This window comes from Bacillus sp. UNCCL81 (assembly GCF_900112535.1).
In the GTDB taxonomy this organism is placed as follows: Bacteria; Bacillota; Bacilli; order Bacillales; family Bacillaceae_G; genus Gottfriedia; species Gottfriedia luciferensis_B.
Genome location: NZ_FOMF01000002.1, coordinates 1103469 through 1203803, shown reverse-complemented (window position 1 = coordinate 1203803; position 100335 = coordinate 1103469). Strand labels below are relative to the sequence as shown.

Below are 100335 nucleotides of genomic sequence, written 5' to 3'. Positions count from 1 at the left end.
CGAAGAAGTTGACTGAGATGCCACTTCGAACGGTTTACTATTTATTTTTATATTGTTTATACTGTTGGCAATGACGAGCGTATACAGTCCCTTTTGTTGATTAAATTAAAAAGTTATTCAACTAACTCATGCGATTCTTCAATAGAAGATCGCTTTTTTTATTCAACAAAATGGCAGTTTAGTTGCATTATTACTTGGAATTTTATGGTAAAATATATGCGTTAAGGGTAAATGTTAGGAGATTCTATGAAGAAAAAAATGATTTTCGTTTTTATTTTTTTAATTGCATTTGGCTTGATTGTTAATTCGTACAGATTTTTTGAAGACGGTCCATTCTATACAAAATTTGTAAAATCCACAGACCTTTCAAATGAAATCTTCGATAAAGTAGAGCTACACGATAATATTAATACTTCAGCTTACACAAAACGCTTTGGTAAACCGTTGGAAAAAGATGATAATGATGCCTACGATTACTACTTTTGGAAAAATGGATTAACAACTGCTTCCATCATCAATGGGGAAAACAAAGGAGAAATCGTCAGACTAGCCATCGGTAATATCAATGACAGTGAAAAACAGTCTGACCTTAAAACCAGTAAGGGAATCGTATTAGGCGATTCAAAAGAAAAGATCATTTCGTTATATGGACCAAATTATTTTAAATATGTCGAGCAAGGGTGCGATACCATCGGATATGTTGATAAAAAGAATAAGAAGATACTTGAATTTTGGCTGGCGGATAAAGTCGTTGAAATTCGTTTAGATGATCTGAATATGGATTAAGTTAAAAAAGCATTAAAAAGACTGTTTGGTGAATACAGTCTTTTTTAGTACGCAAAATTCAACATTTTAGTTTAACAGAGTCAACTTATTAAAAATATTCTTATGTAACTAACTAATGCAATAGTTGAACAACCTAAAAGCTACTTCGGTAGCTTTTTCTTATTAAAGTAAATAGCAGTTTAGTTGAACAAAGAGTATTAAGATAGTGGATATTTTTGGTAAAATATTTATTGAATAATTACCAAAGGAGATACTTATGATTTTAAACTCAGAATGTTTAGGTTGCAGACTATCTAACCAACTTGAATCAGTGAATATTGTATATGAAAATGAGTATGTTTGTTGCATTTTGGATATCGAACCTTTTAATGAGGGACATACTTTAATTCTTCCGAAAAAGCATTATTTAGATACCGAAGAGTTAGATGTTGAAACAGCAAATGCTATTATGATAGCATCTATGACCATTTCAAAGGCACTAAAAAAATTATTTCAACCTGATGGTATTACTATTTGCCAAAACGGTGGAAAATTCAACGACTTGACGCATTATCATATGCACGTCATACCGAGGTTTGAAGGAGAACCATTTTACTATGAGGAACAAAAGGGTAATATCAAAGAAAATGCTACTTTTATAGAAACGAAAAATAGGTTAAAAGATATGATCGAAGAGATTATCGAGAGGTAAAGTGAATTTGAGAACTTATGTAACTAACGTATGCTTAGTTCAAAAATAATGTTAAATAATGATGTATTCGAGTAGGAGACGAACCATGAAAGATAACGAAATGTATGTTTATCACATTGTTACTAGGAAAAAAATGAACCTTGGTCAGATAATTGACTTCGACAGTGATCAAAAAAACACCTTATATAGCTTCTTTTTTGAGATGGAGCAATTGAATTCTAAAGGTGAAGATTTTATTCGGATTTTTTACAAACATTATACAGAAGCAGGTTTGAAACTGGATGTAGAAAATACTGAAGTCGTTAAGAAGTATATAGGTCAAACAACCAGAGCAATTAGAGAAGTAATTTTAGAAATGGTTAGACTACAAGAATATCCAGAATATCCGTCTAGAATGTCTTGTTTATATGCTGCTAAAAGTTACGAGGATGCTTTGAAATGGAAGGAAATATTCGATTCGTTCAATAGGAATGTTTTGCAAATCGTTAAATTAAGAGTCAAGGGGAGTTCATTTGAAGGGGATGGAAATCTTTTACCAAAGGAGGATGGAGTTCCATTTGCTCGGAAAATTGAACAAGCTAGAAAGTATTGGTTAGGTAATGTTACAAATGATCTTCCTGAGCTTTTAATTAATGGGAAAATTGAAGTAGTAGAAATTATTGATGATTTCGCAGTTTAATTTCACCGTTTTTAAAATTTATTTCTTATGCAACTAACGCATGCGATAGGTCAATAGGGTCATTAGTTTATTTCAAAGGTAGGTTTTGATATGAGAGATAGGAATTATCGAGAATTTCTTAATAAGTTAGTTTCATTGAAGAAATTAAAAGATAAATCTGGCGAAGAAATTGTAGAAGAAATTGCATCAAACTTATATGAAGGCGAAAATTATTTAATATTCCAAGAGGAATATTTTTATAAAATCCCTGAACAAATTAGAGATGTTATTCTCTTAATCAATTTTGATACTGAACTTGCAATGGAAGGTATATTGGGTTTTCTTGAAAACTCAAGTGGTGTTTATCTAAACGATACAATAGAAACCTTAGAAAAGATAAAAGCAGAACAAGATCACAATATATTGAATAATATCAAGCATATATTGGATGAGAATAATATATCTACTTCTCAATTAAGAGCTAATACAAAGGATCAAGAACTTTATAGCATTCAAGGCTTTAGTGAAACACATGGCTCAGCATATGATGATATGGCAGATAGAATTTGTGAAATTGCGGAAAAACTTTATATTTCTTCAGAAGATAGAAACATATTTGATTACCTTATTTTGTATGTAGATAAAAATAAATCATTGTTGATCACGGAACTAAACAAATGAAATTTCAGATTCTCTTATTCAACTAACGAATGCTCTAATTGAATAACTGTTCCTAAAGGTTGTCTAATTTGACAATCTTTTTTTAGTTGAAAAATAAACATTTTAATTTAACTGCGCTTTCTTTTTATTTAATTTGCTCCAACTATTTAACTAGTATAATTTCTTTAATCTTCTCTTTAAATTCATTCCAATTAATTAAGTGACTGTAATCCAATCAAAAAATTTTAATACTTTTAATTCCGTTTATGAATAAAGTTAAACGAGGAATATAGCTAATATTCAGAAAAAGTAATTGAAAAACGACATTAGTGTCGTTATAATTAAATAAAAAACGACATGAGTGTCGGTTTCAAGGGGGCTAAGTTAGATGAAGGGTCTAAGGAATAATAAAGGTTTCTTAACATTAATGGTTGCTCAAGCGATTTCAAATATTGGTGATTGGTTAAGTATTGTCGCCATCATTACGCTTGTAGGGTTAAAATGGAATGCTTCACCAATTGAAGTGTCATTTATTATTTTATGTCTCGCTGTTCCGATGGCTTTATTAGGACCAGTTGCTGGTACGTTTGCAGATCGTTTTAGTAGAAAGCAATTGATGGTTTTATCGGACATTGTCCGTGCTGGTTTATTTGTTTTACTTGCATTAGCAAATACGTTGTGGATGGTCTATATTTGTTTGTTTACAATTGGATTGTTTTCTGCTGTTTTTAATCCTGCGAAAAATGGAAAGTTAAAGGAACTAGTTCCGAATGAAGAAATAAAAAGCGCGATGTCAATTACAGCAATGATTGACTCAGCTACAAAAATTTTCGGACCGATTTTGAGTGGAATTCTAGTTTCAGCAGCTGGAACAACGCCAGTATTTTATATTAATTCAGTATCATTTATTATCTCTGCGATCTTAATTTTCTTGCTTCCAAAAGTTGCCCAGCAGATTAAAGGAGAAAAAGTGAAAGATAGATCGAAATCTTCCTATAAAACTGAATTTATGGAAGGCCTATCATTTATTAAAACAAATACTCAAATTTTAGTAGGTATGTTATTTTTAGGTTTTAGTCTCTTAATCTTGCAGTTATCAGATTCGCAAATTATAGTTTTAATAAGGGAACTTAAACATGCGTCACCAGGTTTATTTGGCTATTTAGTAACTGGGTCTGGAGTAGGAATGTTTTTTTCTAGTTTAATATTAGCGAAAAAAACAAATTATCGTGCTTATAATTTAATGTTAATTGGGGTTTGTGGAATCGGATTTGGTTTTGGTATGATGGCTTTATTCACACATTTTAATCTCGATTTTTCAATTGTTTGGGCACCATTATTAGGGTTGTTTGCAGGATTTGCAGCTGGCTTAGTATTTGTTCCATTCCAAGCATCTGTTCAAGTCGATACCCCAGTTGAGTTAACCGGCAGAGTATTTGGCGTAATAGGAAGTGTTACCACAACAGCAACAATTATTGGACCTTTATTAGGAGGATGGTTATCAACGGTAATAGGTGTTATTCCAACATTTATTATCTCTGCATCACTTTTAGTATTTGTCTCACTAATAGGATTCTTAACGAAAAATAGAGTAGAGCGGGGGAAGAACTATGTCTCCGAAAGTCAGCAAGGAGCACCAACAGCAACGTCAAACTAAAATTTTAGAAGCAGCAAAACAAGTGTTTATCGAAAATGGATATGAAAGAACGACTATGAAGCATGTGATGGACGCATCAAATGTAAGTAGAGGTGGATTATATCAATATTTTGCTAATAAAGAAGAAGTGTTTGAATCACTTTTATATGAGTCGCTACTTAGAGTGTCTGAGGAAACAAGTAAATTATTGAATCAAAATGTTGATTCATATTGGGAATTACTTTTGTTAAGAATGTTCGGTGAAAGCAGAGTGCCAAATGATCGAATGGATCCTTTGGCACCAATTACTTTAGAGTTTTTCATTACTGGTAGAAATGATGAAAGAAGAAAAAAGTATGGGAAAGAACGATATTTTTATGGTATTAAAATCTTTTCTGATGTCATTAAAGAAGGTCAAAAAAACAAAGAATTTAGTAAAAAGTATGATAGTGAAATTTTAGCAAGAATGATTGTTTCATTTATTGATGGACTTGCACTAGACTATGCGATACTCTCAGCGGAAGAAATCATGATAAAAGAACAATCGATTTTGTTTGTACAATTTTTAAAATTTGCTCTCGAAGTAGAATGAGCGGGATTGTTATTAAATTAGCATCCCAAATAAAATTATTTATTTAACATATTCCAAGTCTTTTCTCCAACTATCCCGTCCGGTGTTAAACCGATCTGTTGTTGAAATAGTTTTACGGCATTTGCAGTCTGAGTACCGAAATGACCGTCTGGCGTAATGCCTAAAAGCTGTTGAATGGTAATGACATAAATATTTGAATCTCCTATTTTCATAACATGACCAGGGTATTTTAATGAGTGATTCAATAAATGCCCTACATTTATTTTGAAATGATTAAAAATATCAGTATATTTTACAAATGGGTATGGACATGGTTTTCTAGTAATATCAAAATGACGGACGATATCTTTTTGAGTTAAATTAAACATTGAACATAAATCATTCACAACCATTACTGTTCGATTGATGGTCGTATTTGAAATGCGATTATCTTTTTCAACACACATTTCAACGGCAATTGATAATAAATTGGCATTTGGCTTTAATGCTTCAACTCCACGAAATGGTACACCATTCACATAAGTATATTTTTCATTTGCATGGAATGTCACCTCGTTTAAAGGGATTATACAAATTGCCTCTTTAGGATCTACAAAAATATGTGCTGAAGCATATGAGGGTTTTCGCCCTTGACTTATTGCCTCCGCATTTTGTTGGGGTAAAACCTCACCAAAATATTTATAATGTCCGTTAGCAGTTGCACCAGGATTAGCAGTCCAATGAATAACGATTTTTTTAACTCCATTTAATTTTTGACCTGATCTTGTATATTGATTAATTGGGATGAATTTATTTTTCCAACTTGGCATGCAACAACCTCCTTATCTATATTTTTAAGAATTTTTGTAATGAATCTGTTGAATTCCAATTGTCACTAGTAATAGAATATGAACACTAAATTTTTATCATGTTGAAAATGGCCCCAATTAAAAGAAGGTATACAATTAAATTGATTGAATTCATTTAAGTGAAGCAAATCTTTACTAAAAATGGTGAATGAGTTTAGGAGGTACCAAATGAAAGAGGTAAAAAAAGCTAAAATCGAAAGTTCATTGACCGTATTATTAGTTTCTGATTTTGACAAATCGAAAAAATATTACGAAGAATGTTTAGGTTGTGAAGTTAACGAATATTGGGCAATAAGGGATGATTTTGGATTAGGATTTAAGTTAATTCAAGCGAATAATAAGGAAGATGTTAATCCTAACAAAGGAACATGGAATACGTATGCTTATGTTAATAATTTTGATGAATTAAATTTGCTATTTGATGAATTAAAAACAAATGGAGCCATAATCGTTACCGAGCCTGAATTAAGCGAATTTGAATGGGGAGTTTGGAAGGAGTTTTCGGTACGAGATTTGGACGGTTATGTAATTGGATTCGGAACAGGGTATAAAATTGAAAACTAAGAAAATGGCTATACTAATCGTGACAAAAGGAGTGATTAGATGAATTTTCGATCAAAGGAACAAATTTTAGCCGAACAACCATCAATTGAAAGAAAAATAGAATTTAGAGGTAATAAATATAAATTAGTTGATACAGTTCATGATGTTTCACACGGTGGGTTTGATGATCTTACATGCTACACTTACAGAAATGAAGCGGAAAACGCGGAAATATTGCTATATGTACAAAAAGGAAAAATCGTAATTGTTGAACCTTAAGAAAAGGTTTTAAGACTGTCTTGTATATACAGGCAGTTTTTTATTTGTCTTAGGACTAATATGATGACATTTAGAGATATTAAGTGAAACGGTAGATTTGGAAAAATAGGGGGCATGTGGATTGAAAAAAATTATTCTTTTATTCTCAATTCTTTTGTTTACTGCTTGTTCTCATGGTAATGGTGCAGTTGAATCATTAAAAAAAGAATATCCTAAAACTATAAAACAAGATGTAGATCAATTACCTAAAGATGTACAAAAAGAACTAGTTGTACCAAAAAAGATACCGTTTAGAGCAAAGGATGTCACAATGGATGTACAAAAAAATCAAAAAAATGGAGCTATTAATGCTACCTCTTTTAATTACTCAAATGAAGAAGTAGAAGTCACAATGTTTGTCATCACTTATCATAATAAAAAACCTTCATTCCCAGATGAACAACAACCATTAAAAACAACTAAATTAAAAGATGGAACAAAAGTTTTGATTGTTGCTGATGATGATAATACAAAAACAATTCGTTGGAAGAAAGACGGGCTTTATCATTCAATTTCACTTCTTTTTTCAGAAGAAACTGGTAAACAATACACGATTCGAGATTTAGTAAAAACTGCGAATTCGATGAGTAAATAATCAAAAATGACCGCCAAAATGACGGTCATTTTTTTACATATTTAGAAAGTACAAATTGGCAAACGGAGATGAAAAATCGGCGCAGATGGGTTTAAGTATCAGTGCAATTGCGCCTTTTGATTTCACCTAAGGACTCACCAATCGCGAGTTTTCTTTATGAGTTTTTAACTTCATTAAGAGCTTCAGTATTTGATTTACTTGGAGCAAAATAACCTTCTGAATTAACTGCAGCTGGTGTAGGTTGCCCTTTATTTTTGTTTTTCTTTTTTACATGTGGATTTTGATTGTGACCCATGAAATATCACCTCCAAATTTAGTATGTGCTATATTTCCAACTTACTTTCGGAATTGTTATTAACAATAAGTGGGAAGATTGCTAGGCAATTTTCTTCTCTTTTTGGGTATGTTTTCTTGAACGGTTAAGAATTAGTAAAGCTAATATTGAAAAGAAGATGGGACCTGCAATCATCCAGATTGTTGAGTTGTAATCACCCTCAATAGCCGGTTGTATGATTGTAAAAAAGTTTGCAAATCCAACTACTAATATAACGAGAATGCTTGCAAATAAAGCAGATGAATTTGATTTTAAAATTTGGAATGGTTTATCGATTTGATCATTCCTTTTAAACATTGGATACGCAATTCCTAAGAATATATAAGGTAATGTCATTGAAACATTTGTCATTAAAGTTATTTTATTAAAAAATGCAGACGCTCCTTGACCTCCAAAGGATGTTAGGACAATGATAAATGAAACTATTGCAAATTGTACCCACATTGCATTGACAGGCATACCTTTCTCATTTGTGTCTGTAAATTTTGTTGGCCATAAGTATTTTGGTGTACCCTTAATGATTGTTTTTAATGGAGCATAAATTAATGTGAAAAATGCTCCGGTATATGCAAGAAACATTGATAATCCAGTAATTCTTGCAAACCAAATGCCAATTAGATCGGCAGTATGTGTTGATAATGTAAAAGCTTTTCCAAGTTCTAATCCTAAATTGTACATTAGCACATATGTTATATTCCCTAAATTTGTAGTGCTAGCACTTAAATCATTTGACCAGTTAATAAAAATACCTACTAAAAAAATACCTAACGAATATCCTACTGAGATAATAATTGCTGAAATCGTAATGCCCTTTGGAAAATTACGTTCGGCGTTTTCTGTTTGATCAACTAATCCGCCAATTGCTTCTAAACCGCCATATGCAAAGATTGCAAATACAACAAATGATAAGATCGCAAGGGTAGATAGATAATTTGGATTAGGTGAGTGAGCAAATGCTGATGAAAAGCTTTTAATTGGTTGAGCAAATTTTCCTCCATTGAATAGAAAAATAAGGATACTTGTGATTAGCAATACTATATTTAATGAGAAAACTGTAACCCCACCAATCGTTGTAACCTTACTAATACTTTCAATCCCTTTAGAAGCAAAATATGTCACAACTAACATCCAAAGTAATGCTAATAAGCCAATTGATTGAGTAGATGAAAGTCCAAATAATGAAAGGGATTGGGTTTTATCTCTACCAAAAATAAACGTTGATAGCGGAATCCAAACCTTTGAAGAGACACTAACCATATAAATTACATAGGAAGAGAACCACATAAAAGTTCCAATAAAAGCGAATCTAGGCCCAACTGAATCAGCCATCCATGTATAAATTCCACCTTCAGAATGCTTATATGCAGCTCCGAACTCAGCCATCATAAAAGCAAATGGAATAAAAAACGTAATAGCTGAGAGTAAATACCATGGAATTGCGCTATATCCCATTAAATAAAAAGCTGTAGGTATATTTCCAAAGCCATATACAGTTGTAAATACCATTAATATTAAGCCAACAAGTGATAGTTTTTTACTCAAGATCTCACCTCAATAAATTAGTCGATTATAAATGAATAATATTATTTTCTTCAATAATCGGTAATTTATGAGGACATAACAACCGGTCAGGTTTACTAATTTTTTAGAAATAATAAAGAATAGTTTCGTTCTATTTTTCAAACGCTAAGTTGATTAATAAATACTTAAAACGGTTTTTTTGAAAGAGAAAGGATGAACTAAATGAGCTTTAATGAAGTAGTATTAAGAGTTATATGCTCATTTTTTGTTTTATTTATTTTAACGAGATTAATGGGGAAGAAGGAAATTAGTCAATTAGATGTTTTTACATTTATAACAGCCATAACAATAGGGAATATAGCAGCATCAATTACGACATCTAAAACTTTAGATATTGAGGATGGAATCATTGGATTAGTTGGCTGGGCAGTTTTGACGATCGTCATGGGGTATTTAAGTTTAAAATCTAAAACTGCACGTCGGCTGATTCTTGGTGAACCAATTATTTTAATTAGACAAGGAAAAATAATGGAAAATGCATTAAAAAAAGCCAGAATAGATACGGAGCAATTTCAAGGAATGCTTCGTAATGAGAGTATTTATTCGTTGAAAGATGTTGAGTACGCTATATTTGAAATCGATGGCAGTCTGTCCATTATGAAAACAAAAGATGTTAAAACGAAAAAAAATAAAACGTGGAAAAAAACTTTGTTATTTCCAACTTCAACAGCAGTGGTAACTGACGGGGAAGTAAATGAAGACGCATTATCAAATTTAAACTTGGATAAAAAATGGTTAATGGCTCAACTTGAGAGGGTAGGCATAAAATCAGTTTCAGATGTGTTTTTTGTTGAAGTACAAACCGACGGGTCGTTATATATCGACTACCGAGAAGATCATTTTAATGAAGAAGAAAATTAATTGACTCACATCCTAAAGTGGATATGAGTCAATTTAGTTTTTATCAAATTATTCGTAAATTGGCACCCAGCCTTCAGTAGTAACAAACAATCGAACAGCAACTACTTTACGATCCTCTGCTAATGTGAAGTAGTGGCGTACATTTGGTGGTACAGAAATTAAATCTCCAGGATTCAAATTAACATGGAAAAAGCCTTCATTTCCTTCGATAATAAACGTTCCGTGACCGCTAACAATGAAGCGAACTTCGTCATCTGTATGATGATGCTCACGGTTGAAGTTTTTAAGTAATTCATCAAGATTTGGAGTTGCTTCTGAAAGCGTAATAATATCACTTGCTAAATAGCCACGTCTTGATGAAATACTGTCGATTTCAGTTTTAAATGTTTCAAGAATCGCTGCTTTTTCATCATCTGATAGAATAAATTTTTCTTGTAACGAACTTTGTAATTGTTCGATATTCCAATTTTCATAAATAACACCTTGTTCTTCTAAATATGCTTTTACTTCAACATCACTTGTAATATGATAATCTTTTTTTTCTACCCAAATTGTTGCCATTCTTCATTCCTCCAAATTAGTTCTTTATAAATGTATTTTTTTGTATACCTTGTAATGCGTATTGAAAAAGAAACTCATAAGCTTCTAAATGTTTCTTAGCCTCAAATGCCGATTCGGCCCATACTGTTATACCATGATTATGAATTAATACAGCACCATGATCATTCTTAATATGTGGTAGAAATTCATTTGCAAGAGTAGGGATATGCGCATGATTTTTTATAATTGGAATTGTAATTTCTGCATCTTCTTCCCATAGTCCTAATGCTTTTATAATTTCGATACCAGAAAAAGATAACTCATCTTGATATGGAAAATCCTTTGTTATAAAGTTATTTGCTAAAGTGTGTACATGTAGAACGCATTTTGCATTTGTGTGTTGATAAATTAGACGATGCAAAATGGCTTCAGCTGATGGTTTTTTTGATTCATCCCAAACAGATTGGTCAAATTCATTAACGAGTAAAAAATCGTCATAAGTATGTTTTGTTTTATCTTTACCACTAGTTGTAACTAAAAAGTTCAAAGGCTCCTCATTTACTTTAATTGATAAATTTCCACTAGTTCCTAAAAACCAATCTCGATCAGCAAGTACTTTTTTTACTTCACGGATTTCATCATAATGTTTGAAAAAGTCCTTCATACTAGTACCTCCTTCTCTAATGAAGCTCGAATATCATCGAAATTTTCAAAAGGAATGAAAGGTAAAGATAATTCTACACATTTATCTTTTAAGAAATCTCGGGCAAAAATTAAATTTGCTTCTTTTGCAATTTGTAAGTCAGTAATTGAATCGCCAATGACAATGATAAAATCATTTGATTCACTAAATTTTCTTTTAACAGATGGTTTGCACATTCCACAATCATTCGTACAGTTTTCATCACAAGAGTGATCCCAATGAATTTTTACAGTTTGGCCTGTAAAGTCAGTACGATTACATAAAATTTCCGAAGTTGGAAGGTAATCCGCTAATATAGGATGAACGAAAAAATCTAGTCCGCCACTTACAACTTTCAACTCATATTGTTGAGCGCTTACAAATTGAATAAAATCGCTAAAACCATCTCGAATGACAGTACGATCAATTACAAAATCGGTCATTTCTTGTTTTTTCGTTGAAGGAATCGTAGCAAACATTTTCTCTACGCCTTCTCGAATTGATATATTGCCATTTAATACTTCACTTGTTAATTCACTTACTGAAGGTGGAGTGAATTCTTTAATTAAATTAACGATATTGTCACCCTCTGTAATTGTTCCATCAAAATCACAAAAAATCTTTATTGCCATTGTTGTTTACCCCCAAAGTTGTAATGCTTTTTGTAGTGATGTATTTGGAAGTGCGTAGTCTTTTAGCTCAACTCCAGATAATGTTGCTGAAATTGCTTCTCTAAATGCATTACCTCCACCGATTGGTCCATCCGGGTGTCCATGCACACCGCCGCCAGCGTTGATGACTTGCTCAATTCCAAAATCTTGAATTAGTTGAGGTACAAGTCCTGGGTGAATTCCAGCAGATGGTACTGGGAATGTCTCTTTTAGTCCATTTGATACTGTTAAGTTTTCAGCGATTTTTAATGCTGTCTCTTTTTGTAATGCAACTGATCCATATGGAGAAGGGAATAGACTGAAATCTGCACCAGCAATTCGTAAAAGTTTCCCTAGTAATAATCCAGCGTCAATACCATAAATTGGAGAGGAACTAAACGCACCCGATACAGCAGGATGTGCCATAATTGGAATATTAATTGATGGATCTTCTGCCAATCCTTGCAGTACATCAATTCCATACGAGAACACATTTAATAAAAATACATCAGCACCAGCTTCAACAGCCCGTAATGCTTTTTCTTTTAACTCATATGTACGGCCAGTTAAATTCACCGCGTATAAAGTTTTGTGTCCTGTTTTTTCATAAACTTGGTTCAAAATATTTTTTCCGTGTGTGACGCGATCCGTAATAGAGGTAATCGTGTCAAAAAGAATCTCGTCATCTTTAATTAAATCAACGCCACCTAAAGCTTGTTTTTTTAATTCCCCTGAAATGTATTGAATATCTCTGCCGATAATTGATTTGAAAATGCTCATTAATAAAGGACGATCATATACATCCAACTTCTCTCGAATGCCTTTAATACCAAATTTTGGACCTGGGAAAAGAGTTAAAATGTCATCTGTAAAATTTAAATCAATTAGTTTAATTTCACCATCAAGAGATAGCTTACCGAAAACAGTTGTTAAAATAGCTGGTAGATCAGCTGAAAAATTTAAGCTAGGATAATAGATTTCAATAATCCCTTTTGTCGCTTTATAGCCTAAAAAGTTAACTATATTTTCTTCGCATTCTATTTCATGAACTGAAAGTACTTTGCCTTTATGCTTTTGTAATTGAATTTGATCATTTTGAGGTAAATTCGTCCATGAACCAACCGTTAAACCTAGCGCAATTGACTCTGCCTTTTTTTCTAAATGATGATTTTTATCATAAACTTGGTAAGTTGCTATTACTCCACTCATTTCAAAACCTCCAAAAAGTTTTAATCAAACAAAAAACCTCTCCACTAAGGAGAGGTTTACCTACACCTTATCTGTCAGCAAATGCTGCGAGAATTAGCACCGTACTAGTTAACTAGCCGGTTGCCGGGTTTCGTCGGGCTCGGTCCCTCCACCTACTCTGAATAAAGTTATATTTAATTTTGAATTCTTAATCTATTCGCATTATTTCATGAACAATCACAATTGTCAAACATTAAATTTTGAAAATATTTCAATCTCTTTTAATCTAGCAACTGCTTCCTTCAAGCGATCCGTATCTGATAGTAGGCCGACTCTTACATAACCTTCACCATATTCTCCAAATCCATTTCCTGGAGCGACTGCAATATGAGCTTTTTCAAGTAAAAGATCAGCAAATTCCTGTGATGTAAAACCTGATGGAATTTTTAACCATGCAAAAAACGAACCTGCTGGTGCAGTTACTTCCCATCCAATTTCGTGACAACCGCTAATAAATACATTTCTACGCTCTTCATAAAGAGCTAATAGTTGTTTGACACTTTCTTGCGATTCAGTTAGTGCAACAGCGGCAGCTTCTTGAACAGCAGGGAAGATGCTAACGTAAAGATGATCCTGTAATAGATTAATTGCTGAAATAACTTCTTTATTTCCAACTGCAAAACCGATTCTCCAACCAGCCATATTATAAGTTTTAGAAAGGGTATAAATTTCAATCCCGCATTCCTTTGCTCCTGGAGTTTGAAGATAACTTAAAGGTTTTTTGCCGTCAAAACCAAATGCACCGTAAGCAAAATCATGACAAACGGTAATCTGATTATTTTTTGCAAGCTCAACTGTTTCTTTAAAAAATTCATCAGTAGCTATAGCTCCTGTGGGATTATTTGGATAATTGATAAATAATATTTTACTAGCATCCAAAACGTCTTGAGGAATTAACTTATAATCTGGTAAAAATTGATTTTCTTCTAGTAATGGAAGCATGTATGGAACTGTTTTTGATAGAGATATACCAGATAAATAGTCCGGATAGCCTGGGTCTGGCACTAAAATTGTATCTCCCGCATCACATAAACAAAGTGGTAGCTCTACTAATCCAGCTTTTCCACCGAATAAGATGGCTACTTCTTCCTCTGGGTCTAAATCAACATCATACTCTCGTTTATAAAATTCTACAACAGCATTTTTTAGAGAGCTCATTCCTCTAAACGGAGAATAGCGATGAGTTAATGGATTTTCAACAGATTGCTGTAATGCTTTTATAATATGATCAGGTGTTGGTTGATCTGGATTTCCTTGACCAAGATTAATGACATCATGACCATTACTGATTGACTGATTTACTTTTTGGACTAGTGAAGCAAAAAATTGTTTTGGTAAATTGTTTAATAGTTTACTATGATTCAAGTTAATCACTCCAAAAATATAATAAAATTAATTTGAATAGATCGTTTCTTAATCGAATGATTTTCATGAACGACTGTTGCAATAACTTTCACCATCATATATGCTCGATTTAAAAATGTCTATAAAATTTAGAATAGGGTGAATAAATTGTGATTAAAACTGCGTGTATTCAATCTGATGTTATATTAGGTGATTCAAAGGCTAATTTAGAGAAAATGAAAACTCAAATAAACGAAGCTGTTAAAGAAAATGTCCGTATAATCGTATTACCGGAATTATGGACAACAGGCTATTGTCTGGAAGAAATTGGCGTACACACAGATCAACAAGAAGCAGTTATTTCTGAGCTTCAGTCAATCGCAAAATCAAATAACGTAATATTGATTGCTGGTTCGTTCCCAATTGCAAGAGAAAATGGTGTAACGAATACGTTAATTGTTATAAACAATACAGGTGAAGTAGTAAAAACCTATGATAAAGTTCATTTATTCCAGTTAATGAACGAGCATCACTATCTTCAATCAGGGGAAACTGATGGTCTTTTTGAAATCGATGGATTAACGGCTGCAGGTTTTGTTTGCTATGATTTGCGTTTTCCTGAATGGATTGGAGCGCATTCTCAAAAGGGTGCAAAAGTTTTATTTTTTGTTGCTGAATGGCCAATCCAAAGAATGAATCATTGGGAAATTTTATTAAAAGCAAGAGCAATTGAAAATCAATGTTATGTTGTTGCTTGTAATCGAGTGGGAAAAGATTTAGCGAATACATTTGGTGGAGGATCAATGATCATTGACCCTTGGGGAGAAGTAGTTACCAAAGGCAGCACGAATGAAGAAATCGTTTTTGGCGAAATTGATCCGAAAAAAGTTGATGAAATACGTGGTACAATCCCAATTTTTGAAGACAGAAAAGAAGGGATTTACAAAAAGTTTCAAAAAAATAATTGACAAATTAAAAAACGATAAACTAAAATACGATTATAAAATCAAATATGCGAACTCTTATTTCGAGTAGGCGGAGGGATTTGGCCCGACGATGCCCAGCAACCGACCGTAATACCATTGTGAAATGGGGCGTATTGTATACGCCTGAGCTTAAATGCTCAGTAAGGCACGGTGCTAATTCCAACAGAAAAGAAATTTTCTGGTAGATAAGAGACGAAAGCCAATTAGTATTGCCTCTTTTCGTCTCGGAAAAGAGGCTTTTTATTTTGCAAAATTCAAGGGGGATGAATTTAGTGACTGTCATTGAACGAAAAGAATATAGACCATTAACAGAAGCAACTGCAATTACTTATTTACAAAAACTTGGCTATTTTAAAAATGAACTATGTGAATGTATAGAAATAGGGGATGGGAATTTAAATTTAGTGTTTAAAGTTAAACCAGTAGGAAGTGAGAAAGGGCTAATTATAAAACAGGCTCTGCCATACGCAAAAGTTGTTGGTGAAAGCTGGCCACTTACATTAAAGCGAGCTACGATCGAGAGTAATGCTACAAAAATATACAATGAGCTAATCCCATTGCATGCACCGAAAATTTTAGAGCATGACGAAGATCAAGCCGTAACTGTCATGGAGGATCTTTCACACTTACAAATTTTACGAAAAGGTTTCATTGAGAAAAAAAGCTATCCGTTTTTAGCCGAACATATCGGTGAATTTTTAGCAAAGTCATTATTTTTCACTTCTGACTTTGGAACTTCACCTGCTAAGAAGAAAGAGCTAGAGTATCTTTTTAATAATCCTGACTTATGTGATATAACAGAAAATCTTGTTTATACAGATCCATTTTTTAATAGTGAAACAAATAGTTTTGAAGAAGATTTAACAGATGAAATTCAAGAACTTTGGAATGATGCTGATCTTCAAATTGAAGTTGCGAAATTAAAATTAGATTTCTTATCGAAAAAAGAAGCTTTATTACATGGTGACCTACATACGGGAAGCATTTTCGTATCTGAGACTGAAACAAAAATAATTGACCCGGAATTTGCATTTGTAGGACCAATTGGATTTGATTTAGGGCAAATTCAAGCAAATTTACTTTTTCAACTTTTCAGCCGTACTGAGCTAAAAGACGAAATTATCGAACACATTTTAAACATTGAAAAAGTTTTTAATGAAACATTTATTCAACTTTGGGAAGAGCATAGTGTTAGACCATTTAATCAAAAAGCTCTAATTAACGAAAAATTAGAAGGATATTGGGTGGATGCAATTGGGGTTATTGGATGTGAATTAATCCGAAGAAGTATCGGTCTTGCTCACGTTGAAGACATTGATTCACTGGAACATAACCAAAAAATTAAAGCAAAGAAAAAAGTCTTAAAATTCGGAGTTTATTGTATAAAAAATAGATTTACTATTAGAAATATTGGAAATTTACTTAATGGATTGGAGTAATAATTGATGACTACATTACAGCAAATACCTGAATCATTACAATGGAACGGTGAAAGTTTAAAAATTTTAGACCAAACAAAATTACCAACTGAAATATATTATTTTGATGCAACGACATTATTAGATGTACGTGAAGCAATCGTAAAATTACAAGTTAGAGGCGCACCAGCGATTGGCTTAGCAGCTGCGTATGGACTTTATTTAGGTGTCCGAGAACTTGAAACTGAACAAATTGATGAATTTCATCAACAAGCAAGAGTATTAGCAAATGAACTGATTAGCGCGAGACCAACTGCAGTAAATTTAGCATGGGCTGTTGAAAGACTAATTGAATCTAGTAAAGAAGCAGTGACTGTTTCCGAAGCTAAATTAATTATCATGGAAGAAGCGATTAAATTACATCTAGCAGATGAGGCAACTTGCAAGGAAATCGGTGAAAACGCTTTAACATTATTACATGACGGCGCAGCAGTATTAACTCATTGCAACGCAGGGAGTATTGCGACAAGTCGATACGGAACAGCTTTAGCTCCACTTCACTTAGCAAAAGAAATAGGTTGGGAAATTTCAGCTTATGCAACAGAAACTAGACCAGTATTTCAAGGAGCTAGACTGACTTCTTGGGAATTGAAACAAAGTGGTATCCCAGTTACATTATTAACTGATAATATGGTCGGCTACTTATTACAAAATAAAAAAGTTGATGCAGTGATTGTTGGAGCTGATCGCATTACTGCTAATGGAGACACTGCAAATAAAATTGGAACATTACAACTAGCGATTTTAGCTAACTTTTACCAAATTCCATTTTATGTTGCTGCACCTTTATCAACAATCGATTTATCAATCGAATCAGGGAATGAAATTGTCATTGAACAACGCGATCGTACTGAAGTAACACATATCGGAAATGTTCAAATTGCCCCTGAAGGAATCGATGTACTAAACCCAGCGTTTGACGTGACGCCGAATGAATTAATAACGGCGATTATTACAGAAAAAGGAATCGTTTCTAGCGATTATAAGGAAACTTTTAAAAGTTGGGAGCAAGAGTAATTTAATTCAATGCAAAAGTCCCTCAACTTATGGTTGGGGGACTTTTGATTGATTAATAATTACATTTAAAAGAGAAGGAACTACTACTTTTTATTAGTTAAGTCTTCCCTAGGAAATACTTAAAAAGAGCGGTTTTCTCTCATTCTTGTACAATTTTAAAACTTTATTAGTTAAATATATAAAAAGACCAATTATCTAGATTTTGAGTTTCGAATAAACGTCTATGTGAATCGGAATCTTCTATATTATATAGAAAAAATAAAAATGAATGAATTGCCATGACATGAAATGGAAAATATTCTTAGAAAAATATCATTATTGTAAGATCGAAAGCAAAATGGCTTAATATTTTGAATAAAAAAGAGCACATATAAAAGCCAATTCTTAAATATAGGGATTGGCTTTTTATAGCACTGCATGCTGAAAATTTTTCTATCTTTTTAAGTGATTTCTTTTTTGAAGTCGTCTCTTTCAGTTTATTTTTAGAAGGAAATTGTAAAATTATGGTGTAAAATACATATAAACATATTCGAATTAGAGAAGAAAAATGGACATTGGGATTGAGCGGATTTATAGTAAGGCTTTTTCCGTAAAGGGAATGCGCAACGTTATTAAGTGGGAAGTACAACCAATAAAAGACCAATCCTTAATAAAGATTAAATTTATTAATAAAAGTTCGTTCCGTAGGCTAGGAATTTGAGTAAGAACTAGCCATTCGCTCGTAACAATGCCCGCTGATATTATAACGAAGATTGTTAATCAGATTATTGAGGAGGGTATTTAATGGCAATTAAGCTTAAGCTCTGTCCCATGTGTGGGAATGAAAATAAGTGCTCAAGTGGGAAGACGTGTTGGTGTAATGATGAGTATTTCCCAAGAGAGATATTTAATCAGATACCACCAGAAGAGGTGAAAAGATCTTGTATTTGTAAATCGTGTTTAGATAAGTACAAAGAAGATAACAAAATAGAAGACCTAAAACCTTCTGATATTGGACCAATAGTCTTTAGTCGGAAGAGTGGCGTTGAACAGGACGATGAAGTATGTTATTGCTATGAAAAGTTTAAAGATATTCTTAAACCAGGAACAGTTACCAAGTGTTTCAAAGAGAAATGTGCTAATTACCTAAGTTGCACAAAAGAACGTAATAAAGGAGTTTGACTAAGAAGTTGGTCAGAAAAATTGGCAGGTTTGCTATAAAGAGTAAACCTGCCAATTTTGTGTAATAAATAAAAATTGTATGCAAAAAGCTACATCCTATTTAGAATGTAGCTTGTCTAACTTAATTATCTTTCTTTTACTTCAATGTTATAAAAATCATATAACTTTTCTATGGATGAACTGGACAAAAGAGGTACCGCTCTTTTAACCAATTCTCTATCCCAATCAAACCAACGCATTTCCATTAGTTTATTAATCTCTGAATCTGTGAATCGTTTCTCTATTTCTATTGAAGGATTTCCACCAACTATTGTATATGGAGGTACGTTTTTAGATACGACAGAACCTGCTGCAACGATTGCACCTTCACCAATTGTAACACCAGGCATAATAATAGCGTTCATGCCAATCCAGGCATCACTTTTAATAACTGTATCACCTTTTGGTTCATAAGATGGTCCTATTTGTTCACCAAATGGATAAACTGTAATCCATTCTGAATGGTGGTTATGATTACCCCCCATTAAAATGACAACTCCACTTGCAATACAAACATAATTTCCAATAATGAGTTTATCTAGATGCCAACCAAACTGTTCAATTGGATTGAAGAGTTCTTGGGATTTAGCATCACCCCATAAATACCTTACACAGCCATCTTCAAAATTTTGATTACCATAATACCCTGAATAATAGGAATACTCCCCTACTTCAATGAGTGGATTTGTCACTATATCTTTTAAATACTTTGTTTCAGACCAATGATTAAATAATGGATGATTCATAATTATATTCTTCGCTTCTAAGAATTGTAGATTCTAGAATTTACTTAGAAGCCTAATACCACAGCGACATTTTTAAACTTTTTCAAACGACGAACCATTATCTTCAGCCTTTCTGTTAACGTAAAAAAAATCAAAACTTAATAAGATACTTTAGTCAAATTGTAAATTATGTCCTTAAACTAATCATGCATTAGATTAAGACTAGCTGCTAATATGAGTCTTTCTTATTAAAGTAAATGACAGGATAGTTGAACAAAAAAGCAGTAATTATGAAGAAGTAAATGGTAAAATAAGGTAAAATTGTATGAAACAGAATAGGAGAAAAGTTGAAATGGATCTAAATATAACTAAGGATTTTAATGAGAAAGATAAAAAATATATTAATAGTAGTTTGTATGAATTTAACTTAAAACATTTTTCTGAAGATTTAAGGGGCAGATATCAAGAGGTTAATTTATTTCTTAAGGATGAGAATGGTACTGTACGTGGTGGGATATTAGGTGAGATTTGCTGGAATTGGTTAGAAATTCATACTTTTATGATTGATGAAGATATTCGTAAACTTGGATATGGAGCCAAATTGTTATTTGAAGTTGAACAAATAGCGCTTGAAAAGAATTGTGATTTCATAAAGGTAGACACTTTGAGCTTCCAGGCTTTAGATTTTTATAAGAAGTTCGGCTATCAAGTTTATGGAACACTTGATAAAGTGGGAAGAGAATATGAGCATTTCTTTTTAAAAAAAGATTTATCATTTTAAGTACTTAGTGAATATCATAACAGTTAAATTTGAGGACGTTCAATTGAAACCAAGTTTAAATCCCCTCAACAAATAAACGGATTTAATCATATATGTAAAGAATACAAACCGTTATAATCTCCAAACTAATGGAGATTATTTTTTTTAATAAAATAGTAGAATTTTAACTAATATTGCATAGAATAAAAAACAAATATTTTCATGTTAGATTTTCTAACATCGTATTGACAGATTATCTAACATGAAATAAAATACTTATAGATGAACGAAAGGAGCATTGCTATGAATGATCAAGTAAGACGCTCAACGCCACTTTTCCCAATCGGAATAGTCATTTCGTTAACTGAATTATCCGCAAGACAAATTCGATATTATGAAGAGCATGATTTAATTCGTCCTGCTCGTACTGAAGGTAATCGTAGATTATTTTCTTTCAATGATGTCGATCGATTATTAGAGATAAAAACTTTTATAGAACAAGGCTTAAATTTAGCAGGAATTAAAGAAGTACTCAATTTAAAATCGTCAGAAAAATCCAAAGAAACAGTGGTTCAACAAGTCATTGTTGAAAAATCAATATCAGATGAACAGCTCCGAAAAATGCTTCGTCAAGAGTTATATCAAAATGGTAAGTTAGGTAGAACCTCTTTACGACAAGGAGATATGTCTCGATTCTTTCATTAAGTTATTGATTAAGTCTGGATTATTCTAGCTTTTATATTTATATGGGGGGAAATATAAATGAAAAAGGAAACGATTTTAAATAGTGTTGAAGAACATAGTCTTGAATTTGTACAGTTATTTTTTACAGATGTAGAAGGGGTATTCAAACATTTAGAACTACCAATCACACAAATTGAAAAAATACTTAATAACGAAACTATGTTTGATGGCTCTAGTATTAACGGATTCACAAAAATTGAAGCAAGTGATATGGTGCTTTTCCCAGATTTGAATACTTGGAAAGTCGACACTAACGAAAAGGTTGGACTCTTCATTTGTGATGTTTATTACCCGAATGGTACACCTTTTGAAGGTGATCCAAGAAATGTGCTTAAACGCGCAATTGAAAAAGCGACTGACAAGGGATTTACTTCCTTTAATGTAGGACCTGAACCTGAATTCTTCCTATTTACTAAGGAAGGAAATCAATTAGTTCCAAACGACAATGGTGGATATTTTGATGTAGCCCCCCTAGATAAAACAGTTAAAATACGACGTGAAATTACGAAAGCACTTCAGGCTTTAGGATTAGAAGTTGAGGCTTTACATCACGAAGTTGCAATCGGTCAACATGAGATCGATTGGAAATACGCACCAGGATTACAAACAGCTGATAATATTCAATTATTTAAATATACAGTTAAAACAATTGCTGAAAAAAATGGTTTAGTTGCTACATTCATGCCAAAACCAATTTTTGGAGAAAATGGCTCAGGTATGCATTGTCATATGAGTCTAGGAAATGATAATGGTAATGCCTTTTATGATCAGCATGATTCAATTGGATTATCTGAAACAGCACGACAATTTATTGCAGGTGTATTAACACATGCTCGTGCAAATGCTTCAGTTACAAATCCAACAGTTAATTCATATAAACGTTTAGTTCCAGGTTATGAAGCACCAGTTTACGTAGCTTGGTCACAAAGTAATCGTACATGTACAATTCGTATACCGGCTGCAAGAGGTGCAGGTACTAGAATCGAAGTACGAAATCCAGACCCATCTGCAAATCCTTATCTAGCTTTAGCTGTTTTATTATCTGCAGGCTTGGATGGTATTGAAAGAAAATTAACACCTCCAGTCGAACGAAGTGAAAACCTGTATTTGATGGATGACGTAACTAGAAAAGCAGAAGGCATTGAAACATTGCCTGGAAGCTTGCTTGAAGCAGTTACAGAACTTGAAAACAGTGAATTCCTGCAGCAGGTTTTAGGGAAACACGTATTTTATTCGTTCCTTCAAAACAAAAAAGAAGAATGGGATGCATATCGATTACGTGTATCAGAATGGGAAAAAGAAACATATTTAAACTGCTAATCACTAAACTTAAAATAAAAAAATAGAAAAGTGGAAGTAGCATATCTCTACTTTTCTATTTTAAAGTGTGTTAGACTAATTTTGTTTGTTGCATACGAAAGGGGAACTTTTATAATGGCTAAGTTTACAAAAGAAGATATTTTCCGTATTTCAAAAGAACAAAACGTAAAGTACATACGTCTACAATTTACGGATTTACTAGGGATTATCAAAAACGTTGAAATTCCAGTAAGTCAGCTTGAAAAAGCTTTAGACAATAAAATGATGTTTGACGGTTCTTCAATTGAAGGATTCGTTCGTATCGAAGAATCAGATATGTATTTATTCCCTGATTTAGACACTTGGGTAGTATTCCCATGGACTGCTGAAAAAGGAAAAGTAGCTCGTTTAATCTGTGATATTTACAATGCAGATGGTACTCCATTTGAAGGAGATCCTCGTAATAACTTAAAACGTATGTTAAAAGAAATGGAAGCTCTAGGCTTCACAGATTTCAACTTAGGGCCTGAGCCAGAATTCTTCTTATTTAAATTAGATGAAAAAGGCGAACCAACTCTTGAGTTAAATGATAAGGGTGGTTACTTCGACTTAGCACCAACTGACTTAGGTGAAAACTGCCGTCGTGATATCGTTCTTGAACTTGAAGAAATGGGCTTTGAAATCGAAGCATCTCACCACGAAGTAGCTCCAGGACAACATGAAATTGATTTCAAATATGCTGGTGCAATCAAAGCTTGTGATGACATTCAAACATTTAAATTAGTTGTAAAAACAATCGCTCGTAAACACGGTTTACACGCTACATTCATGCCAAAACCACTATTTGGTGTAAACGGTTCAGGTATGCACTGTAACTTATCATTATTTACAAATGGTAAAAACGCATTCTACGATGAGACTGGTGAATTAGGTTTAAGTGAAACTGCACGTCACTTCATCGCAGGGATCTTAAAGCATGCTCCAAACTTTACAGCTGTTACAAACCCAACTGTAAACTCATACAAACGTTTAGTACCTGGCTATGAAGCTCCATGTTACGTAGCTTGGTCTGCAAGAAACCGTAGTCCACTAATTCGTATTCCTGCATCTCGTGGCTTAAGCACACGTGTAGAAGTACGTTCAGTTGACCCAGCTGCAAACCCATACTTAGCATTATCAGTATTATTAGCAGCAGGTTTAGACGGAATCAAAAATAAATTAGAAGCTCCAGCTCCAGTAGACCGTAACATCTACGTTATGTCTAAAGAAGAGCGCGAAGAAGTTGGAATCATCGATTTACCAGCAACTTTAGCAGCTGCACTTGATCTATTAAAAACTGACGAAGTAATCGTTGGTGCTCTAGGATCACACTTATTCGAACACTTTGTAGAAGCAAAAGAAATCGAATGGGATATCTTCCGTACTCAAGTTCACCCTTGGGAAAGAGATCAATACATGTCAGTATATTAATCAAATCAACCCTTGACGCTATTAGCGTTGAGGGTTTTTATCATTTCTTATACTTACTTAGGTATAGATGGTCTATATTAATTGAATAATATAACCATTAAACAATTCAATCTATTAAAAGAGTAAAATTGAGCTTTGCTTGCGCTAAAATAATAGGTTAGCCTAAGGAGAATTTAATGAACGCTATATCTAGAATGAAGTATTCAAATTGGAGATATGTAAGGTTATGTCTGCAATTGATTGTAAGTTTTATTCCGATTATTATCTTAGTAAGTTCTTTAAAAACGTTACTTTATGAATTTAGAATGATTGGCATTTTTATATCATTTATCATTGTGATATTTGCAATAACAGCATTTTTTAACAAGAGTGAAGAATTTCTAAAGTTAACTCGAATTCTAGTTTTTTATAACTTTGGGGTAGTAATTGTCATTTTTTTAATTTATTACATATCTAATATTATGGTTATAACTGATTATTATGGTTTTGAAGGACTATTTAGAAAAAATATTAAAATTGCTAAGTGGATCTATTTTTTAATCTGTTTTTTCCACCCGATTGCTTTGCCAATTCCAGAAGCAGTCACTGTTTTAGCTGCAAGTACAGTGTTTGGTTCTTTTTATGGTTTTATAATTGATTTCGTAGGAATTGTTTTAGGGAATATTACTATGTTTTTTTTAGCAAGATATGGCGGATTAAAGGTAGTTAATCGGTTTATTAAAACAAAGCACCTTACAAAATATAATGAAATGGTTAAAAAAAATGAAACACTATTTATTACAATTTTGTTGATTGTTCCTGTTTTGCCAGATGAAATTGTCAGTGTTGGAGCAGGGATTACCAATGTTTCTATTAAAAAATATATATTAATCGTATGTTTTTCAAAATTAATAACATCTTCACTACTTGCATACTCAATAGAATTAACTAAGATATTTTCTTTATCAACAAACCAATTAATAATATTAATCTCAATAATAGTTCTAGTGTTATTTTTTCTTACTACATTTTTAAAAAAAAGAAAGCTTAATTAGATTTATACTTAAAAAAGGAGCCAAAAGCTCCTTTTATTTGGAGAAAATTATAATAAGGGTGAAAATAAGCGTGTTAGTGACTCAATTAACTTTTTAAATAAACTACGTTCTATAAATTCCGTAACATCTAACTTAGTAGAAACAGAAAAATCATTTAAAAAAGATTGTTTAACTTGAGCAACTGCATCTGATTCATATAAAAATGATGTCAATTCATAGTTTAAATGCAAACTTCTTACATCTAAGTTAGCAGTACCAACTGAAGCAATTTCATGATCAATCAATATAACCTTTGCGTGAAGGAAATTCTTTTTATAAGTATAAATTTTAACGCCACTTTCTAATAGAGGAGCGAAATATGACATAGATGCTGAATCACTCAAAATACTATCACTTTTTCCCGGATAAATGATCCTTACGTCTAATCCAGACATTGCTTTAAGTTTTAAAATCGTGAAAATCTCTTGGTCTGGAACGAAATAGGGAGTGGTAATCCAGATACTGTTTTCAGCGATTGTAAGCAGAGTATGAAAAGCATTCCTCATAATTGGTTCCTTCGTGTCAGGTCCACTTCCAAAAATTTGAATAGCTCCTTTTACCTTATTTTTTTCATCTTGAAGATTTTGATCATTACTTTTTTCATTGTTTGATAGAATCCTTGTGACTGACTCATTAAAAGCTCCCAAAAAATCAGTAAGGATAAAGCGATTAAGCTCTTAGAGATATTTGTGCTAACAATAAAACACCTACAATCTTCCTTATTACTATATGTAGCAATTTTAATTTTTCCAATCTTAAATATTGATATACATAATCAATAGAAGGAAAAAAATTAAAAGTTATTTATGATTTCTTAAGAATTACTTATATAAATGTAGTAGAAAATTTAATATGTATAGTCGAAAATATGAATACTTAATTATTAAACTATGAAATGAGGAAAGAAAGTGAAATATCGTGTAATAACTTTATTGAGTAGTTGGAGTATTCTTTTAGTCGTTATGTATGAATTTGGGATAATACCATTTTCTAAGAATGAATTAATTCAATTTATTACAGATAGACAGGACTATGCACTTTTATTATTCTTTGCTATTTTTTCATTAAGATTTGTATTAATGATACCAAGTTCTTTATTTTTACTGACTGGGATTTTTCTTTTTAATCCCTGGATTGTCTTATTATTATCACTAGGATCTATGTTCATTACTGAAAGTATCATTTTCATCATTGGTAAAAAAATAAATAAGTCATTATGGTATAAAAACTTCCTAAACAAACATCCAAAAATAGGACAAAGCATACAGAAAAACCAATATTGGATGCTTTTCATCCTAGGTGCAGTTCCAACATGCCCAACTGATGCTGCCTGTTTAATTTCATCTGCCTCAGGAATGAGGTATAGGCCATACATTATGATCGTTTTGCTAAGTAACACTTGTTATGCTTTATGGTATGTGTTATTGGGAAGGTATGTCCACTTATTATAATTAAGTTTGAACTTAAACCTCTTTAAAATTCTTAAGAAATTTAGTGACTTTTTCTTCAGATATTTATTTTATTATGATTTCATCATAAAAAGTTAAATATTTGGAGGTTAAGTTATGAAAAAATTATTATTTCTATTTCAATATATATTACGACCAAGAACTGTTGGAGCATTAATGCCAAGTTCATCGTTTTTGGCTGAAAAAATGTTAGATAATATTAATTTTAAGACAGCTAAAACGATTATTGAATACGGTCCAGGAACAGGAGTTTTTACTGAAAAATTACTTGAGCAAAAATTGCCATCTACAAAAATTATTTTAGTAGAAAAAAATGATGAGTTTTATAACCATTTAATTAGAAAGTTTGGAGATAATCATAATGTAACGATTATTAATGATAGTGCGGAAAGTATTATGAAGTATTTAGAAGGTTTTGGAATAGACAATGTCGATTATGTCATTTCTGGTCTGCCATTTACTAGTTTACCCTTAAACGTATCAAAAACTATTTTATTAAGCACCAAAAAGATACTCGGAGAACAAGGAAGATTTGTTACATTCCAATATACTCAGAGAAAGATGAAATTTATTAATACCTACTTTAAAAATATAGATATTAAAAAGGAATATAGAAATTTGCCACCAGCATATGTATTAAGTTGCAATAATTAGATTAGAGTACCGCTTTGAAAGGAGTAGTGAAACTTGATAAGTAAAATATTGGTTGTAGATGATGATGAAAAAATCAAAAAATTAATTTCGATTTATCTTGAAAATGAAGGGTTTTCTACTACTTTAGCCGATGATGCAGAAGAGGCTCTTGAACTTTTAAAAGATGAAGATTTTGATTTGATTATATTAGATGTTATGCTCCCGAAAATAGATGGAATAGAAGCGTGCATAATGATTCGAGAGGAAAGGACACTACCGATCATTATGCTTTCGGCAAAATCTGAAGATCTAGACAAAATACAAGGATTAAGCTCAGGTGCAGATGATTATCTAACTAAACCATTTAATCCACTTGAGTTGATCGCTAGAGTAAAATCTCAGCTTAGAAGGTATAAAAAATATAACAATATACAAAAGAATGATGAAATAGTATTAGTTTTTGGTGACTTGCAACTAAATACAGAGACAAGACAAGTTTGGATACGAAAGAACGAAAAGAGACTAACACCAAAAGAGTTTGATATATTAGAATTACTAGTCCGAAATAAAGGAATTGTACTAAGTGTTAGTAAGATTTATGAAGCAATTTGGAAAGAAGACTTTTTAAAATCTGATAATACCGTAATGGTTCATATAACAAATATTAGAGAAAAAATTGAAGATGATCCTAAACATCCTATTTATATTAAAACAGTTTGGGGAATTGGATACAAAGTATGAAGAATTTAATTCATAACTGGCAAAGAATTAGTATTAAGTTATTAGTTGCAATCACAATTAGTTTTGGTGTTTCTTTAATTGTTACAATTTTTATTTCTCAAATTTTTATAGGACCTTATTTTGTTTCTCATCAAAATAATGTAAGTCCATTACAATATAATCTCATTATTATTCCAACATTTGTGATTATCATATTAAGTTTCATTATTAGTTTTCTGTTACTAATTAGAAATAAGATACTTTATTTAAAAGAAATTTCAAATACTGTTCAAATAATTTCTCAAGGTAAACTTGGGGCTGTGATTGAGTTAAAAGGGCGAGATGAATTGACTCAGTTGAGTATGAATATTAATACAATGTCCAAAGAGTTAGAGCGGAAATTTAAAAATGAACGTCATATTGAAAATGTCAAAAATGAATTGATAACTAGTGTTTCGCATGATTTAAGAACGCCACTAACCTCAATATTAGGATATAGTAATTTGTTGAAGAATAGAGAATACAAGAATGAAAATGAGTTATACGAATACTTGAATACAATTTATATAAAATCGAATGATTTAAAGAATTTAATCAATGAACTTTTTGAATTTACGAGGTTATCTAGTCCAGATATTATTCTATCAAAACAAAAGGTTGATTTAAGTCAGTTGATTGAACAAATAATAGGAGAGAATATACCTATTTTTCAAAAAGAAGGATTAAAAATTAAAAAGGAGTCAATTGCAGAAGATATTGAAATTAATATTGATGTCGAAAAAATGGTTAGAGTTTTTGATAACCTATTTATGAATGCAATGAAATATAGTGTTAAACCATCAACAATAAAAGTAAGTCTAACACAAAAATCTGATGAAGTATTACTTTCGATATCGAATCACGGAATTAATGTAAAAGCAGAGAATCTTAAACGATTTTTTGAAAAATTTTATCGTGAAGATTCAGCAAGAAAGAGTCAAGGGAGTGCTGGATTAGGACTTGCTATATCTAAACGAATTGTTGAACTTCATAATGGAAGTATCTGGGTCGAACTAAGAGATGATTGGATCACATTTTTTGTGAAGTTAAATAAAAAAAAGTTATAAGTTTTTTAGAAGGTGGTTCCAAGTTCCATCCTATTATGCTTTTACATAATAAAGGGAGTCGTTTTTAATAAAAACGACTCATTCCTTTATATAAATTACTATTTAAATTAACGCATCCATTTTATTCCAGTATTTGGGTTCATGCCCTGCACTCTAACCATTTCAATCCAAATCATAGCAAAAGGCTCTAAATATCTTGAGAAATAAAGTTTACCAACTATTAATGGATCAAAACCAATTTCTGCAATTAGGTTTGACACTTTTAAATTAGCATTATCATGATCTCCTGCTATAAGCATAGTTATCTTTTCTTCATTAACCGTTGGATCAATCATTTTTTTTAGTCCAACTGTATTTAATGTATTAACTACTTTTGCTTTAGGGATTATTTTTTGTATTTCTTCAGCATTTGAAGTAGTAGTACCTCTTGTTAACTTTAAACCCTCACCGATAGGGTTAGTCAAATCAATTACTATTTTTCCATCTATTTCTATGATGTTTTTAACTGCACTGTCTACAGCATTACCCGGTACAGCAAGAATAATTAGTTCGTTGTTAATTGCAATATCTTTCGTTTCTACATAATTAAAAATAGGATTAACCTTTTGATTACTTTCTAAATTTCTAACTCCAAATGTAATCTCATGATTGTAAGTTACCAATCTATTTGCAATAACATTCCCGATTTGACCATTCCCAATAATCCCTATTTTCATTATTGATTCTCCTTATAACTAGATCTAAACAAAGATAGATTAACCTATTTTTGATTTGCATATTCCAATAGAATAAATTGTATCAAGATGTAGATCAAAAATAAGTTTTTTCCACAAATAAAGAGATGACCGAACAATTAATTCATTTCATTTGGAAATGCTTAGATGATTAAAAAAAGAAGATTTACGTTGAGTAAATCTTCTTTTTCAGAGTGTTGAAATATAAAATGGTCAATAGGGAAAACGGACATTAAATTGAACTTATTTATAATGAAATTATCATTTTTGGATGATTTATTAATTGTTTTAAATGTTAATATTTTGAGCAATTTCATAATTCTAATAATCACTAGTAAAGTTTTTTTCAGAAGTTAAAATACTATGAGCTAATTTTTAGAAAGACAAATTCAGTTGATTTGTTTAATTAAAGTTCGATATTAGTTGACCTACAAGCTGATTATTACACAACAGTTAGGTTACTCTGAGTAAAGGCTATTTGATTAGGGTTTATTGCAGACTTATTTTGATGAATAAGTTGATTGGAACTAAAGGGGTGCTCGACTCCTATGGGATTAGCGGGAAGGTTGAGACCCCGCAGGCTTGCCGAGGAGGCTAAAGAATCTCGCCCCATGGAAAGCGAGCATCCTGTAGTGGAAATCAACATCAAACTACTCCTTTACGAAAATTTGGTAATTTAATTGACAAGGTTGTTTTTCAACAGCGTAAAAAGAAGATTTACGTTAGTAAATCTTCTTTTTGTTACTTTAAGTTAATAACTTACATTCAGTACAACATTACTAACAGTATATTTACTATTGCTATAGTATCCTTTTGTGTTTGCGTCTTTTATAAACTTTAACGTAAATTTAGGACCTGATTCATAACTATCACCATACAAATAAGAAACATTTGTATCTACCAATCTTGTAATTGTCGTAGTTGTTTCATACGCTGAAAATATATCCGAAGAATCTCGAATCGTCGAATAGTATGGTGTTGTAATTAATGATTTAGATGATGTAATTGATTTTGTACTTGTATTATAAGAATCACCAGTTGTTAAATAACTTACTTTTACATTATTTACAGTAAAAGATGCTGCAGTTCCGTAAGTTGCATTTGTTGAGTCTACTATGAAAACGCCATGTTCACCATAAACTTTACCAGTAGTACCGTTCAAATAAAGTGCTGTGTTTTCGTCAATTCCATAGCCTACTTTTTGACCTAAGTCTCTTTCAGCTAAAAGAATTCGACCTATGCGACCTCTTGCATCGAAATGAGTATCAATTGCAGCGTTTACAAAACCAAAACCTGTTGTATATCCACCGTTATCCGGATATAAAGAATCTGCTAGTGAGATGTCACTGATTTTTTTAGACAATAAACGGTTGTAATATAAGTATCCATAGCTGACACCTTCACCGTAAGTTTTCGGACTTTGGACAGCAGTTCCAGCACTCGTACCAGAAATAATAGCTCCAGTTGCTGCTCTTTGTTGGATTGCTGCAAAAAGTGGGGTAGGAGTTCCATCGTCTTTTAGTAAACTTCTTACATGACGGGACTGATCACCACCGTTAAAAAATATAACGTCTGCTGAGTTAATTAGATCAATATTACTTTGCTTATAAGCTTCTGTTGTATAGTTATCAACTGCCACAGGTATAAATACAGGTGTAAAACCATAACGAGTAAATAAATTTTTATACGATAAGTGACCTGTTATATCATTGGTGTATGCGTCTAATGCAGTTGTATAGTCAGTAGCTGCACTACATACAATTGCAACTACTGGATTAGTTTTGCCAGTTGCAGCTTTTAGTGCATTGTAAATTTCTGCATTACTATCATCAATTGCACCACCCATTAAAAATACTTTTGGTGCAGCTGCAGCTTCAACATTTTTTTCAGATTGTAAGAAAGAAGTTCCAAATACTAACGAAAATACTAAAACTAATGATAATACGATTGAAATCTTAAACTTGTACTTCAATTTCATCATTAATACCTCCTGAAATGTGTTATTCAAAAGTGCCTTTTACAACCGGAATACCTTCTTCAACCATCTTTTTCCCAAGTGCAATTACTGTTTCAATTTCTAAAGTATCTTGATTTAATATGACAAGATCAGCATCGTTACCAGGTTTAATATTACCTTTGTGTGGTAGTTTTAGCACTTGTGCTGGATTTGAAGTAATTACTTGTAATGCTACTTCTAATGGGATTCCTTCATCAATTACTCCATCTCTTACTTCTTGATATAGGGATGAAATTTTTCCTATTTGAAGTCCCAAATAGTCTCCGTTTGTATCAAAAAAGGGAAGACTTGCCTGGGCATCAGATGAAAAAGTTATGTACTCAATCTGAACCCCTTCTTCAAGCATAACCCGTAGTCCCTTGCTACACTTTACTTCGCCTTCTTCTAAAAACTGAGGGATCGTACTTGTAGTAAAATCTACAAATCCACCTTTAAGAGCATAATCAATACCAGCTTTAAACAATTCTTCATTCCGATTAATATGAGTCGGGTGGAACTGACGAATTGGAATATTCGTCTGTTCAACTAGTTGATGGAGAAGTGAAAGTTTATCTTTGCCATCACCAACATGGATTTCTAAGATGCCAGCCTTTCCAGATAAAATGCCTCCATTACGTGCAGCAGATGCAATCTTTGCAAGTTCTTCAATAGTTGGTTCCGAAGAACGGTGGTCTGCAATAGCGATTTCACCAACTCCAATAATTTTATCAATTAGAATAATATCGCTCTGAATCGATTCTGTTAATGTCTTTACAGGGATTTGATAAGAACCAGTGTGAATAAAACAAGTAATCCCTTCTTCTTCTAAACCGCGTGCTTTAGCAAGCAAATTCTCCATTGTTCTTGTTGTACCGTCTGTACCTAATACACCGACTACTGTAGTAACACCAGCAGTAGTAACATTAGTAAGCATTAGTTCTGGAGTACGTGTTTTATAACCGCCTTCACCACCACCTCCAATGATATGTACATGTGAATCAATAAAACCTGGTACAACAAAAGAGTTGGAGGCATCTATGACATCGCAGGAAAGAAACTCTGGTGGAATGGAGATATGATCTGCTATCATTTCAATTTTTCCACCTGCTAAAAGAATATCTTTTCTGCCAATAGAGTGTGGTGTGTATACTTGACCGTTTTTTATTAAGGTTAACAACTTTTTTCTCCTCCTAAATCCTTTGTTAATTCATTAAAAAGGACCGTAGTTCATTAAATGTGCGATAACAACAGCGATTAAACCAATAATATATTGAACGAATACTAATGGGAAAATCCATTTCGCCCATTTCGTCCAAGGGATCCCTGCAATTGCTAAACCTGCCATTAAAGTTCCTGCTGTTGGGAAAATAATATTACCAATACCATCAGCAAAAGAGAATGATAGAACAGCAGTTTGTCGTGTAATTCCTAGTAGGTCGGCTAATGGTGCCATTATTGGCATTGTTAACATGGCATGACCGCTACCTGAAGCTAAAATAAAGTGAATAGCTGCTTGGAAATTATACATCCCGATTACACTTAAAGAAGCAGGGATATGTTTAATGACATCAGATACTCCGTGAAGCATTGGATCAACGATATGTCCTTGATTTAAAACGACTAGAATTGCACGGGATACACCTATAATAAGAGCACCACTAATTAAAGAAGCAGATCCCCCAGTAAATGATTTAACAACGTCATCGATTGATAATTTTCCAATTATTCCAATTGCAATCGTTAAGATAATAAATAAAGAAGCAATTTCAGTAATGTACCATTGATATTTAATAACGCCAAAAGCTAAAATAATATAGTTTATAAGAAACGCAGTTAAAATCCATTTATGTCTAGAAGATAATTTAGCTTTAGAAGTTAATAGATCGTTAGTTTGTTCAATTGAATATTTTCCATAGAATCCTATGTTAGGATCTTTCTTTACTTTCATAGCATATCGATAAATAAAAATAACAGATATTAAATAAACAACTACAAATAGGACAAGTCTAAAGCCCATACCAGAAAATGTAGGGAGTTCTGCGATTCCTTGAGCTATACCAACTGTAAACGGATTCATAATCGCTGTTGTAAAACCTGCTGATGCTCCAACTAATACGATTGCAGTTCCTGTCATAGTGTCAAATCCTAAAGCAAGTGCTAACGGAACCAGAAGTGGAATATAAGCTAAAGTTTCTTCAGCCATTCCCATTAAGGAACCTCCAACTGCAAAGAACAGCATCATAATAGGAATTAATAACTTTTCTCTAGTAGCAAGTTTTCTAGCCATTGTTGAGATTAGCACTTCAATTGTGCCAGTAGCACTTAATACACCAAAAAATCCTCCAATTATTAAAACGAAGAAAATGATATTACCTGCTTCTACCATACCCGAATGAATGGCTTTTACCATATCGAAGAGGCCAACTGGTGTAGCAGCGATTGATTTAAATGAATTCGGATCGACTGATGAATGTCCGTCAACGTCGATATGGGCGTATTCCCCAGTAGGTAAAACGTAAGTAAGAGCTGTTGCGATTAATAGAATTACTAAAAGTAATGCAAAAACATTAATTTTACGTTCTTTCATAACTTTTGTTTTAGGTGTCATTTTATTTGCGTGAATTTGTGACATAGATCCATCTCCTTTTAATGATTAAGTAGCTAATTAAGTTTAATAGAATCTGATAAATAAAACGCTTCCAAATATTCCCTCCCAAATTTAAATTCTCAAAATCTATTAAAATGGCTATAACATTCTATAAGCAAGTTGTGTGCCAACTTTAAATGTCTTATTTTTAAGAAAATTTGATAGATTCTTCAGGTTAATTGGTTCTTTTTGGTTTGTTTGGTGCTATAATAAAACCAATTTTATCAAATATGGAGAGAAATTAAAGATGAAAAATTCACTAACATTGATCACAGGCAGTTCAAAAACAAGACAAGCTTTGTCTAGTCAACTTACTCAATTGCTAGAAGAATACATAACGATTAACTCATATGCAATTGACGAGGGAGAACATAAATCATTTAAGGATGAAATTATACTTTTTTCGTCAGAGGCAGTAAAAGCTGAAACTGAAAAATTTGCACAATTAAGTGCTAAACAAATCATAGTTGGGAAAAGAACACTTAATCATGAAAATGTAGACAAATTATTGAGAATTGAGGAGGGGACAAAAGTTCTTGTAGTTAATGATGATTTTCAATCGACAGTCGAACTTATTCAGTCCTTGTACCAATTGGGGATTAATCATTTGGAGTATTTTCCATTTAAAAGTGATCAATTATATTATCCAGATATTAATTTTTCGGTTTCACCAGGTGAAACTCACTTAAGTCCGTCATATATAAAACATGTATTGGATATCGGCGTAAGACTTTTTGATATCTCTACAATTTTACACATTGTAGAATATTTTCATTTTAACGACAATATAGCAACATTAATTTCAGAAAAGTATTTACGCAATATTATTGAATTACATAGAGAACTTTTCAATGCAGATCAAAGTGTAAAGAAAGTAAATAGACATATCCAAAGTGTTGTAAATACGGTTGATGATGGAATTTTAGCGATTGATGGATATAAAAGAATAACCGTACTAAATGATCGGATTATTAAGTTGTTTAAATTAATTAAAAGTAACTATGAAGGTAAGTATATAGACGAGATTATTAAGGAACAAAATATAAGGGACTTTATTTTAAATGGTACAGATGAATCTAAATTCTTTTCGATAGACAATATTGATATTGTTATCTACCGAACGTATAGTCATGAAGATGACAGGATCGTTGCTACTTTTAAGAGTGTTAATCAAGCATTTGAAATAGAAAAAACAGCACAGAGAGAGTTTAGAAAGCAAGGTTTTTATGCAAGATATGACTTTGCGGATATTATTGGTGAGGATGACGCAATTTTAGAATGTAAACGGATCGCAACAAAGCTTGCAAAGGCAGAGCATCCTATTTTAATTCAAGGTGAAACGGGTACAGGTAAAGAGCTTTTTGCACACGCAATCCATAAACATTCAAACAGAAAAAACGGCCCTTTTTTAGCCATAAATTGTAGTGCATTTACTGAAAGTTTACTAGAAAGTGAACTATTTGGTTATGAAGATGGTACGTTTACTGGAGCAAAAAAAGGTGGGAAACAAGGCCTTTTTGAAATTGCTGATGGAGGAACTATCTTCTTAGATGAAATAGGTGACATCAGCTTAAATGTTCAATCGCATTTACTTCGTGTTCTCCAAGAACAAGAAATTCGTAGAATAGGTGGCAGAAAAATCATTCCTATTAATGTTCGCATCATTGCTGCAACTAACAAAGATATCCATCATAAAATCTCAGACGGCTCATTCCGTTCCGATTTGTATTACAGATTAAATGTCTTAAATCTCATCATTCCACCTTTACGCTTAAGAAGAACAGACATACCGATGCTTGTCCAACACTTTATCTCTAAAAGTGGAAAAGGGGTTTCAATTGAGAAAGAAGCTTTAAATGAATTAATGGGTTTAAATTGGTTAGGTAATATTAGGGAATTGAAATCAGTTATTGATTATATGCTTACTGTTTGTGAAGGAAATACGATTTCTCGAAATGACTTTCCTCATTATAACTATACAGAGAACAGGGAACAACCAAAAAGAGATTCAGATCAATTTGAACTTCCTACAAGTGTTCTTGAAATTGAAGAATCTGTTACAATTCTTGAAACAATAAAGAACTGTAATGATTTAGGTAAAGCAGCAAGTAGAGACCTTATATCCAACTCGAGTGAGGAAAAAGGTAGATACTTATCTCCACAGCAAATTAGACTTCGTTTAGAAATTATGGGGAATAAGGGCTTGATAACAAAAGGAAGAGGTAGAGCGGGTACGAAGATTACTACTATTGGAATTGACTATTTGCATCTTCTAAAAGCTAACATGAAAAATAAATCTCTTTAAGTTTTCTAAATAGTTACAATTTGGTTAGAATTGGTTGTAATTATTCACCCAAAAATAGTTTTTAAATTGAATAAATAGTATTGAAACCTTGTCTAGTCAATCTACTTATTTTTGGTATAAAACTTGCTTGTATTCAGAAGTAAGCTAAAAAATAAGTAAAGGGGTTAAGGTATGAGAAAAAAATTTATTACATTTTTGGTTAGTTTTATTTTAACGTTTTCAGTATCAGGGTTATCTTACGTAAGGGCTCAAAGTTCACAAGAAGATATTCAAGGAAACCTTGTCATTGTTGGCGGTGGGTTAGGTTCTTCGAATAAAGTAGTGTATGAAAAATTTATTGAATTGGCCGGATCTAAAAAGGCGAAAATCGGCATTATTCCTGCTGCTAGCGGTAAATTAAAATCTTCTTTAGATTTTGAACATGATTTAATAAATTATGGTGTAAGTCCAGAATCAGTAGAGATTTTACCTTTATCAAATCATGATTTTTCTGATACAGATGAAAATGAGTCTAATTGGAAGGATAATGCGAATCGTTCAGAAATTGCAAAGCAAATAAGAGGGCTGACTGCTATTTGGTTCGTAGGTGGAGACCAACAACGTATAGTCGATACATTACGATCAGAAGGTAAAGATTCAATAGTCTTACAAGAAATCTGGGATATCTATCGAAATGGTGCAGTTATTGGTGGGACGAGCGCTGGAGCTGCAATAATGAGCAATACGATGATAACAGGCGGAGATAGCCTTGGTGCATTAAAAGGATATTATGAAAAAAATCAAAATCAAGGAGAAGGAAAAGAGTATGAACCTCTGTCAGTTGAAAAAGGACTAGGTTTCTTTCAAAAAGGTATAGTTGATCAGCATATGGATGAAAGAGCCCGCTTTGCTAGATTAGCAATTACAGCAATCCAGTATCAAAATGATGGAAATCTTGCTTATGGAATTGACGAAGACACTGCAATGGTTGTAAGCAACAAAGAAAAAACAATAGAAGTTATAGGACGTAGTGGTGTATCAGTGATCGATGTAAATGAAGCAAAAAGAAATGGGAATTTAGAAAATATTAAAATTAACTACTTAGCTCAAGGTGACAAGATCCATTTTGTTTCTAATGCGATTGATTTTTCTAAAGATAAATATGAAACAAAAGGATATGAGTATTACTCTTTTCAAGCATTACCAAATACCGGGTTACTGACTCCCTATGGAAAGTTAAAAGATTATTTAGCTTACTCGCTTGTTGATAACGAATCGACGCAGGCTATAAAATCATATCTATATGATAAAGAAGGCAAAGGGTACGAAATAGTTTTTCGTAAATCAAAGGATACAAATGGTTATTGGAAGTATACTGACGGACAAAAAGATGATTATTCTATTCAAAATGTAACAATGGATATTCATCCTAGAAAATTTGGATTTAGTGAACAAGATTCGGAAATGGACTTTAAGAAATCAGATTTTAATGTTTCCAATCATACAAGCGAAGGACCTATAAAAGGGAATTTAGTCATTGTCGGTGGAGCGTTGGGAAGCAGTAATAGTGCAGTTTATAATAAATTGATTGAACTTGCAGGAGGACCTGAAAATGCAAAAGTAGGAATCATCCCTGCGGCGAGTACAAAACTGACTTCTTCGAATGATTTTACAAAAGATTTAATTAAATATGGAGTTAAAAAAGATTCTATCGAGATTCTACCAATTTCTAATCATGATTTTAAAGGTACTCCAGAAGACGAAAAGCAGTGGATTAACAATATGAACGATGATCAGTTGGTTAAAAAGATTAGTAAATTAAATTGTATTTGGTTTGTTGGTGGAGACCAGACTTTAATTACTTCATCATTATTAAATGAAAATGGTTCAAATTCAAAAGTTTTAGATGCTATATGGAAGATTTACGAAAATGGTGCTGTTATAGGTGGAACAAGTGCAGGTGCAGCTATTATGAGCAATACGATGATAGCTGGAGGAGACAGTTATGGGGCTTTGAGATATGGATTTACAAAGTCTTATAATGATATGGAACAACAGGAAGGTGGACCAGTTTACTTAGAAAAAGGATTGAATTTCTTTCAAGATGGAATTGTCGATCAGCATTTTGATAAGAAAGCTAGGTTAGGACGTTTAATAGTGACAGCAAATGAAAAAGGAAAGAAAAATCAACTAGCATATGGCGTTGATGAAGACACGGCTATGATTGTAAATAACCAAAAACATCAAGTCGATGTAGTTGGTCGTGGAGGATTAACAGTTATTGATTTATCGAAAGTAAAAGCAAATAAAAATATGCCAAATAAGTATAAAAATGTTATTGTTTCAGTTATTTCACCTGGAGATCATGTTAATTTATTAACAAATGAGGTAAGCATAAGTAACTTAAAGTCATCAACAAAAGGATTTGAATATTATGACTCAAAAGTAGCCCCTTACACAGGAGTATTTTCTCCTCATGTGTTATTAAAAAATTTCTTAGCATATAATTTAGTTGATAATGATCAAACAAAAGAAGTACATAGCTATAGTTTTAATGATGATAAAGGATTTGAACTATCATTTAGAAAAACAGCTGAAACGAATGGGTACTGGACGTATAAGGATGGTCAAAAAGATGATTATAGTGTAGTAAACGTTTCGTTAGATATTAATCCTATAAATGTAGAAATACGTTAAGAATTTATCACTGTTTTAATCTCAATATTCACGCAAATTTTTTCTTATTCTACCATATATCGAAAAATTTAAAGCAAAATGCTTGAGAGAGCTAGTAAAGATAAGAATTTATAATAAAAAGCTAAATCCTTAAAAGAGTATCTTTAAAAAAGTACTCTTTTTTTGTTTTAAAATCATTACCTTGGCAAAGTCTATACTAAAAAATAAAATTAAACAGACTAAATAATAAAGAAAACAAGTGTTGGGGGGAAGTGATTTGAGTTCAATATTGATATTTTTTTTAACGTTAATGTTATTTGCATTGTCTGGATTATTATTTCCAATTGATCTTAAATGGTATACCATGTTAAAAAAACCTGTATGGACTCCCCTAGTAAATTATTTGGAATCGTGTGGGGTGTGCTCTATCTATTAATTGCACTGTCACTAGCAATTGTAAATTACAAGGTAGGTCTAATGAATACTCCTTTCACTTTTTTACTTATCTGGTTAATAAATTATATAAGTAACCAGGCATTTAGTTATTTTCAATTTAAAAGAAAGAGACTTGATTTAGCAGCCGTTGATTGTTTAATTGTAGCAGCTACAGCAGATTAATCATTCTATTTACGTTACCTTATTCCATAGTAGCCTCAGTACTATTAATTCCTTATGCTATTTGGACTACTTTTGCTACATATTTAGCTTTTTCTATTTACCGTTTAAATTAATAAAAATAAAATTTTTCTTTACTAATTAAATTATAAATATCGATTTACTTAATGCTAAAAAAATTATCAAGAAGGAAACAAGTAACTAAGGATGGTGAATTTATTAGTTTCCTTCTAAATATCGTAGGGTTGGAAAACAATCAAAAAGAAATGAAATTGAATCATCTGAAATTTATAACAAAATAAAATTTTGATTTTGTACTTGATTCATGTAGGACTAAGGTGTATATTAATTGACATATCAATGGTTGACCCGTCAATTATTGATAGCTCAATGATTATTAACTGTTAATAAAATTTCATCATATTTTTTGGGAGGTAACGCGTGCCTAATACAAAAGAAACAAAAGTACTATCATTATTAAAAGAATTAAAAGTTCAAATTGAAATAACATTTGAAAAATGTATGGGGATTAGTCAATCACGATTAGAAATTTTGAATCAATTGTTTGAGTACGGTGAAATTAGTCAATCTCAGCTTCAAAAAACATTAAAGATTGATAGTGCTGCAATTACTAGACATTTAAAACAACTTGAGTTAAATGGAAAGATCACTAGAAGAAAATGTGAGACTGATAACAGAATAACGTTAGTTAGATTAACACAAATGGGACAAGATCAAATGTCTAGTTTATGGAAGGAAAAAGTAGAGTTTGTAGAGAACATGCTTATTGGCTTTTCCGAAGAAGAAATTGACTTAACGCTTGAATATTTAAACCGTATACAAATAAATATGAACCGAATTAATTCTGATCGAGAAACTAAATAATACGAAAAAAATTAGTAAAGAGGAGAATACAACAATGACTACGACAACATTAACTAATAATTTTAACGAAATTTTAAAAGGAAGACGCTCAATCCGCAAATATGATCCAAATGTTAAAATCCCAGTGGAGGAAATGCATGAAATAATAGAAACAGCTACTTTAGCTCCTTCTTCAGTAAACATGCAACCGTGGAGATTCTTAGTAATTGAAAGTGATGAAGCAAAAGCTACATTAGCTCCATTAGCTCGATTTAATCAATCACAAGTTGAAACTTCTTCTGCGATGATTGCACTATTTGGGGACTTAAATAATTTTGACTATGCTGAAGAAATATATGGTCGTGCAGTTGAATTAGGTTATATGCCAGCAGACGTTAAAGAGAAGCAACTAGAAACACTTAGTGGTTTCTTTGCAAACAGTACTACAGAGCAAATGAAAGATACTGTTTTAATTGATGGTGGATTGGTAGCAATGCAATTTATGCTAACTGCTCGTTCTTATGGTTATGACACTTGTCCAATCGGTGGCTTCGAAAAAGACAAAATTGCAGAAGCATTCGGTATGGATAAAGACCGATATGTTCCTGTTATGTTGATATCAATAGGTAAAGCTGTTGATGCAGGATACAATTCTGTTCGTTTACCAGTTGAACGTGTAGCAGAGTGGAAATAAAAAATAATATAAAAAAACACATTGAAAAGAAGGTAAATATTATGATTATTATTCATGCGAAAATGACAATTGATTCAACAAAAGAAGCTAAATTTTTAGAGGAAATGACTTCACTTTTAGAATTATCAAGAGCAGAAGAAGGTAATATTTCATACGATTTGACAAAACAAACGGATAGAGAAAATGAATTCATCATGGTCGAAATTTGGAAAGATGTAAATGCTGTTACTGCACATAATACAAGTGCTCATTTTACAGCGTTTGCTGAAAAAGCAAAAGATTACCTTACAGCGCCAATTCAAATAAATCTTTTTGAAGCAAATAAATTAAAGTAATTTAGCAAAAATGGAATAGTGTTATAAAATAAACAAGACGATAATGCAAGTTTGAACTGTTTAAAAATTAAGAGCCTATAAAGAATTATGTTCATATTGTAAATTAAACCTATCTTAATCCTTGTGGTAAGATAGGTTTTTTCTTCTTAAAATTATAACCTTGTAAGAGTAAAATAGTAATGGACTTCAATTTTATGAAAATTTTAAGTCATTACCTAATTGGATTTATTCATGTTGCTATTTGAAATCTTACATACATAGAATTATTATAGCCGATACTAAAATTATGGTGTAAATTACATCATAAACTTCGATGTGGGGGTAAACTTATATGAATATTCGTGAAGGTTTAATTCCAACAGTTTTAGGTTCTGCTGTAACAGCTACTGGTTATGCTTTAAAACAAAAACGAGGAACCAATAAAATGATTGCAAATACAGTTTTTGGTTTTGGACTAGCCCATATTGTATTAGGTGCAATTGACTTAGTTGAACATCGAAGTTAGATTGAAAGAAGAGAGTGTTAATTAGTAAACACTCTCTTTTTCAATCTTTTCTTTAACAGCATGTAAAACTGGCCTGATGTTTTAGTGTATTAAGGAAGAAAACTTTGCTAATCTGGCTTATCTTTCATAAGTTTGAACATTTACAGGGCCCCTTAGGACAACCTTCTCTCTCTTTTTAGTAATTTGTAGTTTTCGCTACTTCAGTATTATTAGGTTCAGAAACACGAGTTAAAAAGAATATACCAATAACAAATAGAATAATTAGACTAAATACGCCCATATTAGAATGACCTGTAAGTTGAGCTGTCAAGCCGACTATTAATGGTCCCATGATCGATGCAAATTTACCGAAAATATTATAGAAGCCAAAAAACTCATTTGATTTTTCTTTAGGTACAAGTTTTGCGTAGTATGAACGACTTAAAGCTTGGATTCCACCTTGAGATGTGGCAACAAGCATAGCTAAAATCCAAAAGTCTAAAGTGGAATTTAAAAAGTAAGCATATATACAAACAATCATATAAATAATGATTCCAACATAAAGCATGATTTTACCTGAAAACTTATCTGCAAGTTTTCCGTAAATAATTGCAAATGGAGCAGCTACAACCTGTGTGACAAACAAAATAATTAATAGATTGGTTGAACTGATTCCAAGGTCAGTTCCGTAAGCTGTTGACATTGTAATAATCGTTCCAACGCCATCAATATAAAAGAAATATGCAAGTAAAAATATAAATAAAGCACGATATTGTCGGATATTTTTAAAGGTCTTTCCTAGCCTCTTAAAGCTATTTAATACAGGATTTAGTTCTGGTTCAATAAAAAAATTTTGACGAACGTTTCGAAACAAAGGAATTGTAAAAATGCCCCACCAGACAGCGGTTATGAGAAAGGCAATTTGACTTGCACGAGTTGTTGAAATTGAAACTAGCTCCTTTTGAGCTAATACGATTAAAGCTATACTAATGATAAATGGGATTGTGCTACCAATATATCCTAGACTAAAGCCTCGAGCGGATACCTTATTCATCCGTTCTTCGCACGTTACATCTACTAAAAAAGCGTCATAAAATACATTCGCACCAGCAAAGCCAATAGCTGTAATCGTATAACAAATCAAAAGTAAGAGCCAGTTATCATTAGGAATAAATGTAAGTAGTGCAGTAAAAGAAACACCGAGAGTAAAAAAGAAAGAAAATAGCTTCTTTTTAAATCCTTTATAGTCGGCAATTGTTCCAAGGATTGGACCTAACATAGCTAAGATGAATGTAGAAATTGCGATCGTATAACCTAAATAAGCAGTAGAATCAGAAGCACTTATTCCAGCTTTTGAAGCAGAAGCTTTATAAAAAAGAGGGAATACGGCAGTGCTAATAATAATAGAATAAGCTGAATTGGCCCAATCGTAGAAAATCCAACTATTTTCTTGCTTCGTAAAACTCTTCATGAGTTTTTTCCTCCCAATGATTAGTAACTGCTATAGATTAGATACTACTAATATTTTATTTATCCTCTACAGTTTTCAGTATATTATCTAAAAATTCCCTGTATATGCAGTGGACAAGAGGAGAATCAGTAAGGTTTCGGGACACGTGGCTAAACAAAAGCACAAAAAAAGGTAAAAAAGTAGTAGATGTTAATACATTATTTCCCACTTCTATGTTATCTTAGTTATATAACAATTCTTGGAGGTTACGAGTAATGAAATCTACTTTAAATGATACTACAAATGACAAACTACCATATTCAAGGACTAATCCATTTCCAGCGGAGGTTCTCAAAAATATTAATTTAAATGGAACAGACTCAAACAAGGAAACAAGGCATATTGAATTATCATTGAAAGGGTCAGGATTTACTTATGTCCCAGGTGCTGCACTTGGCGTTGTTCCTTCAAATGACCCGGAGCTAGTTACTGCTCTTATAAATGAAATGAAATGGGATGAAGAAGCAATTGTAACTGTTGGTAAGCAAGGTGAAACACTATCTTTAAAAGAAGCGCTTACATCTTATTTTGAAATTACACTGATAACGAAGAAAATATTACAACAGGCTGCTGTATTTACAGAAAACGAAGATTTGAAAAACCTTGTGTTGGTTGAAAATGCAACTCAACTAAAGGAATATTGCTATGGACGAGATCTACTTGATATGTTACGTGATTTTGGTCCATGGAGTGCATCTGCTCAAGAGATCGTTTCATTATTAAGAAAAATGACTCCGCGACTATATTCAATCGCAAGCAGTATTGCTGCAAATCCAGATGAAGTTCATCTAACAATCGGTGCTGTACGCTACACTGCACATGGACGCGAACGAAAAGGCGTTTGTTCTGTTTTATGTTCAGAACGTATTAAAGAAGGAGATACTCTTCCAGTCTATGTTCAAGCAAATAAACACTTCTATTTGCCAGAGTCTGGGGACAAAGATATTATTATGGTTGGACCTGGAACGGGTATTGCACCATTCCGTTCGTTTATCCAGGAAAGAGCAGTCAATAAAGTCACTGGCCGTTCATGGTTATTTTTTGGAGACCAGCATGAAGCGTCAGATTTCCTTTATAAAAGCGAGTTAGAAAAATATCAACAAGATGGAGTATTGACAAAAATTGATACTGCATTCTCACGTGATACAGATCAAAAAGTTTATGTTCAACATAAAATGCTTGAAAATAGCAAAGAATTGTATGAGTGGATTGAAAAAGGAGCTTATTTCTACGTTTGTGGAGATAAAGAATATATGGCAAAAGACGTTAACGAAGCGCTTATTACGATTCTTGAAAAAGAAGGTTCAATGGATCGCGAGGCAGCTGAAGCACATCTTAAAGATATGCAGAAGCAAGGGCGTTATCAACGTGATGTGTATTAAGATTAAAAGGTATTAAATTAAATAGGTATTTTGTAAAAAGAAGTAACCCTTCGTTCCAGTTGGTACGAAGGGTTACTTTTTTTATTGTTTTTAAATTCTATTTTTTGTTCTGATGCTTAATTAGAATCACTTCTTATAAATCTTTGTTAATCCAATGTTTAGTCTATCAGTTTACTCGAATACTTGACGTAGCTCAATCTGTCCTTCTCCAAGACCATGTGGATCTGGCGCGCGCATCGCCCACTTGATGGCTTCCTCGCGAGATTTCACATCTATGAACCAGTATCCTGCAATCAACTCATTGACTTCAGCGAAAGGCCCTTCTGTAATGGTCGGTGGTTCTCCGGGAATAGGGTAAGTAATACGAATACCATTTGAGCTTGGATGGAGTCCACCGACAGACACCAGAACTCCAGCATTCTTCAATTCTTCATTATATTTCTTCATCTCAGCAAACATTTGATCCATCTGCTCCTTTGGCATTGTCCCTGCTTCAGAATCTTTTGATGCCTTGACAACCATCATAAATTTCATTAGTATTTCCTCCTCTGGGTTATGGCTTTCTAATGTTAAATCCTTATACATTGGTAACATTCTTACTGTTGCAGCTATCATCATTATATCTTGGTTCTAGCTTTAATAGTAGGAGGTATGCTTCATTTCAAATTCACATCATTTTCAACATAATCATAAAGTTCTTCATGTTAAATAGATTGCCAATAGAAGCTTTTTCTTTTTTAAATTATTTGACATCTGAGTTCAAGAATCATTTATATACTTATTAAATAAATCTTTTTTTTCGTGACTCTATTCTAGGGTTATGTTATTTATTAAAACAGGCATAGTCATGGCATATAAATCATATCCTTTTGCCCAATAATCCTGTTTTACTAACTGTGTCCTAAATCCCATTTTTTCAAAGAAAACATTTGCGAATTGTGATGTCCGAACTTCTATTTTTGTTATACTTCTATTCATTTGAATTTTATCTATACAATGTTTAACAAGCTTCGAACTAATTTTTTTACCTTTATAATTAGGGTCTGTAAAAATCCAAGAAATTCCACCTAAGTTTATCTCAGGAAAATAATATCCACAAGCTCCGACTATTCTTTCATTTATAATTATTTTGCTTATAATTTCTAAAGCAATTTATCCCATTTATTCCTAATCTTTATTGAACTAAACCGCCATTTTGTTCAATAAAAAAGGACCGATAAATCGTCGGTTAAGTTGTTCAACTAATGCACTGTGTTAGTTGCATAACAACTAATAAAAAAGAGTTCCCACACAATTCTAATAGATATTTGACCAATACCAATCGATATATGTTTTGTCGTCACATACTATAGATTCCCAGCCCATATTTTTAACAATATCATCAATTTTTTCATCACGGGTCATAAATACCGTAATAAAAGTATCAAACACACTCATAAATGCAAAATCCATATTTTCATCTGATATTATTACCTCTTTTAAAGATAATTTACTGTTATCTAAAGACATAAGTTTTTTAATCTCTAAAGTACCACTTTCGTCCAATATCGGATTAGAGTAGCTAAAATATTTAGCTCCTTTAGATTCTAATACTTTTTTTATGTCTTTAATAAAAAATAGTGAAATATCATCCTCATCCGGATAAAAACAATCTTGTTTTAAATTTGAGTTTAATTTCTCGGCTAAATCATCTCTTGCATATTGTTCCTTTAATGCACAAATTGATGTTTGTAATGCAATCGCTAGTTCACTAAAATTGGTTAAATCGCATTCTTGCATTATACTCATCCAACTAACTTGTTTACCAAGTTTTAAGATTTCTTCATCACTTGGATATGTATGTTCAAATTCGTTATTTCTTCTTTTCTTCTCCCATCCCAAAGGCATTTGGATAAAAGGGTGAAATAATATGGCTGCGGATTTAAAACTATTTGGCAGTTGGTCTAAGATAGGAGATTTGTCATCTAACCATATGTAATTTAACATTTACAAACTCCTTTTCACTAATTTTTCACTACAAAAAGAGTGTACCTTAATTTTAGTTATATTTTGGATTGTAACCGAGATTATACAACTAACGCACTGCATTAGTTCAATAAGTTTTATAAAAAAATACCACATGGTAGCCACTTATCAGATTCGGCTTCGTGTTCCTTACTCAGTAACTGAATCATTGCTTAACCCTCTAAAATATTCTCTTATTAGTAGAGAAACGAATTAATTTGTTGAAGAATTATAGGAAGGTTTCAGAGAATTTTTCTTCTGATATTACTTTAAATCCATTTCTTGTAAGTAAAGCAGAAGTAACTCCCATCCCATCAATTTTTTTACCAATAAAATCGCCATTGTAAATCTTTGAACTGCCGCAGGATGGGCTATTCTCCTTAAGTACCACTACAGTCGCTTTCATTTCTTTAGCTTTTTCGAGTGTAATATATGCACCCCTTATGTAAAGTAGGGTAACATCTTTGCCTGATTTATCAACTACTTTAGCCTTTCCATCCAGTACATCTTCTCCGTTTCCACCTATTATTTCAGCAGGCTCTCTGGGGGTTGAAAATCCTCCTAGTAATTCTGGACATATTCTAATAGCTTTATTTTCTTCTACTAGTTTACTTATTTTATTATTTAAACAATGCGTGCCATTATATCTTACCTCTAAACCTGCTAAACAAGAACTTACCAAAATCATTTACAATCCCTCCTTGAGAATAAAAAACGGTTTATTAAATTCCTCTTTAACTACGCACTGTTGATTGGTTTGAACTAATGCATTGCGTTAGTTGAAGATTGTGGATGTTATTTTATTTCATTCTTTTTTTGTTTATTAAATTCCCTCCAACCCTTAATTGAATAACCACAACACAAAATAAAAAATAATAATCCCCCGAACCAAACTTTAAACACTTCAGGGATTCGGTCGACAAGAGGTATAGAAAAGTGAACATGTTTGTGTAAATAATTCCCAATAAAACGGACTAAAAAATAAAGTACAGAATACATAACAACATTTATGATAAATTCTTTTATCTTAAATTTTCTTTCATTTAAAAATGAAAAAAGTAATGCTAGGACAATTACAGTAATAAAGATTTCCAATTGGATTCCTCCATAATGAAGTTGCTTATAAATTAAATTATATCAAAAGTAAATTAATTTTGATTTGGGGATTATCACTTTTTTTCACAAAAATCCAATTAATCTTAAGCAACTAAATTGCCTTTAGTTGAATAAGACAATCAACAATTTACTATATCTGAGCCAAAATTAAAGTAAGATCTAGCGATTCCATTCCAAGTAAAAATTAAATGTTTTCCACAAATTTGATCAACTAATTCCATTTTTAAAATGCATATCTTTATTAATAATAGAATAAAAGTAAAATTGTAGAAATAAATAAATGTGCGAATTAGGTAGAACATTATTTACATTTTATAAGAAGACAATATTTTTATTTTAAATTAAAAAGGGGGGAGAGAATTTGAGTTATATAGATTCATTATTAAATCGACAAGTATTTGTACTTCTATCTGGAGATATAGCTTTTGAAGGTATTTTAACTGATGCAGGACAAGATATACTTGTATTATATAATGGTCAAAAGTATTATTATATCCCTTGGATTCATGTTCATCGAGTACATTTATGTCAACTTATTAAAGATAAGATAGATGCTCCTAACGAGCCTTCAATTGCAAATGAAATTGAATTAATTTCCTACAGAAAAGTTTTAACGAATGCGAGAGGGATTTTCTCGGAAATATATGTTACGGGTAATTTGACGTTTCATGGCTATATAACTAGTGTTTTAAGTGATTACATCGTTTTTTATTCACCCGTTTTTAAAATGATGTATATCTCTTTATCCCATTTAAAGTGGCTCTCACCTTATCATCAAAATGTAACACCATATTCAATTGATAATGCAAACTTTCCTATAAATCCATCGAATATCTCACCCGTGCGTTCATTTGAATCTCAATTAAAAAAAGAAGAAGGAAAACTAGTTGTTTTTGATGGTGGGAATGATCCAATGAAAATTGGTTTGCTCAATTCGATTGAAAATAGTGTAATTGAGTTATCGGTCGCAAATGGGGAAGTAGTTTATTTAAGATTAAACCATATTAAGTCTGTTCATTTGCCTTAAATGAATTCATGTCTTTTATGAAAGATTAAAGACAGATTTTGTTAATTAGGGGAGCTCTTATTCTAGAGCTTCCTTTTTTATTGGTTTCTTATAGTTAAAATTATTTAAATATAATTAATCTGAATGAAAGATCATTTCTAGTCTATCTAATTAGAAAAAATATAAATAGGAGCAGATCATTTAAAATGTAAGTTGAATACCTACTAAATATGATATTCATTGTGATTTTTCTAAAGAAACTATTGGGCAATTGCCACTATAGTTATTTATCTTTAGGGGACATTTGTATTAGATAGGTAAAACAACCATCTTCCATAAAATAATGAAATCATCTAAAACATCATTGTTATATTTGAATAATAATATAACAAATGGACAAGTTTCATTGGAAAATATTTTATAAGAAGGTGAGTTTTATGAATTTCGAAATTCTAATGAGTGCTTCTGTTTTTCTACTAACGATGGCGGTCATTTTTTGGAGACCAAAAGGAATAAATGAAGCGTGGCCTGCTGCAATTGGAGCAGTGATCATTTTAATAACTGGAATTGTAACAAAAAGTAATTTAATCGATATTATTCACAAAATTGGTGAAGCTTCTATTACAATTATCGCAACGATTGTAATGGCGATTATTTTAGAAAGTTTTGGATTTTTCCATTGGTCTGCTGCTAGGCTTGCACGTTTAGCAAAAGGTTCAGGACGCAGATTATACTGGTATATCCAGCTTTTATGCTTTTTAATGACATTACTCTTTAATAATGATGGCAGTATTTTAATTACAACTCCGATTTTAATTCTCCTATTAAAAAATTTACGTTTAAAACCACATCAACAAATTCCATATCTTCTTAGCGGAGCGTTAATTGCCACAGCTTCAAGTGCACCGATCGGTGTAAGTAATATCGTAAACTTAATCGCATTAAAAATTGTTCATATGACTCTTTATATGCACACAGCTATGATGTTTGTCCCAGCAAGTACAGGATTACTTTTTATGTCATGGCTAATGTATATGGTTTTAAGAAATAAACTACCAAAACAATTACCAGTGTCTACTGATGATATTGAAGAGTCATTTTTTATGAAAAATTTTCATCCTTTAAAAGGGAAAATGTCAGTAGAAACAAAACAAAAAAGAACAAATTTTATGTTAAAGGTATTGGGATTTGTTTTCCTAATGCGCTGCTTATTATTCGTTGCTTCATTTCTTGGAATACCGATTCAATATGTAGCAGTTCTAGGTTCACTCGTCTTATTAGCTTGGAGATGGTATCACTTACGGACAAGCCCTGTTGATATTTTAAAAAAGACACCTTGGCATATTTTAGTCTTTGCATTTTCGATGTATGTGATTATTTACGGTCTCCATAATGCTGGTTTAACTGCTGCTTTAGTGAAATACTGTGAACCAATCGTAAATCAAGGCTTATTTCAAGCAAGTTTTATCATGGGAGGCTTAGTTTCAATACTATCTAATCTGTTTAATAATCATCCAGCATTAATGGTTGGAACTATTACACTAACAGAAATGGGACTTGATCCAATTACATTAAAGACGATTTATCTAGCTAATATTATCGGTAGTGACATTGGATCGTTATTACTTCCAGTAGGTACATTAGCATCCCTTATTTGGATGCACATCTTAAAACAAAATAAAATTAAGATTAAATGGAAGGATTATCTAAATGTATCATTAATTGTCATTCCATTAACAACAATCGTAACGCTGTTTCTACTATATTATTGGGTGCAATTAGTTTTCGCTTAATAAACAATTTGAATCTATTAGAAAGAGGAGATGCAAGTGAGTGATGTACAATCATTAGTTGGAGAAAAAATTTATGTACAATTATCAGGTGGTAGTTATTTTGAAGGAATACTAACAGATTATGGTAGAGACGTCCTTGTACTATACAACGGACAAAAATACTATTATATTCCATGGCTTCACGTTCATAGGGTTAGTCTTAGTAACAACTATAAAGACAAAATAGACAAGCCTACAAGACCTTCAATTGCAGAAGATATTGGAACGATCTCATATCGTAAAATATTATCAAATGCAAAAGGAATCTTTGCAGAGATTTATGTTACAGGTAATATCACATTTCATGGAAATATTATAAACGTATTAAGTGACTATATCGTGTTTTATTCACCAGTATTTAAAATGTTGTATATCCCTTTATCACATTTAAAGTGGCTAACACCATACAATTATAATGCCAATCCCTATAACTCTGAAATCAATCTATTACCTGAAAATGTAAATATGTCATTTTCACGCTTGTTTGATACACAATTAAAAAAAGAAGAAGGAAAATTTGTCGTATTTGATGGGGGACTTGATCCAATGAAAATTGGAGTACTCAAGAGCGTGGAAGATGGGGTCATTGAATTAAAAGTAGCAAGTGGTGAGGTCACTTTATTGAGGCTGAATCATATTAAATCGTATCACTTACCATAGCCGATCATGTTCTAATAAAGATTTCTTGAACTCAAGTTCACCTTAGGTAGCTTGAGCAATACATGTCGTATATTAATTAAATCGACCCTTGACGTTGTATGCGTTGAGGGTTTTTCTTTTATCGGACAAGATTCTTAATTATTAATATTCCAGCGAAAATGTTAGGTATATAAAGTTACAGATAAAAAATACTATTGCTTAATTCTTCATGTAGATCCAGGTAATCCAGAATCTACTAGAGGGAAGTCTGAACAAAAAGAAGTTCAAAAAATATTAAATTTTGAAATTAAAGAAATGAGAAATTTTCTCCTAAAAAAACATGAAGTATATGTTCCGTTTGAATTAATAGATTCAAAGGAGAAAATGGAGCGTTTAAAAGTATTTATAAAGAATAAATATGAAATGTTTTTTAGATAGAAATCAAAATAATATGCTAATTGTTAAAGGATAATAATATGTGAAAAATGCGTTGCTTTAAAGTAACGCATTTTAATTTTTGTTACTAACTTCTTATGTAATAAAATCAGCCATTGCATTTATAACTTCTAAGTTTAAACAACTTTAGAGAATTGAAAAGGTGGAGGATTAGATTAATCAATTTTTTTATATAATTTTAACTTTTAAATAAGTAGATAGTAGACATGAATGCGCTCACATAGCATTAAACCCTTAATTTTTATGTGCAAAAAAAACACATATACTTCAGAATTTTAAATAAAAGATAAATTTATTCCCCTGAAAATTACTTCATAAAAACCAACGAACTTATTCACCAAAATTACATTTTATTAAAAAAACTACCTTTTTCTATAAGTAGGGTGTGAGCTGAATAATGATTGGGTCTAAGCCCCAAATAAGCTTCGAATGCTCTCCTTATCACAGCTATTTTTTAAAAATTTCGAATTGAAATTATTGACAATATATTAGGATGAATTTAACATAATTAAATGTTAACCTAAAAATATATTTGGTTAACATTTAAAAGCGTTATTATCAAAAAAAGATTAGGAGACTAGTTCTGTTGAGGAATGAAAACTTTTTTAGTGTAAGAATGAGAGCTTCCAAGGATGGGGCACATGAAAATGGTGGAAAGCATATTTCTGGTGGTGAACTTATTTCAACTTACGACAATTTGAAAAATGCGGTTAATTTTCTGCTAGAAAAAGCCTTAACCCATACAAGAGGGAACCCGGACTTTATGCAAATTCAGTTCGAATTAATTGAAGAAACAATAACCAAGTTGCTACCTTTGCATACAGCGACAAATGAGGTTGAATCAGTACAAGAAGGACAAATACTAGCCGTGTCTCTTTTAATGAAATCAGGTGTTCCAAAAAAGAGCATTGAAAGGGCATTCCAACAAATAGATGAATATCCAAATCTTAGAGGGGCAATTTTGGTCGATATATGGAATGGGGAGCGCATAGATGATCGTCATGAAAAGGGTGTACGGGTTTCTAGAATGGACTGGTTGACGACAAATTTTGAAAAATGGGCTAACTACTTCACAATCCCTCGAAGTCAAAGGATAAAAGAGGCACTTGTTCTTGCAACAAAAGTGAATAGTCATCCAGCGACTATTTCGGAGTTATGCTGGTCAGATGATCCTGAATATACAACAGGTTATGTAGCCAGTAAAAACTTAGGTTATCAGCGGATCACAAATCTAAAAGAATACGGTGATGAACACGGATGCCGAATCTTCTTCGTAGATGGAAGAAGCGATATAGATTCATACATAGATTACTTAGAAAAACTGCCAATCATTGTTCAATGGGAGGAAGAAAGTGCAACATGAACTATTTGAGAAGCTTAATAATCATATGTGGTTAACATTCACACAAATGAAAGATTACGATGCTACTGAGGTAACAAATGAGGTGAATACAGTTGAAGCTTGATACATGGCTAAGCCAACGAATTAGTACGAGAAAAACAGCAGGTTTATATAGGAAATTACGAACAATGAATTCGGCACCACTTACTGAAATTTTGATTGATGGTCAAAAGCAAATTGTCTTTTCATCAAATAATTATTTAGCCCTTGCAAATGATCCTAAAGTAATACATGCCACAGAAATGTGTTTGCGAGACTTTGGAGTTGGGAGCAGTGGCTCGAGATTAACGACTGGCCATACAGATTGGCATCAAAAACTTGAGGAAAAGATTGCCTCATTTAAACAGACAGAGAAAGCCCTCCTTTTTTCAAGTGGGTATTTGGCAAATGTTGGTGTGCTATCATCTTTGCCTGAAAAGGGGGATGTTATATTGAGCGATCAATTAAACCACGCAAGTATTATTGACGGGTGTCGTCTTTCAAAAGCAAAAACGGTTGTCTATAACCATATTGATATGATTGATCTAGAGGGAAAATTGAAAGAATCGGCATCCTACCAAAGGCGATTTGTCGTAACAGATGGTGTTTTTAGTATGGATGGGACAATAGCCCCGCTCGATCAGATCATCTCACTTGCAAAACGATATGATGCCTACGTCATAGTTGATGATGCGCACGCAACAGGTGTTTTAGGTAAGAATGGGAGAGGAACAAGCGAATACTATGGAATCCATCCCGATGTTGTTATTGGTACCTTAAGCAAAGCTATTGGCACCGAAGGAGGGTTTGTAGCTGGTTCACACATATTAATTGACTTTCTGATAAACCATGCAAGGACCTTTATTTTTCAAACAGCTATGCCACCGGCGATCTGTGCAGCTTCCTATGCTGCATTTGAAATCATTGAAGATAGTCATACTAAGCGTCAGCAGTTATTTTCCAATGTAAAAAAAATAAAAGCTAGATTAAAAGAAATGGGTCACACCGTGAAGGGCGATCTTACTCCAATCATTCCAGTTCTCATAGGAGATTCGAAAGAGGCAGTGCTTTTTTCTGAAAAGCTTCTGGAAAATGGGATATACGCCCCTGCGATCCGTCCCCCAACTGTACCAAATGGAGAAAGTCGCATAAGGTTAACGGTTACCTCCGACCATTCCGCGAAAGAAATTGATTATTTATTGGATTGTTTTCAAAGTATAGGAAAAGAGTTGAACATAATAAAGTGATCATTATTTTTGTAACTGGAAATATTGGCAAATCGATTATATTTAATAGTTCTTAATTTTCATTTCGCCTAGCTGTTGTTAAATAATCACCAATGAAAGTTAAATTAGGATAATAAAAAAAGAGTTTATAATTTTGATAGGATCAAGGAGACTGACATGAAGACGGATTACCAAGCATTTTCATTTACGACCGAGTTTTTTCAAAACCCTTATCAATTTTATGAGAAACTTCGGTCCATGCAACCAATCTATCGAGGAAATCTCATTAAAAATCCTGGCTGGTATGTTACAGGTTATGAGGAAGCAATTACCATCCTGAAAGATAAACGATTTAAAAATCGCATCCCACTGCCAGAGGGCTCAAAAAAATATGAGCAGCTAAAAAATATTCAAAAAGACATGATGCTTTTTAAAAACAAATCAGACCATAGGCGTTTGCGTTTTCTCGTTAGTAACGTATTTACACCAAAAATAGTGGAGCAACTTCGACCATCTATCGAAGAAACGGTAAATGAATTATTGCAACCATTTCAAAATCAGAAATCACTAGATGTAGTTTCTGATTTAGCGTTTCCTCTAGCAAGTCTCGTTATTGCGAGAATAATAGGCGTACCAAAAGAGGATATATTTCAATTTAGAGAATGGGCGACAAGTTTAATTCAAAGTATTGATTTTACTCGTAGGGGAAAGGTGTTAGAAAACGGGGATGCAATTACTATAAAAGTAATGGATTACTTTAACGAACTGATTAGAATACGAAAACTTAACCCGAAAGAGGACTTGATTAGCAAGCTAATTATGGAGGAACAGCAAGGGGACAAGTTATCAGACGATGAATTATTAGCAACCTGCATATTACTGGTTATTGCCGGTCATGAGACAACCGTTAATCTTATCAGCAATTCAGTTCTTACTTTACTAAATCATCCTAAACAACTAATGAAACTTAAAGAAAATTCATTTTTGATTGACCAGGCTGTTGAGGAGTGTTTACGATATGAGAGCCCAACACAAATGATCGCTCGGGTAGCTACAGAAGATATTGATATTCATAATACATCTATAAAAAAAGGGGACCAAATATATCTCCTATTAGGAGCGGCTAATCGAGATCCACATAAATTTCATAATCCTAATCAATTTGATATTACGAGAAATCCTAATCCTCATATTTCTTTTGGAAATGGGGCACATTTTTGTTTAGGTGCCCCACTGGCACGCCTAGAAGCACAAATTGCGATTAAAACTCTCTTAGATTGGAAAAAAAACATACAGCTAGCCTCTTCAAACTTAAAATGGCAAAAACTAATTGGATTTCGATCTTTAAAAGAGCTCCCAATTATATTTGATTAAGTAAAAATAAAATATCGTTTTCTTATTATAGACTGCTAGAGTGCAAACCGCTCTTGCAGTCTCTATTTTACGAATTGTTTTCAAAGAAAGAATTAGATAAATTAATATCATATGTGAACAAATATTGAAAATAGAAATAAAGGTTAAAAGTAGAACGATAACGAAACAATTAAAAATACTACCTGAAAGGCTGGTCTAAAATGCTTAATTTTGTTTTTCCTGGTTTAGTCTTAATTATTCTAGTTGCAGTTTTTGTACTATTTAATAGAATCATTAAGAAATCTAAAAGATCATAGTTTGATAGAGAAAAGAATCTACAATTTGATTCTTTTTTTTATTTGGCCTTGTTAATGTGCAAATTAAAAATCGAAAAAACCACTTTAACAAAGATTACAAAATATTCATACAAATTATACCTTATTTACAGTATATATACAGTTCCTAAATACTCTTCCTTTATATTGAAATTAAGAAAATAATCAATAGGGAGTGTTATTAATGGGGAACAAGAAAACGATTATCAGTGTTGCTTTAACAATTGCAACAGCAACAACAATAGGATTTAATCATTTTGTAGATGCAAAAGAATCCGATAATAGTCACAAACAAGGAAAGGCTAAAAATGTGATCGTCTTTGTTGGAGACGGAATGGGGGCTGCTCACCGTGAGGCGATCCGACTGGCTACTGTTGGACAAACTGGTAAACTAGCAATGGATGATATGCCTTATGCTGGATTGGTACATACTAGCTCAACTACTGCTATAACAGATTCTGCAGCTGCGGCTACTGCTATGGCGTCTGGGGTAAAAACGTATAATGGGGCAATTGGTGTTGATGCAAACAAGAATTCAGTAAAAACAGTCTTGGAAATGGCGAAAGAAGCTGGTAAATCAACTGGTTTAGTTACAACTAGCCAGATTACGGATGCAACGCCAGCTGCATTTGGTGCCCATGTGACAGATCGTTCAAAGCAAAGTGATATTGCTAAGCAGTATCTTGAAAACAGTAAAGTTGATGTTCTATTAGGTGGAGGAGAGGACTTTTGGTATCCTGCAGGAAATGCTGGAAGCTACGAAGACCACCCTGCAAAGGACCCTTCTGAACAAAGTAAAGGAACACAAGGAAATCTTGTTGAAGAAGCGAAAAAGCATGGCTACAATTATGTAACGAATGCAAATGAGCTTCAAAAAGCGAAAAATGGAAAGTTGTTAGGTCTTTTTGCAAATGAAGAAATGTTCGAACAAAGAGAAGAGGGAAAAGGTGATCTTTATGATCCAGTAGTATCTCTTCCTGACATGACAAAAAAAGCGATCGATACTTTATCGGATAATAAAAAAGGTTTCTTCTTAATGGTAGAAGAAGAAGGCACAGACGAAATGTCTCATGAGAACAATGCTGAAAAAATGATCAAAGCTGGTCAAGAACTAGATAAATCAGTATCTGTAGCTAAGGAATACGCAAAGAACCACCCTGACACTCTTGTTCTAGTAGTAGCAGACCATGAATGTGGCGGCTTATCAATTGAAGATGTGGACAGCAAAGATGAGTCAGGCGATGGAATATCTAAAGAAGACGGACCATTTAATGTGGCAAACAGTAGCAATCAATTCATGATTGACTGGACAACAAGTGGTCACGGTGGCGTATCTGTTCCTTTAACAGCAATTGGTGCTGGAGCAGAGCTATTATCAGGAACATATGAAAACACTTATATCTATGAGGCTATTAAACAAGCAATGGGTTTGAAAAAATAATTTTGTTGAAAAACATTCCATTTATCTAATGGGATGTTTTTTTATTGAGCCATCGGCAAGCGTTATAACAAAAAGAAAAACAGCATTATTTACTAAATGAAAGAGAAAAGTCCAAGAAGGGGAATCACATAGACAAAGAGAATTAATGTTTTAAGGAAAAAACGGAAGAAATTATGCTAAAGATACTTTAATTACATTGAAATAATAAAAATAACTAAATAAAGGTAGTGTTATGTTGAGAAAACGGGTAATAGTACTTTTTTTAATCTGTTTTGTTTTAATTGCTTGTATACTTTTTAAATCGAAAACAGAATCGGACATTCCAAAAATAGATCACATTGTAATCGTAATTGAGGAAAATCATGCGAAACAGCAGATTATGGGAAACCATTCTGCACCTTATATTAATACACTAATGAAGCAAGGTGCCAACTTAACTAACTATCATGCAATTGAACATCCTAGTCAGCCGAATTATTTGGACTTGTTCTCTGGATCGAATCAAGGTGTCACTGACGATGCTTTACCAAAAACAAAATTTTCAGCAGATAATTTAGCAAGTGAGCTTAATGAAAAAAAACTAACATTTGCCGGTTATTCTGAAGATTTGCCTTCAGTTGGTTTTAACGGAGAATCCAACAAAGATTATGCACGCAAACACAATCCATGGGCTAATTTTACAAATGTCTCAAAGAAAGCAAATCAACCATTAGAAAAATTTCCAACAAATTTTAGTAAACTTCCAACTGTTTCGTTTATAATCCCTAATCTCCAAAACGACATGCACGATGGAACTATTAAACAAGGAGACCTGTGGTTAAAAAAACAAATTGGTGCTTATGTCAAATGGGCAAAAACGAATAATAGTTTGTTAATTGTAACGTGGGATGAAGATGACTTTTCACATAATAACAAAATTCCTACTGTTTTTGTCGGACCTATGATAAAAAAAGGACAATATAACGAAAATTTAAACCATTTTAATCTTTTACATACAATAGAGGATATTTACGGATTAAAACATGCAGGAACAAATAAATCTGTTAAAACGATTAAAAATATATGGAAATAATTAGTGGCTTAATAATGGATGATGTAGTCAATAAAGATGAGTCTAGCAAGGTGATTTTTTGGCAAACAGTAGCAATCTAATCAGGATTGACTGGACAACAAGCGGCGATTTTAAGAAACATTCCATTTTTTATGGAATGTTTTTTTGAGCTGAAAAATTGAGCGGATAAATTAATTGTAAAAAAGTTGACAAAGTTTTAAAAAAGGGATTTGTAGAAAAATGTAGAATTTTATATTCATAATCAGAGAGGAGGTGTTTTCATGTACCTAGATGAAATACGCTCAAGAGCAAGGGATACCTTGAAAGGGAATTGGAAAAAATTTATTGGATATACGATCATAGTGAATCTATTAACTACATTAGTTGAAAATAGACTTTCTATATACTTCCCAAATCCCATAAAAAATGAATTGACGAAATACATATCTTTTTTTATTAGCTGGGATGACTACGTAACGTTTATATATAGTCTATTTATTTCGGCTATCATTACGATTGGGAGTACACGGTTATTTACATTTGCGACAAAGGAAGATGAGCAACCTTATTCCTTACAAACAATATTTTATTATTTTAAAAACTTGAACCTTTATTTAAATGCATTTTTACTAAATTTCTTAACTTATTTATATTCTACGCTTTGGACATTGCTTTTGATTGTTCCTGGCATTATAAAATCATATTCATATCGAATGGCCCCATACATATTTATTGAAGAACCACATTTGACTCCAAATGATGCCATTACAAAGAGTAGAAAAATGATGGATGGATATAAGTGGAAATTGTTTTGTTTAGACATTTCTTTTATTGGTTGGATTCTTTTATGCATTTTATCGATTGGGATTGGGTTTTTATGGTTGTTTCCTTATATGAGTGCAAGTGAGGCGCATTTTTATCATGAATTAAAAGGAAATTCAAAAAATGATACTGACGCTAAAGTTTTAGTATAAGTTATTAGAAAGATATTAATTAGTTGAAGAGTTTTTTTATAAAAAAACGGCTGTCCTATTTCAAATGATAAAGGACAGCCATTTTTTTTTTTTTACCTTGAGTAGATATAGTTTAATTAATGTCTTAAAAGGAAAGTGTAAACTTAATAGGGAATATCTATCGTAAGAGGTGTTCGGACAATGTCGTTATTAAAGAGATATGGGAAATGGCTTTTCAAATTTGATAATAGAAGGAATGATCTAGCTGAATTCATCCTGGAGATAATTTTTTTACCTTCTCTTTTTTGGGGAACAAAATTCCTTCTTAAGAATTATTCTTTTATTATTGCTTTATTAGTTGTGTTTTTATCTATAAATCTCTATTCTCTCTTGGATGGCTTATTAAGAAAAAATTTAAATGAATTTAATGTCAACATACCAAAATGGATCAGTATTATTCCGACTACTTTGATCATTGCATATATAATTTTTATAGATAAATAGAAAGGATCCCTAATATTTATATTGAGTGGAACCTAATAACTAAGTAGGAGGAATAATTATTAAAAAATCCGCTGAAATATACCCTAGAAAAATTAAAATTAAATACATATTAATAACGGCAATAGTACTTCATCTTGTCATTTTTTTGTTTCATTCTTTGCAACTAGAAGATTTTATTATTTCGATTGTATTATTTTGGGGAATCATTCAGCATAACAGAGAAGTAGATAAACTAAATAAATCTAGTATTTAAAAGGTATGTATTTAAAGATTGGGAGTATTTATGAACTATTGATAAAAAGGAAGTGATCTGTTGTCAGAAAATAGTATTAAAAGGGAACCAAATGTATCAAAAAAGAAAATCTTTGCATCACTATTATTTGTTCCAGGTTTTTATCTGATGGTTTTATTTACAACTGGATTAATCGTATTTGTTGGAAGTGGGTTAATCTTTATCATTCATTATTTTGTAGGTAAATTTTTAGGTGAATTAGGATTTGCATATTTTGGATTAATTTTACTCGATGCTCTACCTTTTTTTGGAATGATATTTGGAGTGGTAAGTTGTTTTATTGCAATTATTTCTATGTTTTTTAAAAATAAGCATTTTGAGCCGGCTATATTAATTAATCCACATGATCATCCGAAACTTCGTGATTTAATTTCTGAACTTTCTGTAAAAATGGATTCACAAATGCCAGACGCGATCATTTTGCATGTAAAATCAAAATTTTTTGTGTCCGAAGACAAAATTAATGTCTTTAATGGAACTGCAAAAGGTAGAATACTTGCAATTAGTTATCCTTTACTTCATGTATTAACGGTAAATGAACTAAGTGCAATTATTGCTCATGAACTGTCTCATTTTACGGGAAGAGATTTAGTTTTCAATAGGTTCGTTTTTCCTGTATATAAAGGTGCAAATAAGTATTTAGAGTATATTACATCATTATTTAATCACAATGGTCGTCGTCGTCCGATATTTATATCGATTCCAATGATATTACCAAAAGTACTTATGGAGTATTATCTTAAAATTTTCCACAAATATAATATGACAATTTCTAGAGAAATGGAGTACAGAGCCGATTATATTGCATCAAAAATGTGTGGAAAAGAAAATTTTAAAGAAGCATTGTCCAAGTTAATAAGTCATGGTAATGTTTTTAATCGATTAATCGATGAACAAATGACTGAGAAAATTGTTCATGGTTTTCAATTTGAAAATTACTTTAGTTTTTACCGCGAACATGTTGAAACTTACAAAAAGCAAATAGAGGAGTCATTAGGTAAGGCTTTAAGAGATCATGAAGTAGAATACGCAACACATCCTACATTGAAAAATAGGATAGTAAATTTACCTAATGTTGATTCAATATATGATAATAATGAAAAAGCATTAGATTTAATCAATTCGTTTGATTATATAGAGGTAAGTATGACAAAATATTATAATTATTATCTAAATGACAATGCTATTCATTTCTGATGATTGATAGCTCATCTAAAATAGATATTAAAAATTTAATGGAAAAACTCGTAAAAATTAGGAGCTAAAATTAGCTCCTTTTTTCTTTTATGGTAACATAATAGGAAGGATTAATATTCTTTTAAATTGAATAATTTAAAGGTTAACAAATATGATAAGTTCATTTTAACAATTTCAAAATTAATAAATGTTTGCTAGTTTATAAGGCATAGTTAGATTAGGTCTTTGATGTTAAATGCAAATGTTTGAGAACAGGAGGGAGCATCATGACAAAAATAGCAATTATTTCAGATATCCACGGAAATAAAACTGCATTAGAAGCAGTTTTAAAAGATATTCGCTCTAGAGAAATTGAGAGGATTTTTTGCTTAGGTGATTTAATTGGTAAGGGGCCTCAAGGATCAGCGTGTATAGAGCTCGTTCAAAAAAATTGCGAAAAAGTGGTCCGTGGCAATTGGGATGTATTTATTCAGTCACCTGCAGAAAATGATTTTATACAATGGTTTAGAGACCGATTAACAGAAAAAGACTATCAATTTCTAGCTTCATTACCTTTTCATATTGATCTAGAATTAAATGGACAATTAATCAGGTTTTTTCACGCTTCACCAAGGAGTGAATTTGAGAGGATTCTACCTTTTCATCCAATTGAAAAACGGTTAAGTATGTTTGAAAATAGTGAGATAACAAATTCAAATAAAAACGATAAGACTCCTGATATTATCTTTTATGGAGATATACATACTACGTTTTTGGAAACTTTTAAAAATGGAATTTTATGCAATGTTGGAAGTGTGGGAAATTCCCTAGATTTAACTTCAGCGTCGTATGCGATTCTTGATGGTTCTTATTCAACTAATTCAATCCAATTTGTAAGGGTGGAATATGATCGAGAAGCTGAACTTATGATTGCCGAAGAGTTAAAATTGCCGGATCTAGATAAATATCATGACGAAATAATGTTCGCTAAGTACAGAAATTCATAATCTAAAATAAAAAACAGTGGGAAACCGTAGCTTTCCACTGTTTATTTTATTATTTAACTGGTTTTTTCAAAAATGGTTTTGATAGTCTCAATGAATGATTTTCACTTACAAATGTGGAACTTAATAGCAATGCCCCACCAATCATTTGAACAATTGTCATTTTCTCATGTAAGAAAACAGTTGAAATAAATAAAGAGGTTATTGGATCAACATAACTTAATGCTGCTATACTTTGCCCATTTAATTTTTGCATACCTGAAAAGAATAATAAGAATCCAATGCCCGTGTGTACGATTCCTAGGATTATTATAAATGGAATTGAAGAAACTGAGACGTCCAAAATCCCGAATCCTTCAGTAATGAATACATAAGGTATGAGAAGTAATGAGGCTGTTCCAAGTTGGATAAGTGTAATTTCTAAGTCACCCATGTTTTTAATAAACTTATTGAGTAACATTACAGAAGCATAAAACACAGCAGCTAATAATCCATAGCCAATCCCAATAAAATCCTCTAATCTAGCTGTGCCGAGCCCACCACTAGCAACTACTAATAACATACCGAATATGGCTATGACTATACAAATTAATTTCTTAGTTGATAATATTTCTTTCAGAACTAATGGGGATAAAATCAGGACTATGACTGGTGCAAAATAATAACTTAGTGCCGCGTTAGAAACAGTCGTATATTTATAAGCTTGAAAAAGAAAAATCCAATTTCCACCCAATGTAATACTAGAAAGTAACAATATATAAATGTTATTTTTTATTGATGCCCATGATATTTTTTTCTTACCGATAAGCATGTATGTTATTAAAAATAAACTACCAATTAAACCACGCAATAAAGCTATTTCACTCGAAGCTAAATCAATGTACCTTATAAATACGCCAATCGTACCAAAGATCACCATTGATAGTAGGAATTGAATTTTAGATTTCATCGTCTACTCCTTCGAATCTACGAAACAGCTTATATTTCGCAGATTCTTAATCTGTTTTTAATATAAGCTCATTTAGTTTTACTAAAACAGCAGGAGTAAAGGGTGGTGGCGGTGAAGTTGAAAATGGTTTCCAAATATATAATTTAATAGAAGATAAAGGCATTTCGATTCCCCCTATTTCAAAAGCATATTAGTGTTACAATCAATTATACTAGATGAATGATTATGTAATGTACAAAACATTTATAAAAATAAAGATAGGAGATATAATATGGAAAAACAACGTAAAATTATTTTATACATTGGTACTTCAATTGATGGATATATAGCTAATAATGATGGTACGTTAGAATGGTTAGAAACAACAGAAGTAGAAGGAGACTCTGGCTATCATACACTTTTAGAAAGAATTGACACTATTATGATGGGAAAAGCAACATATGATGTCGTTCGTGGATTTGATATGGAGTATCCTTATAGTACATATAAAAACTATGTGTTTTCAAAATCTGCAACAGGATCAGATGAATATGCTACTTTTATAGATGAAGATATTAAAACTTTTATACAAGATTTAAAGCAACAACCTGGTAAAGATATTTGGTTAGTTGGTGGAGGGAATCTAGCTCGAGAATTTTTTAAAGAAAATTTGATTGATGAATTTCAACTTGCGATAGCACCAATCGTTTTGGGGAAAGGAATTTCTCTTTACACTGGTCATGACATTACCCAAAAATACACTTTAACGAAAGTAGAAAAGTTAGGTCAACTTGCTATGCTTCATTATGTAAAAAAATAGTAAATTCACACAGAAAAGAGCATTGAAATAAATCAATGCTCTTTTTACAATTCCTTTAATCTGATAATAGGGTCTTTTCTTGCTACTAAGTAAATAGTCTAACCGAATGCAGGTTAATTTGATCAAAACTATCTAATACATAAATAAACCATAATCTTCTAAGCTTGGATCTTCAAAAGTTTCGCTCCAATCATCATCTACTATTAACATACGGTTTTTCCAACGAATGTATGTAGTATTGCAAGAACATTAGAAAAATTTTAAGATTAAATTGTTCCTATAATTTTAGTGACTTTAATATAAAGGAGTAAGTTATGAATGGTAGAAACAGTAAACTGGAAAAATAATGCGATTGGACGTAAATTTATAACTTCTTTTAGCGGAGGAAAAGATAGTGTACTAGCTTTATATAAAGCTATGAAAGTAGGGAAAGCGGTTGGATTAATCGTTATGCTAGAGGAGGAAGGGAAACGTTCTAGATCGCACGGAATGCCTCCCGAAATAATACACGCTCAAGCTGAATCAATCGGTTTACCTGTGTATACAGGGGTGGCAAGTTGGCAGGAATATGAAAAAGTGTTTACCCAACTATTAGACAATGCAAAAAATCAAGGAGCAGATGTATTAGTAACGGGTGACATAGATATGCCTGCTCAAGATTGTTGGCATGATAAGGTTACAAAGAATGTTGGAATAAAGCTCGGTATGCCATTATGGGAATTGAATCACCGTGAAGCTGTCGATGAGTTTATAAATAGAGGTTTTCAAACGATTGTGGTAACAGTCAACTTATCGTTAGGAATGAAAGAAAAAGATTTAGGAAGAATGTTAACTCATGAATTTGTGAAGGAACTTGAAACTCGAGGGATTGATCCATGCGGAGAAAGTGGTGAGTTCCATACTACCGTGATAGATGGACCGATTTTTAATTATCCGATTTTTGTTAAAGAGTGCGAGATTATTAGGGACGGAGAGTATGCTTATTTGCCTTTGAAACTTACATAATTGAAATAGGAATTAAGAATAAATATAAAATATTAAATTAATTATGGTGAAATTTAGATAACAAAAATCTTCCAGGGAGAATTTCCTATGTATTCTTTTTTTCAAAAAGAAAAACAGCGATTTATGAAAATCGGATTAAAACCTATCGTTTGGATTGCAATATTATTTGCCGTTTTAATCGTAAGTGGATTTGATATGAATATTAAAGAGGTGTTGATTTATCTTGTACTTTATCAAATCGGTAAGAGCATTATCTATTACTTTGAATCAAAAAAGGTAAATTGGAAGGAAAGTATTAAAGGAATTATTATTTGTCTATTAATTGTAAGTGTATATCACATTTTATTTCAACTCTTAATCTCAGTAGGTTTTAAGTCAATAAAGGTTATTAAAGTTATAATCGGCTTACTAGTTGCCACTTTGGGAATATTATCATTTTTGGATCTAACTTTTATTATTCCTTTTAAGATTCTTAAGCAAAAGGGAATTAGAAGAAAATAGAACTTAGGTTTTAAAAAAATCGGCAGAAAAAAACAAGGGAAGGGACAAATCTATGAAATTGTTAGTTTCAATCGTATTAGCAACCATTTTAGGCATAGTTCTTATGATGTTAGGAGAAGTTGGTATAATTATAGGCTTTGGAATTTTAGCTGGTACTTTGTTTAGAGGAGTATATCTTTTAAACGATTTAAGCAATAGACTTTCAAAAGTAGCCCCAATTGTACCGAAATCTGATAAGGTAAAAGAAGCTTATGAAAATTATTTAAGAGAAAAAGATATAAACATTTGAGGATGGAAATTATTTCGATCCTTTTTTTGTTGTATACTATTTAAATGGTTCTTACATTTTATAATAAAATGCTGAAATTAACCCAAATTACAAATAAGCGTTGTTAGTGTAATATTATAATAGAATTATATATAAAATTGTAATTATACTTTCATGGGGGAAATAGTATTGGTAACAACAAATAGTAAATCTATATCTTCATTAACTTTAGGGGTTTTATCGATCATTATTCCTTATATCGGTTTTATACTCGGAATAATAGGTCTATTTATATCTCGAAAAAGTATTGCCGAAATAAATCGTACGAATGAAAAAGGGAAAGGTTTAGCAATTTCCGGAAGGGTTTGCAGTATTGTTGGAATATGCATACAGTCAATTTTGATTATCATTTTAGTTTTAGGAATTATTACTTTTTTTTCAATGAATGATAATATGACTTTTTAATGAAAACATAATTGAACAAAAGTTTTCGAATGAAAATGATCATACTTTGAAGTTACTTTGACTGTTTGGATTTAAATGTATATAGTTTATATTAAAGTCTTATCTATCTACATAATTTTTGATTGAGGAGGGACGGACATGGAAGTTTTTGCAGAATATTTAGCAGGGATTGATCATCCAGACCACCGTGAGCGAACTGCTGAAATTTTGGATTGGATTTCGAATAAATTTCCTAGCATAGAGCCACAAATTAAGTGGAATACGCCGATGTTTTCCAATCATGGCACATTCATCATTGGCATTTCGACCGCGAAGCAACATATGAGCGTATCACCTGAAGAAAAAGGTATTGTTCAATTTGCTGATGAAATAGCAAAGGCTGGGTATAGTGCTACAAAAGGTTTGTTTCGTATTCCTTGGAAAGTCCCAGTTAATTATGAATTACTTGAGAAAATGATTGAATTCAATATTCAAGATAAAGCAGAATATACGTCATTTTGGCGTAAATAATGTTACTTATTACATAAACTAGTTGGTAACAAAACGATTAAATAAAAAATAGGAGCTGATTAGATCAGTTCCTATTTTTTATTCCAGAGTGTTGAAATATAAAATGGTCAATAGGGAAAACGGACATTAAATTGAACTTATTTATAATGAAATTATCATTTTTGGATGATTTATTAATTGTTTTAAATGTTAATATTTTGAGCAATTTCATGATTCCAATAACACTAGACATGTTTTTTTCAGAAGTTAAAAATTATGAGCTTATTCATAGAAAAACAAATTCATTTGATTAATTTAGTTTAATATTCGATATTAATAGAACTACAAACTGATTAATAAAAACTGCTGGATTACTCTAAGTAAAGGCTATTTGATTAGGATTTATTGCATACTTTTTTTGATGAAAAAGTTGATTGGAATGGAGGGGTGCTCGACTCCTATGGGATTAGCGGGAAGGCTGAGACTCCGCAGGCTTGCCGAGGAGGCTAAAGAATCTCGCCCCATGGAAAGCGAGCATCCTGTAATGGAAATCAACATCACTCTACTCCTTTTACGAAAATTTGGTCATTTAATCGACAAGGATATTTTTTATTTAGAAAGATTTAAATCGTAACAAGGTCATTTAAAGTACTAAATCGAATAAGATAGTATCAATGTTTTAAGATAAGTGGTGATTTAAGTGAAAGATAAAGTACCAAAGAAAATCCATATCATTGGTTCAGTTGGAAGTGGTAAGACGACATTAGCAAGACAAATGTCTAAAAAGCTAAATATACCTTATTATGAGTTAGATAATGTTGTATGGATAAGGCAAAAGGGCCATAAAGATATCAGGCGTTCTGAACAAGAAAGAGAATGCCATTTAGATACACTCATTCGCTCGGATACATGGATTATTGAAGGTGTTCATAGTGAAGAATGGGTAAGTAATAGTTTTCAAAATGCAGAGTTAATTATTTTTTTAGACACAAGCTATTCTGTTAGAACCTACCGAATTATTAAAAGATATTTCTTACAAAAACTTAAATTAGAGAAGTCAAATTATCAACCGACACTTAAAATATTCTTCAAGATGTTTAAATGGAATAAGTATTTTGAAGAAGTGGGGAAACCAACATTTTTTTCAAAGTTTAAAGATTACAATGATAAAATATTGGTTGTTAATCATATAAATGAGGTTGAAGATTATTTTAAAGAATACAGATCAAAAAATATAGGAATCGCAAAATAGCGGTTCCTAATATTTTTATTGCAGCCATCTTAATGCAATGGGATTGGAAGGTTTTCTACTAATTCTGATAAAAATACAAAATGTGCTTCTTCTTTAATTTTAGGTATATATTCCTTTATGACATTTGAGGTAATTTCGCCTGGTTCTCCAACATGTCCAATCGCTATCATAGTTGGTTCTACTTTTACTTTTTCTAATAGTAATCTTGCTTGCTTTTCTATATGTTTATAAGTGTATAAATCATCGAAAAATAACTTGTTTTCAATGACCGGCACGCCTATCTCATCTGCAATTTTAGTAACTACGCTCCGATAATTCGTCTTACTATCGAAAAAAAATAGGCCCCTTTCTTTACAAGCAGTTAAAACTATGCGCATTACTCTTTCATCGGAAGTTGCTTTTGAACCCATATGATTATTTATTCCTATTGCGTATGGGACGTCATCAATAGCGGCTAGAACTCTTCTTCGAATTTCGTCATTACTTAAGTTGGTCTTAATCGCATTTGGACCTAACCAACTTGCTTTTCCTTTCCTCGGTTCCATTGGCAAATGAACAATTACTTCATAGCCTTTAGAATGAGCAACAGTTGCATCCTTTTTAGTTGAAGGTAAAAAAGGCATTACTGCAACTGTTAATGGGATCGGTAGCGAAAGCATTTGGTCCGTTCCTTTCATGTTATTACCAAAATCATCAATCACTATCGCAAGCTTATGATTAGGCTCAGCAAATACTGTAGAGCAGGTAGTAGATAGAGCTACTAATATAGAGAAAATAGAAGTAATCCAAAGCTTCATCGGTAAATCTCCTTTTCCATTAATTACTATGCTCTACTATTTTCTGTGATTATAAAGAAAATAACCGTAAAAATTGAAAAGAAACTAAAATACAACACGTAAATATGATTTTGTGCTCAATTTTAAAAATAAAAATTCAATTAAAATATAAAGTTGAAGATATTATGAGTAGTGTATTGCAGTTCATTTTTTTATTTTAATTCCAATTTTACTTTCTAAAAAGGAACTTTAATTCTGTTGGAGAATGTAATTAAGTTAAAGTTTTGTTTCATCTTAGGAGGATATATGAAAGATTTCCATTGCTGCGCAACGTGTCAGCATTTTAAAGCTGAGAAACAAGTAAAAGGTATGAAATATTATTGTAGTAGATTGGGATTTGAAACAATGACGAACTATAAGTTTAATTGCTGGAGTCCAAATGTGAATGTGAAGAAGTTGATAAATAAGTTGAAAATGGACAGATAGACACATAAATAAAAAGAGGAAGATAATATGAATAGAAATAGGTTATATAAATCAAATACAGATTATGTATTTTTAGGTGTATGTGGAGGGATTGCAGAAGCTTTATCAATCGCATCAATTCTTGTAAGATTGGTATTTGTATTTTTGCCAGTATCTCTTTTAGTCTATCTAGTTTTGGGAGCACTGATGGGAAATGATGATTTTTATTACGTTGAAGATGGAAAGAAGAAGAGTAGGCTTAAAACACTGGTACTTGCTTTTGTTTTTGCTGTAATCGTAATGGTAATTTTATCAAACTTGGGTCTTTAGTAGGCGACCTCAACATAATAAATAACAGATAAGTGTAGAAGGTCCAAAATCGTTTGAGATAGATACTTATCATAATAAGTGAACAGGTGTGGTGAAATTGGACAACAACGAAACCATTTTAGTAGAGAAACAATTAAATATACTTAATGAAATAAACACAATTTGTTTAAATCTAACAATTCAGCTCTGGCTACGTGGAGGGTGGGCAATTGATTTTCTTCTTGGTAAAGTGACCCGAGAACACTCGGATATTGATTTAGTCACTTACATTCAGTATCGGGAAAAATTAGAATGGGCAATGGTTAATGCTGGTTTTAATAAAATCCCAGTCAGTATGCTTCAAACGGATTTCATTAAAGATCAGGTTGAAGTGAGTTTTGTGTTTGTTAGGATAACAAAAGAAGGTAAAATCATTGCGAACGGTTTTCCTGCCTGGGAATGGAGAAAAGATGCTTTGCCAATTCAACAATATGATTTAAAAGGTATTTCAATAAATGTCCTAAATCCATTCCAGTTACTTGAAGAAAAAAAGGTATATGAAAAAGGCACGGGACGCAAGCTTCGTCCAAAGGACATTGAGAGTATGAAAATAATTCAAGGAATAATTGATGAAATAAGCTAATTGAACTAAACGTAATAGATAGTAGTTTAAAAAGAAAAGGAGAGAAAAGAAATGAGCACAACAAAAATTACTATGAAAAGTCCAACACCTATACTTCGTATGTTCGATGAAGATAAGGCAAAAGAATTTTACATAACATTTTTAGAATTTGAGATTGATTGGGAGCACCGATTTGAAGAAGAATTTCCTTTATATATGCAAATTTCTTATAACAACTGTATAATTCATCTTTCTGAGCACCATGGAGATTGTAGTCCAGGTGCAGCTATTCGAATTGAGGTAGAAAATTTAGACTTACTTCATTCAAAGCTACTTTCAAAGAAATATAAATATGCTCGCCCTGGCATCGAAGAAACTCCTTGGAAAACACGAGAGGTTCGGGTTGGTGATCCATTTGGTAATAGAATCGTCTTTTATGAGAACATGAAAGACTAAAAGAATTATTTCAATAATGTGAAGAACAATTAGAGGAATTACTTAAGGAGTATTCTAATTAATCCTCTTAAAAATTGAAAAAATGATTAAATCAGCCAATGTTTTTTACTATTTCAATCCTTTTTTTCTAGATATTAGTGAAGACCAAACGAACTGTATTAATCCTGCAGTCAAGACGCCTACAAGCGTATCCCTCATTCGATCCATCGCATAATCCTTTGATTGATGCTCAAATGCAAAGACAAATAGAATTGTGAGAGCTACCTGGTGAAGTACTTTTTTGTCAAATTTTAAATATTTAGCAATATATGTACCAATTAAAATTAAAAGTCCTAAGGTCCATCCGTTGACTTTTAGATAACTTGCAATTATTACTGTAACTACAATTCCTATCATTGTGCCAATTACTCGCTTGATTGATAAACTAATGGTTTTGTACATTGTCGATTGAATTGTAAGAATAAGAGAAACTGGACCTAGGTAGGGATGTGAGGAACCAAAAAATTTTGAGATTTCCCATGCCAATGTAGAACCAATTGATAATTTCCAAATCAGACTAGTTATATTTTCAGATGAGTTCAGTGATTGTGTTTCTTCCATAAGCACCTCTTGTAGAACTTTTCCATTTTTCTTTTATTATCCACTCAAATTAAATCCATTATGTATGTTTTGTTATTAAGAATAAATATGAAATTGAATACTTATAATAGTGTTTAACTATTAGACAACTAATAATTGAAAAGAGATGAAACAATGATCACAGTCTTATTTGAGTATAAGTTTGAAAAGAAATTTTTAGAGGATTTTAAATCAAGAATAAAAAAATCAGCAGATCCAAAATTTAATTCCGAGCCTTCAAATATTGGAATGAATTTTATGCAAAGAGAAGATGAGCAAAATTATTACTTCAATTTATTTATTAAATATAGAAGTATAGAAGAATATGAAGAACGAACTAGATTTGAAAGAAGTCAGGTTGAATGGAATGAAACTTGGTTTAGTAATGACATTACCCATGAACTATTATCAGTAACAATCTGGAAGGATTTTAGTCCAATGTCCTAACATCTTCTTTGAAAAGTGATTTCTTATACTTCACGAAAATTTTGTGAACTTGGCATAAAAGATAATTTTTATATACCCGCAAGGAATTCATATTTCCTTGCGGGTTGTATCATTTATTCGTTAAAGTAAAAACTGAAATTTCTGGTACACTTAAGAATCGAAACGGAAGCCTAGTTGTTCCTATACCCCGATTAACGTATAAGTTCAAAGGTTTTATATGATGATTTATTTTATATAATCCTTCAGTATAAATAGTTGCTAATGGCGGAGTATAAATTGCTTCGTGAAATGGAAGTTTAACTTGTCCACCATGACTATGGCCAGAGAGTTGTAAGTCAACTGGAAACTCTTTAATTCGTTCTGCTACATCGGGTTCATGTACTAATAAGAGATTAAAGGCGTTTTTTCGTATACTTTTAAATGCTTTTGCTGGATTTGGTCTTCCTAAAAGATAGTCATCCAAACCAATAATATTAAGTTTACTGTGATCTTTTAAGACGATTTCTTTCTGTTCATTTTCTAAAACTGTAAATCCCGATTTTATGAAAACTGATGCTGAGATTTTCTTTCCTGCTCCTCCAACGTCATGATTACCGTAAATAGCATATTTACCATATTTTGCTTTTAATTGTTGAAGTACAGCAGGGATTTGATCTATCTTATTGTATATAGCGCTGTTATCAATTAAATCACCAGTAAATACAATTAAATCAGGGTTTTGGTTATTAATTTGGTCGACAACATTATTTAATTGCTTTAATGTATAATGAGCACCAAGATGGCTATCACTAAACTGAACAATTTTAAATCCTTCCATTTGCTTTGAAACGGAATTTGATGTGATTGTTATTTGATTTACATCTAACATTTTTGGTTCAATACTTTTTGAATAACTATATAAAATAATAGGGAAAATTAACAATATCAACGTAAAAACTATTAATCTTCTAACGATCCTTCGAAATATGGTATATTTCATGTCTATAACCTGCCTTTTATGAATGAATTGATACAATTAAGATTGTAAATAAAATAAATAGAGCACTGACTAAAATTTCAATTATCCTCATGTTTTCACTCCTCCTAGAACAGTTTAAGCTCCTTTTGTTACATGAACGTGACAAAATATCATAATGAACGGAGGGATTAAAAATCAATATTCTAATTGCTGATGATGAAAAAGATATGTTAAAGATCTTACAGGCATATTTCAAAAAGGAAGGATATACCGTTTTCCTAGCAGAAGACGGAGAACAAGCTATCGAAATCTTTTATAGCGAAAAAATTGATTTAGCTATTTTAGATTGGATGATGCCTTTTAATAGTGGAATGAATGTGTGTAAAGAAATAAAGAAAAATGGGGAAACAAAAGTCTTAATGCTAACAGCTAAAAGTGAAGATGAAGACGAATTACTAGCTCTTAAACAAGGAGCTGACGATTATGTAAGAAAGCCATTCCATCCTGGTGTCCTGATTACTAGAGCTAAAAAATTACTAAAAGAGGAACATCTTATTGTAATTGGTAATATAAAAGTAGATTTTAAAGGTAAAATAGCATTTAAAAACGAGGAAAATTTAAATTTAACGAAAAAGGAAATTGATTTATTAAGCTGTTTTGTTCGTAATCGCGGAAATATTTTGTCACGTGAGGATTTATTAGTGAATGTTTGGGGGATTGATTACGATGGAGATGATCGAACGGTGGATACCCATATAAGAAGATTAAGAGAAAAAATAGGAGAAGATCTTATTCAAACACATCGAGGTTTAGGATACAGTCTTATAAAAGAAAAATGAATCGATTAGGAAGAAAAATATCGATAACAATTACATTATGTATTCTTTTTGTTTTTATTTTTTATCTAATGATTAATTCTTATTTATTACCTAAATATTATTTATTTCAGATGAAAAATAGAGTGCATGACCTTTCAACAGAGATAAACAAGATGCCAATGGCTGAGTTTAAACAGTCCATAAATCAATTGGAACAAGAAAATAATGTAACAATCGCTTATGAACCAATTCAAACAAATTTAGACCATTTTAATGGAATATTAAGAGATAATTTATATCAAAAAAGAGTAACCTTAAATAAATTTTGGGTTACAGAAGATACAATAAACCAAGTTAAGAGTGGCAAAAGAATAAGTAAAATTTACGATCAAGGTAAGTTGAAATCTAGTTTTTTAGTCGATTTTATTCAAAAGGATAATGTATTTATTGTAGTGGGTGTCTCTATTGTATATTTAAGTGATGCGGTTCAAATCGTAAATAAGTTTACAATTTATATTATGATTTTCTTGATCTTAATGTTGATTTTAATGGTTTGGATTTGGTCAAAAAAAATAACTGATCCGTTAAAAGAGTTAAAAGATATTTCAATAGAAATCGCCCAATTAGAATTTAAAAAGGCAAAAATTTCAACTAATGATGAAATCGAAGAACTTGCTCAAAGTATTAACGAAATGAGCGATAAATTGAGGATTGCCCATGATGATTTAAATCAACGGAACGCAAATTTAAAAACGTTCATATCAGATATTTCTCATGAACTTAAAACACCACTGGCTTTAATCAAAGCTTATTCTGCAGGCATAAAAGACGGAATAGATGATGGGACCTATGTTGATACAATCATTAGACAAACAGATCAAATAAACCGTTTAATCGATAAATTATTAGAGTTATCAAGAATTGAACGAGAAATATTACATGTCGAACAATTTGACTTAATTAAGCTTTTTGAATCTAGTTTGGAAAACTTTGAAATCGAATTGAATCAAAATAATATCACTTTAACAAAAGAATATATTGGTACGAACCAACTAAATATTGAAGTAGATCGTGACCAATTTGAGAAAGTATTTAATAATTTAATTAGTAATGCAATTAAATATACAAAATACCCAGAAATTAAGATTAAGATTTACGAGGAAAATGAGGAAATTTTATTCAAGATTAAAAATGAAACAAATCTTAAAAATTCTACTCAAATTAAGCAAATGTGGGAACCGTTTTATGTTATGGAGGCTTCTCGAAATAAACATTTAACAGGCACAGGCTTAGGTCTAGCGATTGTAAAATCGATTTTATATCGTCATCATTTAAAACATGATGTGGAATTAATTGATGGTAATATTCAATTTTCAATTCATTTTCCAAAACCCTTACAGTAGAGTATGGGTTTTCACGTTGTTGGAAAACAACCTTGTCAATTTATCAAATTTTCGTAAAAGGAGTAAAGTGATGTTGATTTCCATTACAGGATCTCGCTTTCCATGGGGCGAGATTCTTTAGCCTCCTCGGCAAAGCCTGCGGGGTCTCAGCCTTCCCGCTTATCCAATAGGAGTCGAGCATCCCTCCATTCCAATCAACTAATTCATCAAAAAAAGTTTACGATAAAAATCTAATCAAAAAGCCTTTACTTAGAGTAACATAACAGTTGTTTATTAAACAATTTGTAGGTCAATTAATAAAAACATTAATTTAAAAACAAATCAAATGTAGATATTTTTCTATAAGTTAAACATTACTAGTGTTGTTGGAATAAAAAAAATTCTCAAAAGTATTCACATTTAAAATCAAGAATTAATCATCAAAAAATGATAATTTTATGACTAATAACTGTTCACTTAAAGTACATTTTCCCCATTGGCCATTTTATATTTCAACACTCTAAAAACCCTTACAGTAAAGTAAGGGTTTTTAAATTTTCTTCTTAGGTTTAATATTCAAGCCATAAAGCAGCATTATGGAATTGTAAATTTATTTACACAGAAGTACCTATTAGTCTATGAAAATCGATTTTGTGGGTTTTAGACTTATTGGTGAATAACGACACCTGTACCAATTGTAACCATTGAAGATAACTCAAGAACATCCTTATTGTACATTCGAATACAACCATGTGAAACAAAGTGACCAATAGTCGCAGGATTGTCAGTTCCATGAATACCGTAATGTGGAGCTGATAGTCCCATCCAAAGTACTCCAAAAGGTCCACCTGGATTTGGATGTTTATTAATAATTGTATAGGTTCCTGTAGGAGTAGGAGTAAGCATTTTTCCAACACCGATTGGGTAAGTTTTAAGCAGATTGTTGCCGTCGAAAAGTTTTAGCTGGCGGTTAGATGTAGAAATGTAGATCCAATTAGTCATTTTATCAGCTCCAGTTTTTAACTATAGTATGAAAAATGTTTAATAGTTGTTAAACACAAGAGGAGTAATAGATTCATGAAACTTAAATAGAAAAAATTGTAGAAGTTTTCATTACTTTTCTACTATTTCCTTAGTACGAAGAAAGGAGTAAATGAATACTTTATAGGACAAGCACTTTAAGGAGAGGATTAGTCTATAGTGTCTAATACAATTAAATATTTTCAAGATGCCCAAGAAGTTTCAAAAAAAATTGGCTGGTTAACCGAAGTAATTTATACTCAATGGCAAGTAGAAACAGCACATTTTACGTCTAAAAATTTTAAGAAAAATAACAATATCGCAGGTCAAACGTGGTATCCAGGCTTACCTCTTAGTAGTAGAGGAACAGCTAGACCTAAAAATGAAGGTGGGTATTATATAAAATATAATGATCCAATTCAGGGCTATGTTGATTTTATTTTAAATAATCCGCGGTACAGTAAAGTTAAAACATACAAAACTGCTAATGAACAATTTAAAGCGATTGCTGATGCAGGATGGGCAGCAGATCCTAATTATGCAGATGTGCTCATCTCGGTTAATAATGCAAATATTAAAAATGGATTATATAAAAGGATTATTCAAATTGAATTACATCCTTATAAGGGAATCTTAAAAAAAGGATCAAGGGGAGTGCAAGTAAAGAAAATTCAAGAAAAAATTGGCGTCAAAGTGGATGGGATTTTCGGAATTTTAACCGAAAAAGCAGTGAAAGAATTTCAAAGAAAAAATGATTTAGTAGTTGATGGAATTGTTGGTGTAGAAACATGGGGCAAACTTTTCAATCCAACAAATCTATAAGTTATGTAATCATTTAAAATGACCTGTATGATTCTAAATACAGGTTTTTTAATTTTAACCTACTACATAAGAGGGTTTGAAAGAATTTTATAGAAAAGTTAACTATAAACATTTAAGAATAGGAGAACGAAAGTGGAAATTAGAAATGCGGAAATGAGTGATTGTGAATCAATCGTAATTCTGGATTCTCAAATTATTGAAAGTCGAATTAGGGAAAATCAAATTAAACGATCAATTGAAGAAAATCGATGCATTGTATGTGAATTGAATAAAAGGATAGTAGGTTTTATGATTTATCATAAATTTTTCTTTGGCCATTTATTTATCGATTTAATAATTGTTTCACCAAATACGAGGAGGCTTGGTATAGCAAAAAATCTCATGAAATATGTTGAAGTTTTTTCAGAAAAGAAATTATTCTCATCTACTAACAAATCAAATAGCCAAATGCAAAAAGTCTTTCAATCACTAGGATATATTGAAAGTGGATTGATCGAGAATTTGGATGAAGGAGATCCTGAAATTATTTATGTTAAATTAATAGATTAAACGATATTATCGATAATTTATTTTTTGAAGATGAATAATAAAAATATTATTATTACCCCAATTTTCATTAGCCACTTTCAAATACCCATCGTCAATACTATATAAATTTATTCTCAACAAGTTCTCAAACTTAGATTGAAATAATCCTATCATTTCATAGTTGCATTGAAAAGTTTACTATTATTCACAATAGTTACGAAAAGCGTGTAAAAAGTCCTGATGGATTAAACGATTTGTTACTTTAGGCTAATCAGTATAAAAAAATTTTAAATACATTCTTCCTGTTATTCTATTTATCAGTGCATGATGAATAGTAATAATATATAAATGCTCCAATTATATCACTACAAGGAGTGGAAATATGGATTTTAAAAGGGAATTCATCTTAAAAACAAAAGCAATATATAAAGAAACTGTTACAGAAAATATGGCATACAGTAAGATGTGTGAGAAATTCGAATCATATTTTATTGATTTAAAGGAGTCTTTAAAAAAGGAAATTGAAGTTTCGAATGGTGAGTTTGATATTATGATTGATAAAGATAGTGTGATTGAGGTCTTATTAAATCAAAGAGAGTTATTAATTACGATTGATGACGCTGGGGTAGTAGTTAGTATTAAATATTTTGATGAGGTACAAAATGAACAGGTTGAAAATAAGATTGATATAATTGAATATGATGGTGGGGCATATAAGAGTCAAGTCTTTCAATCACCTATTACTAGAAATATAATCGATAATTATTTAGCCATTGCGTTTAGAGATGATTTAGAGAAGAATTTTGAAAGCTATAGTGAATGACAAAGTGATATCTTCTAGGGGACTGATCGTATGTCTAGAGCTTGGAACTTCCAAGCTCTTTTATTTTGGCTATCGTTCTTCGACTTGAAATCTTAAAACAGTTTTCAATTTATCAGGTTGTGTTTTTCTTGCATCAGAAATATAGATTTCTTTATGTGTTTTTTGCACTCTTTCTAGGTTATTCTCTAAACAGAACTCTTCCATTAATTTAAAAGTTCTTGGCTCGTCATCATAGCTTCCGATGTGCATGGTTTGAACACATAAGCCTTCAGTGATCAATTCGAGTTTTACGTTTGCTAGCAGTGGACTTTTCTTTTTCTGTTTAAGTTGATCTAAAATGATATATGTTAAATCTTCTGTAACAAAGTCGGGTTGTCTAATCATTAATTTATATAAAAGATGTTCTTTATTTATATAGTCTAGTTTTCGACCTTCTTTATCTAAATCCCAAACACCTTCAAGAGGGAAGACTGTGTATTCATAGTATCCTTCTGGAACAATGTCTTTTTTGGGCAACATTTTAATGGCATAGGCTAAAGAATAAAGTGCTTCGACATTTTCTTTAAATAAATCATTATTGGGATTGCCTTTGCCTTCAATCGTTATATATTTAAAGGTTGGTATTTTAATTTTACTAGTCTTACTTTTTGGTAAATAAATTTCTTTTAAACTTTTTCTCCACTCGAGTTTACTCACTAAAAAATCTCCCTTAATAATAAGTCAGTTGGTTTATTTTGTTATAACTATGCTTGTTAAAAACAAAAAGCAATCACATAAATATGTCATTGCTTTTAAAAAGTTTAATGATATGTACGATAGACTCCTATTACTTTTCCTAAAATTGATACTTGTTTTAATAAAATAGGAAACAGGGCATCATTTTCAGGTTGAAGTCTAAAATGGTCGCTTTCTTTATAAAAGCGCTTTACAGTAGCTTCACTATCTTCAGTCATGGCAACAACAATTTCGCCATTTTCAGCAGTGAATTGTTTTTTAACAATTACAAGATCGCCATTCAAAATACCAGCATTGATCATACTATCTCCTTCTACTCGAAGCATAAAAACTTGTTCGTTAGATGGAGCGACAGATGTCGGTAAAGGGAAATATTCTTCTACGTTTTCGACTGCTGTAATTGGAATACCTGCAGTTACTTTACCGATTACGGGAATGTTAATAATATCGTTATAGATTTCACTGTATGATGCTTGTACTTCATTTACAACCGCAGCTGTATCGCCAAGAATCTCGATTGCACGCGGTTTCGTAGGGTCTCTTCGAATATAGCCTTTTTGTTCTAGTCTCTCTAGATGACCATGTACTGTAGAGCTTGAAGCTAAACCAACAGCCTCAGCAATCTCTCGAACTGAAGGTGGATAACCTTTAATTTTTACTTCGTCTTTAATATAAGCTAAAATTTCTGCTTGCCTTTTCGATAGTTTGTTCATTCGAATTTCCCCCTTGCCTATAAAATAGATAATACGTTCCTCTTTATTTTTTTCATTATATCATGATAGGATATGATATACAAACGTTAGTTCTATTTTTTATTAAAGTAGTTTTCGTGTTCGTATGGAGGGAACAGTTAATGAATGCAATAATTTACGCGAGAGTAAGTACAGCAAAGGATTCACAAGAAACATCATTACATAGACAAATAAGTGAACTAACCGAACTAGGTGAGCGGATGGGAATGTGTATTCTAGAAACAATAGGCGAACAGGCAAGTGGGTATGAAGTAGAACGAGAAGGGCTATTCCAGCTATTCCAAATTATAAAAGAGCATCAAGTTGATGCTTTGTTAATACAAGATGAAACAAGATTAGGAAGAGGTCATGCAAGAATTGCTTTATTACATTTTTTAAAAAGGGAAGGAATAAGATTATTTACCTCTTCTCAAAATGGACAATTTCAATTAAGTGAAAGTGATGAAATGGTTTTAGAAATTTTAAGTATTGTAGAGGAATATCAACGGAAAATTCATAATATGAAAATAAAAAGAGGTATGAAAAAGGCGGTTGAAAACGGGTATAAGCCTCAAAAAAACTTAGAAGGTAGTTTAAACGCAGGTGGTAGAGATAAGTTGGAATTACCGATTTCCGAAATTGTAAGATTACGTCAAAACGATCTAACATTTGAGGAAATTGCAGCTACCTTAAAAGGATTTGGATATAACGTTTCAAAGGCAACTGTTAATAGAAGGTATATTGAACATATGAAAGAAATCTCCAATATTGAAAGCTAATGCAATTTATTGTAAGATGAGATACATTGAATAGAATATCAAACTCTGACTAACGATCGCTTTCTTCTTTGCATAGCCTGCTAAATGCGGTGCTCTTTTACACCAATGGTAAAACAGCACGACTTTAGACTTTCTCGCAAAGAAAGAACATACAATTAATCGTCTAATTATCAAAGTGATGGAACTAACAATGAATAGATAAGTTACAAATAAAGGAGAGGTTACTAATGGTTACTAAAAAAACTTTAGATAGAATAAATGAATTATCAAAAAAGTCAAAAGAAGTAGGGTTAAGTCCTGAAGAGAAAGTAGAACAAGATCAATTAAGAAAAGAATATTTAGCAGATTTCCGTTCTCGTATGGTCGATGAACTAACTTCAATTAAAATTGTTGACGAAAAAGGGAATGACATTACACCTGCAAAGTTAAAATATGAAAAAGCAAAGCGTAAAAATAACTTACATTAAAAAGTTTTATCAATATAAAAGTTCATATTTTGTTAAAAATAACAGAAAAAAGCAGAAGAAAATTCTGCTTTTTTCTATTTCTTGGAAAGAATTTGTTAAAAATGTCAAAACTAAGTGTTAGTTATTGTAATAAATCATGGTAAATTATATGATAATATCTATGAATAAGCTAAAGGAGCGAAATTTATGTCTAATAATATTGAACAATTAGCAATTAATACGATTCGTACATTATCAATTGATGCAATTGAGAAATCTAATTCTGGTCACCCAGGAATGCCAATGGGTGCTGCACCGATGGCATATGCATTATTTGCAAAATTTATGAATCATAACCCAAAAAATTCAAAATGGTTTAACAGAGACCGATTTGTGTTATCAGCAGGCCATGGTTCAATGTTACTTTATAGCATGTTACATTTATCAGGCTACGAAGTTTCAATTGAAGATATTAAAAACTTCCGTCAATGGGGAAGCAAAACACCAGGACATCCTGAATTTGGACATACACATGGTGTTGAAGCTACAACAGGTCCATTAGGACAAGGTATTGCAATGGCTGTTGGTATGGCTTTAGCAGAGCGTCATTTAGCAGGTACATATAATAAAGAAGACTTAAATGTAGTTGACCACTTTACATACTCAATTTGTGGTGATGGAGATTTAATGGAAGGTGTTTCTGCTGAGGCGGCTTCATTAGCAGGACATTTACAATTAGGACGCCTAGTAGTTCTATATGATTCAAATGATATTTCATTAGACGGAGAATTAAATCGTTCATTCTCTGAAAGTGTAGAAGATCGCTTTAAAGCTTATGGATGGCAAGTTATCCGCGTAGAAGATGGTAATAACTTAGATGAAATTACCTCAGCGATCCAAAAAGCTCAAGAAGAATTATCAAAACCAACTTTAATTGAAGTGAAAACAACAATCGGTTACGGTTCTCCAAATAAATCTGGTAAATCAAAATCTCACGGTGAGCCACTAGGAAAAGAAGAAACGATTTTAACGAAACAAGCGTATGCTTGGGGTTATGAAAATGCATTCCATGTTCCAGAAGAAGTGTATGCACATTTTAATAAAGTAATCGTTGAAGCTGGTGCAAAGAAAGAAGCAGAATGGGATGCTACATTTGCAAAATACGAAGAAAAATATCCTGAATTAGCAGCTCAATTAAAGAATGCGATTGAAGGTAATATTACTGTAGATTTAGAAACAGCACTACCTAAGTATGAAGTAGGTAAAAAAATTGCGACTCGTTCATCTTCAGGTGAAGCAATTAACGCTATTGCAAACGTATTACCTAGTTTCTTTGGTGGATCTGCTGACTTAGCTGGGTCTAACAAAACGTATATGAATGGTAAAGGTGACTTTACGAGAGAAAGCTATGACGGACGTAATATTTGGTTCGGTGTACGTGAATTTGCAATGGGTGCAGCCTTAAATGGTATGGCTCTACATGGTGGCGTTCATGCGTTTGGCGCGACATTCTTTGTTTTCTCTGATTACTTAAAACCAGCAATTCGCTTAGCAGCTTTAATGAATTTACCAGTTACTTATGTATTTACACATGATAGTATCGCAGTTGGTGAAGATGGACCTACTCATGAACCAGTTGAGCAACTAGCAGCATTCAGATCAATGCCTAATCTGAATGTAATTCGACCAGCAGACGGAAATGAAAGCTCAGCAGCATGGAAAGTGGCAGTAGAAGCCAAAGACGCACCTACAATGTTAGTATTGTCTCGTCAAGATTTACCAACTTTAGAGGGGACTACTACTGATATTTATAATAAAGTGTCTAAAGGTGCTTACGTTATTTCTCCTGCTAAACAAGATAAAATTGATGTTGTATTAATCGCAGCAGGTAGTGAAGTACAATTAGCAGTAGGAGCACAAGAAAAATTAGCGGCAGAAGGAATTTCTGCATCGGTTGTTTCGATGCCTTCAATGGACTTATTTGAAAAGCAATCTAATGAATATAAACAATCAGTACTACCTAAAGAAGTTACGAAACGAGTAGCAGTAGAAATGGGTTCTTCATTCGGCTGGCATAAATATGTAGGATTAGATGGAGAAGTCATTTCAATCGATACATTTGGCGCTTCTGCTCCAGGAAACCTATTAATGGAGAAATTCGGATTTACTGTTGATCATGTCGTTTCAGCAGCAAAAAAAGTATTACAATAAAAGGTAAAGTTGGGAAAAGTAGGGAAAGAATTTGAAATTCTTTTCCTATTTCCTAAACCTTTTTTCAATATAATGCTTTATTAAAGATTTTTCGACAAAACTAGTTGATTTTCACTCCTTAAAAATGACAAATATTTTGAATGGAATTTTATATAATTTTCCTTACAGATAGTTGTTGGGAGTGGACAAGATATGAGGGAATATAAAATTTTTTTAATTCGAGAACCACTGTCTATAGAATTTTATGGGAAAGAGCATAAAATATATCAACTAGTATATGAGTATTATTACTCATCTATTGAACTAAGGAAAATAATCGAAAAACAATTAGAATATATAACAGAACCAATACCATTATTCGAGCTACATACATTTATTCGCAAATTTGATTCTCAACAGATTTACTTTTATGAGGAAACTGGAGAGTATCTTCTCGAACTTGATGATGGGGCAAAGGCTCAGCTAAAACTATATCCTCACGAACTAATTTTATATGCAGAAGGATCATTAGAGGCAGAAACAATATTCTTTGAGCTATTAAGAAAATTTCGTTCAACATTCATTGCAATTGATGTGAAGGATCAGCGATTTGGCTGGCTACGACCTATCGCCTATCAAAAGTATATTTAAACGATTAAATTGCAGTTTGCTCTTGTATAAACTGGTTAGTTTTAGTAAAATTGTTTCTAGATGATTTTAAGGAGGAAGCAATAAAATGTGGGTATACTTTCTAGTCGGCATCTTAGCATTAATTGCAGGTGTAGCGATTGGATTTTTCATAGCTCGTCAATATACAATGAACTACCTAAAGAAAAATCCACCAATTAATGAACAAATGTTAAAAGTAATGATGGCTCAAATGGGACAAAAACCTTCACAAAAGAAAATTAACCAAATGATGAAGGCAATGAACAACCAAACAAAATAATAAATCCTTTTAACATATAAGGCTTTATAGCTTGTTACGAAATAAAAATTGAACACTTTCTTTAGGAAACAGCTCTTTTAATACTGAATCCTTCATCAAGAATTTGTAATTATTTAAATCATGAATCATTTTACTAATCTGAAACCACTTATTCTGTTGGAATTAACCAATAGGAAAGTGGTTTTTATGTTTTTAGAGGAAAAATTTAATAATACAAAAGAAATTAGCCCTAAACTAGAGAAGAAATTAAAAAGTTTAAAACACCGACTTCACGTGAAGTGCACCCCAAATTTACACCATCTAACATTTGAGGCGCACTTCAGCGAAAAGTTGGTGTTTTTTAATCTTTTTTCATTTTGAATTTAGAAGAATTCGAAATTAATGCAACACTCCATTACAACTTGGTTAAGAAATGTAAATTCTTTAATCGTTTAGTACATCAGTAAATTATTTTAGAACAAATATTTTTATACAGAACACGCCAAAACCCACAAACAGTTGACAATAATTTAGAAATTTAATTGTTTAATACGTCGATTTCTAATTATTTAACAAGTTCCATGAAGAAGAAAGTCGATAAAAATGCTAAAGGTGGTTCCGATATTTGTCAAAATATTCATTATTAAAAGATTAGAATTATTAAGAAACTATTAAATAATTTATTATGCTTTATCATATTAGTACATCTAGAAAACTATCAATGAAGTCTATTAATTAGTATAATGTTAGGCTTTTTCTAAATAGTAGATTTCAAGAAGGAGGAGTAAATTATAAGGGGGGATTAAGTACTTAGCATAACCAGAAGGTGACGTTAAAGAGCAAAAAAGAAATGATGACATCACATAATCGACACGGCAAATTCGAAAACGAAAGCTACATAAATTATAGGTTATTTTACAAGTGAGAGGAGAATCTATTTGAAGCGTAGATTTAAGATTGCTGTATTATCAACTACTTTTTTGATTTCGATGTATTCAACAGCCGCATTTGCTGCTGAACCAGGGCTAGATAAAATGCCGGGACCAGTAGATCCACAGTCTTGGGTGAATCCAGAAGATATGACATGGAATGATTATAAACCAGTCCCGGGTATTAACTGGAGTACCGATAAGAGTATTCAACCGGAAACAAACCTTAAAGGAGCATTGATTTTGGTTGACTTTCCAGGTCAGGATTTTATCTTGACTTTGCCTAAAGGTAAAGATCTTATCGGTAATCCACAAGTCGATGCTGTTCCCCGAGAAAAGCTTGGGGAGTTTTGGACGAATTACTTAAATGTACCGAGTGAGTTAAATCATTATCAGACAATCGATGGCTTTTGGAAAGAGAACTCTTATGGAAAATGGGGCGTAACACTTGATTCTTATGGTCCTTACCGCTTGGATAAATACGAATTTCAGTATGGGCTAGATAGTTTTAATTCTGGTTTTCTGCCAAGTAATTATAAAACCGGAAACCTCTTCCAAGACGGCATAAATGCGGCAACAGCTGATATTATAGCATCTGGAAAAAACTATGACTTTGCGTTTATTGTACATGCAGGCTATGATGAATCAACTGTTTGGCAAGAACTTGGTGAAATGAAGTTTATGAATCAGAACTCGGTACCTGCTGCATTTGGTCCTCCAAATTTAACAGGATTTGAAAATATGCCAACTTGGGCAAAAACCCGTTATGTACCTTGGACTTCTTGGTTTGCAGCTAAATCGATTTGGTCTGCTGCATCTAGTGCCACATTAAACGGCAAATCGATTCGTGTTTCTATTCAAGGAGAAAGTGATGGGATGTCCACATTTGCTCACGAATTTGGTCACCTTAAAGGACTAGGGGATAACTATAATAATGCAGCTTTAGATCCTCGAACCTATGCAGGGTATTGGGAAACGATGAGTCGTGGGTCTTTTAATGGTCCAGGTGGAACGCACACTCGCTGGATGATTCCAGCTACCCTAGGTTCTTCCTTACCGGCACCACATACGCTTCGAAATAAGATGAAACAAGGGTTTTTATCTAATGATGAAGTCCTGCAACTTAATCGTGATGAATTAAAAGTGTCTGGTCCGGCGTTTGCGGATATTATCGCGCGCGAAGTACCAATCGGCAGTAAATTCGGCAGAAACGGACTCCATGGGATTAACATCAGTATGACTGATTTAACTCCAAGTAATTACCTAAGCGGAGACTGGCGTAACGATATGATCGGTAACGTAAATAACGCTAAGTACAATAACTACACCCTTGAAGTTGTAGATCGAGTTGGAGCGGATTCCTTTGCTGCCGATTCAGGTGTATTGATTTCTAAAACGAAAAATGCGGAGACTGCACCGTTTATCTGGCCAATTGATTCACATCCTGAAGATATCGCATTGAAGGACTTTACAAAGCCCGACGGTACAACAGTTTCGGTTACAAAAGGTGACCCAAGGCAAACCTTGGATTCTTTATTCCATGCAGGGAATGGAGCTAGTTTGGTTAACGGAAAATTCGATGGGTCTATTGGCAAAGATGATGTAGTTAGTGAGTACATCGATCCTTACAATCATCTTCAGTTCTATATTTTAGGCAAATACAAAGGTAATGACGGCGTACTTCATTATCAGGTTGCAGTTCGTAACACGGAAGGATCAGGTGCCTATAAACGCGGCGTTAATGTAAGTGCAGGCACAATACAACCGGCCATTGCGGGGAAAGTGGCAGTTTACCATTTTAATGTTACAAATACCGGCGAAGCAAAGGATCTTATTCGAGTTAACGCTTCAGCAGGTGAAGATTGGACGGTTCAACTTGATAATAATATTGTTGCAGTGGAACCGGGGAAAAGTGTTGATGTACCTGTGTATGTGAAAATTCCTAAAGGTATGACAGCTCCAGCAAACATAAACTTTACGGCAACTTCAGAAACAGACACAAACCAAAGCGCTACTGATAGCAATCTTTTGCTAAGCGATCTGAATGCAGCTGGTGTAAGTTCTCTAATCGACAGCTTCGACAATGTAGGAGCTTTCAAAGCAGGTTCAGCGCAAGCGTTGAAGGCACATTTGAGATCTGTAGAGCAATTTGAAAAGAAAGATTCTGCGGATAAAGTTGTCAAACATATTAATGATTTTAAAGGATTTTTAGATAATGAAAATGCTTCGAAAAAGGTTTCTGCAAAAGCGTACAATAGTTTAAAAGCGTACGCTGACGGAATGATTGAGGTTTGGAAATAGGTAGATTGACTGTTCAGGATAGATTATCTGTGACGGGGATAAACTAGTAAGGGTAGCAGCAAACTAAACCACTTTCTATTGGGAAACGAACCAATTTAAAGTGGTTTTTTGGTATAAATTAAATTTGTAAAAAACAAAATTAAAAGGTCTCTGGTTAAATATCGGTGCCCTAATAAAGTACCAGTTGAGAGGAATTCAACACTTAACTAATTATTTTTTTAAAATTTATCTATTTCATCTTTTATTTTTTATTCAAGTTTAGTAATAAACTATTATCTTTAGTACGTTTTGGTAAAGTACCTGAGGGCTTGTTCGTTAAAAAGGGACTTTTTTGCTTTTTGTCTCTCATTCCATCATCTCCCATACAGAGCTTTATTCAAATATATTATTTGTATGGTCAAACTATGAAAGGTTAAAGTAAAAAGTAGAGTTTTATTCGTTGATACGATTTTCTTTTAAACGGTTTAAGGCTTCGTCACTTCTTTTAAATAATTTACTTGTGAAAAGAGATGGAGATGTACGTGGGGGTGTTCTTGTAGTCGTTTCCTGTAAGAATGGAGACTTAACTCTACCTTGTCGATTTACATTCTCCGCTAAATTTGTATTAGTTGATACTGAATTATTAGGCATTTTTCCACTCCTTTTCAAACTAATATTATAATTCTATCAAACTTACATTTTATTATCTATAACACTGTCCTCCATTCTGATTCCTCTTTTCTCGAATATTTTCCATAATGCACCTCCGTACTTAAATTTTACCATATTCGTGAGTGGTTTTTATGCTAAGTTAATTCGGTTTTTTGTCTATGTATTTAATTTTTATAACGATAAATATCTTTAGTTTTACCGAAAATTAACAACCATTTTAAATAAGCAGATTATTAAAAATTATTTAATTTTTATGTTATAATGTACACTGTGTTTTGAGTTTTCTAAATATTGTAAAATTAAGTTTGATAGCATTGCGGGGGTGAAGGAATGTCAGTTTTTAAAGATTTGTTTTGGTTTTTTAAACAAGAAAAAAGAAGCTATGTATGGGGAATATCTCTTTTAGTAATCGTTGCAATTTTAGAGTTACTACCTCCGAAGGTTATTGGTTATGTCATTGATGAAATGGTAAAAAACTCACTTAATAGTAAAAACTTACTTTTTTGGGTAGGATTAATATTTATTAATGGGTTACTTCTTTATGCATTTCGATATTGGTGGAGGAGATTAATTTTTGGTTCTTCTTTAAAGTTAGCCAGACAGCTTAGAGATGATTTATATAATCATTTTACAAAAATGTCTCCGTCTTTTTATCAAAAAAATAGAATAGGAGATTTAATGGCTCACGCAACAAATGATGTTCAAGCAGTACGCGAGACAGCTGGTGCTGGGATCTTAACTTTTGTTGATTCGATTATTTTAGGTGGATCGGTACTAATAATGATGGCAGTGTCAATAAGTTGGAAGTTAACGCTTATTAGTCTATTACCATTACCAGTTATGGCCATTTTGACTCAATATTATGGTAAATTATTGCATCAACGTTTTCATTTAGCTCAAGAATCATTTTCAGAATTAAATAATAAAGTTCAAGAAAGTATGAGTGGTTTAAAGGTTATTAGAAGTTTAGGGCAAACAAAAGAAGATATAGCTGCTTTTAAAAATCAAGCAGATTTAGTAGTGAAATACAATATGAGAGTTGCTAGGATTGATGCACTTTTTGATCCAACAATTATGTTAGTTGTTTCGATTTGCTATATTATTGCGGTTGTTTATGGTTCTAGATTAGTTATAGCAGATGATATTACTGTTGGACAATTAATTACATTTGTTACTTATTTAGGCATATTAATTTGGCCAATGCTTGCAATTGGATGGTTATTCAATATTGTTGAAAGAGGGCGTGCTTCTTATGATCGAATCCGTTCTTTATTAAGTGTTGAACCTGAAATTAAAAATACAAAAAATGCATTAGAAAAACTTCCAATGGCTGAAATAGCTTATTCAATTGATTCATTTAAGTTTAATGAAGAGTCAAATTTTGAATTAAAGGATATCTATTTTAATGTGCAAGAAGGTCAAACAATTGGAATAGTTGGTAAGACTGGTCAAGGAAAAACAACGCTTTTAAAACTTTTATTGAGAGAATATGAAGTAGTAAACGGGAGTATTTCGGTTGGTGATTTAGATATTAAAGAGACAACTTTATTAGCTCTTAGATCACATATTGGTTATGTACCTCAAGAACATTTCTTATTTTCTTCATCGGTTAAGGAAAATATTGCGTTTAGTCAAATTGATTCTTCAATCGAAACAGTACACAAAGCTGCCGAGATTGCTAATATTCATGCAGATATTTTAGAGTTCCCATTAGGCTACGACACGATTGTAGGAGAAAGAGGGGTATCATTATCTGGTGGCCAGAAACAAAGAATTTCAATCGCTAGATCTTTAATTAAAAACCCTAATATTTTAATATTAGACGACTGTTTATCCGCGGTAGATGCAAAAACAGAGGAAAAAATATTACGCTCTTTAAAGGATGAAAGAAGTGGGAAAACAACATTTATTACTTCTCATCGTATGAGTGCTGTCATGCATAGTGATTTAATCATCGTTTTAGACGAAGGAAAAATTATTCAAAGAGGTAAACATGAAGATTTAGTTCAAATTGATGGTTGGTACAAAGAAATGTTTGAAAGACAGCAACTAGAAGAACTAGTAGAGCAAGGGGGGAGATAAAATGAATCAAGAGATTGAAATCGATGCAAAAAGGCAGAAAAAAGATTTAATTCGTCTTCTTTCATTTCTAAAAAAATATAAAGTTTTACTGACTTTTGCATTTATTTTCTTATTCCTTGCAACAGCATGTGAAATGTATGGTCCAATTTTAGTTAAAAGATTTCTAGATGATCATTTAATGAAAAGGTATTTTCCAAAAGATACAATCATAACGTTATTTTCTATATATGTTTCAATTACAATCGGCAAAATTGTATTATCATATTTACAGCTTTTAATGTTTCAACAAATTGCTTTTAAAGTTGTTCAAGATATAAGAATGAAAGTTTATGAGCATGTACATTCATTAGCTTTTTCATTTTTTGATAAAACGCCGATTGGAAGTATTGTATCAAGAATTACAAATGATACAGAAGCTATAAAAGATTTTTACGTTAGTGTACTGGCAACTTTTATCCAGCAAATTGTCTTTTTAGTGGGAATTATTATTGCGATGTACTCATTAGACGTTAAATTAGCAACGATTTGTGTTGGGTTAGTGGTAATTGTTTATTTTATTATACTAACCTATCGTAAAAAGAGTTTTCCATTTTTTATGGAAACTAGAGGGCAGTTAAGTAATTTAAATGCTAAATTAAACGAACACTTACAAGGTATGTCAATCATACAAGCATTTAACCAACAAAAAAGATTACAAAATGAGTTTGAGGGAGTAAATAGGTCTCACTATAATGCAGGTGTAAAAACAATACGATTAGATTCTCTGTTTTTAAGACCGGCAACAGATTTAATTTATACAATTGGAATCATGTTTGTTCTTAGCTTCTTTGGCATTACTTCCTTTAGTAATCCAGTTGAGATTGGTACAGTTTATGCATTTGTAAGTTACTTAGAAAGATTTTTTGAACCGATTACGCAAATGATGATGAAATTATCTTTATTACAGCAAGCTGTCGTATCATCATCTAGAGTATTTGACTTAATGGATGAAGAACAAAAAGCTCCTACTAAAGTTGGAACTGATTTACCAAAAGTAAAAGAAGGAAGTATTGATTTTAAAAATGTATCATTCGCATATGACGGAGTACACAATGTAATACATGATATTTCATTCTCCGTTAAACCTGGTCAATCAGTTGCTTTTGTTGGTCATACAGGAAGTGGTAAGTCAACAATCATGAATTTACTATTACGTTTTTACGATGTGAAAGACGGGGAAATTCAGATTGATAATCAAAAACTTTCAACATTTGAAGAAAGTGAATTACGTTCTAATATTGGTTTAGTTTTACAAGATCCATACTTATTTGTTGGAGATATAAAAGGAAATATCTCTATGTATAATAGCAAAATAACTGAAAGAGAAATTAAAGAAGCATCCGAATTAGTTAGAGCGAATGAATTTATTGAAAAATTACCAAATGGGTATGATGAGGCAGTTGTTGAAAGAGGTTCAACTTTATCAAGTGGACAGCGCCAATTAATCACATTTGCAAGAACGATTGCAGCTAAACCTACTATTCTTATTTTAGATGAAGCAACAGCAAATATTGATAGTGAAACAGAAGAAGCAATTCAAGAAGCTTTAACTGAGATGAGAAAAGGTAGAACTACTGTTATCATTGCACATCGACTATCAACAATTCAGGATGTTGATTGCATATATGTATTGCACAAAGGGAAAATCGTAGAAGAAGGCAACCATCAACAGCTTCTTGCCAAACAAGGATTGTACTATAATATGTATCTATTACAAAATAAAGGGTCTTTATTATTGGCCGAGTAATGAAAAGTAGCTAGATTTTCTAGCTGCTTTTTTTATAGAACCATATTCAGAGGGATATTAATAAAAATTAATGCATTATTAATATTTTCATAAAGTGGAGATAAATTAATCAAATCAGTAGTTAACAGTTTAAAGTGATAAATTATCCTAGTAAATAATACAATACATAAGTTTTTTAGTTGATCATAGAACTAATAAATTTACAAATAGTAGAATAGTACCAAAACGGATAGGAAAAAGAACTTAATAATAGTTCAAATATAGGGTGTCTTGAAGATTAGAAAGGTAGAGCGAAATAAAATATGTTAGTGTGAAAGCACCGATTTTTACTAGAATCTGCTTAAAATACTAAATGTTTATTATTTTATAATAGTTAATTTTTTGTTAGATTAAATAATTTTACGTAAAACCTTAATTAATTTTTTTTAATTAAGGTTATTTATGCATTATTTAAATAAGGAAAATATTACTAAAAAATATAAGAAATTTGTTGTAATTGTTCGAAAAGTGGAGATTTTTAGTGTTTTATATCGAATATTATTTCTTTTGTTAGACTATTTCGAGAATTATAATCGATATCAGAGAATAAATTTAATATATTTGAAATTAAAAATAAAAATAAAAGTGTATTAAATTTATTATTCTACCATACTAATATTTTTATTTAGGAGTTTTCGTACTCAACAAGGAGGAATATGCTTTGAAAAACTGGAAAAAACCATTAATGACAGTAGCAGCGGCAAGTTCTTTATTATTAGTTAATGCACCAACATTTAAAGTAGCCGCACAAGTAAATAAGGAAGTAGCCCAAGGTACAGGGGCTGCTGTACTGGATGGAACAAATTATTTTGGAGACATGGATCCTACAACTACTTTATCAATCGATTTTGTTTTGAAACTTCAAAACAAAGATGATTTAGAAAAATATATTAAGGAAACAGTTACACCATACTCTCCTCATTATCGAAAATATTTAAGTGTAGATGAATTCAAAGCTAAATATGCACCAAATCCAGCTTATATCCATTCTGTTACGTCTTACCTGCAATCATATGGTATTAAAACTGATGTTCATGCAAATAATTTAACGATTACAGCAACAGGAACAGTTGCTCAATTAAATAAAGCCTTAAGTGTCGATTTAAAATATGCTAGTTTTAAAGGGAAAAGCATTCATGCTACAAAAAAGAACCCAACTTTACCAAAAGTAATTTCAGATAATATTTTATGTATTTTAGGTTTAAATAATTATTCGAATTTAGAATCAAGAGCTGTTAAACAACCAGCAATAATTGATAAGCAGGACGTACCAACTGGTCCTCTTAGTTTAACACCGCAAGATTTACAAAGCCATTACAATGTTAATCCACTTTATAAAAAGGGAGCAACTGGTGCTGGTCAAACAATCGGTATTGTTACTTTAGCAGAATTTAATACAGATGATGCATATAAATTCTGGGATAATGTTGGAATAAAAACAAAGCCTAATCGTATTAAAGTAAATGAGGTAGATGGCGGTTCTGGGTGGGATGGCTATGAAGAAACTACTTTAGATGTTCAGCAAGCGGGTGCAATTGCTCCTGATGCAAATATTAATGTATATGTAGGTCCGAACTCGGATACTGGATTTGTAGATGCATTTTCAAATGCAATTAATGATAATGTAGCTAAACAAATTTCAGTAAGTTGGGGATCAAGCGAATTAAGTATTGATTCATACGTACAGCAGCAAATGGAAGCACCAGAGTATGAAGATACATTTAATCAATTATTCATGCAGGCAGCAGCACAAGGAATTTCAATGTTTGCTGCAGCTGGTGATGCAGGTGCTTATGATGAAACTAGAGGTTCAGATAAAGTATTTAAACTCACAGCTGATTTCCCAGCAGCAAGTCCGTACATTACAGTAGCGGGTGGAACGACATTACCTTTCCAATTCCACTCTAATTCAACAGGCGTCGATGTCAAAGTAGGGGAAGAACGTGCTTGGGGTTGGGATTATTTAAATGAATATTACAAAGCTAGAAAACTACCAGATACTAACTTAATTAATGGTGGTGGTGGAGGTTTTAGTACTCATTTTGATACGCCAGATTATCAAAAAGGTGTTAGCGGAGTTAACCAGTTTTCTGCAGTAGATGAGTTTACTATTTCACCAGATTTATCAAATGTAACATACAAACAACCAACTGTTATTTCAGGACAAGGTACAGGCCGTAACCTTCCGGATTTATCAATGGCTGCAGATCCATACACTGGATATTATGTTTATTTAAGTGAACCAGGTAAACCAGGTACAAATTCAGGATATGCTGTATTTGGTGGAACTAGCTTCGTTTCACCTCAATTGAATGGTTTATCCGCATTAATTAATAGTGCAGATCATACTCAAGTAGGTTTCTGGAATCCACAAATTTACCGTTTTGCACAACAAAGTTCTTCGCCTTTCACACCATTAAATAAAGCAGGCGCTCAAAACGATAATCTATTCTATTCTGGTACACCAGGTACGCTTTATAACCAAGCTACAGGACTTGGAATACCTGATGTAGCAAAATTAGCTGATAATTTCAGTACTACAGAAAAATAAAGTTCAATTAGAAAAAGTCGCATCTTTATGCGACTTTTTTTATACTTGATTGATGAAACTTGCCTATGAATATAGAAAAATTACTAAATAAAATAAAGCTTCATCACTAAAACCGTTCCGATTGCTCCAAAAACAACGAAAATAATATGTAATCTAAGTAATGCTAGGATAAAGGCAACTAATCCACCAATCAGTCCAACACTCATATTTCCTTTTTGAACACTTAATATCCCTGGGAAAATTAATGCACCCAGTGCAGCATATGGAACACCTTTTAACCAAGAGGATACCCAATTTGGAAATTGAATCCGATCAACAATAAATACAGGAATTATTCGGGGAATCATTGTCACTAGGCACATACCAAAAACAAGTAAAAAGACAATCATTCTTTGTGATCTCCTTTCATTAATCCAATTGCAAGTAAACTAGCAAAAATGGAAGACAAAATTAATGACCAGCCTTGACTTAAAAAAGATGAAAGGATGAAATTTAATAGCATACTCACTACTACGATTAAACATGCTCGCCAATTTGTACGAATGGCTGGTGTTAATAACCCGATAAACATAGCGTATAAAGATATTCCCATGCTTTCGCTAATTATCTTTGGAATAAGTTTGGAAAAAACTACTCCTAAAATAGTACCGCTTATCCAAGTACAATAAGCAATTGTATGTAATGTAATCAAATAAATAGACGAATAACTTGCTGAACTGCTTTTTTTACCTAAAGTAGTTACAGCAAAATTTTCATCAGTAAGCGTTATTGATAAGTAGACTCTATGCCAAAATGGAAGAGTTTTAAATTGATGATTAAATGATAGACTCATAACGAAGTTTCTAAAATTTAAAATAAATGTAGCGATATAGATTTGTAAAAAACTCACTCCAGCCAAATACATTGATAAACCCATAAACTGACTAGCACCTGCATAAACTAGCGCACTAAATGAGAGAGTATTTAGCACATCAATGTCAGCTTGCTTTGCAATTAATCCAAATGTAAAAGCAACAGGCAAATAGCCAATAATTAAAGGGACAGACGCTAAAAATCCTTCCTTCATTTCCTTACTACGATTCGCTTTAGTGTGTGTAGTTTTTGATTGTTGCAAAACAGTAGACATATTAAGTTATAAACTCCCTTCAATTAAAGTAACCTTTAGTAAGATTAGAACAATCATGTGATCTAAAATTAAAATGGCAGTTATCTAAAATGTTTTTAGACACTTTATATTTTCGAATTCATACTTGTTTAGAGTTTGGAAAACGATTGGACATAAAAGATTATCATATGATTATACTATATAATTAAGAGAATTTTCATAATACTAAAAATTTAATTTATCTACTATTTGGGATCAGTATTGAAATTAAAAAGCATTTGAAGATAAAAGTGGGGTTTTTGGAAATGCCATAAATAATTTTTGTCTTATTCATGAAATTTATAAATTATAGGTAATATTTTCCAATAGTATATGATAAGGATTAATAATAATAAAAAACTTGGCCATATTTTTTTAAACATGTTTCCACCTTAATAATAAATTAGTTTATTAAGAAGTGTGCCGAAATTTTAGTGAAAATATTCCAATTTAATCACTTTTCTTCATTTTTTTGGTAATGAATGAGTGATTAGAGATTCTTAAAATATGTGTATGATGCGGTCTATTAACTACTTTTAATACTAAATAAAAAGCAATTCTGTTATAATATTATCTAGAATGAAGATGGGAAGGGATGTAAGTTAATGGGGGATTTAAATATTGGTATTGCATTTGGAGCGGGATTTCTCTCCTTTATTTCTCCATGTTGTCTACCGATTTATCCAGCGTTTTTATCGTATATTACAGGGGTATCTTTAAGTGATTTACAAAATGAAAAAAGAATACATAAAAGTAAAATTTTATTACATACTTTGTTCTTTTTACTTGGTTTTACAATTATTTTTGTTGTTTTAGGTTTTAGCACTTCCATAGTTGGTTCCTTTTTTATGCGTTACCAAGATTTTATTCGTCAAGTTGGTGCGATTTTAATCGTATTTTTAGGCTTAGTCGTAACGGGTATTTTTCAACCGAAGTTTTTAATGAATGATCGTAGGTTTCAATTTTCAAAACGTCCTTCAGGATTTTTAGGTTCTACTTTAATTGGATTAGCATTTGCAGCAGGGTGGACACCTTGTACTGGACCAATTTTAACTTCAGTATTTGCACTTGCTGTAAGTAACCCAGGTTCAAGTCTATTTTATATGTTAGCATATACACTTGGATTTTCTATTCCATTTTTTGTATTGTCGTTTTATTTAGGATCACTAAGTTGGATTAAAAAGTATTCACATAAAATCGTCGTTTTTGGAGGATATATCATGATCATTATGGGAATCATGTTATATTTTGATTGGTTGACTAAAATTACAATTTATTTTACAAGATTTTTTGGCGGATTTACTGGGTTTTAAACATTATTTTTCCAATGTAAAAAATTGCAGGATTTGAAGTTATTGGATTTGCATCGATGTGGTAGAAGCAGTATTATATAATCAGTTTATATGATAAAAAGTGAGCTTTGTATTCACAAAAACTGTCGTTATCAGTTTTTAAATGCATATAAGAATTGTTATTCTTTAAGATTGAGAAAAAAGGTAGTGAAAAAAATGAGTAAAGATATGAGTATAATTTTTAGCACAGTATTAGCAACTTGTATGGCTTTAGGTGTAATTGTCGTTAGACTAAAGGCTGCTAAAAAGCCGACAAACCTTAAAAAAATAATTTTACCTCCATTTTTTATGAGTAGTGGAGCTTTAATGTACTTAGTACCAGAGTTTAGATTGACGGGATCTGAAGTATTAGAAGCTGTTTGTTTGGGAGTATTTTTTTCGTTATTTTTAATTAAAACATCTAAATTTGAAATTGTAGAAAATGAAATTTATTTAAAAAGATCAAAAGCGTTTGTTTTTATCTTACTTGGTTTATTAGTCGTTCGAATTGTGATGAAGTTATATTTAAGTTCATCGATCGATGTAGGCCAATTAAGTGGTATGTTCTTCTTATTAGCATTTTCAATGATTGTGCCTTGGCGCTTAGCAATGTACAAATCATATCAAAAAATGAGAAGACAGCTTCCTTCAAATACAATTATCACATGAAAAAACGTGTACCTTTTCGGGTACACGTTTTATTTTGCAAGTAAATGCTTAAAATCGGCAAAATCGATTTCTTTTTTCTTTAGTGTTTTAACTAAAAATGCATGATCTCGCTTAGGGGTTGCTTTAATATATCCTTCAATAATTAAGCCTTGTGTAATTTGCGAAGCGTTATTTAATAACGCCAATTCACCAATTTTTCCAGCTATTTTATCTCGAGCTATATCTCTAAATAATGATGGAACAGGTTTTACTAATTCTTCAAGCAATTCTTTCTGTTCAGTTGACCACAAATGTCTTGTTTTTTGTAAATATTCTTCCTGCCAATCTAAAATCGATTTCCCATCCTCTTTAGGTAATCTTTTCAAAAACTTTCTGAACATAAAGTATCCGCCGATTGACATCATTCCTAACAAGAAAATTGTCCATAAGACAATCATAATTTGAGAAAAGAACGAAAACATATGTATCCTCCTTGTATTAGGTAAACATACCACTATTATAGTAAGAAAATATGACAAGTATCAAGCAAGTACATATGTTTTTTGTCAAAAAATGACCATTTATTTTTAAGTACTAGTTTCATTTTAAGTATTTGAATCATATAGTAGAAAAAATAAAGAAAAAAGTCGTAGAGGAGGCGAAAGAATGTGAAACAAACTAAATTCTCTTCTCACTTTACTTTTCTAAGTATTTTATTTTATATGGCAGCCAGTTCAATATTCCTGGTCATTCTGTACAAGTTAATATCAATGCTTGTAGGAAACGGAAATGATTTAAAAACCTATCTGCAAATCGCTGTAGTCGTAATTGTTTTAAGTATTACAGCTTTCCGCCTAATAAGAAGCGATATTGTTTTAATCCAGGATGAAATTATTATTCATAAAGGCATTTTAACAGTTAAACTTAAGGTCAATGATATTACAGAAATAAAGCAACTAGTCGAAGTTTATGGAAAAAATAAAGAAATAATAACTTTATTAATTCATATTAACGAGTCAGTACAACCAATTATTTTAACCCTCGAAAATCCAAAAGCTTTTATAAGAGAACTGTTAATTTTAAACTCTGACATTATATTTGATGAAGAATTGATTATTTTAGTCAATAAAAATAACTAATAAATGAAAGCCAAGTTTATTTAATTGTAGACTTGGCTTTTTTTTTAGAAAATTGAAGTCTTTATTTAGTGAAATCTGATTCCAGGTTGGTTGGAAAAGAAATGTGTGAAAAATAATATACCAAGGTATTCAGATTTGATAAAATTGTACAAGAATAGGCATTATGCAAGAGGAAATGAAAATTGTAACGGATTTATAAAATTAATCTTTTATTTAAAAATAATATAGATAATAAAGGAAAATACAAAATGAAATATATTAAATTTTGTTATTTTTCAGTTCAAATTGATTAGTTGCATTATGAGCATAAATTTTTATATTGAAAAGTATCACAGCACTCCATTTACTTTTGATCGGATATATTTTGGAATTTTACAGGTACCATTCATTATTCTAATTATTAAATTATATAGTCGTTTCAAATTTAGAACGCAACGAATAAAAATCTTGTTAACAATGTTTTCTGGAATTACATCTATTTTTATTATTGGGATTATTTTTGGAAAAGTGATATTCAACTAAAGCATTGCTAAGTTCAATTTCATTCTTAATGTCTTAGAAAGGGTGATAAGTAAAATGCCCAAAGTAGGATTGTTTCCATTAGGTTGAAGAAGGAGATTTGTTCGGTAGTTGCAATAGAACTAATGATGACTCAAATAATAATGACTGGTACGTACCATATGAACTAGAACTTGAGAAAGATGGTGTACCTATAGATTACTTCAATCACAAAATATTTAAGTATATGACTCATTGATACCACTAACACTATAATTAAATGGAATTAATAAGTTTTTTGCAGAGTGGTAGGTATTTTAAACTAAATATTGAAATGAAATGAATACCATTTAATGATGAATTATTTTATAAGTTTTTAATGTTTTTAGTGATATCTGCAAGGTTAAGCATTATAATA

Annotated in this window: 102 protein-coding genes, 1 pseudogene and 2 riboswitches; of the genes and pseudogenes, 72 read left to right on the top strand and 31 right to left on the bottom strand. The window is 31.9% G+C overall.

The window, feature by feature from the left end:
• Positions 1 to 246 precede the first annotated feature (246 nt).
• The 6 genes from BM319_RS06010 (at position 247) to BM319_RS05985 (ending at position 5023) form a co-directional block, all read left to right on the top strand.
• Positions 247 to 786 (top strand): hypothetical protein, encoded by a 540-nt coding sequence (locus BM319_RS06010; RefSeq protein WP_069032268.1) that lies wholly within the window; start codon positions 247 to 249, stop codon positions 784 to 786.
• Between the two features lie 256 nt (positions 787 to 1042).
• Entirely contained in the window at positions 1043 to 1477 is a 435-nt protein-coding gene (locus BM319_RS06005; RefSeq protein ID WP_091021682.1) for an HIT family protein, read from the top strand.
• Between the two features lie 85 nt (positions 1478 to 1562).
• Positions 1563 to 2156 carry a DUF2441 domain-containing protein gene (locus tag BM319_RS06000; protein WP_091021680.1) on the top strand — a complete coding sequence of 198 codons (594 nt, stop codon included), beginning with the start codon at positions 1563 to 1565 and terminating at the stop codon, positions 2154 to 2156.
• Positions 2157 to 2246: 90 nt separating this feature from the next.
• On the top strand, positions 2247 to 2816 hold the full coding sequence (locus tag BM319_RS05995) for a DMP19 family protein (protein ID WP_069032271.1): 570 nt from the start codon (positions 2247 to 2249) through the stop codon (positions 2814 to 2816).
• 367 nt (positions 2817 to 3183) lie between these two features.
• Positions 3184 to 4452 carry an MFS transporter gene (locus BM319_RS05990; RefSeq protein ID WP_091021678.1) on the top strand — a complete coding sequence of 423 codons (1269 nt, stop codon included), beginning with the start codon at positions 3184 to 3186 and terminating at the stop codon, positions 4450 to 4452.
• The gene (locus BM319_RS05985) at positions 4406 to 5023 is read left to right on the top strand and encodes a TetR/AcrR family transcriptional regulator (protein ID WP_091021676.1); all 618 of its coding nucleotides are present in this window, start codon (positions 4406 to 4408) and stop codon (positions 5021 to 5023) included. Before BM319_RS05990 ends, BM319_RS05985 begins: the two co-directional genes overlap by 47 nt.
• Positions 5024 to 5058: 35 nt before the next feature.
• Here the strand turns inward: BM319_RS05985 and BM319_RS05980 are convergent, their stop codons facing one another.
• Entirely contained in the window at positions 5059 to 5832 is a 774-nt protein-coding gene (locus BM319_RS05980; RefSeq protein ID WP_286143688.1) for a peptidoglycan recognition protein family protein, read from the bottom strand.
• 207 nt (positions 5833 to 6039) lie between these two features.
• On the opposite strand from BM319_RS05980, the gene BM319_RS05975 reads away from it, so the two are divergent.
• The 3 genes from BM319_RS05975 to BM319_RS05965 all read left to right on the top strand — a co-directional run bounded on the left by BM319_RS05975 (position 6040) and on the right by BM319_RS05965 (position 7327).
• Positions 6040 to 6435, top strand: a complete 396-nt coding sequence (locus BM319_RS05975; RefSeq protein WP_091021674.1) for a VOC family protein — start codon at positions 6040 to 6042, stop codon at positions 6433 to 6435.
• A gap of 39 nt (positions 6436 to 6474) precedes the next feature.
• A complete protein-coding gene (locus BM319_RS05970) occupies positions 6475 to 6693 on the top strand; it encodes a hypothetical protein (protein ID WP_069032275.1) in 219 nt (72 codons plus the stop codon).
• A gap of 121 nt (positions 6694 to 6814) precedes the next feature.
• A complete protein-coding gene (locus BM319_RS05965; RefSeq protein ID WP_091021672.1) occupies positions 6815 to 7327 on the top strand; it encodes a hypothetical protein in 513 nt (170 codons plus the stop codon).
• A gap of 154 nt (positions 7328 to 7481) precedes the next feature.
• Here the strand turns inward: BM319_RS05965 and BM319_RS24615 are convergent, their stop codons facing one another.
• Both BM319_RS24615 and yjeM read right to left on the bottom strand, forming a co-directional pair.
• Entirely contained in the window at positions 7482 to 7622 is a 141-nt protein-coding gene (locus tag BM319_RS24615; RefSeq protein ID WP_175403438.1) for a hypothetical protein, read from the bottom strand.
• Between the two features lie 81 nt (positions 7623 to 7703).
• Entirely contained in the window at positions 7704 to 9203 is a 1500-nt protein-coding gene (gene yjeM / locus BM319_RS05960; protein WP_084006735.1) for a glutamate/gamma-aminobutyrate family transporter YjeM, read from the bottom strand.
• Positions 9204 to 9404: 201 nt separating this feature from the next.
• On the opposite strand from yjeM, the gene BM319_RS05955 reads away from it, so the two are divergent.
• Positions 9405 to 10103, top strand: coding sequence for a DUF421 domain-containing protein (locus tag BM319_RS05955; protein WP_069032277.1), 699 nt, complete (start codon positions 9405 to 9407; stop codon positions 10101 to 10103).
• A gap of 48 nt (positions 10104 to 10151) precedes the next feature.
• On the opposite strand, the gene mtnD is transcribed toward BM319_RS05955, so the two are convergent.
• From mtnD to BM319_RS05930, 5 genes are all read right to left on the bottom strand, one after another.
• Positions 10152 to 10664, bottom strand: a complete 513-nt coding sequence (gene mtnD / locus BM319_RS05950; RefSeq protein WP_069032278.1) for an acireductone dioxygenase — start codon at positions 10662 to 10664, stop codon at positions 10152 to 10154.
• A 16-nt stretch (positions 10665 to 10680) separates the two neighbouring features.
• Positions 10681 to 11307, bottom strand: a complete 627-nt coding sequence (locus BM319_RS05945) for a methylthioribulose 1-phosphate dehydratase (RefSeq protein ID WP_069032279.1) — start codon at positions 11305 to 11307, stop codon at positions 10681 to 10683.
• Positions 11304 to 11957 carry a 2-hydroxy-3-keto-5-methylthiopentenyl-1-phosphate phosphatase gene (locus tag BM319_RS05940; RefSeq protein ID WP_091021670.1) on the bottom strand — a complete coding sequence of 218 codons (654 nt, stop codon included), beginning with the start codon at positions 11955 to 11957 and terminating at the stop codon, positions 11304 to 11306. Before BM319_RS05940 ends, BM319_RS05945 begins: the two co-directional genes overlap by 4 nt.
• Positions 11958 to 11963: 6 nt before the next feature.
• Positions 11964 to 13184 (bottom strand): 2,3-diketo-5-methylthiopentyl-1-phosphate enolase, encoded by a 1221-nt coding sequence (locus BM319_RS05935; RefSeq protein ID WP_091021667.1) that lies wholly within the window; start codon positions 13182 to 13184, stop codon positions 11964 to 11966.
• A 64-nt stretch (positions 13185 to 13248) separates the two neighbouring features.
• Positions 13249 to 13352, bottom strand: a riboswitch (SAM riboswitch).
• A 57-nt stretch (positions 13353 to 13409) separates the two neighbouring features.
• Positions 13410 to 14594, bottom strand: coding sequence for a pyridoxal phosphate-dependent aminotransferase (locus tag BM319_RS05930; RefSeq protein ID WP_502686133.1), 1185 nt, complete (start codon positions 14592 to 14594; stop codon positions 13410 to 13412).
• A 146-nt stretch (positions 14595 to 14740) separates the two neighbouring features.
• Here BM319_RS05930 and BM319_RS05925 point away from each other — a divergent pair, with 146 nt between their 5' ends.
• The 4 genes from BM319_RS05925 to BM319_RS05910 all read left to right on the top strand — a co-directional run bounded on the left by BM319_RS05925 (position 14741) and on the right by BM319_RS05910 (position 19209).
• Positions 14741 to 15535, top strand: coding sequence for a carbon-nitrogen family hydrolase (locus BM319_RS05925; RefSeq protein WP_139226506.1), 795 nt, complete (start codon positions 14741 to 14743; stop codon positions 15533 to 15535).
• Between the two features lie 51 nt (positions 15536 to 15586).
• Positions 15587 to 15745: riboswitch (SAM riboswitch) on the top strand.
• A gap of 71 nt (positions 15746 to 15816) precedes the next feature.
• Complete coding sequence (gene mtnK, locus BM319_RS05920; protein ID WP_069032623.1) at positions 15817 to 16992, top strand: S-methyl-5-thioribose kinase; 1176 nt, start codon at positions 15817 to 15819, stop codon at positions 16990 to 16992.
• Between the two features lie 6 nt (positions 16993 to 16998).
• The gene (mtnA, locus tag BM319_RS05915; protein WP_091021663.1) at positions 16999 to 18048 is read left to right on the top strand and encodes an S-methyl-5-thioribose-1-phosphate isomerase; all 1050 of its coding nucleotides are present in this window, start codon (positions 16999 to 17001) and stop codon (positions 18046 to 18048) included.
• A gap of 783 nt (positions 18049 to 18831) precedes the next feature.
• Positions 18832 to 19209, top strand: coding sequence for a cysteine-rich CWC family protein (locus BM319_RS05910; RefSeq protein WP_091021661.1), 378 nt, complete (start codon positions 18832 to 18834; stop codon positions 19207 to 19209).
• Positions 19210 to 19334: 125 nt separating this feature from the next.
• On the opposite strand, the gene BM319_RS05905 is transcribed toward BM319_RS05910, so the two are convergent.
• Positions 19335 to 19994, bottom strand: a complete 660-nt coding sequence (locus BM319_RS05905; protein WP_091021659.1) for a CatB-related O-acetyltransferase — start codon at positions 19992 to 19994, stop codon at positions 19335 to 19337.
• Positions 19995 to 20325: 331 nt separating this feature from the next.
• Here BM319_RS05905 and BM319_RS05900 point away from each other — a divergent pair, with 331 nt between their 5' ends.
• The 5 genes from BM319_RS05900 to BM319_RS05880 all read left to right on the top strand — a co-directional run bounded on the left by BM319_RS05900 (position 20326) and on the right by BM319_RS05880 (position 25280).
• Positions 20326 to 20754, top strand: coding sequence for a GNAT family N-acetyltransferase (locus BM319_RS05900; protein ID WP_091021657.1), 429 nt, complete (start codon positions 20326 to 20328; stop codon positions 20752 to 20754).
• A gap of 282 nt (positions 20755 to 21036) precedes the next feature.
• On the top strand, positions 21037 to 21438 hold the full coding sequence (locus BM319_RS05895; protein WP_056470089.1) for a MerR family transcriptional regulator: 402 nt from the start codon (positions 21037 to 21039) through the stop codon (positions 21436 to 21438).
• Between the two features lie 57 nt (positions 21439 to 21495).
• Entirely contained in the window at positions 21496 to 22797 is a 1302-nt protein-coding gene (locus BM319_RS05890) for a glutamine synthetase family protein (RefSeq protein WP_175495569.1), read from the top strand.
• 114 nt (positions 22798 to 22911) lie between these two features.
• Entirely contained in the window at positions 22912 to 24246 is a 1335-nt protein-coding gene (glnA, locus tag BM319_RS05885) for a type I glutamate--ammonia ligase (RefSeq protein WP_056470085.1), read from the top strand.
• A 176-nt stretch (positions 24247 to 24422) separates the two neighbouring features.
• Positions 24423 to 25280 (top strand): TVP38/TMEM64 family protein, encoded by an 858-nt coding sequence (locus BM319_RS05880; RefSeq protein WP_091021655.1) that lies wholly within the window; start codon positions 24423 to 24425, stop codon positions 25278 to 25280.
• A 47-nt stretch (positions 25281 to 25327) separates the two neighbouring features.
• Here BM319_RS05880 and BM319_RS05875 read toward each other — a convergent pair whose 3' ends face one another.
• Positions 25328 to 25825 carry a phospholipase D-like domain-containing protein gene (locus BM319_RS05875; RefSeq protein WP_139226496.1) on the bottom strand — a complete coding sequence of 166 codons (498 nt, stop codon included), beginning with the start codon at positions 25823 to 25825 and terminating at the stop codon, positions 25328 to 25330.
• 402 nt (positions 25826 to 26227) lie between these two features.
• Here BM319_RS05875 and BM319_RS05870 point away from each other — a divergent pair, with 402 nt between their 5' ends.
• From BM319_RS05870 to BM319_RS05855, 4 genes are all read left to right on the top strand, one after another.
• Positions 26228 to 26770, top strand: a complete 543-nt coding sequence (locus BM319_RS05870) for a TVP38/TMEM64 family protein (RefSeq protein ID WP_091021651.1) — start codon at positions 26228 to 26230, stop codon at positions 26768 to 26770.
• A gap of 114 nt (positions 26771 to 26884) precedes the next feature.
• Positions 26885 to 27442, top strand: coding sequence for a class I SAM-dependent methyltransferase (locus tag BM319_RS05865; RefSeq protein ID WP_091021649.1), 558 nt, complete (start codon positions 26885 to 26887; stop codon positions 27440 to 27442).
• 33 nt (positions 27443 to 27475) lie between these two features.
• Positions 27476 to 28162, top strand: a complete 687-nt coding sequence (locus BM319_RS05860) for a response regulator transcription factor (protein WP_091021647.1) — start codon at positions 27476 to 27478, stop codon at positions 28160 to 28162.
• Positions 28159 to 29247, top strand: a complete 1089-nt coding sequence (locus tag BM319_RS05855; RefSeq protein WP_091021645.1) for a HAMP domain-containing sensor histidine kinase — start codon at positions 28159 to 28161, stop codon at positions 29245 to 29247. Before BM319_RS05860 ends, BM319_RS05855 begins: the two co-directional genes overlap by 4 nt.
• Positions 29248 to 29354: 107 nt before the next feature.
• Here BM319_RS05855 and BM319_RS05850 read toward each other — a convergent pair whose 3' ends face one another.
• From BM319_RS05850 to BM319_RS05830, 4 genes are all read right to left on the bottom strand, one after another.
• Positions 29355 to 29963 (bottom strand): NADPH-dependent F420 reductase, encoded by a 609-nt coding sequence (locus tag BM319_RS05850; RefSeq protein WP_091021643.1) that lies wholly within the window; start codon positions 29961 to 29963, stop codon positions 29355 to 29357.
• Between the two features lie 769 nt (positions 29964 to 30732).
• Positions 30733 to 31959: a cyanophycinase gene (locus BM319_RS05840; protein WP_091021639.1), complete on the bottom strand. Its 1227-nt coding sequence runs from the start codon at positions 31957 to 31959 to the stop codon at positions 30733 to 30735.
• A 22-nt stretch (positions 31960 to 31981) separates the two neighbouring features.
• Positions 31982 to 33154, bottom strand: coding sequence for a beta-aspartyl-peptidase (gene iadA, locus BM319_RS05835; RefSeq protein WP_091021637.1), 1173 nt, complete (start codon positions 33152 to 33154; stop codon positions 31982 to 31984).
• A gap of 33 nt (positions 33155 to 33187) precedes the next feature.
• The gene (locus BM319_RS05830) at positions 33188 to 34609 is read right to left on the bottom strand and encodes a YfcC family protein (RefSeq protein ID WP_069032297.1); all 1422 of its coding nucleotides are present in this window, start codon (positions 34607 to 34609) and stop codon (positions 33188 to 33190) included.
• A gap of 262 nt (positions 34610 to 34871) precedes the next feature.
• Between BM319_RS05830 and BM319_RS05825 the strand changes: the two genes are divergently transcribed.
• From BM319_RS05825 to BM319_RS05795, 7 genes and pseudogenes are all read left to right on the top strand, one after another.
• A complete protein-coding gene (locus BM319_RS05825) occupies positions 34872 to 36929 on the top strand; it encodes a sigma-54 interaction domain-containing protein (RefSeq protein WP_091021635.1) in 2058 nt (685 codons plus the stop codon).
• A 171-nt stretch (positions 36930 to 37100) separates the two neighbouring features.
• Positions 37101 to 39605 carry a cyanophycinase gene (locus BM319_RS05820; RefSeq protein WP_091021633.1) on the top strand — a complete coding sequence of 835 codons (2505 nt, stop codon included), beginning with the start codon at positions 37101 to 37103 and terminating at the stop codon, positions 39603 to 39605.
• Positions 39606 to 39894: 289 nt separating this feature from the next.
• Positions 39895 to 40315: pseudogene (locus tag BM319_RS05815) on the top strand (TspO/MBR family protein).
• Between the two features lie 325 nt (positions 40316 to 40640).
• Complete coding sequence (locus BM319_RS05810) at positions 40641 to 41084, top strand: MarR family winged helix-turn-helix transcriptional regulator (protein WP_286143686.1); 444 nt, start codon at positions 40641 to 40643, stop codon at positions 41082 to 41084.
• 34 nt (positions 41085 to 41118) lie between these two features.
• Positions 41119 to 41757, top strand: a complete 639-nt coding sequence (locus BM319_RS05805) for a nitroreductase family protein (protein ID WP_091021631.1) — start codon at positions 41119 to 41121, stop codon at positions 41755 to 41757.
• A gap of 41 nt (positions 41758 to 41798) precedes the next feature.
• A complete protein-coding gene (locus BM319_RS05800) occupies positions 41799 to 42092 on the top strand; it encodes a putative quinol monooxygenase (protein WP_091021629.1) in 294 nt (97 codons plus the stop codon).
• 331 nt (positions 42093 to 42423) lie between these two features.
• Complete coding sequence (locus BM319_RS05795) at positions 42424 to 42597, top strand: hypothetical protein (protein WP_025671792.1); 174 nt, start codon at positions 42424 to 42426, stop codon at positions 42595 to 42597.
• A gap of 175 nt (positions 42598 to 42772) precedes the next feature.
• Here BM319_RS05795 and BM319_RS05790 read toward each other — a convergent pair whose 3' ends face one another.
• Positions 42773 to 44047 (bottom strand): MFS transporter, encoded by a 1275-nt coding sequence (locus BM319_RS05790; RefSeq protein ID WP_091021627.1) that lies wholly within the window; start codon positions 44045 to 44047, stop codon positions 42773 to 42775.
• A gap of 254 nt (positions 44048 to 44301) precedes the next feature.
• On the opposite strand from BM319_RS05790, the gene BM319_RS05785 reads away from it, so the two are divergent.
• The gene (locus tag BM319_RS05785) at positions 44302 to 45468 is read left to right on the top strand and encodes a sulfite reductase subunit alpha (RefSeq protein ID WP_069032304.1); all 1167 of its coding nucleotides are present in this window, start codon (positions 44302 to 44304) and stop codon (positions 45466 to 45468) included.
• Between the two features lie 171 nt (positions 45469 to 45639).
• On the opposite strand, the gene BM319_RS05780 is transcribed toward BM319_RS05785, so the two are convergent.
• The 5 genes from BM319_RS05780 to BM319_RS05760 form a co-directional block, all read right to left on the bottom strand.
• Positions 45640 to 46002 carry a YciI family protein gene (locus BM319_RS05780; RefSeq protein WP_091021625.1) on the bottom strand — a complete coding sequence of 121 codons (363 nt, stop codon included), beginning with the start codon at positions 46000 to 46002 and terminating at the stop codon, positions 45640 to 45642.
• A gap of 273 nt (positions 46003 to 46275) precedes the next feature.
• Positions 46276 to 46578, bottom strand: coding sequence for a GNAT family N-acetyltransferase (locus tag BM319_RS25220; protein WP_353615539.1), 303 nt, complete (start codon positions 46576 to 46578; stop codon positions 46276 to 46278).
• Between the two features lie 186 nt (positions 46579 to 46764).
• Positions 46765 to 47454 (bottom strand): DUF2711 family protein, encoded by a 690-nt coding sequence (locus BM319_RS05770; RefSeq protein WP_091021623.1) that lies wholly within the window; start codon positions 47452 to 47454, stop codon positions 46765 to 46767.
• Positions 47455 to 47701: 247 nt separating this feature from the next.
• Entirely contained in the window at positions 47702 to 48160 is a 459-nt protein-coding gene (locus BM319_RS05765; protein ID WP_069032307.1) for a 2-thiouracil desulfurase family protein, read from the bottom strand.
• Positions 48161 to 48267: 107 nt separating this feature from the next.
• Positions 48268 to 48567, bottom strand: coding sequence for a hypothetical protein (locus BM319_RS05760; protein WP_091021621.1), 300 nt, complete (start codon positions 48565 to 48567; stop codon positions 48268 to 48270).
• Between the two features lie 382 nt (positions 48568 to 48949).
• Between BM319_RS05760 and BM319_RS05755 the strand changes: the two genes are divergently transcribed.
• The 11 genes from BM319_RS05755 to BM319_RS05700 all read left to right on the top strand — a co-directional run bounded on the left by BM319_RS05755 (position 48950) and on the right by BM319_RS05700 (position 63240).
• Positions 48950 to 49615, top strand: coding sequence for a YwrJ family protein (locus tag BM319_RS05755; protein WP_069032309.1), 666 nt, complete (start codon positions 48950 to 48952; stop codon positions 49613 to 49615).
• A gap of 416 nt (positions 49616 to 50031) precedes the next feature.
• Positions 50032 to 51387: an arsenic transporter gene (locus BM319_RS05750; protein ID WP_069032310.1), complete on the top strand. Its 1356-nt coding sequence runs from the start codon at positions 50032 to 50034 to the stop codon at positions 51385 to 51387.
• 36 nt (positions 51388 to 51423) lie between these two features.
• A complete protein-coding gene (locus BM319_RS05745) occupies positions 51424 to 52086 on the top strand; it encodes a YwrJ family protein (RefSeq protein WP_069032311.1) in 663 nt (220 codons plus the stop codon).
• Positions 52087 to 53107: 1021 nt separating this feature from the next.
• On the top strand, positions 53108 to 53884 hold the full coding sequence (bioW, locus tag BM319_RS05740; protein ID WP_091021619.1) for a 6-carboxyhexanoate--CoA ligase: 777 nt from the start codon (positions 53108 to 53110) through the stop codon (positions 53882 to 53884).
• A 92-nt stretch (positions 53885 to 53976) separates the two neighbouring features.
• Entirely contained in the window at positions 53977 to 55149 is a 1173-nt protein-coding gene (bioF, locus tag BM319_RS05735) for an 8-amino-7-oxononanoate synthase (protein ID WP_091021617.1), read from the top strand.
• Positions 55150 to 55305: 156 nt separating this feature from the next.
• Positions 55306 to 56502 carry a cytochrome P450 gene (locus BM319_RS05730; RefSeq protein ID WP_091021614.1) on the top strand — a complete coding sequence of 399 codons (1197 nt, stop codon included), beginning with the start codon at positions 55306 to 55308 and terminating at the stop codon, positions 56500 to 56502.
• 498 nt (positions 56503 to 57000) lie between these two features.
• Positions 57001 to 58257, top strand: coding sequence for an alkaline phosphatase (locus BM319_RS05725; RefSeq protein ID WP_091021612.1), 1257 nt, complete (start codon positions 57001 to 57003; stop codon positions 58255 to 58257).
• 232 nt (positions 58258 to 58489) lie between these two features.
• Positions 58490 to 59329: an alkaline phosphatase family protein gene (locus BM319_RS05720; RefSeq protein WP_091021610.1), complete on the top strand. Its 840-nt coding sequence runs from the start codon at positions 58490 to 58492 to the stop codon at positions 59327 to 59329.
• A 260-nt stretch (positions 59330 to 59589) separates the two neighbouring features.
• Positions 59590 to 60282, top strand: a complete 693-nt coding sequence (locus BM319_RS05715; protein WP_091021609.1) for a DUF975 family protein — start codon at positions 59590 to 59592, stop codon at positions 60280 to 60282.
• 796 nt (positions 60283 to 61078) lie between these two features.
• Positions 61079 to 62254 (top strand): M48 family metallopeptidase, encoded by a 1176-nt coding sequence (locus BM319_RS05705; protein WP_091021605.1) that lies wholly within the window; start codon positions 61079 to 61081, stop codon positions 62252 to 62254.
• Between the two features lie 266 nt (positions 62255 to 62520).
• Entirely contained in the window at positions 62521 to 63240 is a 720-nt protein-coding gene (locus BM319_RS05700) for a metallophosphoesterase family protein (RefSeq protein WP_091021603.1), read from the top strand.
• Positions 63241 to 63289: 49 nt separating this feature from the next.
• On the opposite strand, the gene BM319_RS05695 is transcribed toward BM319_RS05700, so the two are convergent.
• The gene (locus tag BM319_RS05695; RefSeq protein WP_091021601.1) at positions 63290 to 64186 is read right to left on the bottom strand and encodes a DMT family transporter; all 897 of its coding nucleotides are present in this window, start codon (positions 64184 to 64186) and stop codon (positions 63290 to 63292) included.
• 271 nt (positions 64187 to 64457) lie between these two features.
• Here BM319_RS05695 and BM319_RS05690 point away from each other — a divergent pair, with 271 nt between their 5' ends.
• The 8 genes from BM319_RS05690 (at position 64458) to BM319_RS05660 (ending at position 68965) form a co-directional block, all read left to right on the top strand.
• Positions 64458 to 64985, top strand: coding sequence for a dihydrofolate reductase family protein (locus BM319_RS05690; protein ID WP_069032322.1), 528 nt, complete (start codon positions 64458 to 64460; stop codon positions 64983 to 64985).
• A gap of 318 nt (positions 64986 to 65303) precedes the next feature.
• Positions 65304 to 65990, top strand: coding sequence for a Dph6-related ATP pyrophosphatase (locus BM319_RS05685; protein ID WP_069032323.1), 687 nt, complete (start codon positions 65304 to 65306; stop codon positions 65988 to 65990).
• Positions 65991 to 66077: 87 nt separating this feature from the next.
• Positions 66078 to 66491 carry a hypothetical protein gene (locus BM319_RS05680; protein ID WP_091021600.1) on the top strand — a complete coding sequence of 138 codons (414 nt, stop codon included), beginning with the start codon at positions 66078 to 66080 and terminating at the stop codon, positions 66489 to 66491.
• Positions 66492 to 66543: 52 nt separating this feature from the next.
• Entirely contained in the window at positions 66544 to 66780 is a 237-nt protein-coding gene (locus BM319_RS05675) for a hypothetical protein (protein WP_069032325.1), read from the top strand.
• A gap of 168 nt (positions 66781 to 66948) precedes the next feature.
• Positions 66949 to 67224, top strand: a complete 276-nt coding sequence (locus BM319_RS05670; RefSeq protein ID WP_254664535.1) for a DUF4190 domain-containing protein — start codon at positions 66949 to 66951, stop codon at positions 67222 to 67224.
• A 138-nt stretch (positions 67225 to 67362) separates the two neighbouring features.
• Entirely contained in the window at positions 67363 to 67734 is a 372-nt protein-coding gene (locus BM319_RS05665) for an iron chaperone (RefSeq protein ID WP_091021597.1), read from the top strand.
• 439 nt (positions 67735 to 68173) lie between these two features.
• Complete coding sequence (locus BM319_RS24325; protein ID WP_175495568.1) at positions 68174 to 68347, top strand: hypothetical protein; 174 nt, start codon at positions 68174 to 68176, stop codon at positions 68345 to 68347.
• 66 nt (positions 68348 to 68413) lie between these two features.
• Positions 68414 to 68965 carry an AAA family ATPase gene (locus BM319_RS05660; RefSeq protein WP_091021595.1) on the top strand — a complete coding sequence of 184 codons (552 nt, stop codon included), beginning with the start codon at positions 68414 to 68416 and terminating at the stop codon, positions 68963 to 68965.
• Positions 68966 to 68994: 29 nt separating this feature from the next.
• On the opposite strand, the gene BM319_RS05655 is transcribed toward BM319_RS05660, so the two are convergent.
• Entirely contained in the window at positions 68995 to 69762 is a 768-nt protein-coding gene (locus tag BM319_RS05655) for a divergent polysaccharide deacetylase family protein (protein ID WP_091021593.1), read from the bottom strand.
• A 285-nt stretch (positions 69763 to 70047) separates the two neighbouring features.
• On the opposite strand from BM319_RS05655, the gene BM319_RS24910 reads away from it, so the two are divergent.
• From BM319_RS24910 to BM319_RS05635, 4 genes are all read left to right on the top strand, one after another.
• Positions 70048 to 70227: a hypothetical protein gene (locus BM319_RS24910; protein ID WP_069032330.1), complete on the top strand. Its 180-nt coding sequence runs from the start codon at positions 70048 to 70050 to the stop codon at positions 70225 to 70227.
• Between the two features lie 27 nt (positions 70228 to 70254).
• A complete protein-coding gene (locus BM319_RS05645; RefSeq protein ID WP_069032331.1) occupies positions 70255 to 70536 on the top strand; it encodes a PspC domain-containing protein in 282 nt (93 codons plus the stop codon).
• A gap of 91 nt (positions 70537 to 70627) precedes the next feature.
• The gene (locus tag BM319_RS05640; protein WP_286143685.1) at positions 70628 to 71158 is read left to right on the top strand and encodes a nucleotidyltransferase domain-containing protein; all 531 of its coding nucleotides are present in this window, start codon (positions 70628 to 70630) and stop codon (positions 71156 to 71158) included.
• Between the two features lie 51 nt (positions 71159 to 71209).
• Positions 71210 to 71593: a glyoxalase superfamily protein gene (locus BM319_RS05635; protein WP_091021589.1), complete on the top strand. Its 384-nt coding sequence runs from the start codon at positions 71210 to 71212 to the stop codon at positions 71591 to 71593.
• A 108-nt stretch (positions 71594 to 71701) separates the two neighbouring features.
• Here BM319_RS05635 and BM319_RS05630 read toward each other — a convergent pair whose 3' ends face one another.
• A complete protein-coding gene (locus tag BM319_RS05630) occupies positions 71702 to 72193 on the bottom strand; it encodes an FUSC family protein (RefSeq protein WP_091021587.1) in 492 nt (163 codons plus the stop codon).
• A gap of 153 nt (positions 72194 to 72346) precedes the next feature.
• On the opposite strand from BM319_RS05630, the gene BM319_RS05625 reads away from it, so the two are divergent.
• The gene (locus BM319_RS05625) at positions 72347 to 72658 is read left to right on the top strand and encodes a hypothetical protein (protein WP_091021585.1); all 312 of its coding nucleotides are present in this window, start codon (positions 72347 to 72349) and stop codon (positions 72656 to 72658) included.
• Positions 72659 to 72767: 109 nt separating this feature from the next.
• Here BM319_RS05625 and BM319_RS05620 read toward each other — a convergent pair whose 3' ends face one another.
• A complete protein-coding gene (locus tag BM319_RS05620; RefSeq protein ID WP_091021583.1) occupies positions 72768 to 73637 on the bottom strand; it encodes a metallophosphoesterase in 870 nt (289 codons plus the stop codon).
• Between the two features lie 173 nt (positions 73638 to 73810).
• Here BM319_RS05620 and BM319_RS05615 point away from each other — a divergent pair, with 173 nt between their 5' ends.
• Together BM319_RS05615 and BM319_RS05610 are read left to right on the top strand one after the other, a co-directional pair.
• Positions 73811 to 74455 (top strand): response regulator transcription factor, encoded by a 645-nt coding sequence (locus BM319_RS05615; RefSeq protein ID WP_069032337.1) that lies wholly within the window; start codon positions 73811 to 73813, stop codon positions 74453 to 74455.
• Between the two features lie 152 nt (positions 74456 to 74607).
• On the top strand, positions 74608 to 75837 hold the full coding sequence (locus BM319_RS05610) for a sensor histidine kinase (RefSeq protein ID WP_175495567.1): 1230 nt from the start codon (positions 74608 to 74610) through the stop codon (positions 75835 to 75837).
• 645 nt (positions 75838 to 76482) lie between these two features.
• On the opposite strand, the gene BM319_RS05605 is transcribed toward BM319_RS05610, so the two are convergent.
• Positions 76483 to 76818 (bottom strand): L,D-transpeptidase, encoded by a 336-nt coding sequence (locus BM319_RS05605; RefSeq protein ID WP_069032339.1) that lies wholly within the window; start codon positions 76816 to 76818, stop codon positions 76483 to 76485.
• Positions 76819 to 77016: 198 nt separating this feature from the next.
• Between BM319_RS05605 and BM319_RS24610 the strand changes: the two genes are divergently transcribed.
• The 3 genes from BM319_RS24610 (at position 77017) to BM319_RS05590 (ending at position 79009) form a co-directional block, all read left to right on the top strand.
• Complete coding sequence (locus BM319_RS24610; RefSeq protein WP_069032340.1) at positions 77017 to 77658, top strand: glucosaminidase domain-containing protein; 642 nt, start codon at positions 77017 to 77019, stop codon at positions 77656 to 77658.
• 132 nt (positions 77659 to 77790) lie between these two features.
• The gene (locus BM319_RS05595; protein ID WP_254664536.1) at positions 77791 to 78207 is read left to right on the top strand and encodes a GNAT family N-acetyltransferase; all 417 of its coding nucleotides are present in this window, start codon (positions 77791 to 77793) and stop codon (positions 78205 to 78207) included.
• Between the two features lie 361 nt (positions 78208 to 78568).
• Positions 78569 to 79009: a hypothetical protein gene (locus BM319_RS05590; RefSeq protein ID WP_069032341.1), complete on the top strand. Its 441-nt coding sequence runs from the start codon at positions 78569 to 78571 to the stop codon at positions 79007 to 79009.
• A gap of 69 nt (positions 79010 to 79078) precedes the next feature.
• Here the strand turns inward: BM319_RS05590 and BM319_RS05585 are convergent, their stop codons facing one another.
• On the bottom strand, positions 79079 to 79705 hold the full coding sequence (locus BM319_RS05585) for a GyrI-like domain-containing protein (RefSeq protein ID WP_069032342.1): 627 nt from the start codon (positions 79703 to 79705) through the stop codon (positions 79079 to 79081).
• Positions 79706 to 79809: 104 nt separating this feature from the next.
• Complete coding sequence (gene lexA / locus BM319_RS05580) at positions 79810 to 80457, bottom strand: transcriptional repressor LexA (RefSeq protein ID WP_069032343.1); 648 nt, start codon at positions 80455 to 80457, stop codon at positions 79810 to 79812.
• A 140-nt stretch (positions 80458 to 80597) separates the two neighbouring features.
• Between lexA and BM319_RS05575 the strand changes: the two genes are divergently transcribed.
• From BM319_RS05575 to BM319_RS05550, 6 genes are all read left to right on the top strand, one after another.
• Entirely contained in the window at positions 80598 to 81254 is a 657-nt protein-coding gene (locus BM319_RS05575) for a YneB family resolvase-like protein (RefSeq protein WP_069032344.1), read from the top strand.
• Positions 81255 to 81481: 227 nt separating this feature from the next.
• The gene (locus BM319_RS05570) at positions 81482 to 81721 is read left to right on the top strand and encodes a DUF896 domain-containing protein (protein WP_069032345.1); all 240 of its coding nucleotides are present in this window, start codon (positions 81482 to 81484) and stop codon (positions 81719 to 81721) included.
• Positions 81722 to 81907: 186 nt separating this feature from the next.
• Positions 81908 to 83911: a transketolase gene (tkt, locus tag BM319_RS05565; RefSeq protein WP_091021579.1), complete on the top strand. Its 2004-nt coding sequence runs from the start codon at positions 81908 to 81910 to the stop codon at positions 83909 to 83911.
• Positions 83912 to 84103: 192 nt separating this feature from the next.
• A complete protein-coding gene (gene sirA / locus BM319_RS05560) occupies positions 84104 to 84541 on the top strand; it encodes a sporulation inhibitor of replication protein SirA (RefSeq protein ID WP_069032347.1) in 438 nt (145 codons plus the stop codon).
• An 85-nt stretch (positions 84542 to 84626) separates the two neighbouring features.
• Entirely contained in the window at positions 84627 to 84839 is a 213-nt protein-coding gene (locus BM319_RS05555; RefSeq protein ID WP_056476721.1) for a YneF family protein, read from the top strand.
• Between the two features lie 917 nt (positions 84840 to 85756).
• Positions 85757 to 88048, top strand: coding sequence for an FIMAH domain-containing protein (locus BM319_RS05550; protein ID WP_175495566.1), 2292 nt, complete (start codon positions 85757 to 85759; stop codon positions 88046 to 88048).
• Positions 88049 to 88480: 432 nt separating this feature from the next.
• Here the strand turns inward: BM319_RS05550 and BM319_RS05545 are convergent, their stop codons facing one another.
• Positions 88481 to 88678 carry a hypothetical protein gene (locus tag BM319_RS05545; protein ID WP_091021577.1) on the bottom strand — a complete coding sequence of 66 codons (198 nt, stop codon included), beginning with the start codon at positions 88676 to 88678 and terminating at the stop codon, positions 88481 to 88483.
• A 351-nt stretch (positions 88679 to 89029) separates the two neighbouring features.
• Here BM319_RS05545 and BM319_RS05540 point away from each other — a divergent pair, with 351 nt between their 5' ends.
• The 3 genes from BM319_RS05540 (at position 89030) to BM319_RS05530 (ending at position 95157) form a co-directional block, all read left to right on the top strand.
• Positions 89030 to 90781 carry an ABC transporter transmembrane domain-containing protein gene (locus BM319_RS05540; protein ID WP_091021575.1) on the top strand — a complete coding sequence of 584 codons (1752 nt, stop codon included), beginning with the start codon at positions 89030 to 89032 and terminating at the stop codon, positions 90779 to 90781.
• 1 nt (position 90782) lies between these two features.
• The gene (locus BM319_RS05535; RefSeq protein WP_069032351.1) at positions 90783 to 92567 is read left to right on the top strand and encodes an ABC transporter ATP-binding protein; all 1785 of its coding nucleotides are present in this window, start codon (positions 90783 to 90785) and stop codon (positions 92565 to 92567) included.
• A gap of 700 nt (positions 92568 to 93267) precedes the next feature.
• On the top strand, positions 93268 to 95157 hold the full coding sequence (locus BM319_RS05530) for a S53 family peptidase (RefSeq protein ID WP_091021573.1): 1890 nt from the start codon (positions 93268 to 93270) through the stop codon (positions 95155 to 95157).
• A gap of 83 nt (positions 95158 to 95240) precedes the next feature.
• On the opposite strand, the gene BM319_RS05525 is transcribed toward BM319_RS05530, so the two are convergent.
• Both BM319_RS05525 and BM319_RS05520 read right to left on the bottom strand, forming a co-directional pair.
• The gene (locus BM319_RS05525; protein WP_091021571.1) at positions 95241 to 95546 is read right to left on the bottom strand and encodes an AzlD domain-containing protein; all 306 of its coding nucleotides are present in this window, start codon (positions 95544 to 95546) and stop codon (positions 95241 to 95243) included.
• A complete protein-coding gene (locus BM319_RS05520) occupies positions 95543 to 96283 on the bottom strand; it encodes an AzlC family ABC transporter permease (protein ID WP_069032354.1) in 741 nt (246 codons plus the stop codon). Before BM319_RS05520 ends, BM319_RS05525 begins: the two co-directional genes overlap by 4 nt.
• 623 nt (positions 96284 to 96906) lie before the next feature.
• Here BM319_RS05520 and BM319_RS05515 point away from each other — a divergent pair.
• Positions 96907 to 97614: a cytochrome c biogenesis CcdA family protein gene (locus BM319_RS05515; protein WP_069032355.1), complete on the top strand. Its 708-nt coding sequence runs from the start codon at positions 96907 to 96909 to the stop codon at positions 97612 to 97614.
• Positions 97615 to 97821: 207 nt separating this feature from the next.
• Complete coding sequence (locus BM319_RS05510; RefSeq protein WP_069032626.1) at positions 97822 to 98301, top strand: CcdC family protein; 480 nt, start codon at positions 97822 to 97824, stop codon at positions 98299 to 98301.
• A 29-nt stretch (positions 98302 to 98330) separates the two neighbouring features.
• On the opposite strand, the gene BM319_RS05505 is transcribed toward BM319_RS05510, so the two are convergent.
• On the bottom strand, positions 98331 to 98762 hold the full coding sequence (locus tag BM319_RS05505) for a DUF2621 family protein (RefSeq protein ID WP_069032356.1): 432 nt from the start codon (positions 98760 to 98762) through the stop codon (positions 98331 to 98333).
• Positions 98763 to 98948: 186 nt separating this feature from the next.
• On the opposite strand from BM319_RS05505, the gene BM319_RS05500 reads away from it, so the two are divergent.
• On the top strand, positions 98949 to 99419 hold the full coding sequence (locus BM319_RS05500) for a hypothetical protein (protein ID WP_091021569.1): 471 nt from the start codon (positions 98949 to 98951) through the stop codon (positions 99417 to 99419).
• The last annotated feature ends 916 nt before the right edge of the window (positions 99420 to 100335 follow it).

What these genes read in the sequence shown, in the direction of transcription:
- BM319_RS06010 (WP_069032268.1), top strand. Translation starts at nt 247, where the DNA reads ATGAAGAAAAAAATGATTTTCGTTTTTATTTTTTTAATTGCATTTGGC.
- BM319_RS06005 (WP_091021682.1), top strand. Translation starts at nt 1,043, where the DNA reads ATGATTTTAAACTCAGAATGTTTAGGTTGCAGACTATCTAACCAACTT.
- BM319_RS06000 (WP_091021680.1), top strand. Translation starts at nt 1,563, where the DNA reads ATGAAAGATAACGAAATGTATGTTTATCACATTGTTACTAGGAAAAAA.
- BM319_RS05995 (WP_069032271.1), top strand. Translation starts at nt 2,247, where the DNA reads ATGAGAGATAGGAATTATCGAGAATTTCTTAATAAGTTAGTTTCATTG.
- BM319_RS05990 (WP_091021678.1), top strand. Translation starts at nt 3,184, where the DNA reads ATGAAGGGTCTAAGGAATAATAAAGGTTTCTTAACATTAATGGTTGCT.
- BM319_RS05985 (WP_091021676.1), top strand. Translation starts at nt 4,406, where the DNA reads ATGTCTCCGAAAGTCAGCAAGGAGCACCAACAGCAACGTCAAACTAAA.
- BM319_RS05980 (WP_286143688.1), bottom strand. Translation starts at nt 5,832, where the DNA reads ATGCCAAGTTGGAAAAATAAATTCATCCCAATTAATCAATATACAAGA.
- BM319_RS05975 (WP_091021674.1), top strand. Translation starts at nt 6,040, where the DNA reads ATGAAAGAGGTAAAAAAAGCTAAAATCGAAAGTTCATTGACCGTATTA.
- BM319_RS05970 (WP_069032275.1), top strand. Translation starts at nt 6,475, where the DNA reads ATGAATTTTCGATCAAAGGAACAAATTTTAGCCGAACAACCATCAATT.
- BM319_RS24615 (WP_175403438.1), bottom strand. Translation starts at nt 7,622, where the DNA reads ATGGGTCACAATCAAAATCCACATGTAAAAAAGAAAAACAAAAATAAA.
- BM319_RS05955 (WP_069032277.1), top strand. Translation starts at nt 9,405, where the DNA reads ATGAGCTTTAATGAAGTAGTATTAAGAGTTATATGCTCATTTTTTGTT.
- mtnD (WP_069032278.1), bottom strand. Translation starts at nt 10,664, where the DNA reads ATGGCAACAATTTGGGTAGAAAAAAAAGATTATCATATTACAAGTGAT.
- BM319_RS05945 (WP_069032279.1), bottom strand. Translation starts at nt 11,307, where the DNA reads ATGAAGGACTTTTTCAAACATTATGATGAAATCCGTGAAGTAAAAAAA.
- BM319_RS05940 (WP_091021670.1), bottom strand. Translation starts at nt 11,957, where the DNA reads ATGGCAATAAAGATTTTTTGTGATTTTGATGGAACAATTACAGAGGGT.
- BM319_RS05935 (WP_091021667.1), bottom strand. Translation starts at nt 13,184, where the DNA reads ATGAGTGGAGTAATAGCAACTTACCAAGTTTATGATAAAAATCATCAT.
- mtnK (WP_069032623.1), top strand. Translation starts at nt 15,817, where the DNA reads ATGAATTTAGTGACTGTCATTGAACGAAAAGAATATAGACCATTAACA.
- mtnA (WP_091021663.1), top strand. Translation starts at nt 16,999, where the DNA reads ATGACTACATTACAGCAAATACCTGAATCATTACAATGGAACGGTGAA.
- BM319_RS05910 (WP_091021661.1), top strand. Translation starts at nt 18,832, where the DNA reads ATGGCAATTAAGCTTAAGCTCTGTCCCATGTGTGGGAATGAAAATAAG.
- BM319_RS05905 (WP_091021659.1), bottom strand. Translation starts at nt 19,994, where the DNA reads ATGAATCATCCATTATTTAATCATTGGTCTGAAACAAAGTATTTAAAA.
- BM319_RS05900 (WP_091021657.1), top strand. Translation starts at nt 20,326, where the DNA reads ATGGATCTAAATATAACTAAGGATTTTAATGAGAAAGATAAAAAATAT.
- BM319_RS05895 (WP_056470089.1), top strand. Translation starts at nt 21,037, where the DNA reads ATGAATGATCAAGTAAGACGCTCAACGCCACTTTTCCCAATCGGAATA.
- BM319_RS05890 (WP_175495569.1), top strand. Translation starts at nt 21,496, where the DNA reads ATGAAAAAGGAAACGATTTTAAATAGTGTTGAAGAACATAGTCTTGAA.
- glnA (WP_056470085.1), top strand. Translation starts at nt 22,912, where the DNA reads ATGGCTAAGTTTACAAAAGAAGATATTTTCCGTATTTCAAAAGAACAA.
- BM319_RS05880 (WP_091021655.1), top strand. Translation starts at nt 24,423, where the DNA reads ATGAACGCTATATCTAGAATGAAGTATTCAAATTGGAGATATGTAAGG.
- BM319_RS05875 (WP_139226496.1), bottom strand. Translation starts at nt 25,825, where the DNA reads ATGAGGAATGCTTTTCATACTCTGCTTACAATCGCTGAAAACAGTATC.
- BM319_RS05865 (WP_091021649.1), top strand. Translation starts at nt 26,885, where the DNA reads ATGAAAAAATTATTATTTCTATTTCAATATATATTACGACCAAGAACT.
- BM319_RS05855 (WP_091021645.1), top strand. Translation starts at nt 28,159, where the DNA reads ATGAAGAATTTAATTCATAACTGGCAAAGAATTAGTATTAAGTTATTA.
- BM319_RS05850 (WP_091021643.1), bottom strand. Translation starts at nt 29,963, where the DNA reads ATGAAAATAGGGATTATTGGGAATGGTCAAATCGGGAATGTTATTGCA.
- BM319_RS05840 (WP_091021639.1), bottom strand. Translation starts at nt 31,959, where the DNA reads ATGAAATTGAAGTACAAGTTTAAGATTTCAATCGTATTATCATTAGTT.
- BM319_RS05830 (WP_069032297.1), bottom strand. Translation starts at nt 34,609, where the DNA reads ATGTCACAAATTCACGCAAATAAAATGACACCTAAAACAAAAGTTATG.
- BM319_RS05825 (WP_091021635.1), top strand. Translation starts at nt 34,872, where the DNA reads ATGAAAAATTCACTAACATTGATCACAGGCAGTTCAAAAACAAGACAA.
- BM319_RS05820 (WP_091021633.1), top strand. Translation starts at nt 37,101, where the DNA reads ATGAGAAAAAAATTTATTACATTTTTGGTTAGTTTTATTTTAACGTTT.
- BM319_RS05805 (WP_091021631.1), top strand. Translation starts at nt 41,119, where the DNA reads ATGACTACGACAACATTAACTAATAATTTTAACGAAATTTTAAAAGGA.
- BM319_RS05800 (WP_091021629.1), top strand. Translation starts at nt 41,799, where the DNA reads ATGATTATTATTCATGCGAAAATGACAATTGATTCAACAAAAGAAGCT.
- BM319_RS05795 (WP_025671792.1), top strand. Translation starts at nt 42,424, where the DNA reads ATGAATATTCGTGAAGGTTTAATTCCAACAGTTTTAGGTTCTGCTGTA.
- BM319_RS05790 (WP_091021627.1), bottom strand. Translation starts at nt 44,047, where the DNA reads ATGAAGAGTTTTACGAAGCAAGAAAATAGTTGGATTTTCTACGATTGG.
- BM319_RS05785 (WP_069032304.1), top strand. Translation starts at nt 44,302, where the DNA reads ATGAAATCTACTTTAAATGATACTACAAATGACAAACTACCATATTCA.
- BM319_RS05780 (WP_091021625.1), bottom strand. Translation starts at nt 46,002, where the DNA reads ATGAAATTTATGATGGTTGTCAAGGCATCAAAAGATTCTGAAGCAGGG.
- BM319_RS05770 (WP_091021623.1), bottom strand. Translation starts at nt 47,454, where the DNA reads ATGTTAAATTACATATGGTTAGATGACAAATCTCCTATCTTAGACCAA.
- BM319_RS05765 (WP_069032307.1), bottom strand. Translation starts at nt 48,160, where the DNA reads ATGATTTTGGTAAGTTCTTGTTTAGCAGGTTTAGAGGTAAGATATAAT.
- BM319_RS05750 (WP_069032310.1), top strand. Translation starts at nt 50,032, where the DNA reads ATGAATTTCGAAATTCTAATGAGTGCTTCTGTTTTTCTACTAACGATG.
- BM319_RS05730 (WP_091021614.1), top strand. Translation starts at nt 55,306, where the DNA reads ATGAAGACGGATTACCAAGCATTTTCATTTACGACCGAGTTTTTTCAA.
- BM319_RS05725 (WP_091021612.1), top strand. Translation starts at nt 57,001, where the DNA reads ATGGGGAACAAGAAAACGATTATCAGTGTTGCTTTAACAATTGCAACA.
- BM319_RS05720 (WP_091021610.1), top strand. Translation starts at nt 58,490, where the DNA reads ATGTTGAGAAAACGGGTAATAGTACTTTTTTTAATCTGTTTTGTTTTA.
- BM319_RS05715 (WP_091021609.1), top strand. Translation starts at nt 59,590, where the DNA reads ATGTACCTAGATGAAATACGCTCAAGAGCAAGGGATACCTTGAAAGGG.
- BM319_RS05700 (WP_091021603.1), top strand. Translation starts at nt 62,521, where the DNA reads ATGACAAAAATAGCAATTATTTCAGATATCCACGGAAATAAAACTGCA.
- BM319_RS05695 (WP_091021601.1), bottom strand. Translation starts at nt 64,186, where the DNA reads ATGAAATCTAAAATTCAATTCCTACTATCAATGGTGATCTTTGGTACG.
- BM319_RS05690 (WP_069032322.1), top strand. Translation starts at nt 64,458, where the DNA reads ATGGAAAAACAACGTAAAATTATTTTATACATTGGTACTTCAATTGAT.
- BM319_RS05685 (WP_069032323.1), top strand. Translation starts at nt 65,304, where the DNA reads ATGGTAGAAACAGTAAACTGGAAAAATAATGCGATTGGACGTAAATTT.
- BM319_RS05680 (WP_091021600.1), top strand. Translation starts at nt 66,078, where the DNA reads ATGTATTCTTTTTTTCAAAAAGAAAAACAGCGATTTATGAAAATCGGA.
- BM319_RS05675 (WP_069032325.1), top strand. Translation starts at nt 66,544, where the DNA reads ATGAAATTGTTAGTTTCAATCGTATTAGCAACCATTTTAGGCATAGTT.
- BM319_RS05665 (WP_091021597.1), top strand. Translation starts at nt 67,363, where the DNA reads ATGGAAGTTTTTGCAGAATATTTAGCAGGGATTGATCATCCAGACCAC.
- BM319_RS24325 (WP_175495568.1), top strand. Translation starts at nt 68,174, where the DNA reads ATGGGATTAGCGGGAAGGCTGAGACTCCGCAGGCTTGCCGAGGAGGCT.
- BM319_RS05655 (WP_091021593.1), bottom strand. Translation starts at nt 69,762, where the DNA reads ATGAAGCTTTGGATTACTTCTATTTTCTCTATATTAGTAGCTCTATCT.
- BM319_RS24910 (WP_069032330.1), top strand. Translation starts at nt 70,048, where the DNA reads ATGAAAGATTTCCATTGCTGCGCAACGTGTCAGCATTTTAAAGCTGAG.
- BM319_RS05645 (WP_069032331.1), top strand. Translation starts at nt 70,255, where the DNA reads ATGAATAGAAATAGGTTATATAAATCAAATACAGATTATGTATTTTTA.
- BM319_RS05635 (WP_091021589.1), top strand. Translation starts at nt 71,210, where the DNA reads ATGAGCACAACAAAAATTACTATGAAAAGTCCAACACCTATACTTCGT.
- BM319_RS05630 (WP_091021587.1), bottom strand. Translation starts at nt 72,193, where the DNA reads ATGGAAGAAACACAATCACTGAACTCATCTGAAAATATAACTAGTCTG.
- BM319_RS05625 (WP_091021585.1), top strand. Translation starts at nt 72,347, where the DNA reads ATGATCACAGTCTTATTTGAGTATAAGTTTGAAAAGAAATTTTTAGAG.
- BM319_RS05620 (WP_091021583.1), bottom strand. Translation starts at nt 73,637, where the DNA reads ATGAAATATACCATATTTCGAAGGATCGTTAGAAGATTAATAGTTTTT.
- BM319_RS05610 (WP_175495567.1), top strand. Translation starts at nt 74,608, where the DNA reads ATGCCAATGGCTGAGTTTAAACAGTCCATAAATCAATTGGAACAAGAA.
- BM319_RS05605 (WP_069032339.1), bottom strand. Translation starts at nt 76,818, where the DNA reads ATGACTAATTGGATCTACATTTCTACATCTAACCGCCAGCTAAAACTT.
- BM319_RS05590 (WP_069032341.1), top strand. Translation starts at nt 78,569, where the DNA reads ATGGATTTTAAAAGGGAATTCATCTTAAAAACAAAAGCAATATATAAA.
- lexA (WP_069032343.1), bottom strand. Translation starts at nt 80,457, where the DNA reads ATGAACAAACTATCGAAAAGGCAAGCAGAAATTTTAGCTTATATTAAA.
- BM319_RS05575 (WP_069032344.1), top strand. Translation starts at nt 80,598, where the DNA reads ATGAATGCAATAATTTACGCGAGAGTAAGTACAGCAAAGGATTCACAA.
- BM319_RS05570 (WP_069032345.1), top strand. Translation starts at nt 81,482, where the DNA reads ATGGTTACTAAAAAAACTTTAGATAGAATAAATGAATTATCAAAAAAG.
- tkt (WP_091021579.1), top strand. Translation starts at nt 81,908, where the DNA reads ATGTCTAATAATATTGAACAATTAGCAATTAATACGATTCGTACATTA.
- sirA (WP_069032347.1), top strand. Translation starts at nt 84,104, where the DNA reads ATGAGGGAATATAAAATTTTTTTAATTCGAGAACCACTGTCTATAGAA.
- BM319_RS05555 (WP_056476721.1), top strand. Translation starts at nt 84,627, where the DNA reads ATGTGGGTATACTTTCTAGTCGGCATCTTAGCATTAATTGCAGGTGTA.
- BM319_RS05545 (WP_091021577.1), bottom strand. Translation starts at nt 88,678, where the DNA reads ATGCCTAATAATTCAGTATCAACTAATACAAATTTAGCGGAGAATGTA.
- BM319_RS05540 (WP_091021575.1), top strand. Translation starts at nt 89,030, where the DNA reads ATGTCAGTTTTTAAAGATTTGTTTTGGTTTTTTAAACAAGAAAAAAGA.
- BM319_RS05535 (WP_069032351.1), top strand. Translation starts at nt 90,783, where the DNA reads ATGAATCAAGAGATTGAAATCGATGCAAAAAGGCAGAAAAAAGATTTA.
- BM319_RS05525 (WP_091021571.1), bottom strand. Translation starts at nt 95,546, where the DNA reads ATGATTGTCTTTTTACTTGTTTTTGGTATGTGCCTAGTGACAATGATT.
- BM319_RS05520 (WP_069032354.1), bottom strand. Translation starts at nt 96,283, where the DNA reads ATGTCTACTGTTTTGCAACAATCAAAAACTACACACACTAAAGCGAAT.
- BM319_RS05515 (WP_069032355.1), top strand. Translation starts at nt 96,907, where the DNA reads ATGGGGGATTTAAATATTGGTATTGCATTTGGAGCGGGATTTCTCTCC.
- BM319_RS05510 (WP_069032626.1), top strand. Translation starts at nt 97,822, where the DNA reads ATGAGTATAATTTTTAGCACAGTATTAGCAACTTGTATGGCTTTAGGT.
- BM319_RS05505 (WP_069032356.1), bottom strand. Translation starts at nt 98,762, where the DNA reads ATGTTTTCGTTCTTTTCTCAAATTATGATTGTCTTATGGACAATTTTC.